Source organism: Mycobacteroides franklinii (genome assembly GCF_001853795.1).
Lineage (GTDB): Bacteria > Actinomycetota > Actinomycetes > Mycobacteriales > Mycobacteriaceae > Mycobacterium > Mycobacterium franklinii.
This window is the reverse complement of the sequence record NZ_MLIK01000019.1, coordinates 1715296-1830638: the sequence shown is the minus strand read 5'-3', so window position 1 is coordinate 1830638 and position 115343 is coordinate 1715296. Positions and strand designations below refer to the sequence as shown.

Annotated in this window: 117 protein-coding genes (2 of these 117 only partly in view); 37 read left to right on the top strand and 80 right to left on the bottom strand. The window is 64.4% G+C overall.

What is annotated here, in order from left to right; translation table 11 throughout:
* Positions 1-2893, bottom strand: the 5' portion of a protein-coding gene (eccCa, locus tag BKG76_RS16530; RefSeq protein WP_070938564.1) for a type VII secretion protein EccCa. It extends 1091 nt beyond the left edge of the window; 2893 of the gene's 3984 nt are visible here — the first part of the coding sequence; the start codon lies at positions 2891-2893; its stop codon lies beyond the left edge, outside the window.
* 268 nt (positions 2894-3161) lie between these two features.
* Between eccCa and eccD the strand changes: the two genes are divergently transcribed.
* Both eccD and mycP read left to right on the top strand, forming a co-directional pair.
* Complete coding sequence (gene eccD, locus BKG76_RS16525) at positions 3162-4697, top strand: type VII secretion integral membrane protein EccD (RefSeq protein ID WP_070938563.1); 1536 nt, start codon at positions 3162-3164, stop codon at positions 4695-4697.
* Positions 4694-6133, top strand: coding sequence for a type VII secretion-associated serine protease mycosin (mycP, locus tag BKG76_RS16520; protein ID WP_070938562.1), 1440 nt, complete (start codon positions 4694-4696; stop codon positions 6131-6133). Before eccD ends, mycP begins: the two co-directional genes overlap by 4 nt.
* A 30-nt stretch (positions 6134-6163) precedes the next feature.
* On the opposite strand, the gene eccB is transcribed toward mycP, so the two are convergent.
* Entirely contained in the window at positions 6164-7645 is a 1482-nt protein-coding gene (gene eccB, locus BKG76_RS16515) for a type VII secretion protein EccB (RefSeq protein ID WP_070938561.1), read from the bottom strand.
* A 232-nt stretch (positions 7646-7877) separates the two neighbouring features.
* Here eccB and eccE point away from each other — a divergent pair, with 232 nt between their 5' ends.
* Positions 7878-9512: a type VII secretion protein EccE gene (gene eccE / locus BKG76_RS16510; protein WP_070939295.1), complete on the top strand. Its 1635-nt coding sequence runs from the start codon at positions 7878-7880 to the stop codon at positions 9510-9512.
* Positions 9513-9524: 12 nt separating this feature from the next.
* Here eccE and BKG76_RS16505 read toward each other — a convergent pair whose 3' ends face one another.
* On the bottom strand, positions 9525-10079 hold the full coding sequence (locus BKG76_RS16505) for a CGNR zinc finger domain-containing protein (RefSeq protein ID WP_070938560.1): 555 nt from the start codon (positions 10077-10079) through the stop codon (positions 9525-9527).
* A gap of 72 nt (positions 10080-10151) precedes the next feature.
* Between BKG76_RS16505 and BKG76_RS16500 the strand changes: the two genes are divergently transcribed.
* From BKG76_RS16500 to BKG76_RS16480, 5 genes are all read left to right on the top strand, one after another.
* Entirely contained in the window at positions 10152-11204 is a 1053-nt protein-coding gene (locus BKG76_RS16500; protein ID WP_070938559.1) for an EamA family transporter, read from the top strand.
* 1 nt (position 11205) lies between these two features.
* The gene (locus BKG76_RS16495; protein ID WP_070938558.1) at positions 11206-11856 is read left to right on the top strand and encodes a cutinase family protein; all 651 of its coding nucleotides are present in this window, start codon (positions 11206-11208) and stop codon (positions 11854-11856) included.
* Positions 11857-11866: 10 nt separating this feature from the next.
* Positions 11867-12856 (top strand): alpha/beta fold hydrolase, encoded by a 990-nt coding sequence (locus BKG76_RS16490; RefSeq protein WP_070938557.1) that lies wholly within the window; start codon positions 11867-11869, stop codon positions 12854-12856.
* A gap of 132 nt (positions 12857-12988) precedes the next feature.
* Positions 12989-13540: a cutinase family protein gene (locus BKG76_RS16485; RefSeq protein WP_070939294.1), complete on the top strand. Its 552-nt coding sequence runs from the start codon at positions 12989-12991 to the stop codon at positions 13538-13540.
* A gap of 57 nt (positions 13541-13597) precedes the next feature.
* Positions 13598-14311: a cutinase family protein gene (locus tag BKG76_RS16480; protein ID WP_070938556.1), complete on the top strand. Its 714-nt coding sequence runs from the start codon at positions 13598-13600 to the stop codon at positions 14309-14311.
* Between the two features lie 14 nt (positions 14312-14325).
* Here the strand turns inward: BKG76_RS16480 and BKG76_RS16475 are convergent, their stop codons facing one another.
* From BKG76_RS16475 to BKG76_RS16435, 10 genes are all read right to left on the bottom strand, one after another.
* Entirely contained in the window at positions 14326-15027 is a 702-nt protein-coding gene (locus tag BKG76_RS16475; protein WP_070938555.1) for a hypothetical protein, read from the bottom strand.
* 9 nt (positions 15028-15036) lie between these two features.
* Positions 15037-15924 carry a tRNA pseudouridine(38-40) synthase TruA gene (gene truA / locus BKG76_RS16470; RefSeq protein WP_070938554.1) on the bottom strand — a complete coding sequence of 296 codons (888 nt, stop codon included), beginning with the start codon at positions 15922-15924 and terminating at the stop codon, positions 15037-15039.
* A 3-nt stretch (positions 15925-15927) separates the two neighbouring features.
* Positions 15928-16476, bottom strand: coding sequence for a 50S ribosomal protein L17 (gene rplQ, locus BKG76_RS16465; RefSeq protein WP_070938553.1), 549 nt, complete (start codon positions 16474-16476; stop codon positions 15928-15930).
* A gap of 89 nt (positions 16477-16565) precedes the next feature.
* Positions 16566-17618 (bottom strand): DNA-directed RNA polymerase subunit alpha, encoded by a 1053-nt coding sequence (locus tag BKG76_RS16460; RefSeq protein WP_070938552.1) that lies wholly within the window; start codon positions 17616-17618, stop codon positions 16566-16568.
* Positions 17619-17693: 75 nt separating this feature from the next.
* Positions 17694-18299 (bottom strand): 30S ribosomal protein S4, encoded by a 606-nt coding sequence (gene rpsD, locus BKG76_RS16455; RefSeq protein WP_070938551.1) that lies wholly within the window; start codon positions 18297-18299, stop codon positions 17694-17696.
* A gap of 21 nt (positions 18300-18320) precedes the next feature.
* Positions 18321-18740 (bottom strand): 30S ribosomal protein S11, encoded by a 420-nt coding sequence (gene rpsK, locus BKG76_RS16450; RefSeq protein ID WP_070938550.1) that lies wholly within the window; start codon positions 18738-18740, stop codon positions 18321-18323.
* Between the two features lie 6 nt (positions 18741-18746).
* On the bottom strand, positions 18747-19121 hold the full coding sequence (rpsM, locus tag BKG76_RS16445; protein WP_030096736.1) for a 30S ribosomal protein S13: 375 nt from the start codon (positions 19119-19121) through the stop codon (positions 18747-18749).
* Positions 19122-19291: 170 nt separating this feature from the next.
* Entirely contained in the window at positions 19292-19405 is a 114-nt protein-coding gene (rpmJ, locus tag BKG76_RS24500; RefSeq protein WP_003886927.1) for a 50S ribosomal protein L36, read from the bottom strand.
* A 21-nt stretch (positions 19406-19426) separates the two neighbouring features.
* The gene (gene infA / locus BKG76_RS16440; RefSeq protein ID WP_003418601.1) at positions 19427-19648 is read right to left on the bottom strand and encodes a translation initiation factor IF-1; all 222 of its coding nucleotides are present in this window, start codon (positions 19646-19648) and stop codon (positions 19427-19429) included.
* Between the two features lie 203 nt (positions 19649-19851).
* Positions 19852-21135 (bottom strand): FAD-dependent oxidoreductase, encoded by a 1284-nt coding sequence (locus tag BKG76_RS16435; protein ID WP_070938549.1) that lies wholly within the window; start codon positions 21133-21135, stop codon positions 19852-19854.
* A gap of 93 nt (positions 21136-21228) precedes the next feature.
* Here BKG76_RS16435 and BKG76_RS16430 point away from each other — a divergent pair, with 93 nt between their 5' ends.
* The 7 genes from BKG76_RS16430 (at position 21229) to BKG76_RS16400 (ending at position 27939) form a co-directional block, all read left to right on the top strand.
* Entirely contained in the window at positions 21229-22326 is a 1098-nt protein-coding gene (locus BKG76_RS16430; RefSeq protein ID WP_131815820.1) for a SecDF P1 head subdomain-containing protein, read from the top strand.
* Positions 22327-22407: 81 nt separating this feature from the next.
* Positions 22408-22944, top strand: coding sequence for a hypothetical protein (locus BKG76_RS16425; protein ID WP_070938547.1), 537 nt, complete (start codon positions 22408-22410; stop codon positions 22942-22944).
* A gap of 35 nt (positions 22945-22979) precedes the next feature.
* Positions 22980-24512: a flotillin family protein gene (locus tag BKG76_RS16420; RefSeq protein WP_070938546.1), complete on the top strand. Its 1533-nt coding sequence runs from the start codon at positions 22980-22982 to the stop codon at positions 24510-24512.
* Positions 24513-24553: 41 nt separating this feature from the next.
* Entirely contained in the window at positions 24554-25378 is an 825-nt protein-coding gene (locus tag BKG76_RS16415) for an LLM class F420-dependent oxidoreductase (protein WP_070938545.1), read from the top strand.
* 20 nt (positions 25379-25398) lie between these two features.
* Positions 25399-26394, top strand: coding sequence for a dTDP-glucose 4,6-dehydratase (rfbB, locus tag BKG76_RS16410; RefSeq protein WP_070938544.1), 996 nt, complete (start codon positions 25399-25401; stop codon positions 26392-26394).
* Between the two features lies 1 nt (position 26395).
* A complete protein-coding gene (locus BKG76_RS16405; RefSeq protein ID WP_070938543.1) occupies positions 26396-27013 on the top strand; it encodes a dTDP-4-dehydrorhamnose 3,5-epimerase family protein in 618 nt (205 codons plus the stop codon).
* Positions 27014-27057: 44 nt separating this feature from the next.
* On the top strand, positions 27058-27939 hold the full coding sequence (locus BKG76_RS16400; RefSeq protein WP_070938542.1) for a DUF4190 domain-containing protein: 882 nt from the start codon (positions 27058-27060) through the stop codon (positions 27937-27939).
* Here BKG76_RS16400 and map read toward each other — a convergent pair whose 3' ends face one another.
* The 5 genes from map to BKG76_RS16375 all read right to left on the bottom strand — a co-directional run bounded on the left by map (position 27940) and on the right by BKG76_RS16375 (position 32897).
* A complete protein-coding gene (map, locus tag BKG76_RS16395) occupies positions 27940-28734 on the bottom strand; it encodes a type I methionyl aminopeptidase (RefSeq protein ID WP_070938541.1) in 795 nt (264 codons plus the stop codon). It abuts the gene before it with no gap.
* A gap of 25 nt (positions 28735-28759) precedes the next feature.
* A complete protein-coding gene (locus BKG76_RS16390) occupies positions 28760-29305 on the bottom strand; it encodes an adenylate kinase (RefSeq protein ID WP_070938540.1) in 546 nt (181 codons plus the stop codon).
* On the bottom strand, positions 29302-30630 hold the full coding sequence (secY, locus tag BKG76_RS16385; protein WP_070938539.1) for a preprotein translocase subunit SecY: 1329 nt from the start codon (positions 30628-30630) through the stop codon (positions 29302-29304). Before secY ends, BKG76_RS16390 begins: the two co-directional genes overlap by 4 nt.
* A gap of 129 nt (positions 30631-30759) precedes the next feature.
* Entirely contained in the window at positions 30760-32034 is a 1275-nt protein-coding gene (locus BKG76_RS16380) for an HAD family hydrolase (protein ID WP_070938538.1), read from the bottom strand.
* On the bottom strand, positions 32031-32897 hold the full coding sequence (locus BKG76_RS16375; RefSeq protein ID WP_070939293.1) for a hypothetical protein: 867 nt from the start codon (positions 32895-32897) through the stop codon (positions 32031-32033). The genes BKG76_RS16380 and BKG76_RS16375 overlap by 4 nt, the downstream gene beginning before the upstream one ends.
* Positions 32898-33065: 168 nt before the next feature.
* Between BKG76_RS16375 and BKG76_RS16370 the strand changes: the two genes are divergently transcribed.
* On the top strand, positions 33066-33983 hold the full coding sequence (locus tag BKG76_RS16370; RefSeq protein WP_070938537.1) for a class I SAM-dependent methyltransferase: 918 nt from the start codon (positions 33066-33068) through the stop codon (positions 33981-33983).
* On the opposite strand, the gene BKG76_RS16365 is transcribed toward BKG76_RS16370, so the two are convergent.
* Together BKG76_RS16365 and sppA are read right to left on the bottom strand one after the other, a co-directional pair.
* On the bottom strand, positions 33980-35119 hold the full coding sequence (locus BKG76_RS16365; protein WP_070938536.1) for an AI-2E family transporter: 1140 nt from the start codon (positions 35117-35119) through the stop codon (positions 33980-33982). The genes BKG76_RS16370 and BKG76_RS16365 overlap by 4 nt on opposite strands.
* Before the next feature lie 82 nt (positions 35120-35201).
* A complete protein-coding gene (sppA, locus tag BKG76_RS16360) occupies positions 35202-36953 on the bottom strand; it encodes a signal peptide peptidase SppA (RefSeq protein WP_070938535.1) in 1752 nt (583 codons plus the stop codon).
* 105 nt (positions 36954-37058) lie between these two features.
* On the opposite strand from sppA, the gene BKG76_RS16355 reads away from it, so the two are divergent.
* The 3 genes from BKG76_RS16355 to BKG76_RS16345 are packed head-to-tail and all read left to right on the top strand — an operon-like array spanning position 37059 to position 40399.
* A complete protein-coding gene (locus BKG76_RS16355) occupies positions 37059-38642 on the top strand; it encodes a sensor domain-containing protein (protein WP_070938534.1) in 1584 nt (527 codons plus the stop codon).
* A 37-nt stretch (positions 38643-38679) separates the two neighbouring features.
* A complete protein-coding gene (locus BKG76_RS16350) occupies positions 38680-39453 on the top strand; it encodes a hypothetical protein (RefSeq protein ID WP_407937652.1) in 774 nt (257 codons plus the stop codon).
* Between the two features lie 19 nt (positions 39454-39472).
* Complete coding sequence (locus BKG76_RS16345; RefSeq protein WP_070938532.1) at positions 39473-40399, top strand: LLM class flavin-dependent oxidoreductase; 927 nt, start codon at positions 39473-39475, stop codon at positions 40397-40399.
* 115 nt (positions 40400-40514) lie between these two features.
* Here the strand turns inward: BKG76_RS16345 and rplO are convergent, their stop codons facing one another.
* The 17 genes from rplO to BKG76_RS16260 form a co-directional block, all read right to left on the bottom strand.
* Entirely contained in the window at positions 40515-40955 is a 441-nt protein-coding gene (gene rplO / locus BKG76_RS16340; RefSeq protein ID WP_070938531.1) for a 50S ribosomal protein L15, read from the bottom strand.
* Between the two features lie 3 nt (positions 40956-40958).
* Positions 40959-41141 carry a 50S ribosomal protein L30 gene (gene rpmD, locus BKG76_RS16335; RefSeq protein ID WP_070938530.1) on the bottom strand — a complete coding sequence of 61 codons (183 nt, stop codon included), beginning with the start codon at positions 41139-41141 and terminating at the stop codon, positions 40959-40961.
* Positions 41134-41799, bottom strand: coding sequence for a 30S ribosomal protein S5 (gene rpsE, locus BKG76_RS16330; protein WP_070938529.1), 666 nt, complete (start codon positions 41797-41799; stop codon positions 41134-41136). Before rpsE ends, rpmD begins: the two co-directional genes overlap by 8 nt.
* Before the next feature lie 28 nt (positions 41800-41827).
* A complete protein-coding gene (gene rplR / locus BKG76_RS16325) occupies positions 41828-42235 on the bottom strand; it encodes a 50S ribosomal protein L18 (RefSeq protein ID WP_030096714.1) in 408 nt (135 codons plus the stop codon).
* Positions 42236-42237: 2 nt separating this feature from the next.
* Entirely contained in the window at positions 42238-42777 is a 540-nt protein-coding gene (rplF, locus tag BKG76_RS16320) for a 50S ribosomal protein L6 (RefSeq protein ID WP_070938528.1), read from the bottom strand.
* Positions 42778-42791: 14 nt separating this feature from the next.
* Entirely contained in the window at positions 42792-43190 is a 399-nt protein-coding gene (gene rpsH, locus BKG76_RS16315; RefSeq protein WP_030096712.1) for a 30S ribosomal protein S8, read from the bottom strand.
* 278 nt (positions 43191-43468) lie between these two features.
* A complete protein-coding gene (locus BKG76_RS16310; RefSeq protein ID WP_070938527.1) occupies positions 43469-43960 on the bottom strand; it encodes an MBOE_33420 family protein in 492 nt (163 codons plus the stop codon).
* A gap of 56 nt (positions 43961-44016) precedes the next feature.
* Positions 44017-45369 carry an NADP-specific glutamate dehydrogenase gene (gene gdhA, locus BKG76_RS16305; RefSeq protein ID WP_070938526.1) on the bottom strand — a complete coding sequence of 451 codons (1353 nt, stop codon included), beginning with the start codon at positions 45367-45369 and terminating at the stop codon, positions 44017-44019.
* Positions 45370-45425: 56 nt separating this feature from the next.
* Complete coding sequence (locus BKG76_RS16300) at positions 45426-45953, bottom strand: hypothetical protein (RefSeq protein ID WP_070939292.1); 528 nt, start codon at positions 45951-45953, stop codon at positions 45426-45428.
* A gap of 454 nt (positions 45954-46407) precedes the next feature.
* Positions 46408-46965 (bottom strand): hypothetical protein, encoded by a 558-nt coding sequence (locus BKG76_RS16295; protein WP_070938525.1) that lies wholly within the window; start codon positions 46963-46965, stop codon positions 46408-46410.
* A 62-nt stretch (positions 46966-47027) separates the two neighbouring features.
* The gene (locus BKG76_RS16290) at positions 47028-48545 is read right to left on the bottom strand and encodes a carboxylesterase/lipase family protein (protein WP_070939291.1); all 1518 of its coding nucleotides are present in this window, start codon (positions 48543-48545) and stop codon (positions 47028-47030) included.
* Positions 48546-48661: 116 nt separating this feature from the next.
* A complete protein-coding gene (locus BKG76_RS16285) occupies positions 48662-48847 on the bottom strand; it encodes a type Z 30S ribosomal protein S14 (protein ID WP_043076460.1) in 186 nt (61 codons plus the stop codon).
* Positions 48848-49438, bottom strand: coding sequence for a 50S ribosomal protein L5 (rplE, locus tag BKG76_RS16280; RefSeq protein ID WP_043076459.1), 591 nt, complete (start codon positions 49436-49438; stop codon positions 48848-48850).
* On the bottom strand, positions 49438-49755 hold the full coding sequence (rplX, locus tag BKG76_RS16275; RefSeq protein WP_043076458.1) for a 50S ribosomal protein L24: 318 nt from the start codon (positions 49753-49755) through the stop codon (positions 49438-49440). Before rplX ends, rplE begins: the two co-directional genes overlap by 1 nt.
* Entirely contained in the window at positions 49756-50124 is a 369-nt protein-coding gene (rplN, locus tag BKG76_RS16270; RefSeq protein WP_043076457.1) for a 50S ribosomal protein L14, read from the bottom strand.
* A 268-nt stretch (positions 50125-50392) separates the two neighbouring features.
* A complete protein-coding gene (locus BKG76_RS16265) occupies positions 50393-51736 on the bottom strand; it encodes an MFS transporter (protein ID WP_070938524.1) in 1344 nt (447 codons plus the stop codon).
* A gap of 6 nt (positions 51737-51742) precedes the next feature.
* Positions 51743-52750 carry a cutinase family protein gene (locus BKG76_RS16260; protein ID WP_070938523.1) on the bottom strand — a complete coding sequence of 336 codons (1008 nt, stop codon included), beginning with the start codon at positions 52748-52750 and terminating at the stop codon, positions 51743-51745.
* A gap of 172 nt (positions 52751-52922) precedes the next feature.
* Between BKG76_RS16260 and BKG76_RS16255 the strand changes: the two genes are divergently transcribed.
* Positions 52923-53774: an alpha/beta fold hydrolase gene (locus BKG76_RS16255; protein ID WP_070938522.1), complete on the top strand. Its 852-nt coding sequence runs from the start codon at positions 52923-52925 to the stop codon at positions 53772-53774.
* Positions 53775-53930: 156 nt separating this feature from the next.
* On the opposite strand, the gene rpsQ is transcribed toward BKG76_RS16255, so the two are convergent.
* From rpsQ to rpsJ, 11 genes are read right to left on the bottom strand one after another with little or no spacing between them, the layout of a single operon-like run.
* Positions 53931-54236 carry a 30S ribosomal protein S17 gene (gene rpsQ, locus BKG76_RS16250; protein ID WP_005077598.1) on the bottom strand — a complete coding sequence of 102 codons (306 nt, stop codon included), beginning with the start codon at positions 54234-54236 and terminating at the stop codon, positions 53931-53933.
* Positions 54233-54469, bottom strand: coding sequence for a 50S ribosomal protein L29 (gene rpmC / locus BKG76_RS16245; protein WP_070938521.1), 237 nt, complete (start codon positions 54467-54469; stop codon positions 54233-54235). The genes rpsQ and rpmC overlap by 4 nt, the downstream gene beginning before the upstream one ends.
* Entirely contained in the window at positions 54469-54885 is a 417-nt protein-coding gene (gene rplP, locus BKG76_RS16240; RefSeq protein ID WP_005055656.1) for a 50S ribosomal protein L16, read from the bottom strand. Before rplP ends, rpmC begins: the two co-directional genes overlap by 1 nt.
* 2 nt (positions 54886-54887) lie before the next feature.
* Complete coding sequence (rpsC, locus tag BKG76_RS16235) at positions 54888-55712, bottom strand: 30S ribosomal protein S3 (RefSeq protein ID WP_070938520.1); 825 nt, start codon at positions 55710-55712, stop codon at positions 54888-54890.
* The gene (gene rplV / locus BKG76_RS16230; RefSeq protein WP_070938519.1) at positions 55712-56185 is read right to left on the bottom strand and encodes a 50S ribosomal protein L22; all 474 of its coding nucleotides are present in this window, start codon (positions 56183-56185) and stop codon (positions 55712-55714) included. The genes rpsC and rplV overlap by 1 nt, the downstream gene beginning before the upstream one ends.
* Entirely contained in the window at positions 56185-56466 is a 282-nt protein-coding gene (rpsS, locus tag BKG76_RS16225; RefSeq protein WP_070938518.1) for a 30S ribosomal protein S19, read from the bottom strand. The genes rplV and rpsS overlap by 1 nt, the downstream gene beginning before the upstream one ends.
* Before the next feature lie 9 nt (positions 56467-56475).
* Positions 56476-57312, bottom strand: coding sequence for a 50S ribosomal protein L2 (gene rplB / locus BKG76_RS16220; protein WP_070938517.1), 837 nt, complete (start codon positions 57310-57312; stop codon positions 56476-56478).
* A 26-nt stretch (positions 57313-57338) separates the two neighbouring features.
* The gene (gene rplW / locus BKG76_RS16215) at positions 57339-57641 is read right to left on the bottom strand and encodes a 50S ribosomal protein L23 (RefSeq protein WP_070938516.1); all 303 of its coding nucleotides are present in this window, start codon (positions 57639-57641) and stop codon (positions 57339-57341) included.
* Positions 57641-58282, bottom strand: a complete 642-nt coding sequence (gene rplD, locus BKG76_RS16210; RefSeq protein ID WP_070939290.1) for a 50S ribosomal protein L4 — start codon at positions 58280-58282, stop codon at positions 57641-57643. The genes rplW and rplD overlap by 1 nt, the downstream gene beginning before the upstream one ends.
* A gap of 5 nt (positions 58283-58287) precedes the next feature.
* Complete coding sequence (rplC, locus tag BKG76_RS16205; RefSeq protein WP_070938515.1) at positions 58288-58941, bottom strand: 50S ribosomal protein L3; 654 nt, start codon at positions 58939-58941, stop codon at positions 58288-58290.
* 14 nt (positions 58942-58955) lie between these two features.
* Entirely contained in the window at positions 58956-59261 is a 306-nt protein-coding gene (gene rpsJ, locus BKG76_RS16200) for a 30S ribosomal protein S10 (RefSeq protein ID WP_003883485.1), read from the bottom strand.
* A 386-nt stretch (positions 59262-59647) separates the two neighbouring features.
* Here rpsJ and BKG76_RS16195 point away from each other — a divergent pair, with 386 nt between their 5' ends.
* From BKG76_RS16195 to BKG76_RS16185, 3 genes are all read left to right on the top strand, one after another.
* Positions 59648-60316, top strand: a complete 669-nt coding sequence (locus tag BKG76_RS16195; protein WP_070938514.1) for a pyridoxine/pyridoxamine 5'-phosphate oxidase — start codon at positions 59648-59650, stop codon at positions 60314-60316.
* A gap of 60 nt (positions 60317-60376) precedes the next feature.
* Entirely contained in the window at positions 60377-60847 is a 471-nt protein-coding gene (locus tag BKG76_RS16190) for a hotdog fold domain-containing protein (protein ID WP_070938513.1), read from the top strand.
* Between the two features lie 67 nt (positions 60848-60914).
* On the top strand, positions 60915-62171 hold the full coding sequence (locus BKG76_RS16185) for a cytochrome P450 (protein ID WP_070938512.1): 1257 nt from the start codon (positions 60915-60917) through the stop codon (positions 62169-62171).
* A gap of 9 nt (positions 62172-62180) precedes the next feature.
* Here the strand turns inward: BKG76_RS16185 and BKG76_RS16180 are convergent, their stop codons facing one another.
* From BKG76_RS16180 to mftA, 11 genes are all read right to left on the bottom strand, one after another.
* Positions 62181-63683 (bottom strand): acetyl-CoA acetyltransferase, encoded by a 1503-nt coding sequence (locus BKG76_RS16180; RefSeq protein ID WP_070938511.1) that lies wholly within the window; start codon positions 63681-63683, stop codon positions 62181-62183.
* 47 nt (positions 63684-63730) lie between these two features.
* Entirely contained in the window at positions 63731-64516 is a 786-nt protein-coding gene (gene eutC, locus BKG76_RS16175) for an ethanolamine ammonia-lyase subunit EutC (protein WP_070938510.1), read from the bottom strand.
* Positions 64513-65916 carry an ethanolamine ammonia-lyase subunit EutB gene (locus tag BKG76_RS16170; protein ID WP_070938509.1) on the bottom strand — a complete coding sequence of 468 codons (1404 nt, stop codon included), beginning with the start codon at positions 65914-65916 and terminating at the stop codon, positions 64513-64515. The genes eutC and BKG76_RS16170 overlap by 4 nt, the downstream gene beginning before the upstream one ends.
* 7 nt (positions 65917-65923) lie before the next feature.
* Positions 65924-67387 carry an ethanolamine permease gene (gene eat, locus BKG76_RS16165; protein ID WP_070938508.1) on the bottom strand — a complete coding sequence of 488 codons (1464 nt, stop codon included), beginning with the start codon at positions 67385-67387 and terminating at the stop codon, positions 65924-65926.
* Between the two features lie 60 nt (positions 67388-67447).
* Positions 67448-68863: a mycofactocin dehydrogenase MftG gene (gene mftG, locus BKG76_RS16160; RefSeq protein ID WP_456237975.1), complete on the bottom strand. Its 1416-nt coding sequence runs from the start codon at positions 68861-68863 to the stop codon at positions 67448-67450.
* Between the two features lie 8 nt (positions 68864-68871).
* A complete protein-coding gene (gene mftF, locus BKG76_RS16155) occupies positions 68872-70320 on the bottom strand; it encodes a mycofactocin biosynthesis glycosyltransferase MftF (protein WP_070938506.1) in 1449 nt (482 codons plus the stop codon).
* Positions 70317-71063: a mycofactocin biosynthesis peptidyl-dipeptidase MftE gene (mftE, locus tag BKG76_RS16150; RefSeq protein ID WP_070938505.1), complete on the bottom strand. Its 747-nt coding sequence runs from the start codon at positions 71061-71063 to the stop codon at positions 70317-70319. The genes mftF and mftE overlap by 4 nt, the downstream gene beginning before the upstream one ends.
* Positions 71064-71221: 158 nt before the next feature.
* Positions 71222-72400, bottom strand: a complete 1179-nt coding sequence (gene mftD, locus BKG76_RS16145; protein ID WP_070938504.1) for a pre-mycofactocin synthase MftD — start codon at positions 72398-72400, stop codon at positions 71222-71224.
* Positions 72401-73618 carry a mycofactocin radical SAM maturase gene (gene mftC / locus BKG76_RS16140; protein WP_070938503.1) on the bottom strand — a complete coding sequence of 406 codons (1218 nt, stop codon included), beginning with the start codon at positions 73616-73618 and terminating at the stop codon, positions 72401-72403. It abuts the gene before it with no gap.
* Entirely contained in the window at positions 73615-73920 is a 306-nt protein-coding gene (gene mftB / locus BKG76_RS16135; RefSeq protein WP_070938502.1) for a mycofactocin biosynthesis chaperone MftB, read from the bottom strand. Before mftB ends, mftC begins: the two co-directional genes overlap by 4 nt.
* A 14-nt stretch (positions 73921-73934) precedes the next feature.
* Positions 73935-74039, bottom strand: a complete 105-nt coding sequence (gene mftA / locus BKG76_RS16130) for a mycofactocin precursor MftA (RefSeq protein ID WP_109420886.1) — start codon at positions 74037-74039, stop codon at positions 73935-73937.
* A 104-nt stretch (positions 74040-74143) separates the two neighbouring features.
* Here mftA and mftR point away from each other — a divergent pair, with 104 nt between their 5' ends.
* Positions 74144-74740, top strand: coding sequence for a mycofactocin system transcriptional regulator (mftR, locus tag BKG76_RS16125; protein WP_070938501.1), 597 nt, complete (start codon positions 74144-74146; stop codon positions 74738-74740).
* A 17-nt stretch (positions 74741-74757) separates the two neighbouring features.
* On the opposite strand, the gene BKG76_RS16120 is transcribed toward mftR, so the two are convergent.
* Together BKG76_RS16120 and BKG76_RS16115 are read right to left on the bottom strand one after the other, a co-directional pair.
* Positions 74758-75927: an NAD(P)/FAD-dependent oxidoreductase gene (locus tag BKG76_RS16120; protein ID WP_070939288.1), complete on the bottom strand. Its 1170-nt coding sequence runs from the start codon at positions 75925-75927 to the stop codon at positions 74758-74760.
* 77 nt (positions 75928-76004) lie between these two features.
* The gene (locus BKG76_RS16115; RefSeq protein WP_070938500.1) at positions 76005-76457 is read right to left on the bottom strand and encodes an Lrp/AsnC family transcriptional regulator; all 453 of its coding nucleotides are present in this window, start codon (positions 76455-76457) and stop codon (positions 76005-76007) included.
* A 135-nt stretch (positions 76458-76592) separates the two neighbouring features.
* On the opposite strand from BKG76_RS16115, the gene ddaH reads away from it, so the two are divergent.
* From ddaH to BKG76_RS16095, 4 genes are read left to right on the top strand one after another with little or no spacing between them, the layout of a single operon-like run.
* Positions 76593-77450, top strand: a complete 858-nt coding sequence (gene ddaH, locus BKG76_RS16110; protein WP_109420770.1) for a dimethylargininase — start codon at positions 76593-76595, stop codon at positions 77448-77450.
* Positions 77451-77506: 56 nt separating this feature from the next.
* Positions 77507-78727: an ornithine--oxo-acid transaminase gene (gene rocD / locus BKG76_RS16105; RefSeq protein WP_070939286.1), complete on the top strand. Its 1221-nt coding sequence runs from the start codon at positions 77507-77509 to the stop codon at positions 78725-78727.
* Between the two features lie 27 nt (positions 78728-78754).
* Positions 78755-80230, top strand: a complete 1476-nt coding sequence (locus tag BKG76_RS16100; protein ID WP_070938499.1) for an APC family permease — start codon at positions 78755-78757, stop codon at positions 80228-80230.
* The gene (locus BKG76_RS16095; RefSeq protein WP_070938498.1) at positions 80227-81108 is read left to right on the top strand and encodes a universal stress protein; all 882 of its coding nucleotides are present in this window, start codon (positions 80227-80229) and stop codon (positions 81106-81108) included. The genes BKG76_RS16100 and BKG76_RS16095 overlap by 4 nt, the downstream gene beginning before the upstream one ends.
* Before the next feature lie 10 nt (positions 81109-81118).
* Here the strand turns inward: BKG76_RS16095 and BKG76_RS16090 are convergent, their stop codons facing one another.
* Both BKG76_RS16090 and BKG76_RS16085 read right to left on the bottom strand, forming a co-directional pair.
* Complete coding sequence (locus BKG76_RS16090) at positions 81119-81952, bottom strand: mycofactocin-coupled SDR family oxidoreductase (protein ID WP_070938497.1); 834 nt, start codon at positions 81950-81952, stop codon at positions 81119-81121.
* Between the two features lie 120 nt (positions 81953-82072).
* Positions 82073-82873 (bottom strand): hypothetical protein, encoded by an 801-nt coding sequence (locus BKG76_RS16085; protein ID WP_109420885.1) that lies wholly within the window; start codon positions 82871-82873, stop codon positions 82073-82075.
* Between the two features lie 216 nt (positions 82874-83089).
* Here BKG76_RS16085 and BKG76_RS16080 point away from each other — a divergent pair, with 216 nt between their 5' ends.
* From BKG76_RS16080 to BKG76_RS16070, 3 genes are all read left to right on the top strand, one after another.
* On the top strand, positions 83090-85090 hold the full coding sequence (locus tag BKG76_RS16080; protein ID WP_070938495.1) for a PE-PPE domain-containing protein: 2001 nt from the start codon (positions 83090-83092) through the stop codon (positions 85088-85090).
* A gap of 107 nt (positions 85091-85197) precedes the next feature.
* Positions 85198-86580 (top strand): oxygenase MpaB family protein, encoded by a 1383-nt coding sequence (locus BKG76_RS16075; protein ID WP_070938494.1) that lies wholly within the window; start codon positions 85198-85200, stop codon positions 86578-86580.
* 97 nt (positions 86581-86677) lie between these two features.
* A complete protein-coding gene (locus BKG76_RS16070; protein WP_070938493.1) occupies positions 86678-88027 on the top strand; it encodes an oxygenase MpaB family protein in 1350 nt (449 codons plus the stop codon).
* Positions 88028-88115: 88 nt separating this feature from the next.
* Here the strand turns inward: BKG76_RS16070 and tuf are convergent, their stop codons facing one another.
* The 5 genes from tuf to BKG76_RS16045 all read right to left on the bottom strand — a co-directional run bounded on the left by tuf (position 88116) and on the right by BKG76_RS16045 (position 93477).
* Positions 88116-89309 carry an elongation factor Tu gene (tuf, locus tag BKG76_RS16065; protein ID WP_030096667.1) on the bottom strand — a complete coding sequence of 398 codons (1194 nt, stop codon included), beginning with the start codon at positions 89307-89309 and terminating at the stop codon, positions 88116-88118.
* A gap of 68 nt (positions 89310-89377) precedes the next feature.
* Positions 89378-91483 (bottom strand): elongation factor G, encoded by a 2106-nt coding sequence (gene fusA, locus BKG76_RS16060; RefSeq protein ID WP_070938492.1) that lies wholly within the window; start codon positions 91481-91483, stop codon positions 89378-89380.
* 86 nt (positions 91484-91569) lie between these two features.
* A complete protein-coding gene (gene rpsG, locus BKG76_RS16055; RefSeq protein WP_070938491.1) occupies positions 91570-92040 on the bottom strand; it encodes a 30S ribosomal protein S7 in 471 nt (156 codons plus the stop codon).
* Entirely contained in the window at positions 92040-92414 is a 375-nt protein-coding gene (gene rpsL, locus BKG76_RS16050; protein WP_003929602.1) for a 30S ribosomal protein S12, read from the bottom strand. Before rpsL ends, rpsG begins: the two co-directional genes overlap by 1 nt.
* Before the next feature lie 454 nt (positions 92415-92868).
* Positions 92869-93477 carry a TetR/AcrR family transcriptional regulator gene (locus BKG76_RS16045; protein WP_070938490.1) on the bottom strand — a complete coding sequence of 203 codons (609 nt, stop codon included), beginning with the start codon at positions 93475-93477 and terminating at the stop codon, positions 92869-92871.
* A gap of 206 nt (positions 93478-93683) precedes the next feature.
* Here BKG76_RS16045 and BKG76_RS16040 point away from each other — a divergent pair, with 206 nt between their 5' ends.
* Both BKG76_RS16040 and BKG76_RS16035 read left to right on the top strand, forming a co-directional pair.
* Positions 93684-94064, top strand: coding sequence for a DUF3060 domain-containing protein (locus BKG76_RS16040; protein ID WP_070939285.1), 381 nt, complete (start codon positions 93684-93686; stop codon positions 94062-94064).
* A gap of 38 nt (positions 94065-94102) precedes the next feature.
* Positions 94103-94564, top strand: a complete 462-nt coding sequence (locus BKG76_RS16035) for a DUF3060 domain-containing protein (RefSeq protein ID WP_070938489.1) — start codon at positions 94103-94105, stop codon at positions 94562-94564.
* Positions 94565-94571: 7 nt separating this feature from the next.
* Here BKG76_RS16035 and BKG76_RS16030 read toward each other — a convergent pair whose 3' ends face one another.
* The 6 genes from BKG76_RS16030 to BKG76_RS16005 are packed head-to-tail and all read right to left on the bottom strand — an operon-like array spanning position 94572 to position 99830.
* A complete protein-coding gene (locus BKG76_RS16030; RefSeq protein ID WP_070938488.1) occupies positions 94572-95114 on the bottom strand; it encodes a DUF3558 domain-containing protein in 543 nt (180 codons plus the stop codon).
* Entirely contained in the window at positions 95111-95680 is a 570-nt protein-coding gene (locus tag BKG76_RS16025) for a DUF3558 family protein (RefSeq protein WP_070938487.1), read from the bottom strand. The genes BKG76_RS16030 and BKG76_RS16025 overlap by 4 nt, the downstream gene beginning before the upstream one ends.
* Positions 95681-95734: 54 nt before the next feature.
* Positions 95735-96499: a crotonase/enoyl-CoA hydratase family protein gene (locus BKG76_RS16020; protein ID WP_165611538.1), complete on the bottom strand. Its 765-nt coding sequence runs from the start codon at positions 96497-96499 to the stop codon at positions 95735-95737.
* 8 nt (positions 96500-96507) lie between these two features.
* Positions 96508-97224 carry a PaaX family transcriptional regulator C-terminal domain-containing protein gene (locus tag BKG76_RS16015; protein ID WP_070939284.1) on the bottom strand — a complete coding sequence of 239 codons (717 nt, stop codon included), beginning with the start codon at positions 97222-97224 and terminating at the stop codon, positions 96508-96510.
* 29 nt (positions 97225-97253) lie between these two features.
* A complete protein-coding gene (locus BKG76_RS16010) occupies positions 97254-98159 on the bottom strand; it encodes a crotonase/enoyl-CoA hydratase family protein (protein WP_070938485.1) in 906 nt (301 codons plus the stop codon).
* A gap of 36 nt (positions 98160-98195) precedes the next feature.
* On the bottom strand, positions 98196-99830 hold the full coding sequence (locus BKG76_RS16005) for an acyl-CoA dehydrogenase family protein (protein ID WP_070938484.1): 1635 nt from the start codon (positions 99828-99830) through the stop codon (positions 98196-98198).
* 84 nt (positions 99831-99914) lie between these two features.
* Between BKG76_RS16005 and BKG76_RS16000 the strand changes: the two genes are divergently transcribed.
* The 4 genes from BKG76_RS16000 to BKG76_RS15985 all read left to right on the top strand — a co-directional run bounded on the left by BKG76_RS16000 (position 99915) and on the right by BKG76_RS15985 (position 101874).
* Positions 99915-100616, top strand: a complete 702-nt coding sequence (locus tag BKG76_RS16000) for a hypothetical protein (protein ID WP_070938483.1) — start codon at positions 99915-99917, stop codon at positions 100614-100616.
* A 66-nt stretch (positions 100617-100682) separates the two neighbouring features.
* The gene (locus tag BKG76_RS15995; protein ID WP_070938482.1) at positions 100683-101039 is read left to right on the top strand and encodes an ArsR/SmtB family transcription factor; all 357 of its coding nucleotides are present in this window, start codon (positions 100683-100685) and stop codon (positions 101037-101039) included.
* A gap of 3 nt (positions 101040-101042) precedes the next feature.
* A complete protein-coding gene (locus BKG76_RS15990) occupies positions 101043-101528 on the top strand; it encodes an SRPBCC family protein (protein WP_070938481.1) in 486 nt (161 codons plus the stop codon).
* Positions 101529-101583: 55 nt separating this feature from the next.
* Complete coding sequence (locus tag BKG76_RS15985; protein WP_070938480.1) at positions 101584-101874, top strand: DUF1905 domain-containing protein; 291 nt, start codon at positions 101584-101586, stop codon at positions 101872-101874.
* On the opposite strand, the gene BKG76_RS15980 is transcribed toward BKG76_RS15985, so the two are convergent.
* The 6 genes from BKG76_RS15980 to BKG76_RS15950 all read right to left on the bottom strand — a co-directional run.
* A complete protein-coding gene (locus tag BKG76_RS15980; RefSeq protein ID WP_070938479.1) occupies positions 101871-103274 on the bottom strand; it encodes an amino acid permease in 1404 nt (467 codons plus the stop codon). The two genes, BKG76_RS15985 and BKG76_RS15980, sit on opposite strands and share 4 nt — an antisense overlap.
* A 590-nt stretch (positions 103275-103864) precedes the next feature.
* Positions 103865-107812 carry a DNA-directed RNA polymerase subunit beta' gene (locus BKG76_RS15970; protein WP_070938478.1) on the bottom strand — a complete coding sequence of 1316 codons (3948 nt, stop codon included), beginning with the start codon at positions 107810-107812 and terminating at the stop codon, positions 103865-103867.
* A 36-nt stretch (positions 107813-107848) separates the two neighbouring features.
* Entirely contained in the window at positions 107849-111364 is a 3516-nt protein-coding gene (rpoB, locus tag BKG76_RS15965) for a DNA-directed RNA polymerase subunit beta (RefSeq protein ID WP_109420769.1), read from the bottom strand.
* 413 nt (positions 111365-111777) lie between these two features.
* The gene (locus BKG76_RS15960; RefSeq protein WP_070938477.1) at positions 111778-113958 is read right to left on the bottom strand and encodes a molybdopterin-dependent oxidoreductase; all 2181 of its coding nucleotides are present in this window, start codon (positions 113956-113958) and stop codon (positions 111778-111780) included.
* Positions 113959-114051: 93 nt separating this feature from the next.
* A complete protein-coding gene (locus BKG76_RS15955; RefSeq protein WP_070939282.1) occupies positions 114052-115179 on the bottom strand; it encodes an ABC transporter ATP-binding protein in 1128 nt (375 codons plus the stop codon).
* A 150-nt stretch (positions 115180-115329) separates the two neighbouring features.
* A protein-coding gene (locus BKG76_RS15950; RefSeq protein ID WP_070938476.1) for an MFS transporter crosses the window boundary here: on the bottom strand, positions 115330-115343 show its final stretch. The gene runs 1366 nt beyond the window's last position; the window shows 14 of its 1380 coding nt (coding positions 1367-1380); its start codon lies off the right edge, out of view; it ends in the stop codon at positions 115330-115332.

The window sequence follows — 115343 nt, the reverse complement described above, 5'->3', positions numbered from 1 at the left end:
TGACCTGCGGCTCGAGAGCCTCGAACTCCTGACGGACAGTTGACCAGCCGTCGATGATGAAGAACACGTCTCCGAACGGATCGCTGGCGAGCTGGGGATCACCGGCGCCCTTGCGTCGCCGGTACTCCGCCATCGAGTCGATACCGTATGCGCGGAAAGCGTTCTCGCGAGACCTGACGATCGTCAACATCTCGGCGAACGTGCGGCGAATCAGATCCGATTCCAATCGGCTGGCCACCGAACCGACATGCGGTAGTTGGGCCAGCGAGGTCAACGTTCCACCACCGAAGTCCAGGCAGTAGAACTGCACCTGAGCCGGACTGTGGGTAATGGCCAGCGACGTCACCAAGGTGCGCACAGCCATCGACTTACCGGACTGCGGCGCACCGACGATGGCGACATTGCCCGCGGCGGCGGACAAATCGACGATGTAGGGGTCGCGCCGTTGCTCGTACGGTCGGTCCACGATGCCGATCGGGACAGTCAAACTGCCCACCGCGTCGAAACCCGCGCGGCCATGACGAGGGATCAGATCGCCGAGAGTGGGCGAATCGTCCAACGGCGGCAGCCATACCTCGTGTGCCGGATTACCGTGTCCCTCAACACGATCGAGGATGGTGTCGATGACAGATCGTCCGGTGGCTTCGGACACGGCCGGTGAATCGTCTTCGACGACTTCCGTGGGACGCATCTGCAATGCCACCGGCGCCGCGGTGAAGAGGCGCGGCGCCGCACCCCCGCCGCCGGAGGACACGGCCCGGCGCGCCGGTCCGTACGGCACATACGCGCCAGACACGTAAGAGGTTTGGAATCGCGTCAACTCACCCGAGTCGTCTTTGAGGTAGCAGGAACCGGGGGTGTTGGGCAGATGATAAGCATCCGGCACGCCGATGGCGGCACGGGATTCGTTGGCAGAGAAAGTCTTCAAGCAGAGCCGATAGGACAGGTGCGATTCCAGTCCGCGTAGACGACCCTCATCCAGACGCTGCGAAGCGAGCAACAGGTGGACATGTAGCGACCGGCCCAGACGTCCGATCGCCACGAACAGCTCCGCAAAATCCGGGTGCTGGCTCAGCAATTCGGAGAACTCGTCGACGATGATGAAGAGTGCGGGCAACGGAGCGAGGGAGGCACCGGCGGCGCGGGCGCGCTCATACTCAGTCACATTGGCGAAGTTGCCCGCGGCACGCAACAGCTCCTGGCGCCGGTTCATCTCGCCGGCAAGCGCGTCCTTCATGCGGGACACCAGGTTTGCCTCTTCGGCAAGGTTGGTGATGATGGCCGCGACGTGCTGCGCTCGGTCCAGGCCGAGGAACGTCGCGCCACCCTTGAAGTCGACGAGTACGAGGTTGAGCGCATCCGGCGAATGGGTCGCGATCATGCCGAGTGTCAATGTGCGCAGGAACTCCGACTTGCCCGAACCGGTCGCGCCGATGCAGAGTCCGTGCGGCCCCATGCCGTTCTCGGCGGCTTCCTTGATATCCAGCTCCATCGGGGTGCCGTCGACCGCGATGCCGATCGGAACTCGCAGCCGGTCACGACCAACTCTGTTGCGCCACACCACTTCCGGGTTGAGCAGCCCAGGATCGCCGATGCCCACGATGTCGGACCAGCGCGTGCTGACCTCGGTCTGGATCTGAACCTCGTCGCCGCTGCCCGTCAGCACCCGGTAGGGCGCCAGTCGGCGCGCGCACGCCATCGCCTCGGTGATGGTGAGGTGATCGGGGTGGGCGAAGACCTCGGACCCGACGTTTCCCTTGGCGCCCAACCCACGTTCGGTCAGCTCCAGTTGCATGCCGCGGCGCGCGGCGAGCGGATCGACCCTGGTACCGATCTCGACGAGGGTCACCGAGTCGATGCCGTGGTCGACGATGAGGCGTTCGGAACCGATCAGCGTGCCGCTGTCGACGACGATGAGAATCTGCGGCCGATCGGGCGAGGGCTGCGCGGTCCGGGAGAACCGTTCACGCTCGGTGATCAGTGATGCCAGCGACTCCTCCACCTCACCGAGTGAGTGGTAGACCAGTCGCGATGAGCCGACGCCGTCGAAGGCACTCGGATGCTGGGAATGCGGAAGCCATTTGAGCCAGTCCCAGTGCGGTGCAGCATGCCGGTTGACCACGGCCGCGACCAGGAATTGATCGGGCCCGTGGAACATCGCGAGCTGGCAGATCATGGCGCGCAACATGCCTCGCGCCACCTCGGGCGAACCGTCGATGGTGACGGCCGCAAAACCTCTCAGGTTCAACGCGATCGGCAGCTCCGGAACCAGCGAGTGAGTCCGAACGAATCGGCGCAGCGCGACGGAGGCGACCGGCTCCAGCTCCTCGACCGGCCCGATCTCGGGTGCCACCAGCTGCGCGGCAAGTCGCTGATCGCCGGTTCCCACGCGCACATGGCAGTAGTCACTGTCGCCGGGACGCCGCTCCCACATGCGGCGGCCGCCGGCCAACGTCCAGAGCGCGGAGGGATCCGGGTTGTTCCACAGCAGGGCCTTGCGCTGAGCGCCGCCGGTGTCGGTGACGTTCTTACGCACCACTTCGAGGTACCGCAGGTAATCCTTGCGGTCCTCGTTGATTTCGCTGGTCTTGGCGCCCTTGCCCCCGCTGTTGGACACCATGCTGACCATCGAGACCATCATCATGATCGGAAAAAGCATGAACATCGGGCTGCGCATCATGCCACCGCCCGCGCCACCGCCGAAGCTCCCCGAGGTGACGAAAAAGGCGATCATGCCGACCATTGCCACCACCATGACCAGCGGCATGATCTTGGCGATAATCGGTGACGGCACCGGCCGTGGAATCTCCGGTGGCGGCTGCACATTGACCTCGCCGCCCGGCACGCGCGGCACGGCAAGCCGAGGCCGCCGAATAAAGATTGTGGTGTTCACTCGGTGCTCACCCCTGGCCCTCCGGTTCCCCCGCGTCGCATCTCGTGGCAATCTACCGAGTCCACGCTACCGTCCAGCCCACGGCGGGCTACAGGATAGGGCCGTTATATCCGGTGCCGCAACGAATTCGCCCATAAGATCGCCGCTACCGCTGGTCATCGGGTTGACGCCCGCCCGGATGCACCGAACCGCTGGCGGCGTTCAGTCGCGTTCGGCTAGTGTGCATGCGCAAAGATCAATGATCGTGGGGGCAGGCAGGGGGCACAGCATGACACATGCGCAGTCGGGCGCCGAGCAACGTTCGGCGGTTCTCGAACTGTGCCGCGTTTCCATTCAGGCTGAGCGCACTCAGGTAGACCTGGCGCTGCCGACGAGTGTTCCGCTGGCTCTCTTGGTCGGCTCGGTCGTCGACATCATCAACCAGCATGTCGGTGTCCCGGAGCTGACCAGCCCCGAAGACGCTGTGGAAACGCATTGGCGTTTGTCCCGGCCTGGTCAGCCACCGCTGCAGATGTCCAGCACCCTGGGGGAACTCGAGGTCCGCGATGGCGATCAGCTGATTCTCACCCGGTCCGACGTCGCGGCGCCGGACCCGCTGTTCGACGACGTGTTCCTCGCGGTGTCGACATTCCGTACGGTGTCGGCTCATCCGTGGAGCCGGAACGCCGCTCGGATTCTCGGCGCGACGGTATGTGGACTGTCTGCCTTGCTGGGTGCTACCGCGTTGTTGCGCGCCGGCGCCACGAACCCCGGCCTCCTCCTGCCCATCATCGCGGTGGCCATCGCGTTGGTGGCGATGACAGCCGCGGTGTTCGCGAACAGGGTGTACGACGATTCACTCGCCTCGGTGATGCTGAGTCATTGCGCCGTCGGCTTTTCGGCGGTGGCGGGCGCGCTATTCGTGCCCGGAAAGTACGGCGCTCCACATGCGATGTTGGCGCTCATGGTGGCGATGGTCGTGTCCATCCTTGCCATGCGCGCGACCGGCACCGGCACGACCTCACTGGTCGCGGTCGCCTCGGCATCATTTCTCGGATTCGCGGCGGCCTTGGGCTACGTGCTGTTCGAGCCTCCGATTTACAGCCTGGGAGCCGTGCTCGGCTCGGTGGGAATCTGTGCGGTAGCGCTTTCGCCGCGGGTGGCGATGGTCCTCGCCCGGCTCCCCCTACCCCCGGTGCCCACCCAGGGCGCACCATCTCGTCCCGAACATTCCACGGCGCCAATCGAAGCCATCGAAGGTCTGGACGGACTCGATACCGAGGGCGACGACGTGGAGGACGCCACGGCGCTGCCCCCGCTCCCCGACCTTCGCGAGAAGGCGCTGCGGGCGCATGCCGTGCTGACCGGATTGGTGTGCGGAACATCCGCTGTCACCGCCGTGGGCGCCATGCTTGCGGCGCTGACCTTCTCCGGGGCGGGCGCTCATCACCCCACTGGTGCGCATCGGTTCAGTGGTGTGGTGCTGGCCGGATTGATCGCGCTGGCGATGATGCTTCGCGCGCGGTCGCATGCCGACCTGGCGCAGACGGTGGCCATCAACCTGGGCGGCATCGCCATTCCGGTGGCGGCATTCGCGTTCGTCGCGGTCGCATATCCGGCGGGCGCGGTCTTCACCACCGTGTTGACAGCCATCGCGGCCGGATCTGCCATCGCTCTGGGTTTCCTGGTGTCGGCACGCAAGTACTCACCCGTTGCGCGTCGTACCGTGGAGATCATTGAATACATCGCGTTGTCTCTCATCGTTCCGGTGGCCGTCTGGGTGTGTGGCGTGTACAGCGCCGTGCGGGGATTGAACCTGCCATGAGCCTCGGCGTGGCCCGCCGTATCGCCACCGCTGGAGCCGTTGCGATGTTGGCGATGTCGTCACAGCTGGCGACAGGTTCGATGCACATGCTGGCGACGGCGCACGCCTTCGCCCCGCTTCCGGTCGACCCGAGCATGCTGCCCGGCCCGCGTCCCCCCGCCCCGATCGAGCCCACCGAGCAGAAGGAACTGTGCCGATTCCCGGGCATCGATCCCAAGCGCGATCTCAACAAGGTCCCCACGCAACAACGCGGACTCGACCTGCCGCTGGTCTGGCAGCTCTCCCGCGGGGCCGGTCAGACGGTCGCCGTCATCGACACCGGGGTGGCCCGCAGTCCCCGGCTGCCACCCGTGATCCCCGGCGGTGACTACGTCTTCGAGGGCGGCAACGGCACTCAGGACTGTGATGCCCACGGCACCATCGTCGCCGGAATCATCGCGGCGGCACCGGATCCCACCGGAGCAAGCGCATTCAGCGGAATCGCCCCGGATGTCAGCCTCATCAGCATTCGTCAGTCCAGTGCCAAGTTCGCGGTGAAGAACAAGGGCGGCGGCGATCGTGACGATCCCTCCAAGATCAGTGGCGTCGGAAACGTGGACACCCTGGCGATGGCGGTGCGCACCGCGGCAGACCTCGGCGCGACCGTCATCAACATTTCCGAGGTGGCATGCGCCTCGGCCAAACAGTTCCTGGACGATCGGCCGCTGGGCGCCGCACTGCAGTACGCCGTGGACGTCAAGAATGTCGTCGTCGTGGTCGCCGCCGGAAACGTCGGCGACGGGCAGTGCAAAAGCCAGAATCCCCCGCCCGATCCGGCCCGCCCCAATACTCCGGACTGGGACTCCGTCCTGGAGACCGTGAGTCCGGCGTGGTACAACGACCTCGTCCTCACGGTGGGTTCGATAGGCCCGGACGGGCAGCCCTCCAAATTCAGCCTCGGTGGCCCTTGGGTGGACGTCTCCGCTCCCGGCGAGGACATCGTCTCGCTGGACCCCAACCGTGACGCGCTGACCAACGCCTACATGGGCGACCAGGGGCCAGTCCCCATTCAGGGCACCAGTTTTTCCGCGCCGGTGGTCAGTGGCGTTGTCGCGCTGGTGCGTTCACGCTTTCCTCAGCTGAGTGCGCGCGAGGTGATGGATCGCATCAAGAACACGGCGCACCGCCCGCCCGGCGGCTGGGATCCATATCTGGGCTTCGGTGTGGTGGACGCGCTCGCGGCGGTAAGCGATGACCTGGGCACCACCAGCGACCTCTCGCGGGCCAACGCGGCCAAGAAGCTGGTGCTACCGCCTGCTCCGGCACCGCCCGACCCTCGGCCGCGACGCGTCGCACTCATCGGAATAGCGGTCTGCGCAGCATTTCTCGCTGCCGCCCTGGCGATGTTGGCACCGGTTCGCCGGCTCCGGCAGAGCCGGGAAACCCCAGAGGAGTAGCGCGACAGTCGGGACCGGCGGCGAGGCCGTTTAGGACGGCGCCTGGGTGGCCGATGTCGACGGGTTGATCGCCAGACCGGTCTTGTCGGGCGGCATGCCGTCATGCACGACGAGTGCGTCTTCCTTGCTCAACCGCGGACCCGGGGGCAGCAGCCCGACGATGGGCCACGGTGCGGGGACCGGTTCAACGGTGAGCCCCAAGGCCTTCGCGGCCTCCAGGCTCCCGATACCGAAGCGCACACCGGTGTCGAGGACGAGGTAGAGCGACTCGGCGCGCCCGGTATCCCCACCCAGGCCGGTCGAGCGGACGAAGGCGCTGTGGGCGGGCGGAATGTACGCCGTGTCGACGTTGGGGCCTTCCTTGTCGGCCTGCGCCAACACCACCGGCACCTGGTCGGTTTTCAACGGCAGCGAGCTACCCATCAAAAGCTTGGTGGAGGCATGCTCCTGGGTCTTCTCTTGACCCGGCTTCCAGCTGCTGCATAACACCGACTTCTCCGGGACGTCCACAATCTTCCCGGCGCGATCCGGAAATGTCTGCACCGCAAGCAAATTGAGGCTTGGGTGGCCCGCGATAACATCGGGCGCGACGGACAGGATGTCCTGTGCGCCCTGCGAGTCGGAGAACCTGATGAGATCCGCGGTGACCTCGTTGATGCGTTGCACCCCGCCCGCGAGCACCACGTAGTACTCGGCGGAATCCGCGCGGCTCATCTTGATGACCGACCCCACCCGAACACCCGCGGTCGTGATGGGCGACGGCGCCCCGGCGTCCGGGATGGGCGGCGGAGCGATGGCCGGCACCTCGGGAATCGCGTTCAGCACGTTCATCGAAATCGGCCTGGGCGTCACGCCTTCCAGGCGCAGCGCGCGGGTCACGGCGGGGTTGGTCAGGTCAACCGCCGCGCGCTTTCCGTCGTAGAGCAGGTACATCTGGCTGTTCACGGTCACCAGGGCGTACCGGTCCTTCGGCATCTCTTGGTTGCCGTTCTCCAGGGTCACCTTGCCGGCGATGACGGTGGTGGTGACGGTGGAGCTCGGCGGAGGCGTCGCGACGTCACACACCGTCCAGAGGGTGTCGTCACCCGACAAGGCCCCCGGAATCGATGCCGGCGCACCCGGAATCCCGACCAGCGGGCCGCGGCGCGCCTTGGCAAGCTCCGAATCCTTGACCGGCTTGGGATTCTCGTTGTTGCCGGAGATCAACCGTGCGGAGGCCAGGTTGAGCGCGGGATGAAGTGTGTCCTGGATCCGGACGTAGACGGCTCCGGTGTCCTTGCCCATCACGATGGGCTGATCACCCAACGGCATGTTCGGCCGAAAGAAGGCCAAGATCGCGCAACCCGCAACCATGACGGTGGCCAGCACGATGCCGACCACGAGTGAGCTCGACTGCGACCGCATCGGGTCGTGGATCATTCGGACGTCGCGGCGAACCAGTGCATGCTCCATGCGCCGCACCAGGAACCGGTACCCACTGACTTGCAGCCGGGTTGTCGGTTGTCGCGCCATCGTCCCCCCTCCAGGAAATACTGCGAAAATCGAATCTACGACCTAAGCGATGCCTCTAGGCCGGCCCCAAAATCTTGTTAGATCCTACGTACCGGCCACACGGCCATGCAGCCTATTGCAATACTGGGCAACCACGATAGGTTGCGGGTGGTGGCCCGGGTGGTGGCCATGGTGACCGAACGGGTCGTGCGGCGATATCCACCGCTGTTATGGCGGGACAGAAGGGGGAATGGTGACCTCGAGCGGGGCGGCTCCGGAGCAGGTGCGCCGGGCGACGATGCCGATCCAGATCATGGTGATCTCGCAGTTGCTGGTGCTCGCCGCGGTCCTGGTTTCATTGCTGTTCGGCTGGCCGTGGTGGGCTGCGCTCTTGATCGCCATCGTGTCACTGGCACTCGTCCTCGGCCGATGGGGTGGCCAGACCGTCAGGCATTGGGCAGTTACCGGGTTCAAGTACCTGACGGGCCGCACCTACCGAAGCTCGGGCAGCATCGCCGACACCCCCAGCAGCCAGGACAGCTGGACCGGGACCCGTTGGGAAAACGGCAAACTCATCACCGTCCTGGAAATCAGTGCCACCCAGCGCCACCCCTCGGTCATCACCCCGGATCACTGCGCCACCGACTCTTTGGTGCCGCTGCGCGTGCTGCGCGAGTGCATGCATCAAAACGACATCGAACTCGAAAGCATCGATGTCATCAGCAACGGTCAGCGCACCGCCCAAGGCACGGTCTTGCGGGGTGGATACGACCGGCTGGTAGGCCCGCTGCCGGCCGTCGCCATCCGCACCGTCTGGGTGGTGCTGCGGTTCGACCCCGGCGTGAACGTCGACGCGGTATTCCGCCGCGGGGGCGGCCGTCGCGGCGCGGAGAGATGCGCCGTCATCGCCACGGCACGCGTCCGGCGCGCTCTGGCCACGGCCCATTGCGCCAGCACCATCTTGCAGGCCGGCCAGATTCACCGCATCAGCGCCGAGATGCTCCGTCAGTACGCGGGCGCGCCCATGCACGAGGAGTGGAGTGGGCTCATGCTCATCGACTCCTACAACGTGGCCATGGGAATCGACCCGTGGTACATCACGGATGCCACCCTGACCGGATTGTGGGCCCGTCCGACGCTGGAAACCAGCGTGACGGTTCGGCTGCGCCCCGCCACCAAGGGCCGCACCTCGGTGGGTGCGCTGGTGAGGTGGGCCACCGACGAACAGATGCCGGTACGTCGCTCTACCGGAATGACTTCACTTAACGGCAGCCAGCGTGACGCGTTCTTCGCCGGACTTCCGGTGGGCGCCATCGGGTTGGAGTACCTGACCCGCAGCATCGAGATGAGCAACGAGGAACTCGACGGCATCCATCTGCCGACATCGGGCTGCGGTCAACTGATCGGATCCGATATGTCGGGCCGCGCCATCGCGGCGCGGCTGTCCGGACAGGGCGTACATACCGTGGTGGTACGTGCCGAGTTGTACGTCTGCCAGCAGGTGGTACTCCGAGCGGTCGCGATCGGAGCGCTCGTCGTCGTCTACACCGACCGTCCGCATATGTGGGATGTCATGGTGACCTCGATCGGCGATGCCAATCGCATCCAATTCGCCAGTGGCCCAGGATTTATCGATCCCCGATGCAGCCTGGCGGTGGTAGACGGCATGCAGCCGACCGCGTTGCCCAGCAACTGCACCGCACTGCACATCATCAGCAGCGAGTACGACGCACTCCCGGCGCGGCCCGATGTCATCATCGACCAGCCCAACGGATACGGCGATCACATTCTGCTGACCGCGGGCTCCGAGACCATCCAGGTCCGCCTCGTCACGGTGAGCGATGAGCTCGCCTACCTGGGCCGGCCGATACAGGCCTTCGCGCAGTAGCGTTTTCGTGCACTAAGGCTCGTCGCGCAGACGCTCCCGATAGGCGGCGACATGCTGCCGATTGCCACAATTGCCGGTGTCACAGAAAATCCGGGATCTGTTGCGCGACAGGTCAACCAGGACGGCATCACAGTCGGGGGCAGCGCACGTTTTCAGGCGCCGCTGTTCCCCCGTGCGCACCAGGTCAGCGAACACCATGGCGGTCTCGGCGCCGAGGCGATCCGCTAGCGGCGCATCACTGGCGGCCATGTGCAGGTGCCAATCGGGCTCCTCGACGTGCCGGGTCAGCCACGGCGACGCATGAGTATCGGCCAACAGGGCGTTGACCTGCCGCACCACGTACTCCTCGTCGTTGATATGAGCCCAGATATCTCCCAGCCGGGTTCGCAACGCCTTGACGGCCGCCAGCTCGGCGTCGTCCCCGTCCCGTCTGCCCGTCCATCCGTACCGGTCCAGCAGCGGCGGCAATGCCGCCAGATCGGGGAGCAGTTCCCGGTCGTTGCGACCGGTGTTGATCAGCTCGGCGGCCGACCGCAAACCCTGCTCCGTGTCATGAGTGAAAAGCATTTGACACCTTACATCCTTCGCCTATACCGTCATGACCGTATTCGATTTTACTCATGACATGCGGGAGGTGCGGTGAACGACAAGGCCAATTTCCGGGCCGGCGTGATTCTCGCCCTCGTCTCCGCCGCCACCTTCGGGTTTTCCGGCCCGTTCGCCAAGTCCCTCATGGCGGCGGGCTGGTCGCTGACCGCCGTGGTCACCGCGCGCCTGGCGACCGGCGCCGCGGTCATGATCGTGGCCGCTTGCATCGTGGCGCCCGGCTGGTTCTCGGAGGCCCGAAAGCACGCCAAAGTCGTTGTGCTCTACGGAATCATCCCCGTCGCCGGCGCCCAGTTCTGCTACTTCGGCGCGATCAGGCACATGTCGGTCGGGGTGGCGATGCTCCTGGAGTTTCTGAGCCCCATCTTGGTGATCGCCTGGACCTGGTTGTACACCCGGCAACGGCCGCACACCCGGGTGCTCGCCGGCGCAACCCTCGCCTTGTTGGGAATGCTGTTGGTGCTCAACATCTTCAGCGGATCTCGTGCGGAGCCCGTAGGAGTCCTGTGGGGACTGGGAGCCGCGGTATGCGCCGCGTACTACTTCATCTCTTCGCACCGTGCGGGCGGCAAGGCCGAAGGGCTGCAAACCATCACGCTGACAACGAGCGGGCTGCTGGTCGGAGCCATCGCCGTCGGCGGCTTCGGGCTCACCGGAATCATGCCGATGACCTTCTCCACCCAGGACGTGCACGTCGCCGACTGGCATGCGCCGGTGTATATCCCCATTCTTGTTCTCGGCGTAGTTACCACCGCCATCGCCTATCTCACCGGTATCGCCGCCATTGGCCGACTCAAGCCGAGCTATGCGTCGTTGATCGCCCTCACCGAGGTGCTGTGCGCCGTAATCGCAGGTTGGGCACTACTCGGGGAGACCATTGCGCCCATCCAGTACGCCGGGGCCGCCGTCATCCTCGCGGGACTGGTGCTCGCGCACCGGGGTTCAGATACCCCTTCGGAGCCCGAATCCAGCACAGCCGGACTCACAGCTTCTCTACCTGCGGGATTGAAATCACATGGCAACGACAGCGAATTATCCGTAATCTCGGTGTGTGACGCTACAACCGAATCCACGCCCAGCCAGTAAGTTGCTCACCGCCGCCGCCCGCGCGGCGGTTATTTCGGTTGCGGCCGTCATGTTGACAGCCGGGCTGGCGGTCATCATTCCCGCCACCGCATCCGCGGCCTGCCACAACGTCGAGGTGTCGTTCGCCCGCGGCCGTTCCCAGCCGCCGGGCGCCGGAAATGTCGGTGACGCGTTCATCAGCGCGCTACGCAACCGCGTCAAGGATGTCGGCGTGTACACCGTCCAGTACGACGCCAACACCGATGTGGGCGGCGGCGCCAATGATCTCAGCGCACATCTGCAGCAGACCGCGAACGCCTGCCCCGACAGCAAGTTGGTGGTCGGCGGCTACTCGCTGGGCGCCGGCGTGGTCGACACCGCACTGGGAGTGCCCGGACCGGTGCAGATCGGCAACCTCTTCTCCTTCGACAACCCGGTGCCTCCGGAGGTGGGTGACCACATCCGCGCGATTGTGACGTTCGGCAACATCGTCAATCGCTTTGCACCGGTTCAGAATCTGGCCGGCGCGTACGGCGATCGGGTGCTGGATCTGTGCAATGACGGCGATCCGGTCTGCATGGCCGGAGACAACGAGACCTGGAAATCACATACCTCGTATCCGCCCGCACTGATCAACCAGGCCGCGGATTTCGCAGCCGCCAGGGTCAACTAATCTCGGCCGGGTGACTGCCCCTCAGCTCACCCACCATCAGCTGTCGGTCAATGGAATCGACATGCATGTCGTCGAGCAGGGCGAGGGCCCGGCAGTGGTGCTGTGCCATGGCTTTCCCGGCCTCTGGTACACCTGGCGTCACCAACTGGCCGCACTGTCCGCGGCCGGGTACCGGGCCATCGCACCGGACATGCGCGGTTATGGACGCACGACAGCCCCGCGGGATGTCACCGCGTACGACCGCGCCACCACCGTCGGGGATCTCGTCGGGCTGCTAGACGCCCTGCATCTCGGAGATGCGGTGTTCTGCGGGCACGATTTCGGGGCACATCTGGTGTGGGACATGCCTGCGTGGGCTCCGGATCGAGTCCGTGCGCTCATCCAGCTGTCGGTACCACGGACCCGTCGCCTTCCGGTCACGCCGAGCGTCGGTTTCAACTACCTTGCCTCTCAGCACTTCACACATCTGGAGTATTTCCAGGAGCCGGGTGTGGCCGAATCCGAACTGGACGCACAGCCAAAGCTGTTCCTGGCCACGCTGTTCCACGCCCTCAGCGGAGCCAACCGCTATCTGGATTGCTGGGACCATCCGGCGCGGGTGGACGGGAAACGCAACCGCTACCTAGACGTACTTCCAGGTCCTCCTCCCCTGCCCTGGAATTGGCTTTCCGAGCAGGACCTCGACTACTACGCCGCCGAATTCGCGCGGACAGGATTCACCGGCGGCCTCAACTGGTACCGCGCCGAGGATCTGGTGTGGGCCCAGAACGCAGACCGGCACGACAAACCCATCGGTGTACCGGTGGCCTTCATCGCCGGTTCGGCCGACCCGGTCCTGGAAATGCTCGGCCGCGACCCGATGACCGCGATGGCCGATCTCGTTCCCGGCCTGAGATCAGTCCTGGTCATCGAGGGAGCCGGGCACTTCGTGCAAATGGAGCGCCCAGATACGGTCAACCATGCGATGGTTGAGTTCCTCGACTCGCTTCCGCCCAGGTGATGTGGCCCATACCGCACCGATATGACAACTAGGTTGACTCACCCGTAGCATTCGCCTGTGACGACGCACAGTGCTGTTTCACCTGCAGTCTCGTACATCCGGCGGCCCGGATACCTGCTTGCCGCACTGCTCATGTTCACCAGCCTGGTGGCCATTTCGCAGCCCGCACCCGCAGCAGCCGATCCGTGTGCCGCCGTGGATGTCTCGTTTGCCCGCGGGCGTGACGAGCCGCCCGGCCTCGGCCGCGTGGGCCAAGCGTTTGTCGATGCGCTCGGGCCCAAGATCGGCAGCATGAACGTCTATGCCGTGGACTACAGCGCCGGCCTGCTCTCCACCGGAGAAGGCGCGGACGACCTGCGCAACCACCTCAGCCAGGTCGCGGCGTCATGCCCCAACACCAAGTTCGTGATCGGCGGCTACTCGATGGGCGCAACCGTCGTCAATGACGTCGCAGGCAACCCGCCGCCGGACGTCGCCGGCCGGATCAGGGGAATCGCGACATTCGGGAACATCGACCGCCGCGGAGGCGCGATGACCGGCCCCCTTGCCGGACGGTGGATCGACCAGTGCAACCCCGGTGACCCGGTCTGCCAGGAAGGCGGCCGCTCGTGGACCGCGCACCAGACCTACGAGCAGACCAACCTGCCCGGACAGGCAGCATCGTTCGTGGCGGGCAAGCTGTAGCAGCGGGCACCCCACAGAAACGGCGCGCGAGAACTTCCTGAGCCGTAACATCGTGATGTGACCACGCATCAGCGGGGCACGAGGGTCGGCGTTGTCCTGAGTTACTTTGTTGCCCTGACGGTGTTTGCGCTGGCAGCGGCAAATGTTGTCGGGCTTGTCTATGCGGCGCCTCACGCGTCGGCAGATCCGTGTTCGGATGTCGATGTCTCCTTTGCGCGGGGACGCAAGGAACCTGTCGGTGTGGGCCGGGTCGGCGACGAGTTCGTCGACTCCCTGACGCCGCGCATCCAAGCCACCGGTGCCAGCATGAACGTCTACCCCGTCAACTACGACGCGGGTATCTTCTCGGCCGGAGGCGGGGCCAATGACCTGAGCAATCACCTGCAGTCGGTGGCGGCGAGCTGCCCGCGGACCAAGCTCGTCATCGGCGGATACTCCATGGGTGCCGAGGTGATCGACACGATTATCGGTGTTCCGAATGTCGGCATCGGATTCAACCGCCCACTGCCGCCTGCGGTGGGCGATCGCATCGTCGCGATCGCGACATTCGGCAATGCCACCCACCGCACCGGCGGCCCACTGAGCGGCATCGCCGGCGTATTCGGTTCGCGTGCAATTGATCTCTGCAACCAAGGAGACCCGATCTGCATGGCCGGGCCCAACAACAGCTGGGATGCCCACACGTCCTACGAGCGCACCGGATTACCCGCAGAGGCCGCGACGTTCGTCGCCTCGAAACTCAACCGGCACGGCGAAAGCGAAGCCGAGTAGTACTGGCGCACTGCCTAACTCGCGTTGACGACCTTGTTGATCGAGGCGGTGACCAGTTGATCGAACAGTGAACGATCCGGCGCGTCGCCCCCCACGGTCCTCATCCTGATCCACACGGCGTTCCCGTCCACACTCGCATATGCGGTGTACGCATCCTGTTTGAGCACCGCTCCGGGCACGTTCTCTTCGACGAGTACCAACTCATCGGCCTTAGATTGCACGCCATCCAACTGGGTGTAGGTGGTCTCGATCGAGGTACCTTCACGTGTCTCGCGCACGGACTTGCACTTGTCGAAGAACGAACGGATTTCGGCGAGAGCAGGCCGCTGCGTCACGACAGCCTCGTTGAAGTACCCACGCCCAGCTTCTCCGACAACGACACCCAACTTTGCCGCATCCACCGGCGCCGATGCATCGAACATCGACGGCCACCGGCAATCTGCGGGATCGAACGCAGCGCCCTTATCCGCCGAACCGGTGAGTTGATCCAGAATCGCCTGCTTCTCCTCGCTCTCAATCGCGGACGTGGTCAAACCCGGCGGCAGCTCGGCGGCGGTGAGGACCAAGTCCTTGGCCGCCTTGGCAGGTTTTGCCGCGGTCGTCGCGGTTGAGCTGCTGATGCTGGGTGGGACGTCCGTCTTCGCTGCGCCCCCGCACCCGGCGACACACATCATGCCCGCGACCGCGGCCACCCCGAGCCAACGTACGTTTGTCATGCCGAAAGGCTAGTCGGATGGCCTGATACGCACATCACGGGTGATCATCACGCGGGCCGCCATCTCGTCGTCCGGCGGGTAATCGACCCCGACCAGCGTCAGCCCGCGAGCCGGCGCGGCTGCGAAATCGCTTGAACGTCTTTCCTTCTTCAGCAGATCGGCACACCATTGCACCGGCCGCCTGCCCTCCCCCACCGCGAGCACCGCGCCCACCAACGAGCGCACCATCGACCAGCAGAAGGCGTCGGCGCTCACATGTGCGGTCAGTTGATGTCCGTCCGCAACCCAGTCGAATCGCTGTAGCTCGCGGATGGTGGTGGCGCGCTCACGGTGGCGGCAGAAGGCCGCGAAATCGTTCAAGCCCAACAATTCCCGGGAGGCCTGGTTCATGGCATCGACATCCAGCGCGCGGTGCCACCCCACGACATCATGGCGCTCCATGGGCAGCACACCGAACGACGCCGTGGAGAAGCGATACTCGTAGTGGCGCCTCAGCGCAGAGAACCGGGCATCGAAATGTGCCGGGGCCCGGCAGATGTCGACGACTCGCACATCGTTGGGCAGAAAACGCGACAGCCGCCGGATCAGACGATCGAACTCGGGAGCGCCAACAGGGCGGTACCGGCCGAGCAATTCGGGTAGGCATGCCGCCGGAACGTCCAGGTGCGCAACCTGACCCGTCGCGTGCACGCCCGCATCCGTGCGCCCCGCGGCATGCAACAAGACCGGCTCGCCCACAATGGTCGTGAATGCCTCACCCAGCACCCCGGCGACGGTGCGTTGATTGACCTGGGTCGCCCAACCGGCGAATTCGGTTCCGTCGTAGGCGATGTCGAGCCGTAAACGAACCAGCCCGCCACCGTCTCCGGTAGCGGGCTGGTTGTCAGAGGTGACCAAAGGTCACTCCTTCTTGTCTGTGTCCTCAGCAGCGGGAGCCTCGGCCGTGTCAGTTGCGGCGTCCGCCGCACCTTCGTCCTCGGCGGCCGCGTCATCGGCGGTGTCGGTCTCAACCTCGACAGCCTCTTCGGCAGGAGCCTCGGCCTTCTTCGTCGACGCGACCCGGCGGGCCCGGTCGGCCTCGGAAGTGACCGTCTTCTCCTTCACCAGTTCGATGATCGCCATGGGCGCATTGTCGCCCTTGCGGTTCTCGACCTTGATGATGCGGGTGTAGCCACCGTTGCGATCGGAGTAGAACGGACCGATCTCCTCGAAAAGGGCGTGCACGACGTCCTTGTCACGGATCTTCTTGAGCACCTCGCGCCGGTTGTGCAGATCGCCCTTCTTGGCGTGGGTGATCAGCTTCTCGGCGTAGGGCCGCAGCACGCGGGCCTTGGTCTCGGTGGTCTTGATCCGGCCGTGCTCGAACAGCGCGGTGGCCAAGTTGGCGAGGATCGCCTTCTGATGTGAAGACGACCCACCGAGCCGCTGACCCTTTTTGGGCTTGGGCATTGCAACTATCTCCTATTCGGGGCCGGCCCCCGTATCAGGTAGGGCCGGGACGGATCCGGGCGGGCGAAGCCCCGGGGTTATATGCCCAGTTAGAGCTGTTCGGTTTCGGCGAAGTCCTGATCGCCATCGAAGTCGTACGAGCCGGTGTCAGACCAGGTTCCCGTGGCGACGTCGTATCCGGCGACCTCCGACGGATCGAAGCTGGTCGGGCTGTCCTTGAGCGACAGACCCAGCTGGTGCAGCTTGATCTTGACCTCGTCGATGGACTTCTGGCCGAAGTTACGGATGTCCAGCAGGTCCGACTCGGTGCGGGCAACCAGCTCGCCGACGGTGTGCACACCCTCGCGCTTGAGGCAGTTGTACGAACGGACGGTCAGGTCCAGGTCCTCGATGGGCAGCGCGAACGAGGCAATGTGGTCTGCCTCGGCCGGCGACGGCCCGATCTCGATACCTTCGGCCTCGACGTTGAGCTCGCGTGCCAGCCCGAACAGCTCGACCAGCGTCTTGCCGGCCGAAGCCAGCGCGTCACGCGGGCCGATCGAGTTCTTGGTCTCGACGTCCAGCACCAGCTTGTCGAAGTCGGTGCGCTGCTCGACACGGGTGGCCTCGACGTTGTAGGTCACCTTGAGCACCGGCGAGTAGATGGAATCGACGGGAATGCGCCCGATCTCGGCACCCGAGGCCTTGTTCTGCACGGCCGGGACGTAACCGCGACCACGCTCGACGACGAGCTCGATCTCCAGCTTGCCCTTGTCGTTCAGCGTCGCGATGTGCATGTCGGGGTTGTGCACGGTCACACCGGCGGGCGGCACGATGTCACCAGCGGTGACGGCGCCCGGTCCCTGCTTGCGCAGGTACATCGTGACCGGCTCGTCCTCCTCCGAGGACACCACGAGGCTCTTGAGGTTCAGGATGATGTCGGTGACGTCTTCCTTCACCCCGGGAACGGTGGTGAACTCGTGCAGCACACCGTCGATCCGGATGCTGGTGACGGCCGCGCCCGGGATGGACGAGAGCAGGGTGCGCCGCAGCGAGTTACCCAGGGTGTAGCCGAATCCCGGCTCCAGGGGCTCGATGACGAAGCGCGACCGGTTCTCGGCCAGCGTCTCCTCGGACAGGGTGGGTCGCTGAGAAATCAGCATTCTTTGTGTATCTCCTTCTCGGCACCCGCTATTTGATGCCGGTCAGTGGACTTGTAGCAGGATCGCTACAAGCGATTACTTGGAGTAGAACTCGACGATCAGCTGCTCGGTGAGCGGCACATCGATCTGCGCGCGCTCGGGCAGCTGGTGCACGAGGATGCGCTGGCGCTCGCCGACAACCTGCAGCCAGCCCGGGATGGGCCGATCGCCCGCGGTCTCGCGTGCGACCTCGAACGGCAGGGTGTTCAGCGACTTCGGCTTGATGTCGATGATGTCGTACTGCGACACCCGGTAGCTGGGCACGTCGACCTTCACGTTGTTGACGGTGAAGTGGCCGTGGCTGACCAGCTGGCGAGCCATCCGGCGGGTACGTGCCAGGCCGGCGCGGTACACGACGTTGTCGAGACGGCTTTCCAGGATCTGCAGCAGCTGCTCACCAGTCTTGCCGGAGTGCCGGTTGGCCTCGGCGTAGTAGCGGCGGAACTGCTTCTCCATGACGCCGTAGGTGAAACGGGCCTTCTGCTTCTCCTGCAGCTGTGTGCGGTATTCGCTCTCCTTTACCCGCGCGCGGCCGTGCTGGCCGGGGGGGTAGGGACGCTTCTCGTACGCGCTGGAACCACCGACCAGGTCGACACCCAGACGACGGGACTTGCGAGTGACGGGTCCGGTATAACGAGCCATTAGTTCTTTACCTCTCTAGCCCTAGACCCGGCGCCGCTTGGGCGGACGGCAGCCGTTGTGCGGCTGTGGGGTGACATCGGAAATCGCGCCCACCTCGAGGCCGGCGGCCTGCAGCGAGCGGATGGCGGTCTCACGGCCGGAGCCGGGACCCTTGACGAACACGTCGACCTTCTTGACACCGTGCTCCTGCGCCTTGCGGGCCGCGTTCTCGGCGGCCAGCTGTGCGGCGAACGGGGTCGACTTACGCGAACCCTTGAAGCCGACGTGACCCGAGGACGCCCAGGAGATCACGTTGCCCTGGGGGTCGGTGATCGAGACGATCGTGTTGTTGAACGTGCTCTTGATGTGCGCAGCACCGTGCGGGATGTTCTTCTTTTCCCGGCGACGAGTCTTCTGCGTCTTCTTGGGGCCGGAAGCCGCGCCCTTCTTTGCTGGTGGCATGCTGGTTTACCTGGCCTTCTTCTTGCCGGCGATGGTGCGCTTCGGTCCCTTGCGGGTACGCGCGTTGGTCTTGGTCCGCTGACCGCGCACCGGCAGGCCACGACGGTGGCGCAGGCCCTGGTAGCAGCCGATCTCGATCTTGCGGCGGATGTCGGCCTGTACCTCGCGGCGCAGGTCACCCTCCACCTTGAGAGAGGCTTCGATGTATTCACGCAGCTGCGTCACCTGATCATCGGTCAAGTCCTTGCTGCGCTGCTCGGGGCTGATGCCCGTGGCGGCCAGGATCTCCTTGGAGCGGGTCCGGCCGATGCCATAGATATAAGTGAGCGCGATTTCCATACGCTTATCGCGCGGTAGGTCAACGCCTACGAGACGTGCCATGCGGCAGTTCCTCTTTCATTCAACGAAGGTCTGTTCCCAGTCCGCCCCCTCTAGGTTGGGGCCCCGGCCTCCGTTCCGGGGGTGTCTGACCGGCGTACCCGGTCAGTGGTTCTGGGAGGTCATCATTCAGTTATGTAGCTGGTCAGCCAGGTTCCTTGCGGAAGTCCTGACTAGCCTTGCCGCTGCTTGTGGCGGGGGTCCTGGCAGATCACCATGACCCGCCCGTGCCGGCGAATGACGCGGCACTTGTCGCAGATCGGCTTGACGCTCGGGTTTACCTTCACGTTCCCAATCCTGTTCTTCTGTTACTTGTACCGGTAAACGATCCGACCGCGGGACAGGTCATAGGGAGACAACTCCACTACCACTCTGTCCTCGGGCAGGATGCGGATGTAGTGCTGCCGCATCTTGCCGCTGATGTGGGCAAGTACCTTGTGTCCGTTCTCCAGCTCAATGCGAAACATCGCATTGGGCAGGGGTTCGACCACCCGGCCCTCGACCTCGATGGCTCCGTCTTTCTTAGCCATATCCTCCGCGATTCTGATTGCCTGCTCCGGCTGTCGCCGGCATGACACGGCAAACACTCACCGACCTCGAACGTGAGCCGGTGACAGGAAATTCCAGGACAGGGCACGCAGACAGTCGGCACGTAAGCCGCACCGTTGGTCAAGGATACCCGTGTAACGCCGCCAAACCAAACCGGCGAGGAGGTCACGCTCCCCCGCACGGCTCAGGACCAGGTGACTCCCGACCTGCTGATATGTGGAATCGCCGTCGGCCGCACCAGACCCGCCGTCAGCCAGGCTCCCGCGATCCAGAGGTGGGGTGCGGATTTGGCGGCCATGGTGCGCCTGGCCCGCATCGATACATCCGAGCCATCGAGCACCCGCTGGGCCCTGGCGGACAGCATCCGGTTACGCACTCCCGAACGGCGCCGTTCCCGCGCGCTGCGGTTGATCGCCAACCACGCCGCGGCCAGATCGCTGGACTCACCCAACGCCTCCGCGATGGCCTCCGCGGCCACGACTGCGTCTGCCACGCCCGAATTGAGGCTGCGCCCGCCCAGCGGAGCGAACTGATGGGCGGCCTCACCCGCAAGGAGTACCCGACGGTTGACGTCGGTGTAGCTCGCGGCCACACCCTGGACGGTCTGATGTACCTCAACCGATCTGATGTGATCGGCGTACCACTCGTCGCGGGTCAGTGCGGTCACCCAGGAACGCACATGTTCGGCCGTCGGAGTCGCCTCGTCCTCGGACAGGTATTGGATATCCAGACGCAGACCATCCGGGTACGGCAGGCGTATGGCATGCCGTCCGCCCAGATCGGGGTGGTGGTACTGAATCTGGACGGGCAGATCCACCGTGCCGCCATCCGGGTGCGGTTCGACGTCGATCACCACGCACGCCGGGGACGGTGGCCGCTCCGACATACCGATGTGCAAGGCCTGACGAATCGCCGACTTGGTGCCGTCGGCGGCAATGACATAGCTGGCGCGCACCCGGTCACCACTGGCGAGAGTCAGGCGCGCACCGGTGTGGTCGGTGCTGATGTCGGTGACGGCGGTACCCGGGTGGTACTCCACCCCCAGTTCCAGCGCCTCGGCCAACGTCTCGTCCTCAATGGTGCGCTGCGACAAGCTCATTCCCCATGCCGCCGGGTTCCACGGGCCGGGAATGCGAGATGGCGCGTACGAGGACATGACGAATACCGGCCGGCCCTGATAGAAGGTCTGCACCCCGTGCACGGCAAGCGCCGATTCACGCAGCCGCGCACCCAACTCGGGTGCCACGCGGTCGTATCGACGCAGCGTCGAATGCCCCACGAAAGTGGCGCAATTCCGGTGCCGCTGACGCTCTTTCGAACCGGCGGCCTCCAGCACTACCACGCGAATCCCCCGGCGCGCGAGCACCGTGGCGGCGAGCAACCCGACAGGACCACCGCCGACAATCACGACGGCGTCGTCGGTGATGTCCCGGCGCGCGTCTGCCGAAACTGCCGCGAGGTGTGCCACACCATGACGGTACCGCGCGAGGCCAATTGGGCGCCCATCGAGATTTCAGTCCATATATTGGGGCCCATCACATACCCGCTAGGGGGCTGCCAGATGACGATGCCGCAACCTCAGTTCGGCCATCCGGGGGCTACCAGGCCCAATGGTGGGTCGTCGACAGCTGTACGTCTGCTGGTGGTGTCACTGCTGCTGGTATTTGTCCTCGGTTACGGTCTGGCCGTCTTCCTCACCAGGGATATCTGGCACAACTCCCGGCAAGGCACCCGCCTGACGTTTACCGCCCGGACGTCAGATGGTTCAGCTCCGCCGACGGACATGATGACGGCGACCGCGGATGTGGTCAGGGAACGACTCAAAAGCCATGGGGCGACCGTGGCCGTCGACGGCAAGAATGTCGTCGTCACCGTGCCGGGTCATGACGTGAAGCCAGCTGCCCTGGGCGGCGTGATCACCACCGGTCGCCTCGACATCCGACCCGTGGTGCAGATGGTGCCGGCGCAGCCGCAAGACCCGCCGCCCCTCCCAGCCAAACCCGCCGATCCCTCGCTGATCGCGACCGAAAAACAGATCCGGCAGAGCAGCGACTCACGCATACAGCTGCTCGCGCTACAGCTCCAGGCCGGACGGTGCCATGACGCGGATCCGTTGGTGGACAACGACGATCCCAACCTGCCCCTCATCACCTGCGGCAGTGACAGCGTCGGCGGAGAAGCGGCGTACCTGCTCGACAAATCGATCCTCGACAGCGCCGATATCGCCAAGGCGTCCTCGGGGCTGGATGAACAGCGCGGCATATACGTGGTGCGCATGGAGCTCACCCCGAAAGCCGCCAAGGTGTGGGCCGACTTCACCACCCGCTACTACCAGCAGGGTGCGCAGACAGCGTTCGTCCTGGACACCCACGTCGTCAGCGCCCCCGCCATCCGTGAACCAATCCTCGTGGGCAAGGTCGAGATCAGCGGACAGTTCACCCGACAATCCGCGCGTGCGCTCGCCGACATCCTCGGTTCTGGCTCACTGCCGGTGCCCTTGGCTTTCACCTCGTCGTCCGACATAACTCTCGGAGCGACCACCATGTCCATGGTGTTGCGAGTGGCGCTCGTCGCTCTGGGCATCGGCATCACGGCAGTCGCGATCGTGGCGGTGATCTATCTGGTGCGACGTCGCAGGCCCGAGCATGTCAGCGCATAGCCAGTAGGGCGGATTCGTGGTACCTATGTCGGTAGTGGCGAACATTGCCAGCAGCAACGGGGACAACGGGGAGGGGGTCGAGTGGACGGTCTGACGGTCGGGTACCTGGCTGCCTTCGCGGTCGGCGGGATCGCGGTGCTCTCGGCACTGCTGCTCACCGATATCGGCCATGGCGACGGGATGCCATTTCTGAGCCTGACCTCCCTTTCCGCCGCCTTGACGGGCGCCGGCGCCGGCGGATTCGTCACTTCGGCGCTGGGTATCGGCGCACTACCGACGGCCATCATCGCCGCCGTCTGCGCTGTTGCGCTGGTGTCCATCCTGCAACTTTTCCTGACGTATCTGCGGGGCCAGCAAGCGAACTCCCACTCGGGGCGCGCATCCTATGTCGGCAGGCTGGGCACGGTGACCCTGGAGGTGCCTTCCGGGGGCGGCTGGGGCGAGGTCGCGTTTGTCGATGTCGACGGCAACCGGGTGCGTTCGCGTGCGATCACCGATGAGCCCCAGGGGCTGGCCAAGAATGCCCCCGTCTACATCGCCGATGCGGACTCCGAATACCTGCACGTCGTCAGCATTCCCGATGCACCGCCAGATGCACCCTCCGATTCACACCACTGATTCGAACCACCAATTCACACCACTAAGGAACCCGCATGAGCTCGCTTCTCATCATCGTCATCATCGCCATCGCGGCGCTGGTGCTTTTCGTGGCGTTGCCGCTCATCTATGTGCGCAACTACGTCAAAGTGCCACCGAACGAGGTCGCGGTGTTCACCGGCCGTGGTCAGCCGAAGGTGGTGCGCGGCGGCGCCCGGTTCAAGATGCCGGGCATCGAGCGGGTGGACATCATGTCCCTGGAACCCTTCAACGTGAACATCAACCTGCAGAATGCGTTGTCCAACAACGGCGTTCCGGTCAATGTAGAAGCAGTGGGGCTGGTGCGCATCGGCTCGAACGACGAAGCCGTGCAGACCGCCGTGCAGCGCTTCCTGACCTCGGATCTGTCGGAACTGCAGCGGCAGATCAACGAAATCCTGGCGGGCAGCCTGCGCGGCATCACCGCCACCATGACCGTCGAGGACCTGAACTCCAACCGGGACTCACTGGCGCGCAGCGTGGTCGAGGAGGCGGGCGGCGATCTCTCCCGTATCGGCATGGAGGTCGATGTCCTCAAGATCGCCGGCATTTCCGACCGCAACGGGTATCTGGAGTCGCTCGGCCAGCGCCGTATCGCCGAGGTTCGCCGTGATGCGACGGTCGGCACCGCCGAGGCCGAACGGGACGCGCAGATCCAGTCCGCCCAGGCCCGTCAGGCCGGCGCCATCGCGCAGGCCGAGGCCGATACCGCCATCGCCACCGCAACCCAGAAGCGCGATGTGGAGCTGGCCCGGTTGCGCGCACAGACCGAGGCGGAGAACGCTCAGGCCGACCAGGCCGGTCCGCTCGCTCAGGCTCGCGCGGAAAAGGACGTGGGTATCGCACGCGAGCAGGCGGAGGCCGCGCGCATGCAGGCGCGCACCGAGGTGGAGCAGCGCCGTACCGAGCAGGCCCAGGCTGCCCTGCAGGCCGATGTCATCGCGCCGGCCGAGGCACGCCGTCAGGCCGATATCGCTATCGCCGAGGGCGCCCGGCAGGCCGCCATCCTCAAGGCCCAGTCCGATGCCGAGGCCGAGCGCCAGAAGGGCGCGGCCGAATCCGATGCCCGCAAGGCGGCCGCCGATGCGTTCCGCGTCGAACAGCAGGCCGCAGCGGACGGCGCCAAGGCCAAGCTCATCGCCGAGGCCGACGGCACCAAGGCCAAACTGCTCGCCGACGCCGAGGGCATCAAGGCCAAGCTGCTGGCCGAGGCCGACGGTAAGAAGGAGGTGGCGGCTGCGCTCAACGCCTACACGCCGGAGGCCGCGCGCCTGCTCACCCTGCCGGACATTCTCAACTCGGTGGTGCAGGCCACCGAGGCCGCCTCAAAACCGCTCGGCGAGATCGAAAATCTGTCCATCATCGGCGGCGCGGGCGATGCCAAGGACGCCTTGGGCACCCTTTTCGGGGTAAGCCCGCAGGCAGTGGCGAAAGTGATTGAGAGTCTCAAGGTTTCAGGGATCGACGTACCCGAGCTTCTCAACCGTGCGCAACAGACCAAGGAACCCGTGTCCCCCGCCTCCACCTCCGCGGCGCATCCGGAAGGATAGGCCCAGGAATAGCGACATCTCCTGCGAAGTTGGGACGCAGCATGGGCGAATCGAACCTGAATCGGTACGGAGTGTGGAAGGGCGGTCCGGTCACGCCGGAGCAGGCCAGGGCCATCGAGGATCTCGGCTATGGCTCGGTGTGGATCGGGGGCGTGTTCACCTCGGACCTCGCCTACGTAGAGCCGCTGCTCGACGCGACAGAGAATCTCACGGTTGCCAGCGGCATCGTGAACATCTGGACCTCGCCGGTCGATGAGATAGCCGCTGCGTTCCACCGCATCGAGGCGGCCTACCCGGGACGCTTCCTGCTCGGGGTGGGCGCCGGACACCCCGAGGCCTCGGCCGAATACCGCAAGCCCTACGACGCCCTCGTCGAGTACCTGGACGGGCTCGATGCCGCGGGCGTTCCCAAAGAACGCCGTGCGCTGGCCGCGCTGGGGCCCAAGGTGCTGAGGTTGTCCGCGGATCGCACCGCGGGCGCACACCCCTATCTGACGACACCCGAGCACACTCGGCAGGCCCGCCAGATTATCGGTCCTGATGCGCTGCTCATCCCCGAGCACAAGGTGGTACTCAGCACCGATGCCTCCAGCGCACGCGAGATCGGCCGACGCACCGTCGACTTCTACCTGCAGCTGAGCAACTACGTAAACAACTGGAAGAGACTCGGTTTCAGCGAGCAGGACGTGACCTCCCCCGGCAGCGACACGTTCATCGACGCCGTGGTGGCACACGGCACCGCCGAGGAGATCGCCGTGCGCCTCAACGAGCACCTTGACGCCGGTGCGGACCAGGTCCTCATCCAGGTGCTGGGAGACAAGGGGCTGGTCGACACGTTGACCTCGCTGGCGGACACGCTTCGGTAGTCGCCCACTAGGGTTAGGCCATGCGAATTTTGGTGACCGGCGGCGCCGGCTTCATCGGAGCCAACTTCGTACACGCGACGGTCCGCGAACGTCCCGACGTCTCGGTGACGGTTCTCGACGCGCTGACCTACGCGGGTAGCCGCGAATCGTTGGGACCTGTCGCTTCCGCGGTCACGCTGGTGCAGGGCGATATCTGCGATGCCGACACGGTCGATCGGCTGGTCGCCGCCAGTGACGTGGTGGTGCATTTCGCCGCGGAAACGCATAACGACAATTCGCTGGCCGATCCGTCACCATTCCTGCGCAGCAACATCATTGGCACCTACACGCTGTTGGAGGCGGTACGCCGCCATGAGGTGCGACTGCACCACATCTCGACCGATGAGGTGTTCGGCGACCTCGAGCTCGATGACCCGAATCGGTTCACCGAAACCACGCCGTACAACCCGTCCAGCCCCTACTCGGCGACCAAGGCCTCGGCCGACCTGCTGGTACGTGCCTGGATGCGATCGTTCGGAGTCCGCGCCACAATCTCCAACTGTTCCAACAACTACGGGCCGTATCAGCACGTGGAGAAGTTCATTCCCCGACAGATCACCAATATCCTGACCGGCCGTCGTCCTCGCCTGTACGGGGCCGGGGCCAATGTCCGGGACTGGATTCACGTCGACGATCACAACAGTGCCGTGTGGCGCATCATCGAGGCCGGCACCATCGGGCGCACGTATCTCATTGGTGCGGACGGAGAGCGGGACAACCTGTCGGTTCTGCACACCATTCTCGAACTGATGGGCAAGTCCCGGGACGACTTCGACCATGTCACCGATCGCGCCGGCCACGATCTGCGTTATGCCATCGACCCGACTCCGCTGCGTGATGAATTGGGTTGGAAACCAACACATAGCGATTTCACCGGCGGCCTGTCGGCCACCATCGACTGGTATCGGGGCAACGAGGATTGGTGGCGCCCCATCAAGGACAGCGTGGAATCGCAATACGCCGCGAGGGGGCAATAACGTGCAGATCCGCGAACTCTCGGTACCCGGCTCCTTCCAGATCACCCCGGTGCAGCATCAGGACAGCCGCGGGGTGTTCCTCGAATTGTTCAAGGGCCCAGCGCTTGCCGAGGCCATCGGGCATCCGTTCGATCTTCAGCAAGCCAACTGCTCGGTGTCGGCGGCGGGGTCGTTGCGCGGCATCCACTTCGCCGACGTGCCGCCAGGACAGGCCAAGTACGTGACCTGCCTGACCGGTGCCGTATATGACGTCGTGGTCGACATTCGGGTGGGTTCCCCGACCTTCGGCGCCTGGGACGCAGTGCTTCTCGACCCCCGAGACCGCCGCGCCGTCTACGTACCCGAGGGAGTCGGCCACGGATTCCTCGCCCTCGAGGATGACTCGACGGTGGTCTATCTGTGCTCCGCTGGATATGCCCCCGGCCGCGAACACGGTATCGATCCGCTCGACCCGACCATCGGCATCCAATGGCCGACCCGTAGACCAGACGGCACCGATCTGGCGTTGCTTGTTTCCGAAAAGGACAGTGCCGCACCATCATTACTGGATGCCAGGGATTCGGGCCTGCTCCCCGTCGCTACCGACGTACAGAACTTCCTGGACGGCCTCTCCAGCTGATCGATCAGGCACCAACGCCATAGCGTGTTTGCTAAAGTCGCTGCATGACGCAACCGCCTTCCGGGCCGCCGCCGTCGGATCCAGGGCAACCGGAGTTTCCGCCGTATCCGTCGCCGCCGAGCCCCGGGTACCCACCGGTTGCGCCTCCGACAGGCGGATATCCGCCCGTCCCCCCGGCCGGACCTACAGGCGGCGAGCCCTACCCGTCCTACCCCCAGGTCAACCCGGCGGGTTACCCGCCACCGCCCGGATATCCCCCACCCCCGGGGTCACCGTATGGGTATCCGACGCCTGGCTCCTATCCGCCTATCGAGACCGCGCAGAGCACCAACGGGTTGGCCATCACATCACTGATTTTCGGCATCATCCCGTGCTGCAACGGCATCCCGGCCCTCATCTTCGGCATCATCGGTCTGAATCAGACGAAGCGGACCGGGCAGAAGGGACGCGGTCTCGCGATCGCGGGAATCGTCTTAGGTTGCATCTGGCTGGTCGTCAGCGTCGCGGTGGCTATCGGACTTGCCATCAAAGATCAACCCAAACGTGACGAATCGGGGCATCTCACCCAGTCCGGCGATATGGACGTCACCAAACTGCGGGTGGGCGATTGCATCGCCGACCTTGGCGAGAAGAGCTACTACACCACCACCAAGGCCATTCCCTGCGCACAGCCGCACAAGGCCGAGGTCTACGCGGTGGTGCCGCTTTCGGGTAGCTCACTTCCGTCGCAGTCGGTGCTGGACCAGAAGGGCAACGACGAGTGCGGCGCGGAACTGGAGACTTACGCACCGAACGCATTCGATGACGACGCGGTGCAGATCACGTACCTGTATCCGACGAAACGTTCATGGGCTCAAGGGGATCGGGCGATCGCGTGCGTGGCCACCTTTACCACCGAACGCACGGCATCGATCAAGGGCAAGTAATCAGGGGCGCAGGGTAAGGATGCGGGGGCCGTCCTCGGTGACGGCCACCGTGTGCTCCCAGTGCGCGGCCCGGGAACCGTCGGTGGTGACGACGGTCCACTCGTCGGCAAGCACCCGGGTCTGCGTGGTGCCGAGCGTGAGCATCGGTTCGATGGCGAGCACCGAACCCACGGCGAGGAGCGGCCCCTTGCCGGGCGCGCCCTCGTTGGGCAGGAACGGATCCAGATGCATCGAGCGGCCGATGCCATGGCCGCCGTAACCGTCGACGATTCCGAACGCGCGGTCGAACTGCTTCTCGGCGGCACGGGTTCCCAGCTCTATCGCGTGGGACACGTCGGTGAGCCGGTTCCCCGGGATCATCGCCGCGATACCGGCCTCCATCGACAAACGTGTGGCTTCCGATAACGCCTCGTCGACGGGAATGACGGTGCCCACCGCGAATGTCCACGCGGAATCTCCGTGCCAGCCGTCCAGGATCGCGCCGCAATCGATGGAGACAAGATCGCCGTCGGCCAAAATCGCTGTTGCCGAAGGTATTCCGTGAACAACCTGATCGTTGACCGAGGAGCAGATGGACGCCGGGAAGCCGTGGTAGCCCAGGAACGACGGCACCGCACCGGCATCGCGGATCACCGCTTCGGCAACCCGATCTAGATCCAGAGTCGAAGCGCCGGCCTTGGCGGCGTCTCGCACGGCAACCAGCGCCGCGCCCACGATGGAGCCGGCGGCAGCCATCGCGTCGAGCTCACCGGCGGTGCGCTGCTCCACCGTCTTCTTGCGGCCGAAGAGACCCACTAACGAACCACTACTGAATCGCCTGCTACCGGCCCAGAGCCTGCGACGTGCGCGCGAACACCTCGTCCACCGTGCCGACGGCGTCGATGGTCTGCAACACGTCCTGGTAGTACTCCAGCAGCGGTGCGGTCTCATCGCGGTACACGTTGAGCCGGTTGCGGATGATGTCCTCGGTGTCGTCGGCGCGGCCACGGCCCAGCAGCCGCTGCACGAGCTCCTCCACCGGCACCCGGAACTCCAGCACGGCGTCGATCTTGACGCCACGGGCCTCTTCCATGGCGGCCAGCGCATCGGCCTGGTCCACGGTGCGCGGGAATCCATCGAGAATGAACCCGGCCGCGGCGTCGGCCTCGTCAAGGCGCGCCTCGACCATCTTGTTGGTGACCTCGCTGGGCACCAGGTCGCCGGCGTCCAGGTATTGCTTGGCCTGGATCCCCAGCTCGGTGCCCTCGCTGATGTTCGAGCGGAACAGGTCGCCCGTGGAGATCTGCGGAATGCCGAACTTCTCCGAAATCAGTTGCGCCTGCGTACCTTTGCCTGCCCCGGGCGGGCCGAGTAACACCACTCTCACTTCAGGAACCCTTCGTAGTTACGCTGCATCAACTGGCTTTCGATCTGCTTCACCGTATCGAGGCCGACGCCGATCATGATGAGTACCGCAGTTCCACCGAACGGCAGGTTCTGTGCACCGCCGGAGTTACCGATCTGCAGGAACAGGTTCGGCAGGATCGCGATGATGCCCAGGTAGATCGATCCCGGCCACGTGATGCGATTGAGCACGTAGCGCAGGTAGTCGGCGGTGGCGCGTCCGGGACGGATACCCGGGATGAAGCCACCGAACTTGTTCATCTCGTCGGCGCGCTCATCGGGGTTGAAGGTGATCGACACGTAGAAGAACGTGAAGAACACGATCAGGGTGAAGTAGATGGCGATGTACCAGTAGTTGCTGGGGTCGGTCAGATAGGTGCTGACGAAGCGGTCCCACCAGCCGGTCTTGTCCTTACCACCGCTGCGCACCAGCTGGGTGATCAAGCCCGGGATGTACAGCAGGGACGAGGCGAAGATGACCGGGATAACACCGGCCTGGTTGACCTTCAGGGGCAAGTACGTGGAGGTACCGCCATACATCCGCCGGCCCACCATGCGCTTGGCGTACTGGACGGGGATACGCCGCTGGCCCTGTTCCACGAAGACGACACCGACCACGATCAACAGTGCCGCCACACAGACCGCCGCGAATGTCACACCGCCGCGGCTGTCCAGGATGGTCTTGCCTTCGGCCGGGATGCGCGCGGCGATACCGGCGAAGATCAGCAGCGACATACCGTTTCCGATACCGCGCTCGGTGACCATTTCGCCGAGCCACATCACCAGGGTCGATCCGGCGGTCATCACCAGAACCATCACCGACAGCGCGAAGATCGACTGGTCGGCCACGATCTCGTCCTTGCGGTCGCAGCCCTGCAACAGGTTTCCGCTGGCACCAAGGGCAACGATCGAAGTGGACTGCAGCAGCGCCAGCGCGACCGAAAGGTAGCGGGTGTACTGCGTCATCTTGGCCTGGCCGGCCTGGCCTTCTTTGCGCAGCTGCTCGAACCGGGGAATGACCACGGTGAGCAGCTGAACGATGATGCTGGCGGTGATGTACGGCATGACGCCGACCGCGAACACCGACAGCTGCAGCAGCGCACCACCGGAGAACAGGTTGATCAGCGAGTAGATCTGTGCCGAGTCACCGCTACTGACCTGCTCGACGCAGTACTTCACGTTGGCGTAGTTCACCCCGGGAGACGGCAGCGTCGCACCAAGCCGGTAAATGAACACGATCCCGATCGTGAAGAGGATCTTCCGCCTCAGGTCAGCTGTCCTGAGAGCAGAGACAAAAGCGGAAAGCACACATCCTCCTGCGCACCCGGCAGCTCGCCACGTGATCTGCTAGATGAATCAGCTGGTGATCCCAGCGTTGGGTAACCGTTTCGGCGGCCGTCAGGGCACGCCCGGGCCGCGTACGAGACTAACAGTTCGCTACATACCCGTGGAAAAGACGGTGTCCTTCTGGTCGGGGACGACGGTACCGTCGGAACCTGGCAGTGGGCCGGTACTGCCGTCGGGGTTGGTTCTGCCGTCGGTCGCACACGGGTACGGGTCCGTGTGCTGCGGATACGGGTCGATGAACATCGGATTGATCAGCCATTTGCCATCGGCGTTGTCGTAGGCCCGGCACATGAGCTCGGTCTTGTTCCTGTTGATGACGAGGTGCGCCGCCGTCGCGTCCTCGACGAAAGTTACGTCGGTGGTCGAGTCCCCTGCGGCGAGAATCTGCCGCTTGTTCACGTCGTAGGGTTCGAACGCGGCGGGTCCGCGCACACCGAAGACCACCTGGTTGGCCCAGCACCGTTTGCCATCGATGTAGGTGATGACAGTGTCGGCGCCGTCGGGCTGTCCACCGCAGCCCTGCACGTGCGGGGTCTGCTTTCCGTTGGCGTCGTAGACGCTGCGCACCCCGATGACCTGGCTGGCCGGGATGCCGATTTCCGGTGACCACACCTTGGCGATGACCTCCGAGGATGCCGAGATGACCCAGGTGTTGACGCCGTGGGCCTGCAGGGTGGCGATGAGGTCCTTGATCTGCGGGTAGACGCGCACGTAGCCGGGCACCATGGTGCTGCCGATGGTCTGGCTGGTACCGACGGGAGCGGCGAGGTTCTCGCGCTTGGCGGCCTGCGCGAATTCGGCCACCTCGCCGGCGGTGTAGCCGGTGGTCAGGGCGACGGTCCACACATAGGCGCCGTTGCTCCAGCGCTGGTTGTATCCGGTGAACGCTTCCTGCTCGTCGTGGGTCTTTCCTTCGCGGATGGCCAGGATCTCGTCGGCGCACGCGGCATTGGACGATGTCGGGAGCGGCTGGCCTGCTGGCGTGGCGGTACCGCACGCCGTGCGCAGCGCCGTGGCCGCGGCCTCGGTGATGTGACGGCTGGTGTCGTACCAGTCGGCCGGCTGGCGGACCTTGTCGTGCCGCAGCATCCAGGCCAGGGTGGCGTCGGCGATGTCGTTCTTGACTTCGGTGTTGTCCCAGTCGAAAAGTGCGACCGCTTTCCTGGGGCGCTTCCAGGTGCCGGTACAGGTGCTGTTGGCGTCGATGGCGGCCTGTAACCGCTGCCTGACGTCGCCATACCAGGGCAGTGCCGGGTCCAGCTGACGGCATTGGGGCGCCGCCCGCGCGACGGGGATGCTCGCGTTCCAGGCCACCGGGGCCAGCAGCAGGGACAGTACGACGACAAGCCAACCCGTTGCCCTCACCGCCCGAAAGTACCACCGCGCGTCCGTGATTCGGGACCCACCAGTGAGCCTTCGACGGCAGTTTCGATGTATTGACCGCGGATCTGCGCGGCCCGCGCCCAAATCGCTTCCCGCAGTAGCTGACTGTCGGTGGAGTGCGGCGCGCCGAGAATATCTGCCCGCGCCTGCCGCGCGATACCGACCTCGCGGTGGTAGTTCCGAAAGATCTGAATCTCGCCCTCGCGGTCGGCGAGATACTCGTAGTCCGTGTCCCAGGGTGCCGTGATGCGCATCAGTTGGGCGTAGACGGCCCATTGCCGCAGGGTTTGTGGGCTGCCCGCCAACACCAGTAGTCCACCGATGCGTTCGACGGTCTCCCAGCCGGTGGGTTCGGGTATGAACGGGTATTCCCTTTGGCCATAAGGTGTTTCCTGCCACCGGCGAAACTCGGCGGTTCGAGTATCGAGCCCGTGGGTGCGCCAGCGCACGGTCCCGTCGGGCTTGGTCCACGGCTGGCGACGCAATGCCCTGGCGGCTTGCTTGGTGAGCACCGTCGAGTGCGATGGCAACAGCACCACCGGGTCCGCCGGTTCCGCGTCGAAGGGATTGGGATCCAAATGACGGCTGTCGATCAGCACCAGCGTCCCGGGATGCCGCTGATACGCAAGGCCCCACAGCAGTCGCGCCAGCGTCTTGGCGCCGGCCTCATCGGAGATCACATGCCAGGTCTCGTGAAAACGGTTGGTGGAGAATCGCACACCGGCGTCGGCTCGCAGCGTGATGACGGTATACGGCCGTGCGTCGAGCACGACGGAGTGCCGGTGCAGCTTCATCACGCCGGCTCCGGTGGCGGCCGCACGCGACCGCGCTGCTGTTTCGGCCACGTTCACCTCCGGACATCTGGGCCGCCCACTGTGCTGGAACAGCAAACACCTCGGCCCGGGGCGCGCACAACTGAATTTGCGCAGGCCACGGACCCGAGGGTGCGCGATCGCGAACGGCGGCGCACTATGGTCGGGGCACTGGCGACCGCTACAACGAAGGAGCCTGCAATGGCGCGGACCGATGACGACAGCTGGGATCTGGCCTCGAGCGTTGGGGCGACGGCGACGATGGTGGCCGCGCAGCGCGCGCTGGCCAGCCATGTGTCCAACCCCTTGATCAATGATCCCTATGCGGAGCCGCTGGTGCGGGCCGTCGGCATCGAGTACTTCACCAAATTGGCGTCGGGCGATTTCGACCCCGCGCAGATGGCGGGTCTGGTGCAGCTGGGCATCACCGCGGACGGTATGGCCAACGGGATGGCAAGCCGCACCTGGTATTACGACACAGCATTCGAGTCATCGACGGCCGCCGGCGTGCGCCAGGTGGTGATCCTCGCGTCGGGGCTCGACACCCGCGCCTATCGCCTGAAGTGGCCGGCCGGCACCACGGTGTACGAGCTCGATCAGCCGGATGTGATCGCGTTCAAGACCGACACCCTCGCCGATTTGGGAGCCACGCCGAGTGCCGAACGCCGGACTGTCGCGATCGACCTGCGCGAGGACTGGCCGGCCGCGCTGAAGGCGGCCGGTTTCGATCCCAATCAGCCGACGGTGTGGTCCGCCGAGGGGCTGCTGATCTATCTGCCGCCGGAGGCGCAGGACCGACTGTTCGCATCGATCACCGAGCTGAGCGCCCCCGGCAGCCGCCTGGTCTGCGAGCAAGTTCCCGGATTGGACACCGCCGACTTTTCCAAGGCGCGCGAGCTCACCCGCCAATTCGCGGGAGAAACACTGGATTTGGACCTGGAGTCACTCGTCTACACCGAAGAACGCCAGATGGCTGCCGACTGGCTGGCCGAACACGACTGGACGGTGGTTACCGAAGAGAATGACGCACTCTACACCCGGCTGAACCTGGAACCCCCGAACCCGTTGTTGCGCTCCATATTTCCCAATATCGTGTACGTCGACGCCACTCTCGGCTAGCCGGTCACGCCCGAGCGTCGCCGCTTCCACCAAGGCCGGTTCGGCGTCTCCGGCTCGTCGGTGTCCGTGTTTTCGAACGGGACCCCTTTGTAGACGGCGAGATACATGTCGATCGTGGTGACGATGACGATCATCACCACCGGGCCCAACATGATTCCCCAGAATCCGAAGGCCGCGATCCCCGAGAAGACCGCCAACAGCATCAGCGCCGGATCCAGGCGCGCTCCGCGGGGTACGAGGAAGGGGCGCAGCACGTTGTCGATGTTGGAGACGACCAGCAGGTGCCAGGCGATGACGAACAGTCCGCCGACCGGATGACCGAAGAGAATCATGCCGATGCCGAATGGAATCGTCACGATGCCGCCCCCGAGCGGGATGATCGATAAGGCGGTCAGCAGTATCGCGAAAAAGAAGAAGCCCTGCCGGAAGCCGGCGACGTAGATGGACGCTGCGCCCGCAACGCCCTGCGCCAGCGCAATGACAAACTGCCCCTTGACTGTTCCGCGCACCATCGCGCCGATCTTGTCGAGGTAGAGATCGGTGATCTCCTCCCCCAGCGGATTGAGCTGGCGCAACAGGGTGAGCACCTTATCCTGTTTGACCAGGAGTGAGACGAACACGTACAGGAAGATGATGCATGCCGCCACCCCCGCCGCGACGCTGCCGACAGTGCTCTGCAGCACCTGCACCAGTCCGTGCCCCACGTTCTCCGTCAACGATGCGATCGACTGCCGCAACGTGTCCGGCGTCAACTGGACGTGTACGAACGGGATCCGCGCCAACACGTTGTTGACCACCGCGAACGCCTTCTGACCGAGCGCGGTCATATCGGTGTCCCCCACCCAGTTGGAGACACCGTCGACCATGCGGGTGATCTGAACCGTCGCAACGTAAACCAGCGCACCGACCGGAATCACCACTGCGCCCAAAGCGCACAGCAGGGTCAGGGTGGCCGAGACACCCGATCCGAACCGCCGGCCCAATCTCCGGTACAGCGGGCTGAACAGGTACGCGGCCACCGCGGCGACCACGATCAGGATGAAGTATCCGCGCAGGAAGTAGACGCCGAAGGCGATGCCCACACCGGTGAGAACCGCGAGCACCCGCCTCTGAAACACGGTCAGTTCGGTGTTCACGCCACGCCCCTTCCGCCGGCTGCACACGACACGTTAGCCGGTGCGGCCACCGGCGCGGCGAAATGTGCTCGCGCCGGAGCGGCTAGAAGCGGTAGTCGCCCAACATCATCGCCTGAGCGCTGCCCATGGACCGCTGCGCACGCTGCACCGTTTCCAGCGCCAGCTGTGCGACCCGCCCCAGTACCGCGTCGGTGACGGCCGCGGCGGCGGGCTGTGACGACGACCGCTGCCGCAGCAGCGACGCCAACGGCGAGCTGGGGAAGTTCGCGATCCGGACATCCTCGTCGGCGTCGATATCCGCGAGTTCCTTGGCCTTGGCCACCGCCTCCCGGAAGCCGCCGAGGGCATCGACCAGGCCATGCTCCAACGCGTCCTTGCCAGACCAGATCCGGCCCTGTGCAACCGCTTTCACCGCATCGACGGTGAGGTTGCGACCGTCGGCGACACGCTGCACGAAGTCGTCGTAATGCATGTCGATCTCGGCCTCGACGAGATCACGTTGCTCGTCGGTGAACGGCTCGTTGCTCGACCACGCGTCGGCGTTGGCGTTGGTGCGCAAGGTGTCCACCCCCACACCGAGCTTCTCCTTGAGCCCCCGGGTGATGAACTTTCCGGTCAGTACGCCGATCGACCCGGTGACAGTGCCCGGATTGGCGATGATCGCGTCCGCAGACATGGCGACGTAATAGCCGCCCGATCCGGCCACCGCACCCATGGACACCACGACGGGTTTACCCGCCTCGCGCGCCCGGACCACTTCTCGCCAAATGGTTTCCGAACCGTTGACCGAACCACCCGGGCTGTCCACGCGCAGCACGATGGCGGCCACCGAATCGTCGGCGACCGCATCGCGTAGCGCGTCGGCGATCACATCACCCCCGCTGGCCGGTCCCGGCGGAAAGAGCCGTGGTCCGCTGCGCCCGCTCACGATCGGACCCGCCAGGGTGACCACGCCGATGGACGGTCGCGCGGCACGCCCCGGTAGCGACGGCAGACCGGGCACCTGCGGCTTGGCAGCCCGTGCGTAGCGCGCCAGGTACAGCAGCGGGGGCTCTTTGTCCGCCTGCACACCGGTGAGCTCACCGATGCGCGCGTAGGCCTCGTCGCGATAACCGATACGGTCCACCAGCCCACCGGCCACCGCATCGGTGCGGCGCAGCGGTGCGCGATCGGCCAGCGCGCTCACGTCGGCGGGGTCCAGCTTGCGTGACGCGGCGACGCCGTCGCGAACCTGTTCCGACAGACTCTCGAGCAACCGCCCGTCGGCTTCCCGCTGCGCATCGGTATACCCGTCTTCGGTGAAAAGGTTTGCCGCCGACTTGTATTGGCCACGTGTGAGGAACTCTGCCTGAACTCCGGCCTTGTCGAGCGCACCACGCAGGAAGGTCCCGTTGGCCGCGAACCCGATGAGACCCACGGTTCCGGACGGCTGCATCCACACCTCGCCGAATGCCGACGCCAGGTAGTAGGCGAGCGTGCTCGGGTAGGTCTCGGACCACGCCAGACTTGGTTTGACCGCGCTGAACGCCTCGATCGCGGCCCGGAGCTCCTGTACCGCTCCGGCCGAGGCTGCCGGGATCTGTATCCGGGCGATGAGCCCGGCCACCCGCGGATCGTCGATGGCGCGGTGGATGGCGGTGATGGTGTGCCGCAGCGACAGTGGCCTGCTCGCACCCGAGAGCACGAGGCCCAGCGGGTCGAAGTTGACCGATTCCGGTGGCACCTCGAGCAGGTCGAGTTCCAGGATGCAGTCCCGCGGCACTCCCCGGTGACGTGCGGTGTCAACCTTGGCCAGCAGGTCGCGGACGTCCGCGGGCGTGGTGAAAGCAAGCATGTCTTGAGCGTACCGACGAAGTGGGCAATCCTGCCGACCACAAATCCGTGCTCCGCTACCACCCGGCGCGTAGGGTCGAAACCATTCGCTGGCGGAGGGGCAACGATGACACGTGTACAGAAGACGACGGTCCGGAAGGCGGTCCGCATGGCCGCGCTACTCGCGCTGGCCGTGGCGCCGGGGGTGTCCGGATGTCTGAATACATCCGGAACGCGCGACCTGACACCATCGCAATCGACGGCGTCGACGGCCGCGGCACCTACCCGCAGCTATCCCGGGCTGCCTGCGGAGTATCGGGGCAAGTTCCATCCCAATGGCTCGGATCTGGGTGGGAGAAGTAACGCCGAACTCGCCGGTCTGCTGCCGGTGGCCGCCGACTTCCCCCCGCAAGGGGTGACGCGTCCGCCTGATATCGCCTCCGAGGACGGGTCCGGACTGGGCATGCATGGCCAAACCGACGGCGAGACCCGTCCGCCCGAGTGCCTCTACGCCCCCTTCGCCAAGTCATTCTCCAGAACGCCCGACGGTTCCGACTGGAACCTCTACTACGCGGCGTCCACGTACCACGAGTCGGACCCCGCCGGTAACCACATCATCGTCACGGTGAACCGGGAACGGGAAAACGCCGACGTGTTCGCGTTGACCACTGACTGGATCAAGAAATGCGGCCAGTACGACAAGGCATTCCCCACATTCGCGAAGCCTGACGTGCGCAATCGGCACCTCACCGACACCTTTACCCCGGGGCCGGCCGTCGACGGCACGCAGACATACGTCTATACGAGCGCGAGCGCCGACCTGGATGACACCTCGGCCGACAAGCAGCCGACGGGCATTCCGGGACGGCGCGTACTGCTCGCCAGGGTGCGCGGGGTCGTTTTCGAGGTGGAAGGCACCGACCAGGCGGACGCCGGCCTACTTGATCAGCTGATGGCCACCACTATCGCCAACGCCAAGCATGCACCGCCGCCTCCGGACCAGAACGCCGCACGGTTGGCCGGACTCCCCACCTGTGACACCATCGCGCCCCGACCCGGGAACGCGCAACCAGATCCGGCGCTGGACTGCACCATCCGCACCTCGGACGGCAGTGGCGCGATCTTCGAAGTGACCGGGGCCCCGGCCGGCATCATTCGTGTGTTCAACGGCAGTGGCGCACAGCTGCAAACCATTCGGGTTCCCAATCCGATCTTCCACCAACGCCTTCCCTTCTTGCAGGATCTGGACCAAGACAAGCGCGAAGAGCTACTGGTCGTCACGGCAACCGGCAACCCAGCCGGCGACCTCATGGACGTATGGCGGGCGCGGCCCAACTCCGATCAATTCGACATGACCGGAACGATTTTCGGCGTTCCGCGGTTTTGGATGACCTCCGATCGTTTCATCGGGCTGTTCTCGCGCAACGGCAACGACGCCGGTGTGGCGGCACTGTTCCGGTTCGTGGACAACAAGCTGTCGGTACTGGCGCTGCTGGACACCGAAAGGCGGGTCGACAACAAGCCGCTCGATCCGAAGTGGCGCCTCAACGCCAACGTCAAGTGCGCCATGAACGTGTCCGATGACCCGGCGGGTGCACTCGGAGCGCGCATGGATGCGTTGCGCGCGGCGGGCGTCGACCCGGCCACCGCCGAGGAGCATTTCTGCCTGCAGCCGTGGGTCGCCGCGTTGTACCGGCAGGGCGCGCGGTGATAAACCCATGAAAAGGCCTTATTTTGCAGCGCTTTTCGTGACCGCGATAGCTCTGACCGCATGTACGCACGGCGGTATCCATCGCGCCGGTACATCGACCAGCGCCACACCCAGTCGCCTCGACTCGCTGCACTCATGTTCCTCGATCAAGCCACAGGCCATCGAACCCGATCCCGATCCGGCGCTGGATTGTGTACTGCGATCCAATGATTCGGCGAAGCTGACGTTCGAGGCATTGGGTACCCCGCCGGTCACGATCAAGGTGTACCAGCCCGATGGAACGCTCAACCAGACCTTTACCGTCCCGGTCAACAAACCGGAACGAACCCCACCCCTGCTGGCCGACCTCGACCGGGACGGTCGCGACGAACTGATCGTCGTCAGCGACGTTGGATCGGGTGGTGACACACTCGATGTCTGGCGGGCCCAGAAGGATTCGGGGAAGTTCGCGTCCGCGGGCCAGGTGTTCGGCTACCCGGACTTCCGGATAACCGATGAGCGCTTCACCGCGTTGTACGCCAGCACCGGAGCGGGATCGGGCCGCGTTTCCATCTACCGGTTCGTCAAGGACAAGGTGGTGGAGCTCGGTTCGCTATTCGTGCAGGCCGCGGACTGGCCGGATCCGCCCGATCCCGCCCGCACCTGGTACACCAACGGGAACACGCTGTGCTCCTTCAACTACGACGACAACCCACCGGGCCGCGCGGCCGCGCGCAACCAGGCGCTCACCGACGCGGGCATCGATCCACCCACCGCACAGGACCGATTCTGCAAGCAATCCTGGGTCGCCGACGTCTACCGAAAACGCTAGCCGCACGTACGGTGGTGAGATGCGGTTCTCGATCTCCATCCCTCAGTTCGACACCGGCAGCTTCGACGCCGACGGCGTCCGCGCCTACCTGGGACGGGCCGAGGAGCTTGGCTTCGTCGGCGGTTGGACACTGGAACAGACCATTGGCTCTGCGCCGATCATCGCGCCACTAGAGCTGCTTGCCTACGCGGCGGCGTGCACCACGCACCTTCGTCTGGGAGTTGCGGTACTCGTTGCCTCACAGCATGATCCGCTCCAGCTGGCCTCTGCCGTCACCGCGGTCGACCGCCTCAGCCACGGGCGTTTGGATATCGGCGTCGCCCCGGGCGGTGGCTTCCGCAATTTCGCGGCGTTCGGTGTGGACAAGCAGACCTTCATCTCGAGCTTTACCGAGGGACTCGATCTGATGAAGCTGGCGTGGTCGGACGACGAGCGCATCACCTTCCATGGACGCTTCCGCGACATGGACGACCTCGCGATCCAGCCCAAGCCCGTGCAACGCCCACATCCGCCGATCTGGTTCGGCGGGCACGCACCGGCCGCGCTGGCCCGTGCGGTGCGCCACGGCGACGCGTTCCTCGGCGCCGGGTCCTCCACGACCGCCGCCTTCGCCGAGGCGGTCACGATCATCCACCGGGAGTTGGGGATCCAGGGCAAGGACCCGGCCGGGTACACCATCGGCAAGCGCGTGTACCTGATGATCGACGATGACCGCGATCGCGCCCACAAACGCGTCCAGGCGGGGCTGCACCGGATCTACGGCGAGATGAAGGGCATCGACGCGGTGCCGGTCTGGGGTCCCCCGGATGAGGTGGCGGCGGGTCTGCACGCGGTGGCCGAGGCCGGCGCGGAGATGGTCTTGCTCAATCCCGTCGGCGACGACGTGGCTGCCGACCGCGAGCAGATGGAACGCCTCGCTACCGAGGTCATCCCACAACTGACCTGACGCCGAGAGTGAAGGTACGGCGGGAAAACGCCCGAGTTGTCGCCATGGCTTCACACTCGGCGAAACAGAAAGGGCGCCCACCCGTAGGTGGACGCCCTTTTCCGAAAAGCGAGAACTAGACCTCGTTGATCGATCCGCCTGCGGCGGTGATCTTCTCGCGGGCCGAGTCGCTGAACTTGTTGGCCGTGACCGACACCTTGACCTTGAGGTCTCCGTTGCCGAGCACCTTGACCAGCTCGTTCTTACGCACCGCGCCCTTGGCGATCAGGGCCTCGATCGTCACGTCGCCACCTTCGGGGAACAGCCGCTCGATGTCGGCCACGTTCACCACCTGGTACTCCGTGCGGAAGCGGTTCTTGAAGCCCTTGAGCTTCGGAAGCCGCATGTGGATGGGCATCTGCCCACCCTCGAAGGTCACCGGCACGTTCTTACGTGCCTTGGTGCCCTTGGTACCGCGACCCGCGGTCTTACCCTTGGACCCCTCACCACGACCGACGCGGGTGCGCTCGGTCTTGGAGCCCGGGGCCGGGCGTAGGTGATGCAATTTGATGGTCATTGCTTACTTCACATCCTCGACGGTGACCAGGTGGCGAACCACCTGGAGCAGGCCGCGGGTCTGCGCGTTGTCCTCACGGACAACGGTCTGGCGAATCTTGCGCAGGCCCAGTGTCTTCAACGATTCGCGCTGCTTCCACCGGGATCCGATGGTGCTGCGCACCTGGGTGATCTTCAGATCAGCCATGGCTGCCTCCCTGTGCTGCCGCAGCTGCGAACTCTGCACGGGCCCGGAGCATGCCGGCGGGTGCCACATCTTCGATGGGCAGACCGCGGCGGGCCGCAACCTCTTCGGGACGCTGCAGCTGCTTGAGCGCCGCGACGGTTGCGTGGACCACGTTGATGGCGTTGTCGCTACCCAGCGACTTGGCCAGGATGTCGTGCACGCCGGCGCATTCCAGCACCGCACGAGCAGCGCCACCGGCGATCACACCGGTACCAGCCGAAGCCGGACGCAGCATGACGACACCGGCGGAATCCTCGCCCTGAACCGGGTGGACGATGGTGCCACCGATAAGCGGAACGCGGAAGAAGTTCTTGCGAGCCTCGTCCACACCCTTGGCGATGGCGGCCGGAACTTCCTTGGCCTTGCCGTAGCCGACGCCCACCAGGCCGTTGCCGTCACCGACGATCACCAGCGCGGTGAAGCTGAACCGGCGACCACCCTTGACGACCTTGGAGACGCGGTTGATGGTGACAACGCGCTCCAGGTAGTTGCTCTTCTCGGCGTTGTCACGCCCACCACGACGGTCGTCGCGGTTGTCACGGCGTCCACGGCCGCCCTCGCGACCGTCGTTGGAGCCGCCTGCATTGTCGGGAGCGCCCGAATTGCGCTGCGCCATCATGCATTCCTTCCGTTGAAAGTCACGAACATCAGAACACCAGCCCGTTCTCGCGGGCGGCGTCGGCAAGTGCGGCAATCCGGCCACCGTAGGTGTAGCCACCGCGGTCGAACACCACGGTGTCCACGCCGGCAGCCTTCGCACGCTCGGCGATCAGCTGACCGACCCGAGCACTGCGTGCCTTCTTGTCGCCGTCCACTGCCTGTACATCGGGCTCGATGGACGAGGCCGCCGCCAGGGTGGTGCCGGTGAGATCGTTGACCAGCTGCACGTGGATGTGGCGAGCCGAACGGTTGACGACCAGGCGCGGCCGTGCGTCCGTACCGGACACCTTCTTGCGCAGACGCGCGTGGCGGCGCAGACGCGAGGTGCGACGCACCTCCGAGACGCTCTTGCCGACGGGCTCGTGCTGCTTCGCTTCTGTCTTCGTTTGAGCCATGGTCACTTACCTGTCTTTCCGACCTTGCGGCGGATCTGCTCACCCTCGTAGCGAATGCCCTTGCCCTTGTACGGGTCGGGGCGACGCAGGCGGCGGATGTTGGCCGAGATCTGGCCGACCTTCTGCTTGTCGATTCCGCTGACCGAGAACTTGGTGGGGGTCTCGACCGCGAACGTGATGCCCTCGGGCGCTTCGATCAGCACCGGGTGGCTGTAACCGAGCGCGAACTCCAGGTTCGATCCCTTGGCGACGACGCGGTAACCCACGCCGAAGATCTCCATCTTGGTGGTGTAACCCTGGGTCACACCGGTCACCAGGTTGGCGATCAGGGTGCGAGACAGTCCGTGCAGCGAGCGGCTGCGCCGCTCGTCATCGGGACGGCTCACCACAATGGCGCCATCGTCGTTGCGCGACACCGAGATCGGCTCGCTCACTGTCAGTTCGAGAGTGCCTTTGGAACCCTTCACGGAGACGTTCTGGCCGTCGATGTTGACGTCCACTCCGGCGGGAACCAGCACTGGCTGCTTTCCAATACGCGACATGTTTTTGTCCTCCCCTACCAGACGTACGCGAGGACTTCGCCGCCCACGCCCTGACGGGCTGCCTGGCGGTCGGTGAGCAAGCCTGTGGACGTGGAGATGATCGCCACGCCGAGGCCACCGAGAACCTTGGGCAGATTGGTGGATTTTGCGTACACACGCAGACCGGGCTTCGACACGCGGCGCAAACCGGCGATGCTGCGCTCACGGCTGGGGCCGTACTTGAGCGAGACAACCAGGCTCTTACCCACGCGGGCGTCCTCGGTGCGGTAATCGGTGATGTAGCCCTCGCGCTTGAGGATCTCGGCGATGTTGGCCTTGATCTTCGAGTGCGGCAGGGTCACCTCATCGTGGTATGCCGAGTTGGCATTGCGCAGACGTGTCAGAAAGTCTGCGATCGGATCGGTCATAGTCATGACAGAGTCCATCAACCTTTCTCGCCGCGGTTCCCATACAGCACGCTCGTACTGGTTCCCGTAAAGGGCCTGGTACATCCCATGGTGGGCCTACTGCGAAGTGATCTTCCGTATCTGACCGGGTTCGGTCAGGGGTCGTACATCGGTAGTGCTCTCCGTGGAACCCGAAATGAGAACCTGAAAGCACATACCGACCGGCCATGGGCGAGACACAGCCCAGGCAACCGACCAAGTGTAGGTGACCTGGACCTACCGACCAAATCGGCGACGAAGACGCCTCAGCTCGTCGGCGTCAAGGTGAAGGGCAGCCAGTAAGTACCCGGACCATCGCCCGGGCATCCCGGCGCTTCCACCGTGAAAGTCCGCTCCCCGTAAAAGCTGCCGTCGCCGTTCGGGACCAGGAAGTCTGACCTGGTCGCGGTCACCGTGCCGCCACCGCCGCAATGGAACGGATAGCTCGCGGACGATTCCCACCGATCACCGTTCCACCGGTAGTCGAACAGTGCCGGCGCGCTGGGATTGTCGGTCAGATCAGCCAGCCGCAGCCAATGGGCGATGCATCCTTGCGCGGTATACACGGTGGTGAAGCGTGCCGCCTGCGTCGACGGGTCCGAAGGGTCCGGCCTGCCCTCGAATGTCTGCCGCGCATGATCCAGATAGGTGTCGTAGGTGCCATATAGCGGCACCGGCTCAGCCCGGTCGGCACGCGCCACCGCGGCACCGGCCAAAGCCGCGATCGCCGTCAGCACCAACGCGCCGCACCTGCGCATACGTCACTGATAACACAGCCGATGCGCGCCCGGAACCGAACGATCGAACACGATCCTCAGATCACGCCGAGGGCGACCATCGCATCGGCCACCCGTGTGTATCCGGCGAGATTGGCGCCGGTCACGTAGTTTCCGGGGTCCCCGTAGTGGTCGGCGGTTTCGACACAGGTGGTGTGGATGGACCGCATGATCGCCCGCAGCCGGGTCTCGGTCTGCTCGAAAGACCACGAGTCGCGGCTCGCGTTCTGTTGCATTTCTAGCGCGCTGGTCGCCACCCCACCGGCATTCGACGCCTTCCCCGGCGCATAGAGCACGCCCGCGTCCTGGAAGTACTTCACCGCCTCGGGAGTGCACGGCATGTTGGCACCCTCGGCGACGAGTTGCACACCGTTTTCGATGAGCTTGCCTGCGTCCTTGCCATCGAGTTCGTTCTGCGTGGCGCACGGCAACGCGACTTGGCAGGGCACGTCCCAGAGGCTCCCGTCGGTAACCTGACGCGCTCCCCCGCCGTGGTCCTCGACATACTCCGAAAGTCGGCCCCTGCGAACCTCCTTGATCTCCTTGAGGAGTTCGAGATTCAGGCCGCGTTCGTCGACGATGTAGCCGTCGCTGTCCGAACAGGCGATGACGGTCGCGCCCAGCTGCTGCGCCTTCTCCACCGCATAGATTGCGACGTTGCCCGCGCCGGAGACCACGACTGTCTTCCCGTCCAGCGACTGCGCGCGCGTCGCGAGCATCTCCTGGGCGAAGAGCACGACACCGTATCCGGTGGCTTCGGTACGTACCTGGGATCCGCCCCATGGCAAGCCCTTACCCGTCAACACCCCGGATTCGTAGCGATTGGTGATGCGCTTGTACTGCCCGAAGAGATACCCGATCTCGCGCTGCCCCACGCCGATATCACCGGCGGGTACGTCGGTGTACTCGCCGATGTGCCGGTACAGCTCGGTCATGAAGGACTGACAGAAGCGCATGATCTCGGCGTCCGAACGGCCCTTGGGGTCAAAGTCGGATCCGCCCTTGCCGCCGCCGATCGGGAGTCCGGTGAGCGCGTTCTTGAACATCTGCTCGAAGCCGAGGAACTTCACGATCGACAGGCTCACGCTCGGATGGAAGCGCAGACCGCCCTTGTACGGTCCCAGCGCGGAATTGAACTCCACCCGGTAGCCACGATTGATCTCGACGGCGCCGTCGTCCTTGATCCACGGGACGCGGAAAATGATCTGCCGCTCTGGTTCACAGATCCGTTCCAGGATCGACCAGCGGTCGTAGTCGGGCGTCCTGCCAACCAGAGGAGTCAGACTGGCCATCACCTCCAGGACGGCCTGATGAAATTCCGACTCCCCTGGGTTACGTGCGAGAACGGTCTCAAAAGGTGGCTGGAAGACGGGATGCAAAGCCTCTGGCATACCTAATAGAGTGCACCACAGCACATTTGGCTAACGAGGCGGCATCAGACCCGCCGTCAGGCAGGCGGTGCCGGCGCAGTGGCCAGCGCGTTGCCCTTGATGGTGTAGAAGAAGGTGCCCTGTTCGGTCTGCGTCCTGATCAGGCCTGGTCCGGCACTCTCGGGATGTCCATCGACCACTCCGACACGTGACAGCTTGGGGTTGGACCCCACCCCGTGCCAGATGGCCCATTTCCCATCCTTGACGCGTGCGTCGACCTGAACCAGCAGATCGTCACGGCCGTCCTGATCGATATCGAGCAATTCGACATCGGCGTTGCCGAGCCAGCCCTTGAACGGCTCGGAGATCGTCTGCACAACCTTGCCGTCGGCGGTGCGCACCGTGATGGTGGTGGTCGCACCTTCAGGCTGAGGTGTGCTGGTCTTCTCGAAACGCAGGCCGAGCTGATCGGTGGACTGCAGCACGTCGGGATCGGCACTGGCCACACCGGGAAGCGCCACTAGGGCAAGCGCTGCGAGCGCCGCCACGCCGGTTGAGCGCAACCGCGCCTTGGTGATTTCTCGTCGACCCTGCGAGACCTGCATCGGTGTGTCCATTCGTCATAATTTGCTCAGACATGAATTCTTCGACGCCTCTCGCTGCCTAACCCTCCAGATCAGCGAGTTTGTCGAGCCACTGCCGGACTATCAGCAATGCGGCCTCATCAAGGTATACCAGCGGCGCGACTGCCGCTAACTCAGCCATCTGTTGTGTAATGCACACGAGATGGCCGACAACTCCAACACAGACAACGGCCCAAGAACTTTCCCGGCCGCACGATGCGATCAAGTTGCTGAACATTTAGCAAAGTATCCAGCCACATCCTCCCCTATTAATGTGGGCACGAACCCGCTGGCACCAGAACCCGCTGGCACAGCCTTGAAGGTTGCTGCCCCGAGTCATCGACGCCGGCGCGCCGGGGCTACGACATGCCCTGCGGGGGCGCGCCCAACGGGCTCATGGGCGTACGCGCTCAGCGATGAGACACGTGAATTCCGGCTATGGCCGTTGAGATTCGCCCAGCCCGATACGCCAACTGGCGCGCGTCACCCACCCGGACCCATATCGGTCCGGCATAGCCCATGCGGACCCACCACCGCACCCCGATCGACGGCGGGCACTAGCGGCCGTCCAGCGGTGGCGCACTGTTCGGCTCTGCCGCGATGACGACTTCCAGACCTGGGTGCGCGTGAAACGCTCCACGAACCCACCACCATCGGGCGACGGAACATCGAGGACCCATTCGACGAATGCGCAGGCCGCATCGCCGGGGAGAATCGTCGTTCGGTTTTGCTGTGGGGCCACCAGGATCGGTGCATCGGCGAACTGTCCGGCGTTCGCGTCACCGACCGCGAGTCCACTTCTTCGCCATGGGGCGATAGGCCGTTTCAGTCGGTTCTTTTCGTCATCGAGCACGTTGCCCATGCAACCTCTCTCGCCGTCCACGTGGGCCGCGCATTCTGCACGCACATCGCGCATCGCCGGCGTGGCTATCTGGGTGACGCCACATGTCGCCGCCGAATCAAGCAGCACGGCACCGCCGGCGATCGTAAACATCCCCGGCGCTCAATCGCCGATCGGGTCTTGCCGCACGTTCCCAGGTTGACCTCGTCCGGTGGTTACCGCCAGTAGCCGCACTGGTGACTGCCGGTGAAGCCCTCCTCGGGTTGGGGTGCGGGCGGCGCCAACCGCAGGAATGCTCCCCCGGGTACATATCTGGGCCATTCGGGTTGCCCCACGACATTGGGATTCCCGCTCTTCACAAACTGCGTCCAGTACCTGATCATCAGCGCGGACAGGGCTGCGGATTCCTGGTTCAAGGGCCTGGACATGTCGAATAGGTATCCCAGCTCCGAACCGTGCGAGGCGCCCAGTGGCAACGGCGCGTCCCGATACCGCGGTTCTACCGGCGCGACCGGGTCGGCGAATTCGTAGGCATACACCGATGCCCTTCCCGTCAACGCCTCCGCCATCGCGAGGGTTGGGCACGCGTAGCTGTTGTCGGTATCGATGGCCGCGAGCGCGGCAAGCACATTTCCGCCGAACTCCGAGAGCGGATATCGCCGCCCCAACTCGGCCGCCCGGCCCGCGTACTTGCTTTCGAGCGCACTCTGATACTCCTCAACGGTGCGGGGTACCGGCCCGTTCTGGTACTGCTGCGCCTCAAATACCGTGGCCTCGTTGGCATTACTACCAATGAGCACCGGGATGGGAGGTGCGGCGCCACCCATGAAGGCGTTCAAGGGCAGTGTCGGAAGCTCCGGTGTTCCCGTCACCGGACTCACCGGCAGACCTATCCCGGTGAATTGCGGTGAATCCCGCAGGACGTCAACCGATAGCGCACGCAAGCAACTGGCGGTGTTGGGCCCCGCGGGGCAACCCACCTCAGCCGCGTAGGCCGTGCTGTCGAGGATGGCAGTGGAGACGGCTGCCTGCGCCTGGCATGGAGCGCTCTGCATGATGGCGGACCGAAACAATCCGGCGGCCTTGGGCGAGGCCATCAGGTCGCATACCGATACCCCGCCCGCCGATTGGCCGGCGATGGTGACCTGCGCGGGATCGCCCCCGAATTCGGCGATGTTGTCCTGCACCCAGCGCAGCGCGGCTTCCTGATCCAACAGTCCGTAGTTGCCGATCGCGTCGGAGAGGCCCCGAGCGGCCAAGAATCCCAACGTCCCCAACCGATAGTTGAACGTGACGACGGCAATTCCGCCTGCAGCGGCCAGCTTTCGCGTGTCGTAGCCGACGCCATTGCCGGCTACAAAGGCACCGCCATGTATCCACACCAGCACCGGCACCTTCCCCTCGGTGTGCCGGGGCATGGTCACCGTGAGAAGCAGGCAGTCCTCGTTCTGCGGCAGATCGCTCTCGTGTCCCGGTTGTGGACATTCGACCCCCGGGCCGGTGGCATCACGGGTATCCGGCCACGACGAGACGGGGGCCGGTTCGGTGAATCGTCGCGCGCCCACCGGCGGAGCCGCGTAAGGGATGGCGGAGAAAACACGCACCTCATCGTCGACGTGTCCACGGACCGCACCCGCACGGGTGTTGACGATCGCGGGATCGGCAGCCGTGGTGGGGCTGCACGACACAACGGCTGCCAGGACAACCAGCACCGCCATCAGCAGCCGCGTCACCTCACGCTTATCGGGCACGGGCGCAAGCGTAATGGCCGTGGGGCCCAACAGACTCCAAGACAGCGGAGACGACAATAGGCCGGGACGGATGCCGTCCCGGCCTATTGCTCAGTGACTTACCAGCTGCTCTTGCGGATGCCTGGCAGCTCGCCCGCGTGTGCCATCTCCCGCAGGCAGATTCGGCACAGGCCGAACTTGCGGAACACCGCGTGCGGACGTCCACACCGGTTGCACCGGGTGTACGCGCGCACCGCGAACTTAGGCTTCTTGTTGGCCTTATTGACCAGCGCAGTCTTCGCCATCTACTTCTTCGCTCCCTGCTCAAGTTCTTTGAAGGGGAAACCGAGTTGCCGCAGCAGCGCCCGCCCCTCGTCGTCGGTGGTCGCCGAGGTGACGACGGTGATGTCCATGCCCCGCGGGCGGTCGATGGAGTCCACGTCGATCTCGTGGAACATCGACTGCTCGGTGAGACCGAAGGTGTAGTTGCCCTTGCCGTCGAACTGCTTGGGCGACAGGCCGCGGAAGTCCCTGATACGCGGCAGCGCGATGGACACGAGGCGGTCCAGGAATTCCCACATGCGGTCGCCGCGCAGCGTGACGCGCGCACCGATCGGCATGCCCTCACGCAGCTTGAACTGCGCGATGGACTTGCGGGCCTTGCGGATCTCCGGCTTCTGGCCGGTGATCAGGGCCAGGTCGGCGACGGCGCCGTTGATGAGCTTGGCGTCACGTGCTGCGTCGCCGACACCCATGTTGACGATGACCTTCACAACGCCCGGGATCTGCATCACGTTGGCGTAGTTGAACTCGTCGTTCAGCGCGGTCTTGATCTCTTCGCGGTAGCGCGTCTTCAGACGCGGAGGCGTATTCACGGTGTTCTCGGTGGTGGTCATCAGATGTCCTTCCCGTTGCGGCGGGAGATACGGACCTTCTTGCCGGTCTCTTCGTCGATGCGGTAGCCAATGCGGGTCGGCTTGCCGTCGGAGTCGATCACCATCACGTTCGAGACGTGGATGGCGGCCTCCTGCGTGACGATGCCGCCGGAGGATGCGCCGCGCTCATTTGCCGACTGGGGGGTGTGCTTCTTGATCCGGTTGACGCCCTCGACGAGGACCCGGTTGCGCTCGGGGTAGGCCGCGATGACCTTGCCCTTGGCGCCCTTGTCCTTACCGGCGATGACGAGAACGGTGTCGCCCTTGTGCACCTTCATTTACAGCACCTCCGGGGCGAGCGAAACGATCTTCATGAACTTCTTGTCGCGCAGCTCGCGACCGACGGGCCCGAAGATACGGGTGCCACGCGGGTCGTTGTCGGCCTTGATGATGACGGCGGCGTTCTCATCGAACTTGATGTAGCTGCCATCCGGGCGGCGACGCTCTTTGACGGTACGGACTACGACGGCTTTAACAACATCTCCACGCTTGACGGTGCCTCCGGGGACGGCGTCCTTGACGGTCGCCACAATGATGTCCCCGATTCCCGCATAGCGTCGCGACGAGCCACCGAGCACGCGGATGCACAAGATTTCCTTGGCACCGGTGTTATCGGCGACCTTCAGCCGTGACTCCTGCTGAATCACTGGTCTCTCCTCATTGACCTGGATTTGGATGTGCGGCGGATACCGACCCGACGCACGCGGTCATGTTGTCTCCAGGGCACGCGTCATCCCCGGGTTTTCACCTGATGGGAATGCCTACCTGTCCCGGGGCGCCAAGCACCCGCAAGACAACCGCCCTAGTGTAGGCGAACCTGCAGGTGAAACCCAAATCGCCGCTTCCCTGAGGTCGACACGCCAATTCCCGGCGGTTTCGTATCGCATGTGTCCGCCACAAGCGGGCGTGTCGGCGTCAGGAAAAGGCCGAGCCCTGCTCGCGATCCAGGTAGGTGTCCGACTTGTTCTTGAGGAACACCAGGTAGACCAGCAGCGAGATCGCGATACACACCGTCACGTACGCGATGAACAGCGGAACCTGACCGTGTTCCTTGAGCGCCTGATAGATCAACGGCGCGGTACCGCCGAACACCGAGTTCGCCAGCGCGTACCCCACCCCGACTCCCAGCGCGCGCACATGGGACGGGAACAGTTCGGACTTAACCAGCGCGTTGATCGAGGTGTAGCCGGTCAAGATCACGTAGGAGACGGCGACCAGAAGAAACGAGCCGATCGGTGAATGCGTCTGAGGCAGGTACGTGATGAGGAAGTAGGTGTAGACGATTCCGCCGAAGCCAAACCACAGCAGCAGCGGCTTGCGCCCGACCTTGTCGCTGATGATGCCGCCGACGGGCTGCAGCAGCATCAGGAAAATGAGACCCGCCAAGTTGATCCAGGTGGCCGTCATCGCGTGGTCCTTGTAGGCGGTCTTGACCATCGCGGGCGCGTTGACGCTGTAGGTGTAGAACGCGAGGGTACCGCCCATCGTGATGAGGAAGCACAGCAGCAGTGGTTTCCAGTACCGGGTGAGCAGTTCGCGGATCGATCCGGCGCCGGTGTCCTCGCCCGCCTTGATGGCGGCTAGCTGTTCCTCACTGAGCGACTCATCCATGGTGCGCCGCAGCCAGTACACGACGATCGCGGCCACGCCGCCAACCGCAAAGGCTATGCGCCAACCGAATTCGTGAACCTGCTCATTGTCGAAGACAGTCAGGATGATCAGCAAGGTGAACTGGGCGAGCACATGGCCGCCCACCAGGGTCACGTACTGGAAGGACGAGAAGAATCCGCGTCGCTCACGCGTGGCCGCCTCGGACATATACGTCGCCGAGGTGCCGTACTCGCCTCCCGTCGCGAAGCCCTGCACCAGCCTGCACAGAATCAACACGATCGGTGCAGCCATTCCGATGCTGGTGCGCGACGGCACCAGGGCGATGACCATCGAGCAGGCCGCCATCAGTGCGACGCTCACAATCAGTGCGGCGCGGCGACCATGCCGGTCGGCGAATCGGCCGAAGAACCAGGATCCCAACGGCCGGGTGATGAAGGTGACCGCGAAGATCGCGTACACGTAGACCGTCGAGTTCTCATCGGTCTCGTCGAAGAATTGCTTCTCGAAGTACATCGCGAAAACGGTGTAGACGTAGACGTCGTACCACTCGACGAGGTTGCCGGACGATCCTCTGATGGTGTTCCAGATCGCGCGACGAGTCTGCGCCCGACCCGAGGGAGTTGGTGTGTCAGCAGCAGAAATGGCCATGCAGAGTTACTGACCACCAGATCCCGGGCCCGGCGGCGGGCCGTGCCGGGCAGGGACAGTGCTGATCACCGCGGCAGGAACATCTGCCGCCGGGGCGTCGGCGGCAGGCAGCATCCAGGCGGGCACCGGTCGGGACGTCGAAGCCGCCACCGGCTTGGGCGTGGAGGAGGACGCCGCCGACGACGCCGGCGATGAGGTCGGTGACGACGCGGGCGTGGCCGTCGTCGTCGTTCCGCTCAGCGGGCTGGCGCTCTTGGACGTCGAGGTCGGGGTTCCCGAGGCGCTCGTGGAACTGCTGCTGGAGGCGGCCGCCGCACTACTGCTGGCGGCGACGGCGGTCAGCCGGTTGACGACGAAGTCGGCGGCCTTGTCGGCCGATCCGTCCGATTTGTACTGCATGTGCGGACCCAGGCCACCACCGTTCGGGTCGCAGATGCCATCACCCGGATTGCAGATGTCGATGATCTTGCTGCGCTGATCATCCCTGATCGACAGGTCGAGGTTCATGCCGGCGACCTGCCAGTTCTTCGGGTTCCCGATCAATACGATTGCCGCGACACGTTTTTCGAGGTCAGCCGGGAGCGGATTGTTGAAGGTAAGGCCTGTCCCGTTCTTACCGAAGAGCACGTCGACGACGGCCGCGCCCTGGGAAAAGCCCCCGAGCACGAACTGGGTGTTCGGACAGTTCCGCGCCACTTCCTGGACGTGGAAGCTCATGTCATTGGCTCCGTCGCCGGCACGGACCCAGTCGAAGCTTGCCGGATAATTGACCGCATAGATCTCGACGTTCTTACCGGGGAGCCGATCGACGATTTCGTCGGTGACCGCCTTCCCGACATCGCCGAGCCCGGGTGTGTCGTTGGTCCCGCGCGCGAAGGACACATCCACATCCGGACACCCCGCGGCCTTGGCGATTGCGGAGTTCTCCGTTTGAGTGGCAAGTACCGCGGCGACCGCCGCAGATACCGCGAAAATCGAAACCCCGACCGATCCACGTGTGACGTATCGGTTCATTCGTCCAGCGTAGACAGCGATGCCCGCACATTCACAGTCTTGAAGTGATCCGGAAACGACTCTTACCGGGCCCTTACTCGGGCCTAATCTGCCTATCCCCGCCTGCTCGGTTCCTACCCACTCAGTGGACACCGGCGTCATCTGAAACTGAAACACGTTCTACTCTTGTCGGGTGGACGTGACATACGAAGGCACCAAGAGAGAACTGGCCACCGACGAGGGGACTCTGCGCTACCACGAAGCCGGCGAAGGCGAGCCGCTGATCCTGCTACACGGCTCCGGTCCCGGTGTGACCGGTTGGCGCAACTATCGCGGGAACCTGGCGGTCTTCGCCAAGTACTTCCACACCTACGTCCTGGAGTTCCCGGGCTTCGGCGTCAGCGACGCGGTCCAGGGACACCCGGTGTTGACCGCCGGCGCTTCGGTGATCCGCTTCATGGACGGCCTCGGTATCTCCTCCGCCGCCATCGTCGGCAACTCGATGGGCGGTGTTGTCGGGATCAACCTGGCGATCAAACACCCGGACCGCATCACCAAGCTCGTCACCATCGGTGGCGTCGGACCCAACATCTTCAGCCCGAGCCCCAGCGAGGGCCTGCGCCTGCTGCAGGAGTTCACCGATAACCCCGACCGCGACAAGTTGATCCGCTGGCTCAACTCCATGGTGTGGGATCCCGCCGTCGTCACCGACGAGCTCATCGAGGAACGGTGGGAAGCCGCCATCAACCCGGACGCGCACAAGACCGCGCAGCTGATGTACGGCTCCAAGGCCTTTGCGATGCAACAGCAGTTCCTTGCCAACGCCGACATCGCGCCGTACTGGGCGATGATGCACAAGATCAAATGCCCCACGCTGCTCACCTGGGGTCGCGACGACCGGGTCAGCCCGCCGGATATGGCCATCGTGCCGATGCGACTCATCCCCAATGCCGAACTGCATATCTTCCCGAACAGTGGTCACTGGGTGATGATCGAGGCCAAGCAAGCCTTCGAGCAGACAGTCGTCGACTTCCTGCGACGCTGATCATCGAGCGCCTACCGCACGCAGACCGATTACCGGGATCGCCTGCGTGCGGTAGACACTCGACTCAGGATGTACGTCCCCCCAACGCAAAAGCGCGCCGCCCCTTTCGGGAACGGCGCGCTTTACGCGTATTACGTGACGTGCAGGACGTCGCCTTTACTTGGCCTTCTCGAGAACCTCGACCAGGCGCCACCGCTTGGTGGCCGAGGTCGGGCGGGTCTCCATCAGCGAGACGCGGTCGCCGACACCGGCGTCACCGTTCTCGTCGTGGGCCTTGACCTTCGACGTGGTGCGGATGATCTTGCCGTACAGCGAGTGCCGGTTGCGGGACTCGAGCTCGACCACGATGGTCTTCTGCATCTTGTCCGAAACGACATAGCCGATGGCGGTCTTACGACGCCCACGCGGCTGCTCGGTGGCCGGGGTGTGCTTGGGGCCTGCGGCCTTCTTGGTGTCGCTCACTTGCTGTCCTCGCTATCGGGTCCTGCGGCCAATCCGAGCTCGCGCTCACGCATCACCGTGTAGATGCGCGCGATCTCCTGGCGCACCGCACGCAGCCGACGGTTGTTGGCGAGCTGACCGGTGGCCATCTGGAAGCGCAGGTTGAACAGCTCTTCCTTGGACTCACGCAGCTTGGTGATCAGCTCTTCCTCGGTGCTTTCCCGCAGTTCGCCAGCGGAAATTCCCACTGCCATCAGAACTGCTCCTCTCGTGTGATGATGCGCGCCTTGATCGGCAGCTTGTGGATCGCGCGCGTCAACGCCTGGCGCGCGGTCTCTTCGTTCGGGTAGCTCAACTCGAACAGCACACGACCGGGCTTGACGTTCGCAACCCACCATTCCGGCGAACCCTTACCGGAACCCATGCGGGTTTCGGCGGGCTTCTTGGTCAGCGGGCGGTCCGGGAAGATGTTGATCCAGACCTTGCCGCCACGCTTGATGTGCCGGTTGATGGCGATACGAGCGGACTCGATCTGCCGGTTCGTGATGTACGCGTGGCCCAGCGCCTGAATGCCGTAGTCACCGAAAGCGACGGTGGTACCGCCCGAGGCGGTGCCCTTCTTCTTCGGGTGATGCTGCTTGCGGTGCTTGACCTTACGGGGAATCAGCATGTTCAGCTCTCCGTGGTTTCTGCGGCCGGCGCGCTAGCGCCGTCCGAGGCAGGGGTCTCTGCGGCGGCACGGCCGGCCTCGGTGCTCGTCGCGGTGGTACCCGAGGCGCCACTACGACGCGGACGGGCACCGGCCGGACGCTCACGGCGCGGACGGTCACCAGCGGGCGCGGCCACCGAGGCGGCGAGCTCGCGCTTGCCACCGACGATGTCGCCCTTGTAGATCCAGACCTTCACACCGATGCGGCCGAAGGTGGTCTTGGCCTCGTACAGGCCGTAGTCGATATCGGCACGCAGCGTGTGCAGCGGCACTCGACCTTCGCGGTAGAACTCCGAGCGGCTCATCTCAGCACCGCCGAGACGACCGGAGCACTGCACTCGGATGCCCTTGACGTTCGGCTGACGCATGGCCGACTGGATCGCCTTGCGCATCGCGCGACGGAACGCCACACGATTCGAGAGCTGCTCGGCGACACCCTGGGCAACCAGCTGCGCCTCGGCCTCGGGGTTCTTCACCTCGAGGATGTTCAGCTGCACCTGCTTCTTGGTCAGCTTCTCCAGGTCGGCGCGGATGCGGTCGGCCTCGGTGCCACGACGGCCGATGACGATGCCGGGACGCGCGGTGTGGATGTCAACGCGGACCCGGTCACGGGTGCGCTCGATCTCCACCTTGGCGATACCGGCACGCTCCAGGCCAGTGGCCAGCAGACGACGGATTGCCACGTCTTCCTTGACATAGTCCGCGTACTGCTTGTCGGCGTACCAGCGGGACTTCCAGTCGGTGGTGATACCGAGCCGGAAACCGTGCGGATTGATCTTCTGGCCCACTAGCGCGAGCCTCCCTTCGCCTCAGCGGTGGTCTTGTTGGCGGCAGCCTTCGAGCCCTCGGCCCGGCGGGCGCGAGAAGCAGCAGCGGAAGCTCCGGCCTTACCGCCCTTGTCGGACTTGGGGCGGCTCTCCACCACCACGGTGATGTGGCTGGTGCGCTTGCGGATCCGGAACGCACGACCCTGCGCGCGGGGACGGATGCGCTTGGCGGTCGGGCCCTCGTCGGCGAAGATCTCCGAGACCACCAGGGTGGAGGGATCCAGGCCGTCGTTGTTCTGCGCGTTGGCGGCAGCGCTGGCGATGACCTTGGAAACCGGCTCGCTGGCTGCCTGCGGCGCCCACCGCAGGATGTCGATGGCGTCGGTTACCGACTTGCCGCGCACCAGGTCGATGACCCGGCGTGCCTTGGTCGGCGAGACCCGCACGAACCGTGCAACGGCCTTGGCCGATGGGTATTCAGTCGTTGTAGTCATTAGCGCCGCTTGCTCTTTCGGTCGTCCTTGATATGACCCTTGAAGGTCCGCGTCGGGGCGAACTCACCCAACTTGTGACCGACCATCGCTTCGGTGACGAAGACGGGGACATGCTTACGCCCGTCGTGCACCGCGAAGGTGTGGCCGATGAAGTCGGGGATGATGGTCGACCGACGCGACCAGGTCTTGATGACCTGCTTGGTGTTCTTATCGTTCTGTACGTCGACCTTCTTGAGCAGATGGTCGTCGATGAACGGGCCCTTCTTGAGGCTGCGTGGCATCGCTTACTCCTAGCGCTTCTTGCCGGTGCGCCGGCGACGGACGATGAGCTTGTCGCTCGCCTTGTTGGGCTTGCGGGTGCGGCCTTCCGGCTTGCCCCACGGGCTCACCGGGTGACGACCACCGGAGGTCTTACCTTCACCACCACCGTGCGGGTGGTCGACCGGGTTCATCACGACACCACGGACGGTGGGGCGCTTGCCCTTCCACCGCATACGGCCGGCTTTACCCCAGTTGATGTTGGCCTGCTCGGCGTTACCGACCTCGCCGACGGTGGCGCGGCAGCGCACGTCGACGCGGCGGATCTCACCGCTGGGCATACGCAGGGAGGCGTAAGCGCCTTCCTTACCCAGCAGCTGGATACCGGAACCTGCCGAACGGGCGATCTTGGCTCCACCACCGGGACGCAGCTCGACGGCGTGCACGGTGGTACCCGTCGGGATGTTGCGCAGCGGCAGGTTGTTACCCGGCTTGATGTCGGCGTTGGCGCCCGACTCCACCACATCGCCCTGCGACAGTCCGACCGGCGCGATGATGTAACGCTTCTCGCCGTCCAGGAAGTGCAGCAGCGCGATGCGCGCGGTGCGGTTGGGGTCGTACTCGATGTGCGCGACCTTGGCGTTGACGCCGTCCTTGTCGTGGCGACGGAAATCAATCAGCCGGTAGGCACGCTTGTGGCCGCCACCCTTGTGACGAGTGGTGATGCGGCCGTGGGCGTTACGGCCACCAGTGCCGTGCAGCGGGCGAACCAGCGACTTCTCGGGAGTCGAGCGAGTGATCTCCGAGAAATCGGCGACGCTCGAGCCGCGGCGACCGGGGGTCGTCGGCTTGTACTTGCGAATAGCCATGTCTTCTCTAGTCCTCTACTCCCCGACTACGCGGGGGCTCCAAACAGGTCGATCGGCTTGCTGCCCGGTGCCAGGGTGACGATGGCGCGCTTGGTGCTCTTGCGCTGTCCGAAACCGGTGCGGGTGCGCTTGCGCTTGCCCTGGCGGTTGGCGGTGTTCACCGAGGAGACCTTGACGCTGAAGATCTTTTCAATGGCGATCTTGATCTGCGTCTTGTTCGAGTCCGGGTGGACGACGAAGGTGTACACGTTGTCTTCGATCAACGAGTACGACTTCTCCGAGATCACCGGGGCCAGGATGATGTCGCGGGGGTCAGCGATGGTTGCCATCAGGCCGACACCTCCTCTTTCTTCTTGGCGTTGATGAAGCCGTTGAGTGCCTCGACGCTGAACACCAGATCGTCGGCCTTCAACACGTCGTAGGTGTTGAGCTGGTCGTAGGCCAGCACATGCACGTTCGGCAGGTTCCGCACGCTCTTGACCGAAGCCAGATCGTCACGGCCCAGCACCACCAGCAGCTGCTTGCGGTCGGTGATCTCGGCCAGGAACGACTTGGCGCTCTTGGTCGAGGGCTCCTGACCGGCAACCAGCTCCGTGATGGCGTGGATCCGGCCGTTGCGGGCCCGGTCCGACAGCGCACCGCGCAGGGCGGCGGCGATCATCTTCTTGGGCGTCCGCTGGCTGTAGTCACGCGGCTGCGGGCCGTGGACAACGCCACCACCGGTGAACTGCGGGGCACGGGTCGAACCCTGACGGGCGCGGCCGGTTCCCTTCTGCCGGTACGGCTTCTTGCCACCACCGGACACCTCACCACGACGCTTCGTGGAGTGGGTGCCCTGACGGCCTGCGGCCAGCTGCGCGGTCACGACCTGGTGCAGCAGCGCGATGTTGGCTGGGGCGTCGAACAATTCGGCCGGCAGCTCGATGGAGCCGTCCGTCTTGCCGCCCGGAGCCTTGACGTCAATTTTCAAAGTGCTCACTTCTCACCTCGCTTGACAGCGGTGCGGACCACAACCAGGCCACCCTTACGACCGGGGATGGCACCCTTGATCAGCAGTACGCCGTTCTCAGCATCAACCTTGTGCACCACCAGGTTCTGCGTGGTGACGCGATCGCTACCCATACGTCCGGACATCCGCGTGCCCTTGAAGACACGACCCGGGGTGGCGCAGCCACCGATCGAGCCGGGACGACGGTGCACGGCCTGTGCACCGTGGCTGGCGCCCTGACCGCTGAAGCCGTGACGCTTCATGGTTCCGGCGAAGCCCTTGCCCTTCGAGGTTCCGGTGACGTCGACATAGGCGCCGTCACTGAAGATCTCGGCGGTCAGCTCCTGGCCGACCTCGTACTCGGCGGCAGCGGCCTCATCGTCCAGACGCAGCTCGGCCAGGTGGCGACGGGGGTTGATTCCCGCGGCCGCGAACTGGCCGGTGACCGGCTTGGTCACCTTGCGCGGGCTGATCTCACCGAATGCGACCTGGACGGCGCTGTAGCCGTCCTGCTCCTGGGTGCGGATGCGGGTCACCACATTGGGTCCGGCCTTGACGACGGTCACCGGGACAACCCGGTTGTTGTCGTCGAACACCTGTGTCATACCCAGCTTGGTGCCCAGAATTCCTTTTCTTGCCATGGTTTCTGGTTCTCCTACTGGATGTTCACGTCGACGCTGGCCGGCAAGTCGATGCGCATGAGCGCGTCAACCGTCTTCGGTGTCGGGTCGAGGATGTCGATGAGCCGCTTGTGGGTGCGCATCTCGAAATGCTCGCGCGAATCCTTGTACTTGTGCGGCGACCGGATAACGCAATACACGTTCTTCTCAGTCGGCAGCGGCACAGGTCCAACGACACTCGCGCCGGTACGGGTCACCGTCTCAACAATCTTGCGCGCCGAGGCGTCAATCGCCTCATGGTCGTAGGCCTTAAGCCTGATGCGGATCTTCTGTCCCGCCACGCTTCCTACCTCTACTGTCACTGGTCCGGAGCACGCCGAAGCGCGCAACCCGATACCGCCGCTGTTTACCTGTCGTAGTTCACCGACCCCCGCGGTCGGGCGTGTCGCCCTCGCGCGCAGTCGTCCGCGTCGAAAATTCTCGCCGCTTGGACTGGGCCGACGCGCCCGTAAGGGCGCTAGTGGTTCGCCGTCCCCGTTCGCAGCGCGCAATGGGCAGACCCAAGGCGCTGAAACCGGTTCACGGCAACCCGAACAGTATGCCTTATCCAGCGGCTGCGGCCAAATCCCCGCGGTCGCACCCCGCTGTCGAGGACTGGAACCCGCTGACCTGCGGTTCTGGTCGCATATGGAACGGTAGTACAAGATCCACTCAAGGAGGTTGTGACATGCGCTGGCTGGAGGCCGACGGAGGGCGTTCATTCCTACGGGCATTGCCGGTCCTGTCCGGCAGTGCGCCATTCTTTGAGATCGGCGATGCCCCCGCCGAACCGCTCCCCTTGTTCACCGATTGGATCGAGCAGGCGGCGCGGGCGGGAGTGCCGGAGCCGCACGCCATGACGATTTCGACGGTCGATGCCGAGGGCCTACCACGCGCACGCGTGTTGATCCTGAAAGCGATCGATCGGGACGGCTGGCATTTCGCGGCGAGCTCGGCGAGCCAGAAGGGTCGTGATCTGTCCGCTCATCCGGCAGCCGCACTGACCTTCCATTGGCCGGAGGTGGTGCGACAGGTGCGGGTGGTCGGCACCGTCGTCAACGATGGCGCGCAGGCAAGTGCCGCCGATTTCCTGGGCAGGCCCATCGGATCCCGGGCGATGGCGTTGACGCTGCGACAGAGCCAGCCACTGGTGGACCCGGCCGAGATCGACGCGGAGATCGAGAAGGCCCACCGGAAGCTGGCCGATGACCCTGAGCTGGTGCCGGAGGAATGGGTCTCCTATGCCGTGCAGCCGACGCAGATCGAGTTCTGGCAGGGCTCCCCCGACCGCAAACACCAGCGTCTTAGTTATCAGCGAGTCGGGGATGGCTGGGAACGCACGCAGCTTTGGCCGTGACCGGCGAACGAGTTATCGGTCAAGTTCGCCATTATCTTACTTTCGAGTAAGGTACGTGCGGTGAGCGCATCTCCGACCTACAAGATCTGGCAGCGTCTGCAGAACAAGCCCGGCGGCTCTGCCCTGTTCTCCGCCGCCATGATGGCCCGTGTCCCCTACTTCGCCTCGGTGGTGCCGCACGTACAGCGGATGGAACCCGGCTACTGCGAGGTGACCGCCCCCAAGTGGTACTTCGTCTACAACCACATCAAGACCTTCCACGCGATCGCCGCGTGCAACCTGGCCGAGGTCGCCATGGGCATGTTGATGGAGGCGACCACGCCGTCCACGCACCGCTGGATTCCCAAGGCGATGAACGTCCAATACCTCGGTAAGGCCACCACCTCGCTGCGCGCGATCGCCAAGCTCGAGGGCGTCGACTTCGCCGCGATCACCGAGGGCACCGACGTCGTCGTGCCGATCAGCATCACCGATCGCGACGGCAAGGAAGTGGTGAAGGCCGAGATCACCACCTGGGTGACGCCCGCCTGACGCATATTGACGGCCGAATTCGGCCGTTATAGACAAATCTATGGTGTGACGCGCGCACACTCCGGCTATGGCCACCGCACTGTCTGAAATCGAAGAAGCCGGCCGAGTTTTGGCCGATCCCACCGCCTACGCCGACGAGCCTCGTCTGCATGCCGCGATGACGCTGCTGCGGCGTGAACAACCCGTGTCAAAGGTGACTACCGACAACTATCGACCGTTCTGGGCGATCACCAAACACGACGACATCATGGATATCGAGCGCAACAACGCGCTCTGGATCAACGAACCGCGTCCGCTGCTGATGAACCTTGAGCAGGAAGCCGAGCTGGACAAACAGGCCGCCATGGGTATCGAGCTCAAGACGCTTGTGCACATCGACGACCCGAAACACCGCGTACTGCGCGCCATCGGCGCCGACTGGTTCCGACCAAAGGCCATGCGGGATATGAAGATCCGAACCGACGAGCTGGCCAACAGATACGTCAACAAACTCCTGGAGGCGGGCGGAAGCTGCGATTTCGCGCAGGACGTCGCGGTGCACTTCCCGCTCTACGTCATCATGTCGCTACTCGGCATTCCCGAGTCGGACTTCGACCGGATGCTCAAGCTCACCCAGGAGCTCTTCGGCGGCGATGACACCGAGTTCCAGCGCGGCGCTACCCCCGAGGAACAGCTACTGGCGCTATTGGATTTCTTCGGATACTTCAGTGGCCTCACCGCATCTCGGCGCCAGAACCCCACCGAGGACTTGGCCTCCACCATCGCCAACGCCACGGTCGACGGCGAATTGCTGAGCGATGTCGACACCGCCTCGTACTACACGATCATCGCCACCGCCGGGCATGACACCACCAGTGCCACCATCGCCGGCGGGCTCGAAGCGCTCCTGGAGCATCCCGACCAGCTGGCGCGGCTGCACGAGAATCCCGACCTGATGCCGTTGGCGGTCGACGAGATGATCCGCTGGGTCACACCGGTCAAGGAATTCATGCGAACAGCGACCGCCGACACCGAGATTCGCGGCGTGTCCATCGCCGAGGGTGAATCGGTGCTGCTGTCCTACCCCTCGGGCAACCGCGACGAGGACACCTTCGCCGATCCCTTCACCTTCGACATCGCGCGAGACCCCAATAAGCACTTGGCATTCGGCTTCGGCGTCCACTTCTGCCTGGGCGCGGCGCTGGCACGCATGGAGGTCAACAGCTTCTTCTCCGCGCTACTGCCCCGCTTGGAGTCCATCGAAATCGACGGGAACATCGAGCGGACCTCGACCATCTTCGTCGGCGGCATCAAACACCTGCCGATCCGCTACACCCTGCGGTAGTCGCCCGTCCTAGTTGAGCCGCGCGGATCCATCCGCCGCGACTTCGATTGACGCACCGGCGATATCGGTGTCCGCGAGCTGCACGGCGGCGTCCCGGTCATCGATCTTGGCGAAGGTGCGCGCTCCCGCGGGTGTACGCACACTGACGAACGCCTGGAACGGCGACCCGTCCCGTCCGTAGTTGACGGTCCACGCTTCGACGGTCGCCGTGCCCGCGTAGCCGTCCGCAGCCTCGGTCCGGGGCTCTTGGTCGACGTCGGCCTGCACGTCCTCGTACGCGAATCCGGATGCGGGCGGCTCGGTTCCGTAGATTCCGAACGCGTGCTTGGTGAGGTATCCGCCGTTGGCCGTGATCAGCCCCTTGGCGCCGGGACGCTCACGCAGCCGCTGCACCATGGTCGCGATGGAGTGCGTGACGTAGTTGCACCAGGGACCACCGGCGAAGGTGAGCCCACCGGTGACCGTCAGCGGCCGCGCCGGATCATCGAGCGCCAACCCCAGCTCGTTGGCCGCGACCTGCACCGCCGACGGGAAACAGGAGTAGATGTCGATCAGCTCCACGTCGTCGGTACCCAGTCCGGCGATGTCGAATGCGCGCTTGCCCGCCAGCCGGATGGCCGGTGACCGGTGCAGTTCACGACGCTCACTGAGCGCGAAGGTGTCATTCGCCTGGGCGCCGGCGAGGGGAAATACCCAGCGGTCTTGGGGGATCTGCAACCGCAACGCCGTTTCCACGGAGGTGAGCAACACCACCGCACCCTGCTCGACCATGTTGTTCGAGTTCATCAACTTGGTGTACGGGGAGCTGATCCACCGGTTGTCGGGGCCGGGAGTGGCAATCTCCTCGGCGGTATACGCGTCATTGGACCAGGCGTGCATGTTGTTCACCGCCACCGCGTTGAACCGCTGCCACAGCTGCGAAATCGCGGCGCGGTGGTCCGCGATGGAAGCGCCGTTGGCGATGCGTATCGCCTGCTCGAAGAGCGGGTAGACGTGTCCGGGCGAGATCAGGCCAATCGCGGTCTCCGCGCCACCGACCTGATCCATGCGACCACCGAGAACTGTTGCTTCAGCGACGGATTCGTCCTGATTGGTCCACGTGGGCTGCACGCCGGTGGCCATCATCTTGTTGCGCGAACGCCACATCTCCGCGCCACCGATGAGAACCACGTCGGCGTCCCCGGCGAGGATGTCGGCGGCCGCGTGGTTGACCAGCAGCTGCGGCGAGTTGCCGCTGGGGCCGGTGTAGAAGGTGCGCTTGGGCACCGCGCCGAGGCGCTCACCGAGGAGCACACCCGGGTCGCGGTACTTCCACGAGAAGATGTTCGCCACCGATACCGTGTCGATCGCCGCGAGCAGCTCGGTCGCCCCGGCGTCGTCGGCGGCCAGGCGCGCCGCCCGCTCCATAAGCTCGATGGGCTCGGGGATCTCGGAGAACGGGGTGTCGGCTGGTGTCCGCTGGTTGACCTGTCCGGTACCGACAAGGACCGGCGTGCGAGGGTCGAGGGCCATTGGCCGATGGTAACCAACCGCCTGGTTGGTCGCTGAGGGTCGTCCCGTTAGGTGGGCAGAGCAGGCCCGGACCCCTCGATCTGATTGCCCGCTCCCGTCATGTCCTTGAGGTCGACGCCGGAGCGGCCGATCTGGCGCGCCCCGGCCACCAGAGCAGCCACCACCTGCGCCGCCTGGTCATAACCCAATCCCTCGGGAGGATGGATATTCGAAACACAATTACGTTGCGCATCAGTACATCCCACGACGGGATTGTGCGTGAGATATATCCCGACGCTGTCGGCGACCGACAGTCCCGGGCGCTCCCCAATGAGGACCAACACCGTGTCGACGCCCAAGGCGGCGCCGATGTGGTCCCCCAGGGCCACACGTGCCTGCGTCGCCACGACCAGCGGCGCGATCGAGTACCCGCGTAACCGCTGGTGCAACGCTTGCAACAGCGGTACGCCGTGATCATCCAGGGCGCGCGGTGATAACCCGTCGGCCAGCACGATGCCGATATCGCCACCGGATCCGGGCAGCACGTCCAGCGCACCCTCGGCGGGGGCACGTCCCAGGTCAGGGCGGCGCAGGTACTCGGAGCGATCCCCCGCACGGCTCGTGACCAGCAGCGGCGTTCCCAACCCCAGTCCGTCGATTCGGCCGGCCAAGGCGCGCGCATCCAATGGCGTGTGCACCGCATCGCGGGCCGCGGCGTGCGCCGTCCCGAACTCCAGCACCCGCATGGTGGGCAGCGCATCTCCGCTGCGCCCCAAGCCAATTCGAGACTGCGTGGACCGACGCAGGGCGTCCCAGATATCGTGCGCCGCACCGTTGTTGGCGATGTCGCTCATAACAGCGCCCGCAACGGTGAGTCATTGACCGCGATTTCACGCAGCCCACCATCACGCTCAAGCATCCCCATGCGTTCAAGCCAGTCGTTGAACTCGGGAGCCGGTCGCAGCCCGAAGGTGCGGCGTGCGAACAGCGCATCGTGGAAGGACAGGCTCTGGTACCCCAGCATGACGTCGTCAGCCCCGGGCACCGCGATGACAAACGCGACTCCCGCGGCGGTCAGCACGGTGAGCAGCACGTCCATGTCATCGGAATCAGCCTCGGCGTGATTGGTGTAGCAGACGTCCACTCCCATCGGCAGTCCCAGCAGCTTGCCACAGAAGTGATCTTCCAGACCGGCCCTGATGATCTGTTTACCGTCGTAAAGATATTCCGGCCCAATGAATCCCACAACGGTGTTGACCAGGAGCGGCTCCACCTCGCGCGCGACGGCGTACGCCCGCGCCTCCAATGTCTGCTGATCCACCGCGACGCCGCCTACCCCGATGTGCGCTCCCGCGGACAGCGCAGATCCCTGACCCGTCTCGAGGTACATGACGTTGTTGCCCACGGTGCCGCGTCCCAACGAACGTCCGGCCTCATTCGCCTCACGGAGCAGCTCCAGGTTGACCCCGAAGCTCTCGTTGGCACCTTCGGTTCCGGCTATCGACTGGAACACCAAGTCCACCGGGAGATTTCGTTCGATCAGTTCGATTGTGGTGGTGACGTGGGCGAGCACGCACGACTGTGTGGGGATGTCGAATCGCAATCGGATGTCGTCGATGAGACGCAACAGGTCGCCCGCGGCATGCGGGGAATCTGTCGCCGGATTGATGCCTATGACGGCATCACCGCATCCCAGCAGCAGACCGTCAAGGGTCGCGGCGGCGATACCCCGGGGGTCGTCGGTCGGATGGTTGGGCTGCAGCCGGGTCGCCAGCGTGCCCGGCAGACCGATGGTGGTGCGAAAGGCGCTGCGGTTGCGCACCGCAGCGCCGACCGCGATGAGGTCTTGATTGCGCATCAACTTGCTGACCGCCGCGACCATCTCGGGAGTCAACCCGGGCGAGACATCCTTGAGGGACTGCGCCCCATGCGGTTTGGTGATGGTCTCCAACAGCCAGTCCCGGAAATCACCGACGGTCAGGTGGGAGATGACGGCGAAGGCATCGGCATCATGACTGTCGATGATGAGCCGGGTGACCTCGTCCGTGTCATACGGGACGATTTCCTCGGACAGGAACGCCGCCAGCGGCACCTCTGCCAGGACCCAGCGTGCGGCAGCCCGTTCGGCATCGGACTGCGCCGCACAGCCCGCGAGCTCGTCACCGGATCGGGGCGGCGAGGCCTTCGCGAGAACTTCGGCGAGCGACTCGAACCGATAGGTGACCGGCCCGACGATGTGACGAAAAGTACTCATAATGTGCCTATTTCAGTTCGTTCTCGGCTTCGGCAAGCGCCGCGAACTCCTCGTCTGGCGAGTTCGCAACCAAATGGTGACGGCTATACAACCCAAAGTACGCCATAAACAGCACAAACACACCAAATGTGGCGAAGGCTGCGGTGGTATCGACAATAAATGTCGCCACGACAGCAACACAGGCGATCACCAGCGCGAAGCCGCTTGTGGCGATGCCGCCGGGCGTTCGGTACGGCCGCTCCATCTCCGGCTCGCGAATGCGCAGCACGATATGGCTCACCATCATCAACACGTAGCTCAGCGCTGCGCCGAACACCGCCATGTTGAGCAACATGGCGCCTTTACCGCTGAGCGACAAAAGGAATCCAATGATTCCCGGAACGATCAGCGCCAGCACGGGCGCCTTGCGACTGTTGGTGACGGACAGCCCGGTCGGTAGGTAGCCCGCCCGGGACAATGCGAAGGTCTGCCGGCTGTAGGCGTAGACGATGGAGAAGAAACTGGCGATGAGTCCGGCCAGCCCGATGTAGTTGACCGCCTTGGCGACCGTCGCGGTTCCCAGCGCCTCGACCAAGGGATTACCCGACTGTCCCATGGCCTCGGCTCCCCCGGCTCCGGGAACCAGGAACAGCACGGCCGTGCCGGTGATGACGAGCACCAGCATCGCCATCAGGATTCCGCGCGGGATGTTCTTGGCAGGGTCGCGCGCCTCCTCCGCCGCCAGCGGAACACCCTCGATCGCCAGGAACAACCAAATCGCGAATGGCACCGCTGCCCAGATGCCCAGATATCCATAGGGCAGGAATGCCGATGCACCCCTTGCCGTCTCGTCAACCGGAATGTTGGTGAGATTGGCCGCGTCGAATCGGCCCACAGCACCGATCGCGAAGGTCACCAGACCAACCAGCGCAACCCCGGTGATGATGAACATCGTCCTGAGCGCCTCACCGGCTCCACTGAGATGGATGCCGATGAAGATCGCGTAAACCGCCAGGTAGACCCACCATCCGTCGGTGAGGCCGGGCAGGTGCAGTGATTCGACGTAGCTTCCGATGAAGGTGGCGATGGCCGCCGGGGCGATCGCGTACTCAATGAGAATCGCCGTCCCCGTGGCGAATCCGCCCCACGGGCCAAGCGCACGGCGGGCAAAGGTATAGCCGCCACCCGCGGTGGGCAACGCGGACGACATCTCGGCCATGCTGAGCACCATCGACAGATACATCGCGGCGATGATGACCGCCGCGATGGCCAAACCACCGAACCCGCCCTTGCTCAAGCCGGTGTTCCAACCCGCGTAATCGCCCGAGATGACATAACTGACGCCGAGACCCGCCAGTAGCACCCAACCCGCGGTGCCCGATCTCAGCTGTCGCCTGGCGAGATAGTCGGCGTCCTCCACATGAGACTGCACGCCCGCATGATCATGTAGCGCTTCCGGGTGTGAGCCGGCGGCGTCATCGGAAGTTGGCATCGTCCAATTGTGCGACCGATGGTCTGCGCGCGTGGGTCAGACGACGAGATTCATATCTCGTTACGACCACGCAACAAACTGCGCGGCCCGATGCCCGACCATCGCAATGGTGGCTGCCGGCCCCCGGCTGGGAATGGTCGGCAAGATCGACCCGTCGATGACAAATAGCCCGTCAATTCCTCTGACGCGACAGTATTTGTCGACAACAGCATGCTTGTCACCATCATTGCCCATGGGAGCGGTTCCGCACAGATGCTGCGATGTGGACCACCGGGGACCACCAAACCGCCGCCCATAGAGTTCGGATACCAGGCGCACTCCGTCACGCAGCCGATCCATATCAGCGGTCTCGCTGTCGTACCTCAGGTCGATGTACACCGGTGCCGCAGGGTCGGTCGATCGCAGCTCAAGGCGGCCACGGCACTGTGGCGTCATCAGCGCGACACCGATCTGCCGCGCATCCACACCGTCCACCCTGACACCGGCCATGGCAGCGAATCCGGTTGTATAGGGCCTTATCTCGATACCCATCGGGCGGTCGGTGTGCAACACAGTGTCCAGGACCGGATAGCCCTGTTGCCCTTCGTCACCGGTATCCAGCACCCATTCCGGGTGGTCCATCACACGCGTACCGACACCCGGCAGGTCGACGACGGGCTGCACGCCCACCGCCCGCAGGTCGTCCGCCGGGCCAATTCCGGAGAGCAGCAGCAGTTTTGCACTCTCAATTGCCCCCGCGCTCAATATGATTCGATCGGCAGTCAGGGTCCTCACCGAATTCCCCACCGCTACCTGCACGCCGGTGGCCCGCCCACCGCCGGACATTATCCGCAACACCCGGGTACCGGAGTACACCGCAAGATTGGGACGCCAGCCCGCACCCTCCAGATAGGCACGCGCGGGCCCGACCCTCATCCCGCTGTCGATGTTGAGTGGGACCAATCCCACCCCCACACCGGCCGAGCCGTTGAGGTCGGCGACTTGCGGGTGTCCACCCTTGACCGCCCGATCCATCAATTCTCTTCCGGCGCTGCTCTGTTCGTGTCTGCGTCCGATTGGTATGGGGCCTGACGATCCATGTAGAGGATCGTCGCGAAAGTCTCGGTCGGTCTCCATCGCGCGGAAATGATCGCGCACATCCGTCCATGACCATCCCGGCACCGACCAGCCATCGAAATCCGCGGGCCGGCCACGCACGAAATAACCGCCGTTGATCGCGCCCGAACCGCCCACCACGGACCCGCGCACCAGCTCGGCCTGATCACCCGTGGATGTCAAAGTCGCCCAGTAATAGGTCGCTATCTGACTGTCGGGCCCGATCGGGAGGCGGTACCCATCGCGTACACCGTCCTCGTCCGCCGACGATGCGGGCCCCGCCTCGAGAAGCGCCACCCGAAACGATGGATCCTCGGAAAGACGCCCTGCCAGAATCGAACCCGCGCTACCTGCGCCCACGATGAGCGCATCCGCGTGGATCGGCCTACTCAGGGCCGGAGTTCCGGTCTGAGCGCACCGAGATCGCGCTCCCGCATCATCCCGGACCACAACCCAATCCCGTAGGCGATGTCGTCCAGGCGCTTCAGGAGTACGTACTCGATCAGACCGATGCGGTCATCGGGCGAAGCCGAACTGTCGTTGCGCTTCATCCAATCAACCACACCGTCGACAACGGCGGCCACCACGAGCACCTGCCGGCTGCGCCGCGACAGCGCGGCCGCCACCAATGCCAACGGCCAATAGTGACGGCAGAGCGCGGATGCGATCTGCAGCGCGGCTCCACCCACCCCTTGGGCAGCCACCCGCATGACGTCACGCGGCGGCGTGTCCACGCCGCGCAGCGAGCGGGCCACGCGTCCGGCCGCGAGCGCGGCCATGCCTACCGCGGCCAGATAGCCCATTCCCGATCCCACCGCCGCGAGAATCCATACCAGCAGCGTCCATCGCGAGATGACCATGGGCGCCACCTTGTCAGGGTGGCGAGTCGACAGCGGCGCCGCACTCTTTCCGTAGAATGCCTTGCGCGCGAACCATTCCCGAAGAGTCAGTCGATGATCATGAGCCACATGAGACACCGGCTCGTACCGGAGCCGGGAACCCGCCTCGATCAGCCGCCAGCACAGGTCGACGTCCTCACCGCACTGCAGCGATTCGTCGAATCCGCCGATCTCGTCGATCGCGGACCGACGAACCACGATGGCCGCACTGGGGACATACGACACCGGGCCGTACGGCACCACCGGCGCCTCCCGCAGACCAAGGTCCAGCGAGGAACGTACCGCCTCATACCGAGCAATAGCGTTGTCGCTCAACACCAATCCCACGATTCGTGGTGCGACAAGGGCAACCGCCGGATCGCTGAAGTGTCCCAACAGCGCCTCGAGCCAACCGCGCCTGGGCACCACGTCGGAATCCAGGAAGGCAACGAAGTCCGTGGTCGCCAGCTTCAGGCCCGTGTTACGGGCAGCAGCCGGACCTTGACTGTCGTCGTGGCGCACCACTTCCACGGGGCAATGCATACCCTCCAGATCGCTCTCCAGGATCGGGATGGTGGAACCATCGTCAACCACGATCACGCGCATACCGCGCAGCGCACGCAGCAATCGGCGCAATCCAAATCCGTTGTCACGGCATGGAATAACGACAGTCACGTCGCGATAGCCGGGTCCGCCCACCGGGCGGGGATGCGCCACGGTGGCATCTAGCAGTGTGCGCGCAAGCTGGGCGCTGGTCGCATCGCGAACCTCGAGTCGCCCTCCGGAAAGCAGCGTCCGCGCCGCAGGCGCCAATCGCAGCAGCCGAGTCGGCGAGCCGCCCAGCAGCGCCGAGCCTTCATCGAGAACACGAACGCGCCGGTCCACCTGAACCGCGAACCCATCGGGCAGCCGTTCCTGCGGCGTAGACACGTTCTGCGCCTGCTCGTCATTCGTGGTCATACCAGCCGCCCGTCGGCATCAGGTGTCCACCGGCGCACCGCGTCGGCGCATCGTCGAGTCATCGTCGCGAGCATCCGCGCGCCATCCTGGCTGCTCGCGGTGGTCGGATCTCCCAGCACACCGATGGCGCTCACCGCGGCCACACCCCCCGCTCGCATGGGTGCCATCAGCTCATGCAGCGGTGCCGAATTTCCGGCGAGCACTTCCTCGCGGCGCACCACTTCCGGTGAAATATGCAGCAGGAGAGACGTTTCCACGTGACCCGCGTGAGCGTCACCGCCCTCGACCGCACACGCCCACCACGCTATGTCGCGGCCTTCCGCGCGCAGCAGACGAACCGCCGAGACGGTCGCCTCGATATTGCCGCCATGACCGTTCACGAAGACGATGCGCCGGCACCACTGGGCGGCGGACCTGGCGTACTCCACAAGAAGATGCCGCAGCGCCTCGGTGCCGATCGAGATCGTCCCAGCGAAGGATTGGTGCTCCCCGCTCGCTCCGTACGCAATGGCCGGCGCGAGAGCCGTCCGGCCATCATCCGCACCGGCCGCCAACTCACCGGCCGCAGCGGTTGCCACAGCACTGGCAATCCGGGTGTCGGTATCCAGCGGCAGGTGCGGCCCGTGTTGTTCGGTCGAGCCGAGTGGAGTGAACAGAGTGATGGCCTCGTCTGCGAGCTCCGGGGAGATGGCGGTGCTCAAGACAGTCGGAACAGCCACCCGCCGATGGTAGGCCGAATTCACTTCAAATGCATCCAAAGTTGGCGCACCTGATCGAGGTCTTTACATCCTTGCTGGCCGTCGGCATATGCGAGGGGGGCTATTTCGCCCCGATTTTCACGCCAGCCCCTGCCGCCACACCGACGCAGCCGGACGCCGCGTTCAGTTCCCGCTGCGCCGAACTAGCGCCGACCGAGGCCCCGGGCAAACCCCTCCGGGATGAGAAGATCATCTGGGCACAGCTCGTGCACAGACTTCTTTCCGAGCCCCATCAGCGCCGAGTCGATACCGCCACGCATGATGTCCAGAACGTTCTCGACGCCGGCCTGACCGGAGGCCGCCAGACCCCACAGGTATGCCCGCCCGATCATCACCGCGCGGGCGCCAAGCGCCAACGCCTTCACGACATCACTGCCCCGCCGAATACCACCGTCCAGCAGCACCTCGATATCGTTTCCGACAGCCTGGGCGATGCCGGGCAACGCGCGGATCGACGCGGGCGTGCCATCGAGGTTATTACCGCCGTGATTCGACACCGAGATCGCCGAAACTCCGCAATCCACAGCGCGTTTGGCGTCATCGATGCGCATAACCCCCTTGAGCATGAACGGACCGTCCCACTGTTCACGCATCCATTTCACGTCGTCCCACGTGGGCGCCGGGGTTCCCATCCACTGCCCGTAAGCGTCGAAGAACGGCGGGCCTGCCTCGCCGCGGGCGGCCTGGTTCGGCACCCGCAGGTCCGGGATGTTCATTCCCTTCCCGAACGACCACAGCCAACCGGGCTTGGTCACCACTTCGGGCGCCAATCGAATCATCGATCGCAGGTTCATCTTCTCGGGGATGGCGGGACTCCCCCAGTCGCGCCCATGCGAGAAACTCCAGTCAAGAGTCGCGATAAGACCGACTGCACCAGCATCTTTCGCTCGCTGGATGCGCTGAGCCACGTCGTCACGGCCGCCCAACCAGTAGATCTGGAAGTGCGTCTTGGGGTTGGCGGCCACCACGTCCTCGATGGGCTTGCTTGCGAACGAGGACAAGCCCATCGCGGTCCCGCGCGCGGCAGCAGCCCGCGCCACGGCGACCTCACCGTCGGGGTCGACGGCCTGCACCCCGGTGGGCGAAATCATGACCGGCAGAGAAATCTCCTGCCCCAGAACAGTTGTCGACAGCTCACGGTCCGGCTGGATCCCGACCACATGCGGTTCGAATCCGAGTTCCCCGAATGCCTCGACATTGTCACTGACGGTCAGCCCCTTTTCACTGGCCGAGATCAGCGAGCTGTAGACGGACTTCGGCAGTCGTTTTTTAGCCCGCTGCTGGGCGATCGCGACTGTCTCGAACCATGTGTTGCGGGCCATCTACCGTCCTGCTCGTAGGTTGGAAAGGGGGTTCTCGTCGCAGGCGCGTGACGGCGGCCGACGCGTCAGCGTCAGCGCGACGGGCCCGCCGGACGGGCTGCGCTTGCTCTTCGAATGCGAATGGTCACCACTGGGTTTGGGCACCACGCGGTCGCCGGCCAGGGCGGCCTCACCGTAGCCCTGCACGCATTCCGGGTCGGGCCCGTCCATGGGGAGCCCGGTGAAGAATTTGGCCGCCATGCAGCCTCCCCGGCAGCTGTCATAGTGCCCGCAGCTGCCGCATGCGCCCGCCGACTGCGGCTCGCGCAGCTCGTTGAACAGCCGCGAGTGCTTCCACACCTCGTCAAATCCGCCGTCAGACACCACATTTCCAGCCAGGAAACGATCGTGGATGGCGAAGGGGCAGGCGTAGACATCGCCCACCGGGTCGATCAGGCACACCACCCGGCCTGCACCGCACATGTTGAGCCCCGGCAAACCCCCGGACCCATCTCCGTACGCCGAGAGGTGGAAGAAGGAATCGCCCGTGAGTACCCGTGAGCCGTTGAGTACCAGCCAGTCGTACAACTGGCGCTGCTGTGCCTGCGTCGGATGCAGCTCGTCCCACACATCGGCGCCACGGCCGGAGGGACGTAGCCGGGTAATCCGCAGTGTCGCACCGTATTTAGCCGCCAATTCGGCAAACTCATCGAGTTGGTCGACGTTGTGGCGGGTGACCACCACAGAGATCTTCGCGTCCTTGAATCCGGCGGCGGCCAGATTCTCCAGTGCGCGCACCGCCATGGCAAAAGATCCGGCACCACGCACCGCGTCGTTCACTTCGGCAGTGGCACCATCCAGCGAGATCTGCACGTCGACGTAGTCGCTCGCGGCCAGCCGCGCCGCCACCTCCTCGGTGATCCGCACGCCGTTGGTGGAGAACTTGACTCCCACGTGGTGCTCGGTGGCGTAATCGACGAGCTCCCAAAAGTCCGATCGCACAGTGGGTTCCCCACCGCCGATGTTCACGTAGAACACCTGCATACGCTCGAGCTCGTCGATGATGTCCTTGCACTGCTGCGTGGACAGCTCCCGCGGATCGCGCTTGCCCGACGATGACAGGCAGTGCACGCAGGACAGGTTGCAGGCGTAGGTCAGCTCCCAGGTAAGGCAGATGGGAGCATCCAGCCCCTGCTCGAACTGATCCACCAGGCGGGGTACTGCCGGAGCGCTCGTCATGAGGCGTCCTCTCGGGTCACGATCATTTTCGAATCCGCCAACACGGTCAGCGCCTGCTGGTAGGCGACAACCTGGCCGTCATTGACACCGGCTGCCCGCCAGGCGTTCTCGGCGCTGCTGTGGGCGGCGAGGGTCTGCACGATCTGCAGCAGAGTGCGGTTCTTCAGGAACGACAGCTTGCGCGTTCCAAAGTGATAGAGCAGCGCACCGAATGGTTCTGGGCGCAGCGACACCTGGGGATGCAACTGCCAGGGCTGTGTCCAGTCGAAACCGGCGGGCGCCTCATCAATCATGGCGCTCATTGAGATGGGGCGTCTCAGTAGACGCCGCACATCCCGTCGATCGACACCTCTTCGACCAGCGATTCCTGCACCAGTTCGGTGTCGGTGGTCTGTCCGGTGACAGTGGTGGGCTCGGCCATCTTGTTCACTCCCTTGTGAGTCTGGACTGTGGCGACGGTCACGATAATAATGGCATCGAGTGCAGAAAGGGAAGAGGGTGTCAGGAAATGGCGGAGTTATCGGCATGAGTGTCCAGCCGGCGCGCGTTGGACGACGCCCTTCGACAACCCGTGACGAGATCACCGCGGTGGCGATGGCGCTGTTCGCACAGCACGGGTTCGACGAGGTGAGTGTCGATGACATCGCCGCGGCGGCCGGTATCGCCCGGCGCACGGTGTTTCGGTACTACAACTCCAAGAACGCAATCGTGTGGGGAGACTTCGACTCTCACCTCGAGGTGATGCGCGCGCTCCTGGACGAGACTCCGGACACAGTGGATACCAGTACCGCGTTGCGGCAGGCGGTGCTGACGTTCAACGACTTTCCGGTCGACGAAACCCCACGGCATCGCATGCGGATGAGACTGATCCTGGAAATCCCAGCGTTGCAGGCGTACTCGATGCTGATGTACACCGGCTGGCGTGATGTCATCGCGCAGTTCGTGGCCCGGCGCGGCGGCACGGATCCCAACGCCCTTTTACCGCAGACCGTTGCCTGGACGCTGCTGGGCGTGGCGCTCGCGGCGTATGAAAGATGGCTCGCCGACGAATCGTCAAAACTCACCACCCTGCTCGGCAAGGGCTTCGATGCCGCCGAGGCGGGTCTGCGCGCCCTGGGTTAGATCTCGCCGGCAGGCGGCTACTCCAGCACTTCGGCGATGGGCGTCCCCGCCGCGATCTTGGCCCGCATCTTCATCACCGGACCGGCCATCCCGCAGCCCACGACACCCGTCAGCACACCGTCGCGCTCTAGGTAGGCCAAGAACTTGCGGCCATCATCGGAGATGAGGTGCACGGTGTCGGAGTTCCCCAGGTGCCCAAGTGACTGAATCTTGACGTCGTATTGGTCACTCCAAAAATAGGGAACAGCAGCAGTACCCGCGGCCGGCTCCTGCCCCAGCAAGGCCGGGACAAGTGCACGAACCTGGTCGGCAACATTGCTCCAGTGCTCCACCCGATGTGGGCGCCCGTCGGCATCGGCCCACGCCGCGACATCACCCAGTGCCCACACATGCGGGGTGCCGGTGCCACCCACCGCGTCGCACACCACGCCGTTATCCACGGCAATACCCGACCCGTCCAGCCAGTCGGTCGCGGGCCGGCTCCCGATACCCAGCACGACGAGGTCGGCGTCCAGTTGTGTCCCGTCCGAGAGGGTGACGGACTCGACCCGCCCTTCCCCTGCCACCGCGTCCACGCCGACACCCACCCGAACGTCGACACCTTCATTACGATGCAGCCTGGCCACCAAGTCACCGAGCTGCTGACCGATCGCCGCTAGCAACGGCGCGGGCTGCGGTTCCACCAGAACCACCTCAACTCCGTTGGCCCGCAATGTGGCCGCCACCTCGCACCCGATGAACCCTGCCCCGACGATCACCGCGCGCCGCGCGGTCTCGGCATCACCACGCAGCGCGAAGCTGTCGTCGGCCGTGCGCAGGACATGAATACCGGCCAACTCGGGGAATGACGGGATGCGGCGGGGAACAAGGCCGGTCGCGATGACGACCTCGCCGTACTCCAGGGTGCTGCCGTCGCTCAGGGTGACAGTTCGGGCCGCGGGGTCCAGCGCAGTCACCGCTACTCCGAGTCGCAGTTCAATCTGCTTCTCGTCGTAGAACTCTCGTGGCTTGAGCACCACCGCGTCGATCGTCTTCTCCGCGTCGCGCAGGACGTCCTTGGACAGCGGAGGACGGTCGTAGGGCAAGTGGTTCTCACTGCTCACGATGGTGATCGGTCCGGCGAACTCCGCACGGCGCAACTGCTCGGCGGTTCGCACCGCACCCAGCCCACCACCGATGATCAGCACTCCACGTTCTGCGTCCGTCATGGGTTTCTTCTTACACGACTGGACACGCGGGATGTCAGGCCTATCGCCCGCGCCGCTTAGCCCTGGACCTGCGCTCGGTCCACCAAGTTGGAAAGCACCACAATGCTCTCGGTGCGGTCGATATCCGCGCTGGCGCGGATACGTTCCAGCGCCCGCTCAAGGTGCTGGATATCGCGCGCCAAAACCCTCAGCATCGCGTCGGAGGTTCCGGTCACTGTCGCCGCACTCACTACCTCCGGGATGTCGATCCACGCGCGGCGCAAGGCTTCCGGAGTGATGGTGCCCTGACAGTAGATCTGGACGTACGCCTCGGTGTTCCAGCCGACGGCGGCGCGATCGACCACGGTGGTGAAGCCCTTGATGACCCCCGTCGAGACCAACCGATCAACTCGACGCTTGACCGCGGGCGCCGAAAGATTGACCTCCTCACCGATCTCGGCGAATGTCGCCCGGGCATTGCGCATCAGCAGGGTCACGATCCGCTCATCGGTGGCGTCCAGCTCCGCCATTAACCGTCCTCCTCCAACCATCCCACTCGTTCTCGCAATAGACTGCCAAATCGTGCGTCCAGACGCAATGAATCGCACTCAGTTACGCAATGGATAAAGATTGATTGCAGGAATCGGCTCTCATACGCTCAGCACATGACCGTTGTACACGAGCATGGGCACCCGACCGACTCGCCGATGGAACAACCAGACAGAACGCCGACGACGCGCCACTACGTGATGGTGCCGCCGACGTATTACACCGTTGAATACGCGATCAACCCCTGGATGGACGTATCCAATCCGGTCGACCCGGCGCTCGCCACCGCACAATGGGATACGTTGCGCGCCACCTATGAACGACTGGGACACACGGTGGACATCCTGTCCCCCGTCGCCGGCCTACCGGACATGGTTTACGCCGCAAACGGCGGAATCGTATTGCGCGGCAAAGCCGTTGTAGCACGGTTCAAACACGCCGAGCGTGCCGGCGAGTCCGACGCACACGCCGAATGGATGCGTCAGCATGAACTGCACCCGATGCACTCGCAGTACACCAATGAGGGGCAGGGCGACTTCCTGCTGGTCGGCGATATCATGTTGGCGGGCACAGGTTTCCGCACCGACAGTGGGTCGCACGCCGAGGTCGCCACGATGCTCGATATTCCGGTGGTGACGCTGGAACTCGTCGATCCGAGGTTCTATCACCTGGACACGGCACTGGCAGTACTAGATCCACAGACCGTGGCGTACTACCCACCGGCGTTCAGCGAGGCATCCCAGGCCCGCCTACGGTCCATGTACCCCAACGCCATCATCGCCAGTTCCGTCGACGCCTATGTCCTCGGTATGAACGCGGTCTCCGACGGTCGCCACGTCATGCTGCCCGCCGCGGCGACCGGATTCGCCCAACAACTCCGCGATGCCGGGTTCGAACCGATCGGCATCGACCTTTCCGAACTGCTCAAGGGCGGCGGATCGGTGAAATGCTGCACACTGGAGTTGCACTCGTGACTGCGATGAGCCACTTGGGCGAAGAGCATCACGCACGATCCGAACAGGCTCCCGGCATGTCTCCCGATTCATACAAGAGTTCTCAATACATCGAGTTGGCCGAGCAATACGGCGCGCACAACTACGCGCCGCTACCCGTCGTCGCCCATCGTGGTGAGGGCGCATGGATCGAAGATGTGGATGGCAGACGCTACCTGGACTGCCTGGCCGCCTACTCGGCGGTGAACTTCGGTCATGGAAACTCCGAAATCCTCGAGACAGCGCACGCACAGCTCGACACCGTGACGCTGGTGAGCCGGGCCTTCCACTCGGATCGCCTCGGAACGTTCTGCCGCGACCTGGCCCGACTGTGCGGCAAGGGCATGGTGCTGCCGATGAACACCGGGGCCGAGGCGGTGGAGAGCGGTATCAAGGTCGCCCGTAAATGGGGCACCGATGTCAAGGGAGTGCCCGCAGGCCAGGCCAATATCGTGGTGGCACACAACAACTTTCATGGCCGAACTATCAGTATTGTGAGCTTCTCCTCCGACGAGACGGCGCGCGGCGGGTTCGGACCGTTCACCCCGGGGTTTCGCGTCGTCCCGTTCGGTGATGCCGCCGCCCTGCGGCGAGCGATCGACGGGAACACGGTCGCCGTTCTCCTCGAACCCATCCAGGGCGAGGCCGGCATCGTCATCCCACCCGACGACTACCTGCCCGCCGTCCGCGCAATGTGCACCGAGAACAATATTTTGTTCATTGCCGACGAGATCCAGGCCGGGCTGGCGCGCACCGGACGACTGTTTGCCTGCGACCACTGGAACGTGGTCCCCGATATCTATCTGCTGGGCAAGGCGCTCGGCGGCGGCGTGGTTCCCGTGTCGGCAGTAGTGGCCGATACCGACGTGCTCGGCGTGTTACATCCCGGTGAACACGGCTCCACCTTCGGCGGCAACCCATTGGCCGCGGCCATTGGATCGACCGTGGTGGCAATCCTCGAACGTGGTGAATTCCAGCGCCGGGCAACAGTTCTCGGACGACACTTGCGAGCCCGTCTCGATGCTCTGATCGGCCATGGTGTCACCGAAGTACGTTCGCTCGGATTGTGGGCCGGGGTCGACGTCGATCCTAATCTGGCAAGCGGAAGACAAATCAGTCTGCGCATGGCAGAGTTTGGCGTCTTAGTGAAGGACACGCATGGCGCAACTCTCCGGTTCGCTCCACCCCTTGTCATCACCGAGGGCGAAATTGATTGGGCAATAGACCAGTTCGCTGACGCGCTGGCCAGCTTCCGGTAGGTTTCGCCCCGGCCACAGGAGGCACCTATGGCACCCTCATCACCCAGTCTTGCCCAGCAGCTGCTGCGGCGTCGTCCGACATCGGGAGCGCCTACCGCTCATGGTGCGGGTGGACACCTGAAGCAGTCGATGGGCACGTTCCAGCTCACCATGATCGGTGTCGGCGCCACGGTGGGCACCGGTATCTTTTTCATCTTGTCCGAGTCGGTGCCCAAGGCGGGGCCTGGGGTGATGGCCTCGTTCCTGGTTGCCGGCCTCGCCGCCGGGTTGGCCGCACTCTGCTATGCCGAATTGGCCTCGGCCGTACCGGTATCGGGTTCCTCGTTCTCCTACGCGTACACCACCCTGGGTGAACTGGCGGCGATGGGCGTGGCCGCCTGCCTGCTGCTGGAATACGGGGTGTCGGCTGCGGCGGTGGCCGTGGGCTGGAGTCAGTACCTCGACAAGCTTTTGATGAACCTCTTCGGATGGCATCTGCCACACGCGATCAGCGCCGCGCCCTGGGACAACGCCGATCCCGGGGCACCGCATGCCTGGCTGAATCTGCCCGCGGTGCTCCTGATCGTCATGTGTGCGATCCTGCTCATCCGCGGAACGAGCGAATCCGCCTTGGTGAACACGATCATGGTGCTACTCAAACTCGCCGTGCTGACCGTGTTCGCGATCATCGCGTTCACCGCGTTCCAGGCGGGCAACTTCTCCGACTTCGCGCCGTTCGGTGTCAGCGGCATCGGCGCCGCGGCGGGGACCATCTTCTTCACCTATGTGGGGCTGGACACGGTGTCCACTGCGGGCGAGGAAGTCAAGGACCCACAACGAACCATGCCGCGCGCGCTCATCGCGGCCCTGCTCATCGTCACCGCCTTCTACCTCGTCGTCGCCCTGGCCGCGCTAGGCGCACAACCCTGGAAAGAGTTCGAGGGGCAGTCCGCCGGCCTCGCCCTGATTCTCGACAAAGTCACCGGAAGCACCTCTGCCAGTACATTCCTGGCGGCGGGCGCGGTGATTTCGATCTTCTCGATAACCCTGGTCTCCATGTACGGCCAGACCCGCATTCTGTTCGCCATCGGCCGCGACGGCCTGCTGCCCTCGATCTTCGCGCAGGTCAATCCCCGCACGCTGACACCGGTGAACAACACCATCATCGTCGCCGTGGTCGTGGGCTTCATGGCCGCTTTCGTCCCCCTCGACAGCCTCGCCAACATGGTGTCGATCGGGACACTCACCGCGTTCATCGTCGTATCGATCGGTGTGATCATCTTGCGGGTGCGTGAACCCGAGTTGCCGCGCGCCTTCCGCGTTCCCGGCTATCCGGTGACTCCCGTGCTTTCCGTCATTGCCTGCGGCTACATCCTCTTCAGCCTGCCCTGGATCACCTGGATCGCGTTCGGGTGCTGGGTCACCGTCGTTCTGGTGTTCTACCTGGCGTGGGGAAGGCACCACAGCGCACTGAACGACTTACCCAGCGACCCTGCGGAATTACCGGAGAAGGAACCGGTATGACCGTCGTCGTCGGATACCTCTCCGGCAAGGGCGGTAAGGGCGCCTTGCACCTGGCCGTCGAATCCGCCCGCGTCTTGGAGACCTCGCTCACCGTCACCACGGTGGTTCCGAAGCCATGGACCACACTGTCGAAGGCCAAGATCGACGCCGAATACGCGCAGTGGGCTCAAAAGCTTTCCGAGGATTCAAAAACCGAGGCCGCCGCATACCTCGAAAAGATTGATGCCGGAATCGATGTCACATTCCACAACGTGGCCCACCGGTCGGTGTCCGGCGGGCTCGTCGAGGCCGTCGAGGCATCCGACGCGGATGTGTTGGTCGTCGGCTCAGCCTCGGAGGGGCGCCTCGGGCAGGTGGTCCTGGGGTCGACAGGTGACCGGCTGCTGCACTCCTCCCCCGTCCCGCTGGCCATCAGTCCGCGCGGCTACCGCGGATCGAAAGCCGGCACGGTCAGTCGGGTCACGTGCGGCTACCCCGGCACTGAAGACGCGGTCGATGTTGTGCAACAAGCAGTTCGGCTGACGCAGCGACTGCATGCACCGCTGCGTGTGGTCACCTTCGCCGTGCGTGGCCGCACCATGCTCACCGCGGGAGTCGGCCCCGAGGCCGAGGACGCGGTACTCGCCAGTTGGGTCGCCCAGTCCGAGGAGGCGCTGGAGGGGCTGCGCATCAACGACGTCGTCGCACCCGATGTGGAGGTGAAGGTCGTGACAGGCGATACCTGGGATGACGCCTTGGACAACGCCGAGTGGGTCGATGGCGAGCTGCTGGTCCTCGGCAGCCGCCCACACAGCACCGTCGCCCGTGTCTTCCTCGGTTCCCGCGCAACCAAGATCGTCAGGCACAGCCCGGTCCCCGTCGTGGTGATGCCGGGCTAGCCCAGGAGGTTCAGTACGTCAGGTGCCCCTTGTCCACCGGCACCTGCGCGCCGGCCAAGGTCCCGGATGCATCGCTGGCCAACCACAACACCACATCCGAGATTTCGTCGGGTTCGAGCATCTTCGTGGGCGACAACGGCATTGGCGCGATGCTGGGCAGGTAGTTGGGGTGATCGGCGAGAATCTTCATCATGGCGTCGCCGGTGATCATCGGCGTGGTCACCCCGTACGGGTGGATTGAGTTAACCCGAATGCCGTACTCGGCCAGCTCGATCGTCAACGACTTGGTGAGGCCGGTCAGCCCGAATTTCGAGGCAACGTAGGCGCCGTTACCCGGGGTCCCCTTGAGCCCGGACACCGAGCTCACGATCACGATCGAGCCGCCGTTTCCGGCCGCGATCATCGTCGGCACAACGGCTTTCACCGTCTTCCACGTGCCGGTCAGGTTGGTGTCGATGATGTCTTCCCACTGCTGGTCAGACATCTCCCACAATCGGCCCCAGCTGAGCACTCCGGCGTTGGCGATGAGGATGTCGATGTGCCCGAACTGCGCGACCGCCTCCTCGACCACACTCTGCAACGCGGCACCATTGCGGACATCGGCCTGCTCGGCGATGATCTTGCGCCCGGCCGCCTCGACGAGCCTGACGGTTTCCTTGAGATCTTCGGGGGTCGCGGCCTCGTATCCCGCATAGTCCGAGACCGGACCGCAGGCATCGATCGCGACGATGTCCGCACCGGCTTGGGCCAGTCGCACGGCGTGCTGACGTCCCTGTCCACGGGCCGCGCCGGTTACGAAGGCCACTTTTCCGGACAACGTCTGATGGGCCTGCTGATCCGCCATGTAACTTGCTCCTTTGCAGTCCCAGCCAGGCTAGCAGCATTTCTAGAACGTGTTCCAGATTGAGGACCGCTCAGCGGGCAGAACGACGTCGAAGACGATCGCGAAACCCACATGGTCGAGCTAGAGGTCGCGGAGAATCGCCGCACGCTTGTCGTTGTATTCAGCCTCGGACACCAGTGACGCCAGCTTGAGCCGATCGAGCTCCGCAAGCCGGTCTGCCACCGAACCGCTGGTGCCGTTGTCCGTGCTGGACGACTGCTGAGCTCCGTCCGTCTTGCGCAGAATCGCATCAATCTGTTGACGGACAACAGGATTCGAGCGGATGTCCACCACACCGTCGGTGCCGATACCGTTGGCCCTGAGCACCTTCATGATCTCGAAGAGCGGCCCGGCCTGCCCGGTGAGGTCGTACTCGCGTCCCTGGGAGGAACTGCTGAACTTGGCCGGTACCTGCCCATTGAGTAATGCGCTGCGCTGCCAATCGATCTGGAATTGCTCGGTGCCGGGAACGACGAGCACGACCAGTTTGCCGCGCGAGAGGGTCGGCACCTGAAGTACCGATACCCGGGCCCGCGTCTCGGCGCGGAACGGGCTTATCCCGTCGCCGTGCACCTGCAGGGTCAGCTTGATGACCGGCTGGTCGTTGACGGTCATCCCCGTCTCATTTGCCGCCACCACGTCGGCGAGCGCGAGAATTCCGTTGGCCTCCAATAGCTTGCGGGCCTCGTCGTTCTTGGTGAACAGCAAGGTCAATACGAATGCCAAGACCACTATCCCGATGGTGATGCCGATACCGCTGTACAACATCCAGCTCGTGGCGGGTTCGTCGATCACGTAATACATCACGATGAAAATTGGCCCGACGATCCCACACAGCAGCGAGAAGGCCAGGATTTTGAGGAAGCGTGCGACCACGTTCATGGGGATCATCATCCTCCTCTCGCCCACGCCGATCATCAAAAACGGGCGAGGCAGGACGGGCCGGCATCCACGTTTGCGGCGCCGCTGAGCCGCCCCTCTGCAGCCCTTCGCCGCTGCGGGCACTCATCGCCGTTGCTCGACTCGGGAGTAGCCTCTAGCCCATCTACTGGCAGCACCAGCCAGAGCTTTCGGGGAGACGTACGAACGGGGTCGGCAATGTCGGGGCGGATCTATCAGCTGTTGGCGCTCAGAATCACGGCAATACTCATAGCGGCCACGCTGGTTTTCACCGGGCTGCTACACGGCGGAACAAGCTCAGTGGCTCAACAGCTCAGAAGGATGAGCGCGGATGTCGATCTGACCGGAATCACTCTGGGCCTCGGCGGCTCGGGCGACGGTCAGGGCCACACCCTTCCCTACAATTTTGGCTACCCTTCCACCTCCGAAGGATTGGCCGAAGCAGCCATCACACTGCTGCAGGTGGTCGGTGTCCTCCCGAACCTCGGCTACAAACCGCCCACCCATTCCGTCATTCCGGACGGCGACACATTCAAGGCGGTCGCATACCCAGCGGTAATCCCCTTCGTCGATGCGCTGTTCCGGGGCCCAGGTCAGTCCCTCGCCGAATCCGAGAAGACCGGCACCGAAAACATGCTGAAGGCCCTAGAAGACGTTCCCGGCGGCGAAAAGCTCACCATTGTCAGCATTTCGCAGGGCACCATGGTCGCCGAACGCGTGCGGGCAGAGTTGGCTCGCAGGCTCGCCAACGGCGAGCAGAACGTACCCAACCCCGAGTTCAAGATGCTCGGAAATCCCTACCGCCCAGACGGGGGCCTGCTGACCAGGTTCGCTTTCCTCTCACCATTGTCCGCGATTCTGGGCATCCCGTTCGGACGCCCTGGGCCCGCCGACAGCCCTTTCAAGACAACGGATTACGCAAATCAGTATGACGGATTCGCCGACTTCCCGAAGTATGCCAATCCACTGGCCATTGCGAATGCACTGGTGGGCATGGCAATCCAGCACGGGTTCCCGGGCTACTTCGTCGGAGATCCCAATGATCCGAATCGCGTGGAAACCACGGTCGGCAACACCACATACGTCACGTTCCCCAAGACTCTGCCGCTGCTGGCGCCATTTCGAATTCCACTCTCCTTGATTGGCGCGCAGCGCTTTGTCGACTTCATCGAACCCGTACTCAGGGTATTCGTCGAGATGGGCTATGACCGGACCGCCGATCCCAGTAAGGCACAACAACTTCAGCTCTTCACACCTCTCGGCAAGGTCACCGAGGCGCTGAGCAAGCTGCCTGCGGCAATCGCGCAGAGCCTGGAGATCCTCACAACCGGCAAGTACACACCGACATTGCCTAAACCGATCGTTTCTCCGGAGACGTCGACGCTGGACAAGCAGTCACCCGCCGCCGGGGATGACATGAAGGCGCTGGCCGCCGGCGAGAAGACCGAGACCGCACCACGTCCCACGATCGACGTCCCGGCACCCAGCGCGAAGCCGTCCACCCCGGCGGCAACCCTGAACGAAAACGCGAACACAAACGGTAGTGAGCCGGCGGCGGATCTCAAGCCTCTGGCCAAGCAGGTCTCCGCGGCGACAACAACAGACGAGGCCACCAACGGAAAGCGTTCCAGCGCAGAACCTACGGAAAGTTCGAACGTGGCCAAGCCGGTCGATACGCTCCCGTCCACACCGGCCGACAGGACTGCCTCATCGTCTCCGAGCGGGTCGGACACGTCGGCCGATGGTGGGACCGACAAGGTGACCGCGGTGGCGCCCGTTCGGGTCTCGACGACGTCCCCAAAGACCAAGACGCTGACGTCACCGAAGCCCGCCACGGCGACTCCGAGCGCTCAGACTGATCGCGGCGACGCGCCGACGTCAAAGTCCGAGCCCACCTCCACCACCGGCTCCACACGCGGCGTGAACAAGGTTGACGCAGCTTCGCCGACGGAAAAGACAACGCCCTCAAGCGCTATCACCGGTATCAAGCAGTCCGACAAGACAACGCCCTCGTCGACCATCGCAGGTTCCACGTCGGAGAAGCCCGGTACGTCGGCATCGACGGCTCGTGAGAACAAGTCCTCCCCCAGCGGGAACAAGCCTTCCGCGGGATACGAGGCGCATTCCGGTTCAACGAATGAGTCCTCGGCTTCCAAGGAATCATCGTCGGCCAAGCACACCGAGAAGGCGGCGGCCTAATCCAGAAAGGCCGCAGCGAACCCGTTGCGTGACAAACGCAGACTGCCGTCTTATATTGGCAATGGATGTTGTCAACGATGCCGACATCGCCGACAGGAGGCACTCGCATGCCCAAGCTCACCGTGGTCGACAAACCGCTCCCCGGAGAACCCCACCCGTACGACTACTACCACCGCCCCGGAATGGACTTACGCCCAATCCCTGAGGGCAAGAACGAATTCGGCTGGATCTGGCGCCACTGTCGCCACGTCCTGTTCGACAACTGGTTCGATGTCGAGGACCACGTCTCCCCGACCCCACTGACGCGGGTTTTCGACGATCACATGTGGCAGGGTGACGAGCTGATGGATGCAGTGGTGGCCATGTTCGAGCGGCTGGGATCCGCACAGGCGCGGCCCCTCTTCGAGCAGGCCATCACCCACGGTATCGACTCCCTGGACGATCCGCCGGAAGAGCTGCGCGCACTCCTGGAGGATGCCTACCGGATCCCGGACTGGTGGGACCCGGTCAAGGCGGAGCGCGGCCGGGTCCGCCTCAATCAGATGGCCGCGCCCACGGTGCTCCTGATGACATCGTTCGGAGTCTTCGACACCGTGATGAACTCGGACGTATCGGCCACCACCGGCGCCTCCGGCAGGTTCCGGGACCAGGGTCAACAACGCCTCCTTGAGACCGCACGCTTCTTCGCAGCACTGCGCGACCGCGATGCCATGCGTCCCGGGTCATGGCAGATACAGATGACACTGCGCGTGCGTCTCGTACATTCCTTGGCCCGCAAGGGCCTTCGCTCCGCGTGGGGGCCCGATAACTTCGCCAATTTCGGCGTGCCGATCTCCAACTCGTCAATGTGCGGATTCATCGAGGCCGAGTCACTGGGACAGATGCTCATCGAGCATCGGTTCGGCCGGCCATGCAGCCTCGACGAACTCGATGACGCGTGGCATTACATGACGCGATGGGCGTTGCTCTTCGGCATCACCGAGGAGATGTGCCCCAAGACCGGGACCGACGCGATGCACAATCTCGACTATCTGCTGGCACGCTCCGGCGACGCCTCGCGCTGGCGGGTCGAACTCGTCGAGGTCCTCTCGGCGCTGCCTTCGGCGGTCATCGCTCCCTTACCCATAGCACGTGTGCGCAGGCTGCTCAGCGACGCGATGTTCATCGCCGGTATCGGCGCGCCGGGCTGGGTCCTGATGGGCCCCAAAGCGATGGACGAATTCGTCCGCGGCACCAGCTATGAGCGGCTCCCCCGCCAACTCCCCGGCATGGCCCTGCACGCCGCGATGTCGGTCAGCGCCAGAATCGCCGCCATCCGCGATCGAGTGCCGGGCACGCACATGGCACGCAGGATCGTCTACGGCACCCTGCTGCCCAATCCGAGCACGGTGATGAACCCGGCCTTTGGCCTCCTCGAGAGGCTCAACAAGGTCACCTCGACCTACACCATGCACGACGACAACACCGCCGGGCGCGCCTTTGCCCGGTAGTTCGACAACTCACCACTTGTGAGCCCCGACCAGGCGGCCTAACATTGACAATGCACGTTGTCAATGAAGTCGACGTCACATCGCAGGAGGCGCTCGGATGTCCAAGCTCACCGTGGTCGACAAACCGCAGTCAGGCGAACCGCACCCGTTCGATTACTACTTCCGTCAGGGAATGGACCTACGTCCAATTCCCGAGGGCAAGAACGAATTCGGCTGGATATGGCGCCACTGCCGGCACTACCTGTTCGATCCCTGGTTCGACGTCGAGGACGAGGTGACCCCCACCCCGGCAACCCGGATATTCGATGACCACATGTGGCAGGGCGACGAGCCGATGGACGCCGTGGTGGAGCTGTTTCACGAACTCGGATCCGCCGAAGCTCGCGCCCTGTTCGAGCAGGCCGTCGAGCACGGCGTCGATAGCCTGGACAATCCTCCCGAGGCACTGCGCGCACTGTTCGCGGATGCCTACCGAGTGCCACAGTGGTGGGATCCGGAAAAGGCCGAGCGAGGACGGCTGCGCGCGCGACAGGTAACCACCGCGACCACCGCCGTCATGACGACCTTTGCAGTCTTCGATACCGTCATGAACTCAGATGTGTCGGCAGCGACCGGAGCCACCGGCCGGTTCCGCTATCAGAGTGCCCAACGACTGGCCGAGACCAACCGGTTCTTCTCGATGATCTTCGACCGTGACGGCCTGGTACCCGGCTCGGAGCAGATCAAACTGACCATGCGGGTGCGGCTGGTGCACTCCCTGGCCCGGCGGGGCCTGCGCAGCGCCTGGGGCGAGGACAACTACGCCCGGTACGGCGCACCCATCTCGAACGCATCCATGTGCGGGTTCATCGAGGCGATGCTGGGGGCGCTCCTTGTCGACTTTCGTCTCGGAAGGTCTTGCACGCTAAGGGAAATCGACGACGTCTGGCACTACCTGCTGCGGTGGGCACTGATGTTCGGGGTCACCGAGGACCTGCTGCCGCACACCGGCATCGACGCCATGCGCAATCTTGATTACCTACTGGCACGCTCGGGTGATGCCTCGCGCTGGCGCGTCGAGCTCGTCGAGGCGTTGGCCACGGGTATGTCGGGCGCACGCACCGGCCCGGTCAGGCGCCTCTTCGCGGAGGTGATCGCCGGCCCCGGCTCCATGCTGATGGGACCGGCGGCCATGGACGAGTTCTTCCGGGACACAACCTTTGAAGGCGTCAATCATCGTTTGTCGGGCTGGCTGTTCAGCAGAGCGGCCGCGGTCAACGCGCAAACGAGCGCCGCGATGGACCGACTGCCCGGAATCGGCCTGGTACGTCGGCAGTTGGACTCCTTCAACCCCAATCCCAGTGCGGTGCAAAACCTTTTGTCCGAGTTCATCGAGAAACGGGGCAAGGTGGCCTCGACGTACACCATGCACGACAACAACACCTCCGGGCACGCGTTCGCACGCTGAACTCGACGTTGGCGGCATTCGACGTTGGCGCACAACGAAAACGGCGCCCACCCCGAAGGGTGAGCGCCGTTTTCTTGGCGTCTTCAGATCACTTGAGGATCTTGGTCACGCGACCGGCGCCGACGGTACGGCCACCTTCACGGATCGCGAAACGCAGGCCCTCGTCCATGGCGACCGGCTGGATCAGCTTGACGGAGATGTCGGTGTTGTCACCGGGCATAACCATCTCGGTGCCTTCCGGCAGCGTCACAACACCGGTTACGTCGGTGGTGCGGAAGTAGAACTGCGGACGGTAGTTGTTGAAGAACGGCGTGTGACGGCCGCCCTCGTCCTTGGACAGGATGTAGACGCTGCCCTCGAACTCGGTGTGCGGGGTGGTGGTGCCGGGCTTGACCACAACCTGGCCACGCTCGACGTCCTCACGCTTCACACCACGAACCAGCAGACCGACGTTGTCACCGGCCTGGCCCTGATCGAGCAGCTTGCGGAACATCTCAACACCGGTGACCGTGGTCTTGGTGGTGGTGTCCTTGATGCCGACGATCTCGACGTCCTCGTTCACGTTGATCACGCCACGCTCGACGCGACCGGTCACCACGGTGCCACGACCGGTGATGGTGAACACGTCCTCGACGGGCATCAGGAACGGCTTGTCGGTCTCGCGGACCGGGTCCGGGATCGACTCGTCAACCGCGTCCATCAGGTCGGCAACGGTCTTGCCCCACTCGGCGTCGCCCTCGAGCGCCTTGAGCGCCGAGACACGCACCACGGGAGCGTTGTCGCCGTCGAAGTCCTGGCTGCTCAGCAGTTCCCGGACCTCCATCTCGACGAGCTCCAGGAGCTCCTCGTCGTCCACCATGTCGGACTTGTTCAGCGCGACGAGGATGTAGGGCACACCCACCTGACGGGCGAGCAGCACGTGCTCGCGAGTCTGCGGCATGGGGCCGTCGGTCGCGGCAACCACCAGGATCGCGCCGTCCATCTGGGCAGCACCGGTGATCATGTTCTTGATGTAGTCAGCGTGACCGGGGGCGTCGACGTGCGCGTAGTGACGCTTCTCGGTCTGGTACTCCACGTGCGAGATGTTGATCGTGATACCACGAGCCTTCTCTTCGGGAGCGTTGTCGATCTGGTCGAAGGCCGACGCCTCGTTCAAATCGGGATACTTGTCGTGCAGCACCTTCGTGATAGCTGCAGTGAGAGTGGTCTTGCCGTGGTCAACGTGACCGATGGTCCCGATGTTGACGTGCGGCTTCGTCCGCTCGAACTTCGCCTTCGCCACTTGTGTCCTCCTGGACTCTTGTTGTTATTACTTACAGTTTTGCGCCAGGGGCGCGGTGCTCCGGCGGACTATTCGCCCGTTGCCTTCGCGATGATCTCCTTCGACACGTTCGCCGGAACTTCGGCGTACGAGTCAAACACCATGGAGTAGTTAGCCCGGCCCTGGGTCTTCGACCGCAGGTCGCCGACATAGCCGAACATCTCCGACAGCGGAACCTGCGCCTTGACGACGCGTGCACCGCTGCGCTCCTCCATAGCCTGGATCTGGCCACGGCGGGAGTTCAGGTCGCCGATCACGTCACCCATGTAGTCCTCGGGTGTGGTGACCTCGACAGCCATGATGGGTTCCAGGATGACCGGCTGCGCAGACTGCGCGGCCTTCTTCAGGGCCTGCGAACCCGCGATCTTGAACGCCATTTCCGACGAGTCAACATCGTGGTACGCACCGTCGAGCAGCGTGACCTTGATGTTCACCAGCGGGTAGCCGGCCAAGATGCCGTATTGCATGGCGTCCTGCGCACCGGCGTCCACCGACGGGATGTACTCGCGCGGGACGCGTCCACCGGTGACCTTGTTCGAGAACTCGTAGGTGGCGCCGTCCTCGGCGTCCACCAACGGCTCGATCGAGATGATCACCTTGGCGAACTGGCCCGAGCCACCCGTCTGCTTCTTGTGGGTGAATTCGACGTTGTCGACCTTCTTGCGGATCGTCTCGCGGTAGGCCACCTGCGGCTTGCCGACGTTCGCCTCGACCTTGAACTCGCGGCGCATGCGGTCCACCAGGATGTCCAGGTGCAGCTCGCCCATGCCGCCGATGATCGTCTGGCCCGTCTCCTGGTCCAGCTTGACCTTGAAGGTGGGGTCCTCTTCGGCCAGCTTCTGGATCGCGGTGCCCAGCTTTTCCTGGTCGCTCTTGGTCTTCGGCTCGATGGCCACCTGGATAACCGGGTCCGGGAAGGTCATCGACTCGAGCACGATCTGGTTGTTCGGATCGCACAGGGTGTCACCGGTGGTGGTGTCCTTGAGTCCGATCGCGGCATAGATGTGACCGGCAGCTGCGGACTCGACCGGGTTCTCCTTGTTGGAGTGCATCTGGAACAGCTTGCCCAGGCGCTCCTTCTTGCCCTTGGTGGAGTTGACCACCTGGGTGCCCGAGTCGACCTTGCCCGAGTACACACGGATGTAGATCAACTTGCCGAAGAACGGGTGGGTGGCCACCTTGAACGCCAACGCGCTGAACGGCTCGTCGGTGTTCGGCTCACGCGTGATGAGCTCGTCTTCCTTGCCGGGCACATGGCCGGTGGTGGCGCCCACGTCCAGGGGCGTCGGGAGGTAGTCGATGACGGCGTCAAGCATGGGCTGCACACCCTTGTTCTTGAACGCGCTGCCACACAACACCGGGTATGCCTCGGAGTTGATGGTGAGCTTGCGGATCGCGGCCTTGATCTCATCGATCGTCAGCTCTTCGCCGCCCAGGTACTTCTCCAGCAGCTCTTCGTCGGTCTCGGCGACAGCCTCGAGCAGCGCGGCCCGGTACTCGTCAGCCTTGTCCTTCAGATCCGCGGGGATCTCCACGACCTCGTACTGCTCACCCATCTTGGTCTCGCCACGCCATACCTTGGCGTTCATCTCGACCAGGTCGACGATGCCCTCGAAGTCGTTCTCGGCACCGATCGGCAGCTGAATGGGCAGCGCGCGCGCACCGAGGCGATCCTCGATGGTCTTCACCGTGAAGTAGAAGTCCGCGCCCAGCTTGTCCATCTTGTTGACGAAGCAGATACGCGGCACGTCGTAGCGGTCGGCCTGACGCCACACCTGCTCGGACTGCGGCTCCACGCCTTCCTTGCCATCGAAAACGGCAACGGCACCGTCGAGCACGCGCAGGTTGCGCTCCACCTCGACGGTGAAGTCGACGTGTCCCGGGGTGTCGATGATGTTGAGCTGGTTTTCTTTCCAGTACGCGGTCGTCGCGGCGGACGTGATCGTGATGCCGCGCTCCTGCTCCTGCTCCATCCAGTCCATGGTGGCTGCGCCATCGTGGACTTCACCGATCTTGTAGGTGATACCGGTGTAGAAGAGGATGCGTTCGGTCGTGGTGGTCTTGCCGGCATCGATGTGCGCCATGATGCCGAAGTTGCGGACCTTGTTCAGGTCGGTCAGCACTTCCTGTGCCACAGAAGTTTCCGCTCTTTCGCTTCGAATTTAGGAAGGGTGCGCTGGACGCGCTGGCGGGCCTCGCTATGAGGTGAGGCCCGTCAAGATCACCAGCGGTAGTGCGCGAACGCCCGGTTGGCCTCGGCCATCTTGTGAACATCCTCGCGGCGCTTCACCGAAGCACCCAGGCCATTGCTGGCGTCCAGGATCTCGTTCGCCAACCGCTCAATCATGGTCTTTTCCCGGCGAGCCCGCGAGAAGCTGACCAACCAGCGCAGGGCCAGGGTGGTGGAGCGATCGGGACGAACCTCGACCGGCACCTGGTAGGTGGCGCCACCGACGCGGCGGCTACGCACCTCAAGGGCGGGCTTGACGTTGTCCATCGCACGCTTGAGCGTCACGACCGGATCGGTGCCGGTCTTGTCGCGGGCCTGCTCCAGGGCGCCGTACACGATGCGCTCGGCGATGGACTTCTTGCCATCGAGCAGCACCTTGTTGACCAGCTGGGTCACCAGCTGGGAGCTGTAAACCGGGTCGTTAACCAGGGGGCGCGACGGCGCGGGTCCCTTGCGTGGCATTAGCTCTTCTCCTTCTTGGCGCCATAGCGGCTGCGAGCCTGCTTGCGGTTCTTGACTCCCTGGGTATCCAGCGAGCCGCGGATGATCTTGTAGCGCACACCGGGGAGGTCCTTCACACGACCACCGCGCACGAGCACCATCGAGTGCTCCTGCAGGTTGTGACCCTCACCCGGGATGTAAGCGGTGACCTCCACCGCGCTGGTCAGCCGCACACGGGCCACCTTCCGCAGCGCCGAGTTCGGCTTCTTCGGGGTGGTGGTGTAGACGCGGGTGCACACGCCACGGCGCTGCGGGCTGCCCTTCAGGGCCGCAGTCTTCACCTTGGCGATCTTGTCCCGGCGACCCTTACGGACCAGCTGGTTGATGGTTGGCATGTACCGGCTTTCTGTCTCTAGCTACTACTGGGCTCTAGCACTGCGAGCCCTTCTAAAGGCCCTTTGTCCTGCGGTTTTCGCCCGATTCGGTATCCCGAGGCCGGGCGTGTCGCACGCACCGCGGCCGCGAAGAAAAACTCCTTCACCCTCTGGGCATGCGAATTGACCTGGCGCCTTATTTGACCCCCACTGGGGCTACCAGCGGTGGCCATTGGCCAGGCACAGCGCCCTACCATACCAGGGCTGATCACAGTGAGACAAACTCGCCTACCAGGGACAAAGCGCTGGTAGGCGGCGACTCACCAACACCCGAGCAACGCGCCCGACTGAGCCGCCCACTCTGCGCGCCAAACGCTCATCGGAACACTCTGCTCGTCGCACCAAACGCTCATCGGAACACTCCGCTCTTCGCGCCAAGCGCTCATCGGAACACTCCGCTCTTCGCGCCAAGCGCTCATCGCCGCTCGGCGAGGCCCGAGGCGAAGCGGTGCACCATCTCCGTGAACGCGATATCGGGATCCATCTCGATCCCCGCCATGAAGCCGGTCATCTCCAACATGACGAAACCGTGCATCGCCGCCCACAGCTCGACACCGGCGTGGAAGGCGGTGTCTTCATTGAGTCCGTACACGCCGATGGCCTCGGTCGCGGGTTTGGCCAGCTCACGTGCGTCGATGGTCGGGCGATTCACGTCGTCCAGGAACGGCATCCGGGTCAATGCGGCATATCTGCCGGGATGGTGGTGCGCGTAACTGCGGTATGCGCCTGCCATCGCCAGGATCGCATCCTCGCTGGAGCGGCCCGAACTCACGGTGTGCAGCATGCCGACAATCTCGGCGAGCACCCGGTCGCGCACCTCGTGGCGCAGATCATCCAGGCTATCCACATGGTTATAGAGCGACGGCCCCTTGGTGCCGAGCTCGACGGCCAATGCGTTGATGGTCAACGCATCCCAACCCGCCCGGTCAAGAAAGGACAGCGCGGCGTTGACGACGGTGTCCCGGTTGAGCCGCGTTGCCCGCGCAGGGGATCTGCGGTGCGCGGTTGCGGGCTCGGTCGTCACGTGTGGCCGCCTTCGAGGGTGAGTCGTTCTAGTTCGGGCTATTTGGCACGGCCTTCTGGGCAGATGGCCTGCTATGACCCTATCTCCCCCATCGCCACCTTTGTGTTTGTCTGCCCATCGAGCCTGTCGTGGCGTGCCGTGGCTTATTCTCATCGAGTGATCAGGACGGCGAAATGAAACACGTTCTAGTTTCTGTCGGGCAGTGCCTGCTGGTCGGTGTCCTGGTGACCGCCGGTATCGCCGCATTGACGAGCTCACACACCGTGCGTTCGGACCTTGCCGACAACATTCGGCTGGCCAAGAACGGCGACACCCACATCACCCAATACGGCCTCGTCACCACCATCGATTGCGGCGACTCCACGGTCTTTGTGAACGGATCGCAGAACGTCATCACCGCCTTGGGCAGCTGCTACGCGATCTCGGTGCAGGGGTCATCCAACACGATCATCGCCGACAACGTGGTCAACGACATCACCGTCTACGGCTTCAACCAGAAGGTGCTGTACAAATCCGGCGAGCCGGCGGTCATCGATCGCGGGCGCGAGCTGGGCATGATGAATTTCATCGACCGCATTCCTGGCTGACCCACTCCCGTCACCCGAATCTCGGGATACTTGAGGGCATGTCCCACACTCGCCCGATCCTTGCCGCCCTTGCCATCGCCGCCACCGCCCTCGGGCTGGCCGGCTGCGGCGCCATCAAACCCGGTTCGAGCAATCCGACACCCGGCACCTGGACTCCCCCATCCAGTAGCGCTAGCAGCAGCACCTCCTCCAGCGCCAGCACACCGACGTCGGCACAGGTCAACATCGGCGACGAGACCGTCATCGGATATTTCGGCCAGACCACGACGGCTGCCTGCGAAGCGGGCAAGGGGCTGAACATCACCGGCGCCAACAACACGCTCACCATCACAGGCGCCTGCGACAAGGTCACCGTCTCGGGCTTCTCGAACACCGTCACGTTCGACGAGCTGAAGACCCAGGTGACCGTCACCGGTTACGGAAACAAGCTGACGTACAAATCGGGCAACCCCAAGGTCAACAACTACGGAAGTAACAACACGATCCAGAAGGCTTCCTAGATCCTGCTCACAGCACGGTCTGCACGATCTGCTCGACCAGTTGGCGAGCGGCGGCACAGCTGTCCCCGCCCTTGCGGTACTGAACCCACCAGGTCAGCGAACCGGTGCCGGCCGGAACCGTGACGCCACAGCCGGAACCGGGGCCGCTGCTGGTGAATCCCTTGCGACTGTTGATCGTGATGTCGGCGGTCTTCTGCCCCATCCCGTCTGCCGACTTGCGGTCGCGCTCGACGTCACCGCCCTCGTAGTACGCGTACAGCAGGTCGATGAGATTTCCCGCATCATCGGCGGCAACCCAATAGCACAGTGCGCCAAAGAAATTCTGGTAGATCTGGGCGGCCTTGACGGTCTCGACAATGGTCTTCTCATCGAGGGGGCCGCATTGCCCATTGGCGAATCCGTACGGATCCAGCTTGTCGTTCTCGCCCCGGTCGTGGGAATTCAGACCCGAACCGGGCGCGACGGCGGTCCCATCCACGGTGCGCGCGCAACCGGTCGGTCCCGCGAGCAGCAGCACCACGACGGCCAGGGGGCCGACGATCTTTCTCATTGCTTGCCCACCTTGCCCAACAGTGAGTCCATCAGGGTGTCGACGGCCTTGCACGGATCATTCTTGACGGCCCCCGTTTGCAGTGACCAGTGCAGGAAGTCTGGTCCCGATCCGGCCGATAGCTCGCACAGCCCGACATTGCTCACGCGGTAACCGGGATAGGACTTGGTCGTCACCGATTCCACCGTGTGCCCGAGGTTCCGCGCGACCGACGCTTCCTTCTGTGCCGAACTACCCCGGTACCAATAGAGCGAGAGGGAGGTATCCCCCGTTCCGGGTCCGGTGGACCAGCGGCAGCCCAGCAGGCTGTCCACATCCCGTTTGAGACCCGGAACACCCACCGCCGCAGTGATTTCCGCATCGGTCATGCCGCCGCAGTCACCGAGCTTGAAACCCTTGCCGGGCCCGTTGTTCACCTCGGGCACAGTGGTCACCTGGACGTCGGGCGATCCGCTGCCGCCGTCGCCGTCACCACTTGAAGACGGCCGAGACGAACATCCGGCCAGCACCACGGCGGCGATGACCAGGGCCGACACCGGGGCAATCCGCACACTCACGGTGTCCACAGTACGTCCGGTCCCTCGTATGTCCGAGCGTGTCGGCGCCCCGCCTCTGGCGTGTCAGACTCCGGCGCCGTGGCGACCCGCGCCCGCGGCGAACCGGCCGGCGCCTTCCAGCGCTTCGGCCGCTACGCGTTCGATGCTGCCAAACTCGTTGTCCAGGGCCGCTTCCTCGGTCATCCCCCACTGCGCGATGGCCGAATCACGGTCGGCGCGCACGCATTGTTGCGGGAAGGCGGCAATCTCGGCGGCCAGCGCTTCGGCCGCCCGACGTGCCTGACCGCGCGGAACCACCCTGTTGGCGAGCCCGATATCCAGTGCCTCGTTCGCCGTGACGGGACGTCCGGTGAGGATGAGATCCATCGCACGCGAGTGCCCGATCAGCCGCGGCAACCTGATGGTGCCGCCGTCGATGAGGGGCACACCCCAGCGCCGGCAGAAGACACCCAGCACGGCATCCTCCTCGACCACCCGAAGGTCACACCACAACGCGAGTTCAATCCCGCCGGCGACGGCATGCCCCGATATCGCCGCGATCACCGGCTTGGACAGCCGCAGCCGCGAGGGGCCCATCGGGCCGGGACCATGCGGGTGCAGTTCGTTTCCGCGATCGGTGCCCATTGCCTTGAGATCTGCTCCGGCACAGAATGTTCCGTTATCACCCCACAGCACCGCCACCGACGCCTCGGGATCCGAGTCGAATTCGGTGAACGCCGCCAGTAGCGCCGCCGCGGTCGGGCCGTCGACGGCGTTGCGGGCCTGGGGCCGATTGAGAATGACCGTCGTCACCGCTCCCGCCTTCTCCACCCGAACGGCCGGTTCCACATTTTCACTCATAGGGAGACTTCCTCCATCTCGGCGGTATCCCGCAGCGTCACCAGCTCATCCTTGAATTCCCGATAACGGGAACGTATTTCGTCGGCAGGCCAGTCGGCCGGCAACAGCTCGTCCGGCAGCACGGGGTCTGCCAGCAGATGCCGCACCATCGCCGCGGCCAGCACGAACCGCGCGGGAATCGCGTCCGCCTGGTCCCACCACCGCAAGAGGGCCGTCGCGTACTGCGACCATCCAGGTAGATCCCACAGCTGAGCGGCCAACGCTTCGGGTTGGTCGGCTCGAGTGTGTAAAACCCACACGTGGTCGGTGACCGACGGCGGCAGGTCGATCTCCAGATTCTCCGGGCGCAGCCACACGCCCTCTCGCAGTTCTCCGAAACGGCCCTGCCGCAGGGTCGTTCGTAGGTCGTTGCGGTCGCGGGGGTCCCGGCCCACGCTGGTGATCACCAGCTGCGTCCAGGTGCCGTCCCAGGAGCCTCGGTGCGGGTCGCACGCCTCGTCCTGCCGAAGCTGGCGGGCCTGCAGACGCTCGGCGAGCCGGTACCCCGATTCGGTTCTCGCAAGGTCCCCGGCGGAGACCATGCGAGTGAGTGCCACCCGCACCGTGGTGTCACTGATACCGAACAAGGTGGTCAGTGACCGGATTTCCCGGACCGACAGCTCGGCCGGATGCGCCCCGAGTAGCAAGCTCAGGATGACCGAGCGCGCGGTCATCGGGTGATGATCGACCGGATTTTCGAGCACTACAGTTCGGTGGGCTTGCGGCCGTAATCGCCAAAGGGCTCGTCCCGGTGCCGGACCGCCTGTCGATAGCCGTTGGTGATGGCATCGGCGGTGAACGCGTGGGCCTCCGGGGTATGCCGGGAAATGCCATCAAAAACGGTGCCGACCATGGCGCTATTGGCGATCCCCTGATTGATGAGCACCGAGTTGCAAGCCAGCTTGATCATCATCAGCTGATTCAGCGGCATCGCCGCGATCCGCTCGACCAGCCGCTCGGTGCGTTCGTCCAGTTCGGCCGGATCGGGCGCCTCGACCGCCAGACCCCAGTCGTAGGCTTGTTTACCCGACAGGCAATCTCCGGTGAGCAGAAGACGTTTCGCGCGTTGGTCACCGAGTCTGTGCGCCCACAGCCCGGTGGCGGGGACGCCCCATACCCGCGTGGGCGGGTATCCGATCTTGGCATCGGCGGCGACGATCAACTGGTCGGCGTGCAATGCGATGTCGGTACCGCCGGCCACGCAATAGCCGTGCACCTTCACGACTGTCGGTTTGTTGGCATGCAACAGCGAGGAGAAGCCGCGGGTGAACCGGCTCATCATCTGGTAGTCGAGCATGGGGTCCCAGTTGATGTTCGGCAGGTGGTTGCGCAACTGTACTTGCCCGTCCAGGGCGGTGCCCGAATACTGTGCCGAGCCTTCGTCATTCGCCTCGGCATAGGCACTCAGATCGAAGCCGCCGCAGAATCCATCTCCCCGGCCCGATACCAGGATGACATGCACCTGCGGGTCCAGGTCGGCACGTTCCACCAGTGCCGCCAGCTCCAGCGGCGTCTCCGCGATGATGGCGTTGCCTTGCTCAGGACGGTTGAAGGTGATACGCGCGACTCGATCGGTGACCTCGTAGGTCATCGTCTTCAAGGTATCCATATTTTCCAATCCTCGCGCAGGCGGCTCATCCACCGGCTAGTTACCCGCCTTGACGGTCGCCCGCTCCAGGATCGGGGAAAGATCCAAACCTGTTGGAAGAGTGCCGAATGCCCCGCCCCAATTGCCTGCCAGCCGGGTCGCAAGGAACGCTTGCGCTACCGCCGGATGACCATGACGGACCAGGAGCGCGCCCTGCAGCGCCAGACAGATGTCCTCGGCAACCTTACGGGCGCGGTACATGACGGAATCCAGATCGCTGAGCTGCGAATGCAATCCGTTGATATGGCGATCCAATCGCTCGTCTTGTCCCTGGGCAAGGGCAAGCTCCTTGAACAGCACCTCGATGCACTCGGGCTTGGTGGCCATGGCCCGCAAGGTGTCCAGGGCACTCACGTTGCCCGACCCCTCCCAGATCCCCATCAGCGGAGCCTCGCGGTACAGGCGTGGCAGCCCGGAGTCCTCCACATACCCATTGCCGCCCAGACATTCCATCGCCTCACCCGCATGGGGGGTGGCGCGCTTACACACCCAATACTTGCTAGCGGCCAATCCGATACGACGCAGCAAGGACTCGGTCTCATCCCCCCGGGTGGCACGGTCGGTGGCTCCCGCCATCCGCATCGCGACCATGGTGGCGGCCTCGGCCTCGATTGCGAGATCCGCGAGCACATTACGCATCAACGGCTGATCGATGAGGTACTCGCCAAAGGCCTTGCGGTGCTGAGCGTGATGCATGGCCAGCGCGACACCCGTGCGCATGCTGGTGGCCGATCCGAGTGTGCAGTCCAGCCGCGTCATGTTGACCATCTCGATGATGGTCTTGACGCCCTTCCCCTCCTCACCGACAAGCCACGCAGTGGCGTCGTCGTACTCAACTTCCGAGGATGCATTGGAGTGGTTACCGAGCTTGTCTTTCAAGCGCTGCAATCGCATCCGGTTCCGGGTGCCATCGGGCAGCACCCGCGGCAGGAAGAAACACGACAGGCCGCCGGGTGCCTGTGCCAGCACCAGGAAGACATCACACATCGGCGCCGAGGTGAACCACTTGTGCCCAACCAGCGTGTAGCTGCCATCGGCATTCGGCGTGGCGGTGGTGGTACCCGCGCGCACATCCGAACCGCCCTGCTTCTCGGTCATCGACATACCCGCCGTCAGCCCCGCCTTGGTGGCGGGTACCGCCAGCACCGGGTCATAGACGCGGCTGGACAACAGTGGTTCGTAGATGGCCGCCAGTTCGGAGTTGGCACGAAGCGCCGGAATCACCGCGTAGGTCATCGATATCGGGCACATGTGGCCCGGATCGGCCGTCCAGACACCGGTCTTCGCCGCGCGCACGACATGGGCACCCGGGCGGTCGTCGGCCCACGGTGCGCCGTGTAAACCATGGGCGATCGCCTCGCGCATGAGCTCGTGGTAGGCCGGGTCGAAATCGATTTCGTCGACGCGATGCCCCCAGCGGTCGTGGGTGTGCAGCACCGGGCGGTTGCGGTTCGCCAGCTCCCCGGCGCGCTGCATGCGGTCGGTGCCGTTGAGTTCGCCGACCTCGACAACCTCATCGACGCCCCACTGACCGCCTTCGCGGATGAGCGCTTCCATCAGCACGGGACTGGTCGCGGCGTTGTAGTCGCGCAATGGAGGGACCTGGTTGGTGACGACATGCGTATCGGCCATGCATCCAGTGTTACATTTCCGCGACAACCGCACAAGATCTGTTCGTCTCCCCTTTTCGGGCTCCCGGTGCGCTAGAAAGAAGGCGTGGAGAAGGTCGTCTTCGTATTGCGCCAACCGTCCGATGCGGCCACCGACGAGTGGGCCGGGCAGTTGCGCACAGCAGTCGCCGACAAGCTCCAGGCGGTCGGCGTGCACGGTTTCACCGTGTGCGTGCATGACGACGCCGTACGCGCGGCGACCCTGCGCCTCGTGACCCTGGACCCACCCATCGCCGCCGCGGTCTGCGTGTGGGTTCAGCAGTCGTACGGCCCACAGATACGCGAGATCGAGGCAATACTTGCCGGTACATCAGCGGCCGTGCACGGATATCTCGTTACCGAATCGGTGCCACTACCCTCTCCTGACACCCAAAGCGATTCGCGATCAACGGGTTTCACCAACATCGCGCTGTTGCGCAAACCCATCGAGATGCCCTTCGAGAAGTGGCGCCAGCAGTGGCAGGGAGTGCACACCCAGAACGCGCTCGAGTTGCAGTCGACGATCGGATACGAACAGAACCTGGTGGTGCGGGCCGTGACCGTCGACGCGCCCGCGATCTCGGCCATCGTGTTCGAGCAATTCCCGGCCGCGGCCCTCACCGATCCGCTGGCCTGGTACGGCGCCTCGGATCAACAACAACTCGGCCGGCGCGTGGTGGCAATGCTTGAGAGCGTCAAAGCCTTTGGTGCCGATACCAATATCGATACCGTCGCGACCAGTAGATACGACGTGATCCGGCCGTTCTAGCGATCTCTCACGACCTCGGTAGTTTCACCGGATTGACATACAACCAAATGGTTGTAGATTGAAGACGTGACCGAGTCGGACGAGGACAAGGCCGATGCCATGTTCCATGCGCTCTCCGACCGCACCCGCCGCGACATCCTGCGGCGAGTGCTGGCCGGCGAGCACTCGGTCTCGACACTCGCGGCGGACTACGACATGAGCTTCGCCGCAGTGCAAAAGCACGTCGCCGTGCTGGAAAGGGCCGGGCTGCTGACGAAGCGACGTCATGGCCGTGAACAGCTGGCCAGCGGCGATGTGGAAGCAGTTCGTTCTGTCGGCACCATGCTCTCCGAGCTGGAGCAGTTCTGGCGCGGCAGGATCGCTCGCATCGATGAACTGATCGCATCCGAACCACCGACGAGCAAACCACCACGGAAAGAATGAAACATGCCTGTCACCAACGTTACTCACGATATCGACACGCGCACCATCGCCATTCATGCCGAGTTCGCGGCACCGATCGGCCGGATCTGGCAGATCTACGCCGACCCGCGTCAGCTCGAAAAGGTCTGGGGTCCGCCGAGTTGCCCGGCCACGTTCGTCGACCACAACTTCACGCCGGGTGGCCGCGTGAACTACTACATGACCGGACCAGAGGGCCAGCGGTACGCCGGCTGGTGGGAGATCATCGCGATCGACGAACCAAACAGCTTCGCCTTCACGGACGGATTTTCCGACGAGAATCTGAATCCGGTGGACAATATGCCGGTTTCGACGAACGTGTACACATTCGTCGAGGAAGACGGCCGTACCCGCGCGACCTACGTCAGCACGTATGAGACCGCCGAAGCACTGCAGAAGGTGCTGGACATGGGCGTCATCGAGGGTGCGTCGTCGGCGATCAACCAGATCGACGAGCTGGTCCGCTCCTGAGCGGTAGGACGCTCGCATCACCACGGTCGGTGCGGGCGTCCTCTACGCTCGCGTCATGGTGCAGTATCGCGATCCCGGCGCCATCACCTTCGAAGCGACGATCGAGAAGCCCGAGGGCCCCGGCGCGTACGTCGAATTTCCCTTCTCCGTGCTCGACACCTTCGGTGTCAAGGCTCGAGTGCCGGTACAGGCCGTGTTCGACGGATCGGTGAGCTACACAGGGTCGTTGGCACCGTACGGCGGAAAACACCTTCTCGGGGTGCGTAAGGACATCCAGGCGCAACTGGGCAAGGCACCCGGAGACTGTGTGACCGTCGAGGTCAGGCTCGATACCGACCGCGCTTAGACGTCCTGTTTCTCCTGCTGCACCGGCTCACCGTGGTGCACGAAGTAACCGAGCACCACGATCACGAACCACACCACACCCACCAGGACGGCGGTCCGGCCGTCATCGGTGAAGAACAAGAGCACCACCACCAGGGCCAGAAATGCCAGCGCCAACAGATTCGTCACCGGCGCACCGGGCAGCCTGTAATCCGAGGCGGGCAATTCACCGGCGGCAACCCGTTTCCGATAAATCATGTGCGAAACCAGGATTGAACCCCAGACAAAAATGATGCCGATGGTGGACACCGAGGTGATGTAGGCGAACGCCTTGTCGGGCGACAGCCAGTTGACGAATACGCCAATACCCATCGCGAGTGCCGAGAAACAGATGGCCAGCATCGGGACGTGACGCGAACTCAGCGCCTGCAGACCCGTTGGGGCGTCGCCGCGCTGAGCGAGGCTGCGCACCATGCGGCCGGTTGAGTAGATGCCCGAGTTACAGGAGGAAAGCGCGGCCGTCAGCAGGATGAAGTTCACGATGTTCGCGGCCTGCGGAATGTTGAGATACTCGAACACCGCCACGAAAGGACTCTCACCCTTGTGATAGTTCCGCCAGCCCTGGATCGACAAAATGACGATCAGCGCCCCCACGTAGAAGAGCCCGATGCGGAACGGCAGCGTGTTGATCGCCTTGCGCAGGGTCACTTTCGGGTTCTCGGCCTCCCCCGCCGTGACACCGACGAGCTCAACGCCGACGTAGGCGAACACCACGATCTGCAGGCTCAGCAGGGCCTGGCTGAAGCCTGTCGGGAAGAACCCGCCGTCATTCCAGAGATTGGCGACGCTGGGACCCGTCTCTGGCCCCAGGCCCGAAATGGGAAGCAGTACACCGATACCGATGATGATCATGCCGAGAATGGCCGTCACCTTGATCATCGAGAACCAGAACTCGGCCTCACCGAAGATCTTCACCGATATCAGGTTGGCCCCCAACAGGATTAGCAGCACAACCAGCGCTGTGACCCACTGTGGGATGCCGGGCCACCACCGTTGGATGTACACGCCGGCGACGGTTATCTCTGCCATACATGTTGTCGCCCACACCGCCCAGTACGTCCAGCCGTTGGCGAATCCGGCGAAACGTCCCATGAATTCCTCGGCGTATTCGGAGATGCTGCCCGAGACCGGCCGGTACACCAGCAGCTCGCCAAGGGCCCGCATGATCACGAAAATCGCCAGGCCCGCGACCAGGTAGGCCAAGATGAGTCCCGGACCGGCCTTCTCGATCGCGCCGCCGGCGCCGTAAAAGAGGCCCGTGCCGATGGCACCGCCGATCGCGATCATCTGCACCGTGCGGGCCGACAGGCCTCGCGAGTATCCGGCGTCGGGCGTCTCGGATTCGGAATTGGCAACGGTCATCCGGACATCATTGCGTGAGCAGACACTTATTGCACGGGAAACCCAGACACACCGTCCACAACTCGCGTGCAATTGCGTGGCCTGGCTAGGTATTTATGCGCTGAACCGACTTCTCTTACGTACATAGGCTTCTGGCATGCTCAACCCACAGTTCATCGGACGCGTGGCATTGCCGATATTCGCCGCGGTGTTTCCGTTCATGATCATCGCCGGACAACTCGGTCTGGACGTTTGTCGCTGGTGGATCGTCTACGGCACCGCGACCATGGTGGCTGCCCTGATGGGCATCACCACGTTCAGCATGCGCAATTCGCACGGCCCTGGGCTCGCAGTCAGCCCGGTTCTGGGCGTTCTTTTGGATAAGCCTGGCGGCACTCACCGCGGTGCAGGGCTTCTTCTACGCAGAGTTCCGCGACCAGTGCCCGGTACGTGGCCCAATCATCGCGATCGACGCGTTCCTCGAATGGCTCATCGCTCCCGTGATTCTCGTCGCCGTGGCCGGGAGTGCCTTGCGGCGCGCGTGGACCGCCGCAAGGCGAAAGGGAAAGGCCCCCGGGGTGTAACCCGGGGGCCTTTCTCCTGCTTGCGATCTAGCGGTAGTCGCTGTATCCGTAGTCGTCCAACGGCACCGCAGCACCGGTGTTGGAACCGAAGTCGGGGCTGTAGTACTGATCCTCGTACGACGGGATCGTGTACGCGGCAGCCCGCGCCTCTTCGGTCGGTTGCACCGAGATGTTGCGGTAGCGGTTGATACCGGTACCGGCCGGGATCAACTTACCGATGATGACGTTCTCCTTCAGACCATTCAGTCTGTCGCTGCGGCAGTTGATAGCCGCATCCGTCAGCACGCGAGTGGTCTCCTGGAAGGACGCCGCCGACAGCCACGAGTCGGTGGCCAGCGATGCCTTGGTGATACCCATCAGCACCGGACGGCCGGCCGCGGGCTCGTTGCCCTCGGCGACCACGCGACGGTTCGCGGTCTCGAACTCGCCACGCTCGGTGAGCGAGCCGGGCAGGAATTCCGTTGCGCCCGAGTCGATGATCGTCACGCGGCGCAGCATCTGGCGCACGATGACCTCGATGTGCTTGTCGTGAATCGACACACCCTGGCTGCGGTACACCTCCTGGACCTCGTTGACCAGGTGCACCTGCACCTGACGCGGACCCATGACGCGGAGCACCTCGTGCGGATCGGCCGCACCTTCCATGAGCTGCTGTCCGACCTCGACGTGGTCGCCGTCGGCCAGCGGACGCTCGGAGCCGTCTTCGTGCTTGAAGACGCGCAGACGCTGACGCTTGGAGAGCTTGTCGTAGACAACTTCCTCGCCACCGTCATCCGGGATGATGGTGATCTTGTAGAAGCGCTCGCCCTCTTCCAGGCGCACCCGTCCGGTGACATCGGCAATTGGCGCCTTGCCCTTGGGAACTCGCGCCTCGAACAGCTCGGTGACACGCGGCAGACCACCGGTGATGTCGTCACCGACGCCACCCTGGTGGAAGGTGCGCATGGTCAGCTGGGTACCGGGCTCACCGATCGACTGCGCGGCCACGATGCCCGCCGCCTCGCCGATGTCGACAAGCTTGCCGGTCGCCATCGAGCGGCCGTAGCACATTGCGCAGACCCCGGTACCGGTGGTGCAGGTAAGCACCGACCGAACCTTCACCGTGGTGACGCCCGCGGCGAGCAGCTTCTCGATCGCCGGGTCGCCCAGGTCGTGTCCACGCTCCACCAGCACGTTGCCGTCGGCATCCACCGCGTCAGCGGCGAGAGTCCGTGCGTACGCCGAGGTTTCGATGTGCGCATCGCGGATCAGCGTGCCGTCGTCCTGCTTCTCGGCGATGGTCACGTTGATGCCACGCTCGGTGCCACAGTCGTGCTCGCGCACGATGACGTCCTGCGACACGTCCACCAGACGACGGGTCAGGTAACCCGAGTCCGCGGTGCGAAGCGCGGTGTCCGCCAGACCCTTACGGGCGCCGTGCGTGTTGATGAAGTACTCGAGAACGGTCAGGCCCTCACGGAAGGAGGACTTGATCGGCCGCGGGATGTACTCACCCTTCGGGTTGGTCACCAGACCCTTCATGCCCGCCAGGTTTCGCACCTGGGTCATGTTGCCGGTCGCGCCGGACTTGGGCAGCAAGGTGATCGGGTTGTCCGCCGGGTAGTGCTCTTCCAGCGCCTTACCGACCTCGTCGGTGGCTTCCTGCCAGATCTTGACCAGCGCGTCGCGCCGTTCCTGCTGGTTCAAAGCACCACGCTGGTACTGCTTTTCGATCCGCTCCGCTTCCTTCTCGTAGCGGTCCAGGATCTCCGCCTTCTGCGGCGGCACCAGCACGTCGGCCATCGACACCGTCACACCGGAGCGCGTGGCCCAGTGGAAACCGGCGTCCTTGAGCTTGTCGACGGTCTGCGCGACCACGATCATCGGGAACCGCTCGGCGAGGTCGTTGATGATCGCCGACTGCACCTTCTTGTGCATCTGCTTGTTCACGAACGGGTACCCGTGGGGCAGCAGCTCGTTGAACAGCACGCGGCCCAGGGTGGTCTCGGCGATCCAGGCATCGCCTGGCTGCCAACCGTTTTCGAACAGCTCGGCCTCAACCTCGACCGGCGGACGCTGGTGGGTCAACCGCACCCGGATGGGCGCACGGACGCTCAGCGCACCACGGTCGAGGGCCATGATGGCCTCGGCGGGCGAGCTGTACACACCGACCTCCGGCTGATCCTTGGCGGCCGGCGCGTGTGCGCCGGTGTCGCCGGGGATCTCGGTGGTCAAGAAGTACAGACCGGTCACCATGTCCAGACGCGGCATGGCCAACGGGCGACCCGACGCGGGCGACAGGATGTTGTTCGAGGACAGCATCAGGATGCGAGCCTCGGCCTGCGCCTCCGCCGACAGCGGGAGGTGCACGGCCATCTGGTCACCGTCGAAGTCGGCGTTGAACGCCTCACACACCAACGGGTGCAGCTGAATTGCCTTGCCTTCCACCAGCTGCGGCTCGAAGGCCTGGATACCCAGGCGGTGCAGGGTTGGTGCACGGTTCAGCAGCACCGGGTGCTCGGCGATGACCTCTTCGAGGACATCCCACACCTGGGCACGCTGACGCTCCACCATGCGCTTGGCGCTCTTGATGTTCTGCGCGTGGTTCAGATCGACCAGACGCTTCATCACGAACGGCTTGAACAGCTCCAGAGCCATCAGCTTGGGCAGACCACACTGGTGCAGCTTGAGCTGCGGGCCGACCACGATGACCGAACGGCCCGAGTAGTCGACGCGCTTACCGAGCAGGTTCTGGCGGAAACGACCCTGCTTGCCCTTGAGCAGATCGGACAGCGACTTCAGCGGACGGTTACCCGGTCCGGTGACCGGACGTCCACGACGGCCGTTGTCGAACAGCGCGTCCACGGACTCCTGCAGCATCCGCTTCTCGTTGTTGACGATGATCTCGGGCGCACCCAGATCGATCAGTCGCTTGAGGCGGTTGTTGCGGTTGATCACACGGCGGTACAGGTCGTTGAGATCGGAGGTCGCGAAGCGGCCACCATCGAGCTGAACCATCGGGCGCAGCTCCGGCGGAATCACCGGCACCGCGTCGAGCACCATGCCACCGGGTGAGTTGGTGGAGTTCTGGAACGCCGCCACCACCTTCAGGCGCTTGAGCGCACGAAGCTTCTTCTGCCCCTTGCCACTGCGGATGGTCTCCCGCAGGTTCTCGGCCTCGGCGTCGAGATCGAAGGTCTGAATGAGCTTCTGCACAGCCTCGGCACCCATGGCACCGGTGAAGTACTCGCCGTAGCGGTCGACGATCTCGCGGTAGAGCACCTCATCGACGATCAGCTGCTTGGGAGCCAGCTTGGTGAAGGTGGTCCAGATTTCGTCGAGCCGGTCCAGCTCACGCTGCGACCGATCGCGAAGCTGACGCATCTCACGCTCGCCGCCGTCGCGCACCTTGCGGCGCACGTCGGACTTGGCACCCTCGGCCTCCAGCTCGGCCAGGTCGGCCTCGAGCTTCTGGGCACGGGCCTCCAGGTCGGCGTCGCGCTGATCGGCGACTGCCTTCTTCTCGACCTCCATCTCGGCCTCGAGCGTCGAGAGTTCGTTGTGGCGAAGCTCGTCGTCGACCGCGGTGATGACGTAAGCGGCGAAGTAGATGATCTTCTCGAGATCCTTCGGCGCCAGGTCGAGCAGGTAGCCAAGGCGCGACGGAACACCCTTGAAGTACCAGATGTGCGTGACCGGGGCGGCCAGTTCGATGTGGCCCATCCGCTCACGACGCACCTTGGCGCGAGTTACCTCGACACCGCAGCGCTCACAGATGATGCCCTTGAAGCGCACACGCTTGTACTTGCCGCAGTAGCACTCCCAGTCGCGAGTAGGTCCGAAGATCTTCTCGCAGAACAGGCCGTCCTTCTCGGGCTTGAGCGTGCGGTAGTTGATGGTCTCCGGCTTCTTGACTTCGCCGAAGGACCAATTACGGATGTCGTCCGCCGACGCGAGGCCGATACGAAGTTCATCGAAGAAGTTGACGTCGAGCACGTAAACTCCCTTTCCCCTTGCGGGATAGAAATCGGATTAGGCGAAGTCCTCAATGGACGCAGATTCGTTGCGAGACAGGTTGATTCCCAGGTTCGCGGCAGCGCGCTCCAGGTCCTCGTCGTCGCCATCGCGCATCTCGATGGCGGCGCCGTCCTTGGACAGCACCTCCACGTTGAGGCACAGCGACTGGAGTTCCTTGAGCAGAACCTTGAACGACTCGGGAATACCCGGCTCGGGGATGTTCTCGCCCTTGACGATCGCCTCGTAGACCTTCACACGACCGACGGTGTCGTCGGACTTGATGGTCAACAGCTCCTGCAGCGTGTACGCCGCACCGTAGGCCTGCATGGCCCAGCACTCCATCTCACCGAACCGCTGGCCACCGAACTGCGCCTTACCACCGAGCGGCTGCTGGGTGATCATCGAGTACGGGCCGGTCGAACGCGCGTGGATCTTGTCGTCGACCAAGTGGTGCAGCTTGAGGATGTACATGTAACCGACGGTCACCGGGTACGGGAACGGCTCGCCGCTACGGCCGTCGAACAGCCGCGCCTTACCGTCACCGTCCACCATGACCTCGCCGTCCCGGTTGGGCAGCGTCGAGGACAGCAGTCCGGTCAGCTCCTCCTCGCGGGCACCGTCGAACACCGGGGTGGCCGTGCGGGTGTCGGCCGGGGCCGACTGCAGGTCCTCGGGGAGGTTCTGCGCCCATTCGGGGTTGCCCTCGATGTTCCAGCCGGTCTTGGCCACCCACCCGAGGTGGGTCTCCAGGATCTGGCCGATGTTCATACGACGCGGCACACCGTGGGTGTTCAGGATGATGTCGACCGGGGTGCCATCGGGCAGGAACGGCATGTCCTCGACGGGCAGGATCTTGCCGATGACGCCCTTGTTGCCGTGGCGTCCGGCCAGCTTGTCACCGTCGGAGATCTTGCGCTTCTGCGCGACGTACACGCGAACGAGCTCGTTCACGCCGGCGGGCAGATCGTCGTCGTCATCACGCGAGAAGACGCGGATGCCGATGACCTTTCCGGACTCACCGTGCGGCACCTTCAGGGAGGTGTCGCGAACCTCGCGGGCCTTCTCACCGAAGATGGCACGCAGCAGGCGCTCCTCGGGGGTCAGCTCGGTCTCACCCTTCGGGGTGACCTTGCCGACGAGGATGTCGCCGTCGCGGACCTCGGCGCCGATGCGGACGATGCCGCGCTCGTCGAGATCTGCCAGCACCTCATCGGAGACGTTCGGGATATCCCGGGTGATCTCCTCGGCGCCCAGCTTGGTGTCGCGCGCATCGATTTCATGCTCTTCGATGTGAATCGACGTGAGCACGTCCTCTTCCACCAGACGGTTGGACAGGATGATGGCGTCCTCGTAGTTGTGGCCTTCCCACGGCATAACAGCCACGAGCAGGTTCTTACCGAGGGCCATCTCGCCGTTTTCGGTGCACGGACCGTCGGCGAGAACCTGACCGACCTCGACCCGCTGACCCTCGTCAACGATGGGCTTCTGGTTGGCGCAGGTGCCGTGGTTGGAACGGGCGAACTTGCGCAACCGGTAGCTCTGGCGGGTGCCGTCGTCGGCCATCACGGTGACGTAGTCGGCGGACACCTCTTCGATGACACCGGTCTTCTCCGCGATGACGACGTCGCCGGCATCGATGGCCGCACGCAACTCCATACCGGTACCGACCAGCGGGGCCTCGCTGCGCACCAGCGGAACCGCCTGGCGCTGCATGTTGGCACCCATCAGGGCACGGTTGGCGTCGTCGTGCTCGAGGAACGGGATCATCGCGGTGGCGACGGACACCATCTGGCGCGGTGAGACGTCCATGTAGTCGACCTCGGTCGCCGAGACGAACTCGACCTCGCCACCCTTACGGCGGACGAGGATCTTCTCCTCGGTGAAGCGACCGGTCGCGTCCACGGGCGAGTTGGCCTGCGCCACAACGTGGCGGTCCTCTTCGTCGGCGGTCAGGTAGTGGATCTCGTCGGTGACGACACCCTCGACCACCTTGCGGTACGGCGTCTCGATGAAGCCGAACGGGTTGACCCGCGCGTACACCGACAGCGAGCCGATCAGGCCGATGTTCGGGCCTTCCGGGGTCTCGATCGGGCACATGCGGCCGTAGTGCGAGGGGTGCACGTCGCGGACCTCAAGGCCGGCACGGTCACGGGTCAGACCACCCGGGCCCAGCGCCGACAGACGACGCTTGTGGGTCAGACCCGACAGCGGGTTGTTCTGGTCCATGAACTGCGACAGCTGGCTGGTTCCGAAGAACTCCTTGATCGCCGCCACGACGGGACGGATGTTGATCAGGGTCTGCGGGGTGATCGCCTCGACGTCCTGAGTGGTCATGCGCTCACGCACAACGCGCTCCATACGGGACAGACCGACCCGAATCTGGTTCTGGATCAGCTCGCCGACGGTACGCAGACGACGGTTACCGAAGTGGTCGATGTCGTCGACATCCACCGGCACCTCGACACCACCGGGAGCGGTCATCGAGGTCTGGCCCTCGTGCAGGCGCACCAGGTACTCGATGGTGGCGACGACGTCTTCCTCGGTGAGGGTGGTGGTGGTCACCTGAGCCGGGTTGGTACCGCCCAGGCCCAGCTTCTTGTTCACCTTGTAGCGACCCACGCGGGCCAGGTCGTAGCGCTTCTCCTTGAAGAACAGGTTCTCCAGCAGGGCCTGCGCGGACTCCTTCGTCGGCGGCTCGCCCGGACGCAGCTTGCGGTAGATGTCCAGCAGCGCCTCATCGGGACCGGCGATGTTGTCCTTCTCCAGGGTTCCCATCATGATCTCGGAGAACCCGAAGCGCTCGACGATCCGCTCGTTGGTCCAGCCGAGCGCCTTCAGCAGCACGGTGACGGGCTGGCGGCGCTTGCGGTCGATGCGCACACCGACGGTGTCGCGCTTGTCCACGTCGAACTCGAGCCATGCACCGCGGCCGGGAATGACCTTGACGCTGTGCAGGGTCTTCTCGGTCGACTTGTCGATGTTCTCGTCGAAGTACACACCCGGCGAACGGACGAGCTGCGAGACGACCACGCGCTCGGTGCCGTTGATGATGAAGGTGCCCATGTCGGTCATCATCGGGAAATCACCCATGAAGACCGTCTGGCTCTTGATCTCACCAGTGTTGTTGTTGATGAACTCGGCCGTGACGAACAGCGGGGCCGCGTACGTCATGTCCTTGTCTTTGCACTCGTCGACGGGTGCCTTGACCTCGTCGAAGCGCGGGTCGCTGAAAGACAGCGACATCGAGCCGGAGAAGTCTTCGATCGGCGACAGCTCAGTGAGGATCTCCTCAAGGCCGCCGGTCGGGTTCACCTCACCGCGTGCAGTCGCAACCTCGCGCCAACGGGGTGAGCCAACCAACCATTCAAAGGAATCCGTCTGCACATCGAGCAGGCCGGGAACCGCAAGCGGTTCACGCAGCTTGGCGAAGGAAAGTCGGTTGGGTGCCCCAGGTACGGAGTTAGTAGTTGCGTTATCGGTCTTAGTCTGGCGAGAGACTGCCAAGATCGGTCCTCCAGTGTTGCCGCGCATCTGCGATGTTTTGCGCAAGCAACGACCAAACACACACCCGATCGATCACAACACGAACCAACGCCGTCGTGGCGGGGGGAGGTGGGCAGGAGGCAGCCAGCGCAACGTCTAACAATAGCGTACTATCGCGCAGCCTTCAACCGCCCGGTCAAATCTGCGGATCAGCGCTGGCTGGCGGCCTCGCTGGAATCGCATGCGTCCGTGCTGCCAAACAGATTGACGCCTCGCACGCCGCCCGTCAAGAGATAGCGCCAGTATTTTCGGTGTTTCTTTTTGCCAATTTGATACCGGTACCACCGCCTTAGCCGGGCGCGACGGCCTCAACGGTTTGACCGGGCCCGCCGACGCGCCGATCGAAGCGCGATCGAACCCTCCGCGGACCCATGTCATCGGGGGCAAGCGCCCCGTGCCGGTCACACTCGCCCGATGCGGACGGGCACCCCGTTGAGGCGTGCCATCCCGGCAAGCGCCTCCAAGTCCTGCGGCTCGCTGGACATCAGCAGGTTCACATTCACGCCGGGGTTGGCATTGGCCGTCTGCCACGTCCCGCCACGGGTGTGGCCCCATCCATGCGGGACGGCGATGACACCGGGCAGGATGTCCTTGCTCACCTGTGCCGGAATCTCGATCTCGCCGTGTGCGGAGGTGACGGTGATCACGTCGCCGGTCGCGATTCCCAGCCGGTCGGCGTCATGGGCGTGTATCACCGCCCGTTGCGTCCGCCCGCCCCTCATCAGCAGCGGCACGTTGTGCATCCACGAATTCTCCGAGCGCGCCTCACGCATCCCGATGAGACGCATCGGCAGCTCCGGGTCGGCGCGCCGACGGCCAAGCTTGTCCAGTTCGGATTCAATGCCCTTGTGTCGCAGGCTAACCCGCCCGTCTCGCGTCGACACGGAACGCCCCAGGACCCCACCGGGCAGGTGATCGGCGAGCACCCTGCCATGCGGATAGTCGCGGACAAGGCGGGTGAAGGTGAGCCCACCGCGGCGCAGACCAAACCTGTCTCCACCCTCGGACATCCGGATCAGCGCATCCACCAGTGGACGCGGTCGCAGCCTCGACCCGAACAGGCTTGCCACCTTCCGCGCCCCCTGTATCACCGCAAGTAGCGGAGTCAGCCGCCACAGCCGGCTGAGCAGGTCGTCGATGATCTCCCATTCCTGCCGCGCCTGCCCCATGGGCGCCACCACCGCCTCGGTGGCCTGCCGAAATGGCGTTGGCTTCAGCGTTGCGAAGGGAACCATGAAATCGTCGCGTTCGTACATGGTGGTGGCCGGCAGCACGTAGTCACAGTGCGCCGTGGTCTCGTTGACGTACAGATCGATGCCGACCATCAAATCGAGCTTTTCCAGCGCTTGTTCGAGTTCATCGCCATTGGGCACGGACAAGACCGGATTGCCGGCGCCGACGAACAGTGCGCGCAGCTGGCCCGATCCGGGGGTGGTGATCTCCTTGGCCATGATTCCCGCCGGCTCGGACCCCAACACCGAGGGAAAACCGCCGATCCGGGACCTGCGACTCCGGTAGACCGACCCCAATCCGGCGCCCAGCACCCGCATCAACTGACGCTCCCCCGGCAGCCCGAACGAGCCGAACATATACCCGCCCGCGCGGTCCAGATTTCCCGCGACGAGATTGACGACATCAAGCAAATATGTTGTGAGCGTGCCGCTTTCACCCAAACACGTGCCGGTTCTGCCATACACGACAGCACGCGGTGTGGCGACCAGGCCCCGGGCCAACCCGCGCACCGTCGCCGGTTCTATCCCGGAATGCTCGGCGGTCAGCTCCGGGGCGAACGGCCTGACCAATCCCTCCAGCCAACCGACATCGTTGGCCTGAAGAGCGATCCGCTTCCTATCCACCAGGTCCTCGGTGAACATCACGTGCAGGAGGGAGAGCAACAGGTACACGTCACCGTCGGGCACGATCCCCAGCCACTCGAACTCGGCGGCCGTCTCAGTGCGGCGAGGATCGATGACCAACACGCGTCCCCCACGCTTGACCACCTCACGCATCTTGTCGCGCATACGCGGCATGGACACCCCGCTGCCATGGGAGATCACAGGATTGGCCCCCATCACCACCAGCAGGTCGGTGCGGCCGATATCGGGTACCGGCATGGTCAGCGAGTTCCCGTACAGCAGCTGGCTGGCGACGAATCGGTTATTGATGTCCTGCGAGCCGGCCGTGAACATGTGGAACTTGGCACCAAATCCGGCAATGGCCATCGGCAACCACATTGCGTATGAGTAGCTGAATGCTCCGGGATTGCCGTAGTACCAGCCGAGCGCGCCCGAGCCATGTCTGCGATGGATGTCTCGCACCCGAGCCGCGATATCGGCCATCGCGGTCTCCCAGTCCACCGGCTCGAATTCACCGGAGGCGGTGCGCCGCAACGGGGTGGTCACCCGGTCCGGGTCGTTGTGGATATCAGCGAAGGCAATGCCCTTCTGACATGCGAAACCCGCCGAGAGTGGGTTTTCCTTGTCGGGGCGCAGCGACAGCAACTTGCCGTCCTCGACGGTGGCGACCATGCCGCACAGCGGCTCACAAATACGACAGAAGGTTGTCTTCGTTTCGACTGTCATAGTCGGCACCGCTTCTATGCACGTCAACAGGGCTGACCCCTATTTGATAGCGCATGTTCTCAAATATCAACCCCTGAAGCACAGGGGCTGCCACTACCCCCGTACGGGCGGGATCTGCCCGGTCGGGGCGTCGTCGTCCGCCGTGTTGATGGTCTGCGTGGGCTGCTCGGCGTGCGGCGGCGCCAGCGTGGCCGTGGCGACACCCGTGGGCTCATCACCGAAGTCATGCACGTGGTACTGGTGGGTGCCGGCGAAGCTGTCCTGGATCGCGGCCTGGGCGTTCGGCGGAAGCTGGTGCATGATCTCGCGCACCCGCGCCTGGCGACGCCCGACGGCGGCACGTTCCGGCATACCCGGGGTGGCCTGGATCTGCGGCGGCACGCCCTCGATCTCCTCGACACCACCGTCGTGGTGCCCAGCGTCCAAGTGCGCCTGCTCCTCGGCCATGGTGGCCTCGTCCTTTTCCTCCGACATACCGATCGGCCCGATACGGCGGCCGTTCAGGAACTGCTTGATCACCGGCTCATCGCTGGTCAGCAGCACCTCGCGGGGACCGAACATGACGAGCTGGCGGCGGTACAGCATGCCCATGTTGTCCGGCACGGTACGAGCGATGTTGATGTTGTGCGTCACGATCAGGATCGTGGCGTCGATCTGCGCGTTGATGTCGATGAGCAGCTGGCTCAGGTAGGCGGTACGCACCGGGTCCAGGCCGGAGTCCGGCTCATCGCAGAGGATGATCTGCGGGTCCAGCACCAGCGAGCGGGCCAGGCCGGCACGCTTGCGCATACCGCCGGAGATCTCACCGGGGAACTTGGTCTCGTGGCCCGTCAAACCCACAACGTCAAGCTTCTGCATGACGATGTCGCGGATCTCGGATTCCTTCTTCTTGGTGTGCTCACGCAAGGGGAAGGCAGTGTTGTCGTAGAGGTTCATCGAGCCGAACAGCGCGCCGTCCTGGAACATCACGCCGAACAGCTTGCGGATCTCGTACAGCTCCTTGGAGGAGCACTCCATGATGTTGGTGCCGTCGATGTAGATGGCACCCTGCTCCGGTCGCAACAGGCCGATCAGCGACTTCAGGAACACCGACTTTCCGGTACCCGACGGCCCCAGCAGCACGCTGACTTCACCCGGCGGCAGAGACAGGCTGACGTTCTCCCAGATTCGTTGTGAACCAAAGGACTTGGTCAAACCCTCGACGGAGACTTCTGCACCCACCAGGCGATCCTTCCGCAACACGCGCACTTCACCACGAACCCGGCCAGGCTGTGGTTCGGATCACTTTAGCGTATGCCCAAGAACTGCATCGCGTTTGTGTCCAGACCGGGCCCGCTGACTGGCTAACTGTGATAACCAGCCACTACGCGTCTAGTCCGAGGTGG

Coding starts and splice junctions, on each gene's coding strand:
- rpsL (WP_003929602.1), bottom strand. CDS start 92,414: ATGCCAACCATCAACCAGCTGGTCCGTAAGGGTCGCCGGGACAAGATC.
- mftR (WP_070938501.1), top strand. CDS start 74,144: ATGAGTGTCCAGCCGGCGCGCGTTGGACGACGCCCTTCGACAACCCGT.
- BKG76_RS16035 (WP_070938489.1), top strand. CDS start 94,103: ATGTCCCACACTCGCCCGATCCTTGCCGCCCTTGCCATCGCCGCCACC.
- BKG76_RS16115 (WP_070938500.1), bottom strand. CDS start 76,457: ATGGCGGAGCTGGACGCCACCGATGAGCGGATCGTGACCCTGCTGATG.
- BKG76_RS16005 (WP_070938484.1), bottom strand. CDS start 99,830: ATGGCCGATACGCATGTCGTCACCAACCAGGTCCCTCCATTGCGCGAC.
- ddaH (WP_109420770.1), top strand. CDS start 76,593: ATGACCGTTGTACACGAGCATGGGCACCCGACCGACTCGCCGATGGAA.
- rplX (WP_043076458.1), bottom strand. CDS start 49,755: ATGAAGGTGCACAAGGGCGACACCGTTCTCGTCATCGCCGGTAAGGAC.
- infA (WP_003418601.1), bottom strand. CDS start 19,648: ATGGCTAAGAAAGACGGAGCCATCGAGGTCGAGGGCCGGGTGGTCGAA.
- mftB (WP_070938502.1), bottom strand. CDS start 73,920: ATGAGCGCCATGATTGATGAGGCGCCCGCCGGTTTCGACTGGACACAG.
- BKG76_RS16355 (WP_070938534.1), top strand. CDS start 37,059: ATGACACGTGTACAGAAGACGACGGTCCGGAAGGCGGTCCGCATGGCC.
- mftD (WP_070938504.1), bottom strand. CDS start 72,400: ATGGCCCGCAACACATGGTTCGAGACAGTCGCGATCGCCCAGCAGCGG.
- BKG76_RS16370 (WP_070938537.1), top strand. CDS start 33,066: ATGGCGCGGACCGATGACGACAGCTGGGATCTGGCCTCGAGCGTTGGG.
- rplV (WP_070938519.1), bottom strand. CDS start 56,185: ATGACTACAACGACTGAATACCCATCGGCCAAGGCCGTTGCACGGTTC.
- rocD (WP_070939286.1), top strand. CDS start 77,507: ATGTCTCCCGATTCATACAAGAGTTCTCAATACATCGAGTTGGCCGAG.
- rfbB (WP_070938544.1), top strand. CDS start 25,399: ATGCGAATTTTGGTGACCGGCGGCGCCGGCTTCATCGGAGCCAACTTC.
- eutC (WP_070938510.1), bottom strand. CDS start 64,516: ATGAGCGACATCGCCAACAACGGTGCGGCGCACGATATCTGGGACGCC.
- rplB (WP_070938517.1), bottom strand. CDS start 57,312: ATGGCTATTCGCAAGTACAAGCCGACGACCCCCGGTCGCCGCGGCTCG.
- rpmD (WP_070938530.1), bottom strand. CDS start 41,141: ATGGCTGATCTGAAGATCACCCAGGTGCGCAGCACCATCGGATCCCGG.
- BKG76_RS16260 (WP_070938523.1), bottom strand. CDS start 52,750: ATGAACCGATACGTCACACGTGGATCGGTCGGGGTTTCGATTTTCGCG.
- rpsG (WP_070938491.1), bottom strand. CDS start 92,040: ATGCCACGCAAGGGACCCGCGCCGTCGCGCCCCCTGGTTAACGACCCG.
- rplF (WP_070938528.1), bottom strand. CDS start 42,777: ATGTCGCGTATTGGAAAGCAGCCAGTGCTGGTTCCCGCCGGAGTGGAC.
- BKG76_RS16010 (WP_070938485.1), bottom strand. CDS start 98,159: ATGGATACCTTGAAGACGATGACCTACGAGGTCACCGATCGAGTCGCG.
- BKG76_RS15980 (WP_070938479.1), bottom strand. CDS start 103,274: ATGACCGTTGCCAATTCCGAATCCGAGACGCCCGACGCCGGATACTCG.
- BKG76_RS16345 (WP_070938532.1), top strand. CDS start 39,473: ATGCGGTTCTCGATCTCCATCCCTCAGTTCGACACCGGCAGCTTCGAC.
- rplO (WP_070938531.1), bottom strand. CDS start 40,955: ATGACCATCAAATTGCATCACCTACGCCCGGCCCCGGGCTCCAAGACC.
- BKG76_RS16475 (WP_070938555.1), bottom strand. CDS start 15,027: ATGACAAACGTACGTTGGCTCGGGGTGGCCGCGGTCGCGGGCATGATG.
- BKG76_RS16180 (WP_070938511.1), bottom strand. CDS start 63,683: ATGGCCCTCGACCCTCGCACGCCGGTCCTTGTCGGTACCGGACAGGTC.
- BKG76_RS16295 (WP_070938525.1), bottom strand. CDS start 46,965: ATGTTTACGATCGCCGGCGGTGCCGTGCTGCTTGATTCGGCGGCGACA.
- mftA (WP_109420886.1), bottom strand. CDS start 74,039: ATGGCCGAGCCCACCACTGTCACCGGACAGACCACCGACACCGAACTG.
- rpsM (WP_030096736.1), bottom strand. CDS start 19,121: ATGGCACGTCTCGTAGGCGTTGACCTACCGCGCGATAAGCGTATGGAA.
- eccB (WP_070938561.1), bottom strand. CDS start 7,645: ATGGCGCGACAACCGACAACCCGGCTGCAAGTCAGTGGGTACCGGTTC.
- BKG76_RS16420 (WP_070938546.1), top strand. CDS start 22,980: ATGAGCTCGCTTCTCATCATCGTCATCATCGCCATCGCGGCGCTGGTG.
- BKG76_RS16030 (WP_070938488.1), bottom strand. CDS start 95,114: ATGAGAAAGATCGTCGGCCCCCTGGCCGTCGTGGTGCTGCTGCTCGCG.
- rpoB (WP_109420769.1), bottom strand. CDS start 111,364: ATGCGCGGCAACACTGGAGGACCGATCTTGGCAGTCTCTCGCCAGACT.
- eat (WP_070938508.1), bottom strand. CDS start 67,387: ATGCCAACTTCCGATGACGCCGCCGGCTCACACCCGGAAGCGCTACAT.
- gdhA (WP_070938526.1), bottom strand. CDS start 45,369: ATGCCAGAGGCTTTGCATCCCGTCTTCCAGCCACCTTTTGAGACCGTT.
- mftC (WP_070938503.1), bottom strand. CDS start 73,618: ATGACGAGCGCTCCGGCAGTACCCCGCCTGGTGGATCAGTTCGAGCAG.
- BKG76_RS16015 (WP_070939284.1), bottom strand. CDS start 97,224: ATGACCGCGCGCTCGGTCATCCTGAGCTTGCTACTCGGGGCGCATCCG.
- rplP (WP_005055656.1), bottom strand. CDS start 54,885: ATGCTGATTCCCCGTAAGGTCAAGCACCGCAAGCAGCATCACCCGAAG.
- BKG76_RS16415 (WP_070938545.1), top strand. CDS start 24,554: ATGGGCGAATCGAACCTGAATCGGTACGGAGTGTGGAAGGGCGGTCCG.
- BKG76_RS16080 (WP_070938495.1), top strand. CDS start 83,090: ATGTCGGGGCGGATCTATCAGCTGTTGGCGCTCAGAATCACGGCAATA.
- rpsE (WP_070938529.1), bottom strand. CDS start 41,799: ATGATGGCGCAGCGCAATTCGGGCGCTCCCGACAATGCAGGCGGCTCC.
- BKG76_RS16285 (WP_043076460.1), bottom strand. CDS start 48,847: ATGGCGAAGACTGCGCTGGTCAATAAGGCCAACAAGAAGCCTAAGTTC.
- sppA (WP_070938535.1), bottom strand. CDS start 36,953: ATGCTTGCTTTCACCACGCCCGCGGACGTCCGCGACCTGCTGGCCAAG.
- BKG76_RS16310 (WP_070938527.1), bottom strand. CDS start 43,960: ATGCGCAGGTGCGGCGCGTTGGTGCTGACGGCGATCGCGGCTTTGGCC.
- eccD (WP_070938563.1), top strand. CDS start 3,162: ATGACACATGCGCAGTCGGGCGCCGAGCAACGTTCGGCGGTTCTCGAA.
- rpsK (WP_070938550.1), bottom strand. CDS start 18,740: ATGCCACCAGCAAAGAAGGGCGCGGCTTCCGGCCCCAAGAAGACGCAG.
- BKG76_RS16170 (WP_070938509.1), bottom strand. CDS start 65,916: ATGAGTACTTTTCGTCACATCGTCGGGCCGGTCACCTATCGGTTCGAG.
- rplE (WP_043076459.1), bottom strand. CDS start 49,438: ATGACCACCACCGAGAACACCGTGAATACGCCTCCGCGTCTGAAGACG.
- BKG76_RS16430 (WP_131815820.1), top strand. CDS start 21,229: ATGACGATGCCGCAACCTCAGTTCGGCCATCCGGGGGCTACCAGGCCC.
- mftF (WP_070938506.1), bottom strand. CDS start 70,320: ATGACCACGAATGACGAGCAGGCGCAGAACGTGTCTACGCCGCAGGAA.
- BKG76_RS16090 (WP_070938497.1), bottom strand. CDS start 81,952: ATGGCGGATCAGCAGGCCCATCAGACGTTGTCCGGAAAAGTGGCCTTC.
- BKG76_RS16095 (WP_070938498.1), top strand. CDS start 80,227: ATGACCGTCGTCGTCGGATACCTCTCCGGCAAGGGCGGTAAGGGCGCC.
- BKG76_RS15960 (WP_070938477.1), bottom strand. CDS start 113,958: ATGACAGTCGAAACGAAGACAACCTTCTGTCGTATTTGTGAGCCGCTG.
- mycP (WP_070938562.1), top strand. CDS start 4,694: ATGAGCCTCGGCGTGGCCCGCCGTATCGCCACCGCTGGAGCCGTTGCG.
- BKG76_RS16070 (WP_070938493.1), top strand. CDS start 86,678: ATGTCCAAGCTCACCGTGGTCGACAAACCGCAGTCAGGCGAACCGCAC.
- BKG76_RS16265 (WP_070938524.1), bottom strand. CDS start 51,736: ATGGCCATTTCTGCTGCTGACACACCAACTCCCTCGGGTCGGGCGCAG.
- BKG76_RS16185 (WP_070938512.1), top strand. CDS start 60,915: ATGGCCACCGCACTGTCTGAAATCGAAGAAGCCGGCCGAGTTTTGGCC.
- BKG76_RS16505 (WP_070938560.1), bottom strand. CDS start 10,079: ATGCTTTTCACTCATGACACGGAGCAGGGTTTGCGGTCGGCCGCCGAG.
- rpsD (WP_070938551.1), bottom strand. CDS start 18,299: ATGGCTCGTTATACCGGACCCGTCACTCGCAAGTCCCGTCGTCTGGGT.
- BKG76_RS16460 (WP_070938552.1), bottom strand. CDS start 17,618: ATGCTGATTTCTCAGCGACCCACCCTGTCCGAGGAGACGCTGGCCGAG.
- rplQ (WP_070938553.1), bottom strand. CDS start 16,476: ATGCCCAAGCCCAAAAAGGGTCAGCGGCTCGGTGGGTCGTCTTCACAT.
- BKG76_RS16400 (WP_070938542.1), top strand. CDS start 27,058: ATGACGCAACCGCCTTCCGGGCCGCCGCCGTCGGATCCAGGGCAACCG.
- rpsH (WP_030096712.1), bottom strand. CDS start 43,190: ATGACTATGACCGATCCGATCGCAGACTTTCTGACACGTCTGCGCAAT.
- BKG76_RS16485 (WP_070939294.1), top strand. CDS start 12,989: ATGTTCACCAGCCTGGTGGCCATTTCGCAGCCCGCACCCGCAGCAGCC.
- rplC (WP_070938515.1), bottom strand. CDS start 58,941: ATGGCAAGAAAAGGAATTCTGGGCACCAAGCTGGGTATGACACAGGTG.
- rplR (WP_030096714.1), bottom strand. CDS start 42,235: ATGGCTCAAACGAAGACAGAAGCGAAGCAGCACGAGCCCGTCGGCAAG.
- BKG76_RS15985 (WP_070938480.1), top strand. CDS start 101,584: ATGGTGCAGTATCGCGATCCCGGCGCCATCACCTTCGAAGCGACGATC.
- BKG76_RS16300 (WP_070939292.1), bottom strand. CDS start 45,953: ATGCAGGTCTCGCAGGGTCGACGAGAAATCACCAAGGCGCGGTTGCGC.
- BKG76_RS15990 (WP_070938481.1), top strand. CDS start 101,043: ATGCCTGTCACCAACGTTACTCACGATATCGACACGCGCACCATCGCC.
- BKG76_RS16195 (WP_070938514.1), top strand. CDS start 59,648: ATGCGCTGGCTGGAGGCCGACGGAGGGCGTTCATTCCTACGGGCATTG.
- BKG76_RS16100 (WP_070938499.1), top strand. CDS start 78,755: ATGGCACCCTCATCACCCAGTCTTGCCCAGCAGCTGCTGCGGCGTCGT.
- BKG76_RS16085 (WP_109420885.1), bottom strand. CDS start 82,873: ATGAACGTGGTCGCACGCTTCCTCAAAATCCTGGCCTTCTCGCTGCTG.
- rpsS (WP_070938518.1), bottom strand. CDS start 56,466: ATGCCACGCAGCCTCAAGAAGGGCCCGTTCATCGACGACCATCTGCTC.
- rpmC (WP_070938521.1), bottom strand. CDS start 54,469: ATGGCAGTGGGAATTTCCGCTGGCGAACTGCGGGAAAGCACCGAGGAA.
- BKG76_RS16075 (WP_070938494.1), top strand. CDS start 85,198: ATGCCCAAGCTCACCGTGGTCGACAAACCGCTCCCCGGAGAACCCCAC.
- rplW (WP_070938516.1), bottom strand. CDS start 57,641: ATGGCAACCATCGCTGACCCCCGCGACATCATCCTGGCCCCGGTGATC.